The sequence below is a fragment of the Prauserella salsuginis genome, assembly GCF_024648885.1.
GTDB lineage: Bacteria > Actinomycetota > Actinomycetes > Mycobacteriales > Pseudonocardiaceae > Prauserella > Prauserella salsuginis.
This window is the reverse complement of the sequence record NZ_JANBBF010000010.1, coordinates 1-115,343: the sequence shown is the minus strand read 5'-3', so window position 1 is coordinate 115,343 and position 115,343 is coordinate 1. Positions and strand designations below refer to the sequence as shown.

General features: G+C 69.7%; 107 protein-coding genes (1 of these 107 running past the window's edge). 42 read left to right on the top strand and 65 right to left on the bottom strand.

The window, feature by feature from the left end; translation table 11 throughout:
• From LY40_RS11720 to LY40_RS11695, 6 genes are all read left to right on the top strand, one after another.
• On the top strand, positions 1 to 1,046 hold the 3' portion of the coding sequence (locus LY40_RS11720) for a hypothetical protein (RefSeq protein WP_258936831.1). 58 nt of this gene lie to the left of the window's left edge; only the last 1,046 of its 1,104 coding nucleotides appear in the window; the start codon falls outside the window, past its left edge; its stop codon occupies positions 1,044 to 1,046.
• A 138-nt stretch (positions 1,047 to 1,184) separates the two neighbouring features.
• Positions 1,185 to 2,276: a hypothetical protein gene (locus LY40_RS11715; RefSeq protein WP_258936830.1), complete on the top strand. Its 1,092-nt coding sequence runs from the start codon at positions 1,185 to 1,187 to the stop codon at positions 2,274 to 2,276.
• A 174-nt stretch (positions 2,277 to 2,450) separates the two neighbouring features.
• Positions 2,451 to 3,185, top strand: a complete 735-nt coding sequence (locus tag LY40_RS11710; protein ID WP_258937221.1) for a hypothetical protein — start codon at positions 2,451 to 2,453, stop codon at positions 3,183 to 3,185.
• Positions 3,186 to 3,421: 236 nt separating this feature from the next.
• Positions 3,422 to 4,501 (top strand): pentapeptide repeat-containing protein, encoded by a 1,080-nt coding sequence (locus LY40_RS11705; protein ID WP_258936829.1) that lies wholly within the window; start codon positions 3,422 to 3,424, stop codon positions 4,499 to 4,501.
• 465 nt (positions 4,502 to 4,966) lie between these two features.
• Positions 4,967 to 5,800 (top strand): hypothetical protein, encoded by an 834-nt coding sequence (locus tag LY40_RS11700; RefSeq protein ID WP_258936828.1) that lies wholly within the window; start codon positions 4,967 to 4,969, stop codon positions 5,798 to 5,800.
• Positions 5,801 to 6,102: 302 nt separating this feature from the next.
• Complete coding sequence (locus tag LY40_RS11695; RefSeq protein ID WP_258936827.1) at positions 6,103 to 6,798, top strand: hypothetical protein; 696 nt, start codon at positions 6,103 to 6,105, stop codon at positions 6,796 to 6,798.
• A gap of 154 nt (positions 6,799 to 6,952) precedes the next feature.
• Here the strand turns inward: LY40_RS11695 and LY40_RS11690 are convergent, their stop codons facing one another.
• The 5 genes from LY40_RS11690 to LY40_RS11670 form a co-directional block, all read right to left on the bottom strand.
• The gene (locus tag LY40_RS11690) at positions 6,953 to 8,413 is read right to left on the bottom strand and encodes an AMP-binding protein (RefSeq protein ID WP_258936826.1); all 1,461 of its coding nucleotides are present in this window, start codon (positions 8,411 to 8,413) and stop codon (positions 6,953 to 6,955) included.
• Between the two features lie 56 nt (positions 8,414 to 8,469).
• Entirely contained in the window at positions 8,470 to 8,877 is a 408-nt protein-coding gene (locus LY40_RS11685; protein ID WP_183781662.1) for a hypothetical protein, read from the bottom strand.
• A gap of 44 nt (positions 8,878 to 8,921) precedes the next feature.
• Positions 8,922 to 10,406, bottom strand: a complete 1,485-nt coding sequence (locus LY40_RS11680; RefSeq protein WP_258936825.1) for a sodium:solute symporter family protein — start codon at positions 10,404 to 10,406, stop codon at positions 8,922 to 8,924.
• Between the two features lie 145 nt (positions 10,407 to 10,551).
• A complete protein-coding gene (locus LY40_RS11675) occupies positions 10,552 to 11,337 on the bottom strand; it encodes an SDR family oxidoreductase (RefSeq protein WP_258937199.1) in 786 nt (261 codons plus the stop codon).
• A 104-nt stretch (positions 11,338 to 11,441) separates the two neighbouring features.
• On the bottom strand, positions 11,442 to 12,374 hold the full coding sequence (locus LY40_RS11670) for an SDR family NAD(P)-dependent oxidoreductase (protein ID WP_258936824.1): 933 nt from the start codon (positions 12,372 to 12,374) through the stop codon (positions 11,442 to 11,444).
• Between the two features lie 127 nt (positions 12,375 to 12,501).
• On the opposite strand from LY40_RS11670, the gene LY40_RS11665 reads away from it, so the two are divergent.
• Positions 12,502 to 13,140, top strand: coding sequence for a TetR family transcriptional regulator (locus LY40_RS11665; protein ID WP_258936823.1), 639 nt, complete (start codon positions 12,502 to 12,504; stop codon positions 13,138 to 13,140).
• 103 nt (positions 13,141 to 13,243) lie between these two features.
• On the opposite strand, the gene purL is transcribed toward LY40_RS11665, so the two are convergent.
• The 5 genes from purL to LY40_RS11640 form a co-directional block, all read right to left on the bottom strand.
• Complete coding sequence (purL, locus tag LY40_RS11660) at positions 13,244 to 15,535, bottom strand: phosphoribosylformylglycinamidine synthase subunit PurL (RefSeq protein WP_183781653.1); 2,292 nt, start codon at positions 15,533 to 15,535, stop codon at positions 13,244 to 13,246.
• Positions 15,536 to 15,733: 198 nt separating this feature from the next.
• Complete coding sequence (gene phnE / locus LY40_RS11655) at positions 15,734 to 16,555, bottom strand: phosphonate ABC transporter, permease protein PhnE (protein ID WP_183781650.1); 822 nt, start codon at positions 16,553 to 16,555, stop codon at positions 15,734 to 15,736.
• On the bottom strand, positions 16,552 to 17,265 hold the full coding sequence (locus LY40_RS11650; RefSeq protein ID WP_258937198.1) for a phosphonate ABC transporter ATP-binding protein: 714 nt from the start codon (positions 17,263 to 17,265) through the stop codon (positions 16,552 to 16,554). The genes phnE and LY40_RS11650 overlap by 4 nt, the downstream gene beginning before the upstream one ends.
• Positions 17,258 to 18,169: a phosphate/phosphite/phosphonate ABC transporter substrate-binding protein gene (locus LY40_RS11645; RefSeq protein ID WP_258936822.1), complete on the bottom strand. Its 912-nt coding sequence runs from the start codon at positions 18,167 to 18,169 to the stop codon at positions 17,258 to 17,260. The genes LY40_RS11650 and LY40_RS11645 overlap by 8 nt, the downstream gene beginning before the upstream one ends.
• A gap of 41 nt (positions 18,170 to 18,210) precedes the next feature.
• A complete protein-coding gene (locus tag LY40_RS11640) occupies positions 18,211 to 19,329 on the bottom strand; it encodes a TIGR03364 family FAD-dependent oxidoreductase (RefSeq protein ID WP_258936821.1) in 1,119 nt (372 codons plus the stop codon).
• 108 nt (positions 19,330 to 19,437) lie between these two features.
• Here LY40_RS11640 and LY40_RS11635 point away from each other — a divergent pair, with 108 nt between their 5' ends.
• Positions 19,438 to 20,187, top strand: a complete 750-nt coding sequence (locus LY40_RS11635; protein ID WP_258936820.1) for a GntR family transcriptional regulator — start codon at positions 19,438 to 19,440, stop codon at positions 20,185 to 20,187.
• Positions 20,184 to 20,900, top strand: coding sequence for a phosphonatase-like hydrolase (locus LY40_RS11630; protein ID WP_258936819.1), 717 nt, complete (start codon positions 20,184 to 20,186; stop codon positions 20,898 to 20,900). Before LY40_RS11635 ends, LY40_RS11630 begins: the two co-directional genes overlap by 4 nt.
• Here the strand turns inward: LY40_RS11630 and purQ are convergent.
• The 4 genes from purQ to LY40_RS11610 form a co-directional block, all read right to left on the bottom strand.
• A complete protein-coding gene (gene purQ, locus LY40_RS11625; RefSeq protein ID WP_183781637.1) occupies positions 20,864 to 21,544 on the bottom strand; it encodes a phosphoribosylformylglycinamidine synthase subunit PurQ in 681 nt (226 codons plus the stop codon). The genes LY40_RS11630 and purQ overlap by 37 nt on opposite strands.
• Positions 21,541 to 21,780, bottom strand: a complete 240-nt coding sequence (gene purS / locus LY40_RS11620; protein ID WP_183781634.1) for a phosphoribosylformylglycinamidine synthase subunit PurS — start codon at positions 21,778 to 21,780, stop codon at positions 21,541 to 21,543. Before purS ends, purQ begins: the two co-directional genes overlap by 4 nt.
• A 387-nt stretch (positions 21,781 to 22,167) precedes the next feature.
• Positions 22,168 to 22,863, bottom strand: a complete 696-nt coding sequence (locus LY40_RS11615) for a hypothetical protein (protein WP_258936818.1) — start codon at positions 22,861 to 22,863, stop codon at positions 22,168 to 22,170.
• Between the two features lie 279 nt (positions 22,864 to 23,142).
• Positions 23,143 to 24,612, bottom strand: a complete 1,470-nt coding sequence (locus LY40_RS11610) for an aldehyde dehydrogenase family protein (protein ID WP_258936817.1) — start codon at positions 24,610 to 24,612, stop codon at positions 23,143 to 23,145.
• A 134-nt stretch (positions 24,613 to 24,746) separates the two neighbouring features.
• Between LY40_RS11610 and LY40_RS11605 the strand changes: the two genes are divergently transcribed.
• Positions 24,747 to 25,382: an MBL fold metallo-hydrolase gene (locus LY40_RS11605; protein ID WP_183781625.1), complete on the top strand. Its 636-nt coding sequence runs from the start codon at positions 24,747 to 24,749 to the stop codon at positions 25,380 to 25,382.
• A gap of 233 nt (positions 25,383 to 25,615) precedes the next feature.
• On the opposite strand, the gene LY40_RS11600 is transcribed toward LY40_RS11605, so the two are convergent.
• The 7 genes from LY40_RS11600 to LY40_RS11575 form a co-directional block, all read right to left on the bottom strand.
• Complete coding sequence (locus tag LY40_RS11600) at positions 25,616 to 26,368, bottom strand: DUF2334 domain-containing protein (RefSeq protein ID WP_258936816.1); 753 nt, start codon at positions 26,366 to 26,368, stop codon at positions 25,616 to 25,618.
• A gap of 114 nt (positions 26,369 to 26,482) precedes the next feature.
• Entirely contained in the window at positions 26,483 to 27,439 is a 957-nt protein-coding gene (locus LY40_RS11595) for a sulfite exporter TauE/SafE family protein (RefSeq protein WP_183781622.1), read from the bottom strand.
• 63 nt (positions 27,440 to 27,502) lie between these two features.
• The gene (locus LY40_RS26510) at positions 27,503 to 27,613 is read right to left on the bottom strand and encodes a putative leader peptide (RefSeq protein ID WP_372497739.1); all 111 of its coding nucleotides are present in this window, start codon (positions 27,611 to 27,613) and stop codon (positions 27,503 to 27,505) included.
• 48 nt (positions 27,614 to 27,661) lie between these two features.
• Entirely contained in the window at positions 27,662 to 29,089 is a 1,428-nt protein-coding gene (gene purB, locus LY40_RS11590) for an adenylosuccinate lyase (RefSeq protein WP_183781619.1), read from the bottom strand.
• A 221-nt stretch (positions 29,090 to 29,310) separates the two neighbouring features.
• On the bottom strand, positions 29,311 to 29,898 hold the full coding sequence (locus LY40_RS11585; RefSeq protein ID WP_183781614.1) for a TetR/AcrR family transcriptional regulator: 588 nt from the start codon (positions 29,896 to 29,898) through the stop codon (positions 29,311 to 29,313).
• Between the two features lie 108 nt (positions 29,899 to 30,006).
• Complete coding sequence (locus LY40_RS11580; RefSeq protein ID WP_258936815.1) at positions 30,007 to 30,702, bottom strand: hypothetical protein; 696 nt, start codon at positions 30,700 to 30,702, stop codon at positions 30,007 to 30,009.
• Positions 30,695 to 31,228: a SigE family RNA polymerase sigma factor gene (locus tag LY40_RS11575; protein WP_183781610.1), complete on the bottom strand. Its 534-nt coding sequence runs from the start codon at positions 31,226 to 31,228 to the stop codon at positions 30,695 to 30,697. The genes LY40_RS11580 and LY40_RS11575 overlap by 8 nt, the downstream gene beginning before the upstream one ends.
• 215 nt (positions 31,229 to 31,443) lie before the next feature.
• Here LY40_RS11575 and LY40_RS11570 point away from each other — a divergent pair, with 215 nt between their 5' ends.
• From LY40_RS11570 to LY40_RS11560, 3 genes are all read left to right on the top strand, one after another.
• Positions 31,444 to 32,409, top strand: coding sequence for a threonine aldolase family protein (locus tag LY40_RS11570; protein ID WP_221213135.1), 966 nt, complete (start codon positions 31,444 to 31,446; stop codon positions 32,407 to 32,409).
• Entirely contained in the window at positions 32,406 to 32,987 is a 582-nt protein-coding gene (locus tag LY40_RS11565; protein ID WP_258936814.1) for an HAD family hydrolase, read from the top strand. The genes LY40_RS11570 and LY40_RS11565 overlap by 4 nt, the downstream gene beginning before the upstream one ends.
• A gap of 151 nt (positions 32,988 to 33,138) precedes the next feature.
• Positions 33,139 to 34,182, top strand: a complete 1,044-nt coding sequence (locus LY40_RS11560) for a DUF418 domain-containing protein (protein WP_258936813.1) — start codon at positions 33,139 to 33,141, stop codon at positions 34,180 to 34,182.
• A gap of 185 nt (positions 34,183 to 34,367) precedes the next feature.
• Here the strand turns inward: LY40_RS11560 and LY40_RS11555 are convergent, their stop codons facing one another.
• The 14 genes from LY40_RS11555 to purD all read right to left on the bottom strand — a co-directional run bounded on the left by LY40_RS11555 (position 34,368) and on the right by purD (position 47,347).
• Positions 34,368 to 35,093: a 4a-hydroxytetrahydrobiopterin dehydratase gene (locus LY40_RS11555; protein WP_258936812.1), complete on the bottom strand. Its 726-nt coding sequence runs from the start codon at positions 35,091 to 35,093 to the stop codon at positions 34,368 to 34,370.
• 91 nt (positions 35,094 to 35,184) lie between these two features.
• A complete protein-coding gene (locus tag LY40_RS11550) occupies positions 35,185 to 35,367 on the bottom strand; it encodes a hypothetical protein (protein ID WP_183781598.1) in 183 nt (60 codons plus the stop codon).
• A 147-nt stretch (positions 35,368 to 35,514) separates the two neighbouring features.
• Positions 35,515 to 36,693 carry a pyridoxal phosphate-dependent aminotransferase gene (locus LY40_RS11545; protein WP_258936811.1) on the bottom strand — a complete coding sequence of 393 codons (1,179 nt, stop codon included), beginning with the start codon at positions 36,691 to 36,693 and terminating at the stop codon, positions 35,515 to 35,517.
• A gap of 169 nt (positions 36,694 to 36,862) precedes the next feature.
• Entirely contained in the window at positions 36,863 to 37,714 is an 852-nt protein-coding gene (locus tag LY40_RS11540; protein WP_258936810.1) for an SAM-dependent methyltransferase, read from the bottom strand.
• Between the two features lie 63 nt (positions 37,715 to 37,777).
• Positions 37,778 to 38,239, bottom strand: coding sequence for a VOC family protein (locus LY40_RS11535; protein WP_183781581.1), 462 nt, complete (start codon positions 38,237 to 38,239; stop codon positions 37,778 to 37,780).
• A gap of 64 nt (positions 38,240 to 38,303) precedes the next feature.
• Positions 38,304 to 38,690: a helix-turn-helix domain-containing protein gene (locus LY40_RS11530; RefSeq protein WP_258937197.1), complete on the bottom strand. Its 387-nt coding sequence runs from the start codon at positions 38,688 to 38,690 to the stop codon at positions 38,304 to 38,306.
• 318 nt (positions 38,691 to 39,008) lie between these two features.
• Complete coding sequence (locus LY40_RS11525; RefSeq protein ID WP_183781578.1) at positions 39,009 to 39,395, bottom strand: hypothetical protein; 387 nt, start codon at positions 39,393 to 39,395, stop codon at positions 39,009 to 39,011.
• Between the two features lie 205 nt (positions 39,396 to 39,600).
• Positions 39,601 to 40,782: a phosphotransferase family protein gene (locus tag LY40_RS11520; protein ID WP_183781575.1), complete on the bottom strand. Its 1,182-nt coding sequence runs from the start codon at positions 40,780 to 40,782 to the stop codon at positions 39,601 to 39,603.
• 98 nt (positions 40,783 to 40,880) lie between these two features.
• Positions 40,881 to 42,020, bottom strand: coding sequence for a transglycosylase SLT domain-containing protein (locus LY40_RS11515; RefSeq protein ID WP_258936809.1), 1,140 nt, complete (start codon positions 42,018 to 42,020; stop codon positions 40,881 to 40,883).
• A gap of 1 nt (position 42,021) precedes the next feature.
• A complete protein-coding gene (locus LY40_RS11510) occupies positions 42,022 to 42,345 on the bottom strand; it encodes a hypothetical protein (protein WP_258936808.1) in 324 nt (107 codons plus the stop codon).
• A gap of 137 nt (positions 42,346 to 42,482) precedes the next feature.
• On the bottom strand, positions 42,483 to 43,253 hold the full coding sequence (locus LY40_RS11505; RefSeq protein WP_258936807.1) for an ESX secretion-associated protein EspG: 771 nt from the start codon (positions 43,251 to 43,253) through the stop codon (positions 42,483 to 42,485).
• A gap of 7 nt (positions 43,254 to 43,260) precedes the next feature.
• Entirely contained in the window at positions 43,261 to 45,111 is a 1,851-nt protein-coding gene (locus LY40_RS11500; RefSeq protein ID WP_258936806.1) for a hypothetical protein, read from the bottom strand.
• A gap of 97 nt (positions 45,112 to 45,208) precedes the next feature.
• Complete coding sequence (locus LY40_RS11495; protein ID WP_258936805.1) at positions 45,209 to 45,727, bottom strand: hypothetical protein; 519 nt, start codon at positions 45,725 to 45,727, stop codon at positions 45,209 to 45,211.
• Between the two features lie 357 nt (positions 45,728 to 46,084).
• Positions 46,085 to 47,347 carry a phosphoribosylamine--glycine ligase gene (purD, locus tag LY40_RS11490; protein ID WP_258936804.1) on the bottom strand — a complete coding sequence of 421 codons (1,263 nt, stop codon included), beginning with the start codon at positions 47,345 to 47,347 and terminating at the stop codon, positions 46,085 to 46,087.
• Positions 47,348 to 47,490: 143 nt separating this feature from the next.
• Between purD and LY40_RS11485 the strand changes: the two genes are divergently transcribed.
• Complete coding sequence (locus LY40_RS11485; RefSeq protein WP_258936803.1) at positions 47,491 to 48,642, top strand: glycerophosphodiester phosphodiesterase; 1,152 nt, start codon at positions 47,491 to 47,493, stop codon at positions 48,640 to 48,642.
• A 126-nt stretch (positions 48,643 to 48,768) separates the two neighbouring features.
• Here LY40_RS11485 and LY40_RS11480 read toward each other — a convergent pair whose 3' ends face one another.
• Both LY40_RS11480 and LY40_RS11475 read right to left on the bottom strand, forming a co-directional pair.
• A complete protein-coding gene (locus LY40_RS11480) occupies positions 48,769 to 49,860 on the bottom strand; it encodes a hypothetical protein (protein ID WP_258936802.1) in 1,092 nt (363 codons plus the stop codon).
• 387 nt (positions 49,861 to 50,247) lie between these two features.
• Positions 50,248 to 50,475, bottom strand: a complete 228-nt coding sequence (locus tag LY40_RS11475; protein ID WP_258936801.1) for a hypothetical protein — start codon at positions 50,473 to 50,475, stop codon at positions 50,248 to 50,250.
• Positions 50,476 to 50,548: 73 nt separating this feature from the next.
• On the opposite strand from LY40_RS11475, the gene LY40_RS11470 reads away from it, so the two are divergent.
• Positions 50,549 to 51,502, top strand: a complete 954-nt coding sequence (locus tag LY40_RS11470) for a LysR family transcriptional regulator (protein ID WP_258936800.1) — start codon at positions 50,549 to 50,551, stop codon at positions 51,500 to 51,502.
• A 171-nt stretch (positions 51,503 to 51,673) separates the two neighbouring features.
• Here LY40_RS11470 and LY40_RS11465 read toward each other — a convergent pair whose 3' ends face one another.
• Positions 51,674 to 52,960, bottom strand: a complete 1,287-nt coding sequence (locus LY40_RS11465) for an adenylosuccinate synthase (protein ID WP_183781552.1) — start codon at positions 52,958 to 52,960, stop codon at positions 51,674 to 51,676.
• A 104-nt stretch (positions 52,961 to 53,064) separates the two neighbouring features.
• Here LY40_RS11465 and LY40_RS11460 point away from each other — a divergent pair, with 104 nt between their 5' ends.
• From LY40_RS11460 to LY40_RS11450, 3 genes are all read left to right on the top strand, one after another.
• On the top strand, positions 53,065 to 53,748 hold the full coding sequence (locus LY40_RS11460; protein WP_372497740.1) for a hypothetical protein: 684 nt from the start codon (positions 53,065 to 53,067) through the stop codon (positions 53,746 to 53,748).
• A 101-nt stretch (positions 53,749 to 53,849) separates the two neighbouring features.
• Positions 53,850 to 54,488, top strand: coding sequence for an HNH endonuclease family protein (locus LY40_RS11455; RefSeq protein WP_258936799.1), 639 nt, complete (start codon positions 53,850 to 53,852; stop codon positions 54,486 to 54,488).
• 258 nt (positions 54,489 to 54,746) lie between these two features.
• Positions 54,747 to 56,003 carry a lipase family protein gene (locus LY40_RS11450; protein WP_183785232.1) on the top strand — a complete coding sequence of 419 codons (1,257 nt, stop codon included), beginning with the start codon at positions 54,747 to 54,749 and terminating at the stop codon, positions 56,001 to 56,003.
• A 94-nt stretch (positions 56,004 to 56,097) separates the two neighbouring features.
• On the opposite strand, the gene LY40_RS11445 is transcribed toward LY40_RS11450, so the two are convergent.
• Together LY40_RS11445 and fbaA are read right to left on the bottom strand one after the other, a co-directional pair.
• Positions 56,098 to 56,508 carry a DUF3151 domain-containing protein gene (locus LY40_RS11445; RefSeq protein WP_183781549.1) on the bottom strand — a complete coding sequence of 137 codons (411 nt, stop codon included), beginning with the start codon at positions 56,506 to 56,508 and terminating at the stop codon, positions 56,098 to 56,100.
• Between the two features lie 279 nt (positions 56,509 to 56,787).
• A complete protein-coding gene (gene fbaA, locus LY40_RS11440; protein ID WP_258936798.1) occupies positions 56,788 to 57,816 on the bottom strand; it encodes a class II fructose-bisphosphate aldolase in 1,029 nt (342 codons plus the stop codon).
• Positions 57,817 to 58,346: 530 nt separating this feature from the next.
• Between fbaA and LY40_RS11435 the strand changes: the two genes are divergently transcribed.
• The gene (locus LY40_RS11435) at positions 58,347 to 59,672 is read left to right on the top strand and encodes an MFS transporter (RefSeq protein WP_258936797.1); all 1,326 of its coding nucleotides are present in this window, start codon (positions 58,347 to 58,349) and stop codon (positions 59,670 to 59,672) included.
• Positions 59,673 to 59,735: 63 nt separating this feature from the next.
• Here LY40_RS11435 and LY40_RS11430 read toward each other — a convergent pair whose 3' ends face one another.
• Positions 59,736 to 60,581: an alpha/beta fold hydrolase gene (locus LY40_RS11430; RefSeq protein ID WP_258936796.1), complete on the bottom strand. Its 846-nt coding sequence runs from the start codon at positions 60,579 to 60,581 to the stop codon at positions 59,736 to 59,738.
• Positions 60,582 to 60,726: 145 nt separating this feature from the next.
• Positions 60,727 to 61,557 (bottom strand): LLM class F420-dependent oxidoreductase, encoded by an 831-nt coding sequence (locus tag LY40_RS11425; protein WP_258936795.1) that lies wholly within the window; start codon positions 61,555 to 61,557, stop codon positions 60,727 to 60,729.
• A gap of 41 nt (positions 61,558 to 61,598) precedes the next feature.
• Between LY40_RS11425 and LY40_RS11420 the strand changes: the two genes are divergently transcribed.
• The 6 genes from LY40_RS11420 to LY40_RS11395 all read left to right on the top strand — a co-directional run bounded on the left by LY40_RS11420 (position 61,599) and on the right by LY40_RS11395 (position 68,405).
• Positions 61,599 to 62,540, top strand: a complete 942-nt coding sequence (locus LY40_RS11420) for an aldo/keto reductase (protein WP_258936794.1) — start codon at positions 61,599 to 61,601, stop codon at positions 62,538 to 62,540.
• 89 nt (positions 62,541 to 62,629) lie between these two features.
• Positions 62,630 to 63,511 (top strand): short-chain dehydrogenase/reductase, encoded by an 882-nt coding sequence (locus LY40_RS11415; protein ID WP_183785228.1) that lies wholly within the window; start codon positions 62,630 to 62,632, stop codon positions 63,509 to 63,511.
• A gap of 190 nt (positions 63,512 to 63,701) precedes the next feature.
• On the top strand, positions 63,702 to 64,226 hold the full coding sequence (locus LY40_RS11410; protein ID WP_258936793.1) for a pyridoxamine 5'-phosphate oxidase family protein: 525 nt from the start codon (positions 63,702 to 63,704) through the stop codon (positions 64,224 to 64,226).
• 177 nt (positions 64,227 to 64,403) lie between these two features.
• Entirely contained in the window at positions 64,404 to 65,357 is a 954-nt protein-coding gene (locus LY40_RS11405; protein WP_258936792.1) for an esterase/lipase family protein, read from the top strand.
• Positions 65,358 to 65,444: 87 nt separating this feature from the next.
• Positions 65,445 to 67,106 (top strand): sigma-54-dependent Fis family transcriptional regulator, encoded by a 1,662-nt coding sequence (locus tag LY40_RS11400; RefSeq protein WP_258936791.1) that lies wholly within the window; start codon positions 65,445 to 65,447, stop codon positions 67,104 to 67,106.
• Between the two features lie 186 nt (positions 67,107 to 67,292).
• Positions 67,293 to 68,405, top strand: coding sequence for an NDMA-dependent alcohol dehydrogenase (locus tag LY40_RS11395; protein ID WP_258936790.1), 1,113 nt, complete (start codon positions 67,293 to 67,295; stop codon positions 68,403 to 68,405).
• Positions 68,406 to 68,751: 346 nt separating this feature from the next.
• Here the strand turns inward: LY40_RS11395 and LY40_RS11390 are convergent, their stop codons facing one another.
• Positions 68,752 to 69,036, bottom strand: coding sequence for a YciI family protein (locus LY40_RS11390; RefSeq protein WP_183781507.1), 285 nt, complete (start codon positions 69,034 to 69,036; stop codon positions 68,752 to 68,754).
• A gap of 229 nt (positions 69,037 to 69,265) precedes the next feature.
• Between LY40_RS11390 and LY40_RS11385 the strand changes: the two genes are divergently transcribed.
• From LY40_RS11385 to LY40_RS11375, 3 genes are all read left to right on the top strand, one after another.
• On the top strand, positions 69,266 to 69,979 hold the full coding sequence (locus LY40_RS11385; protein ID WP_228725992.1) for an RNA polymerase sigma factor: 714 nt from the start codon (positions 69,266 to 69,268) through the stop codon (positions 69,977 to 69,979).
• Between the two features lie 241 nt (positions 69,980 to 70,220).
• Positions 70,221 to 71,390 carry an N-acetylglucosamine-6-phosphate deacetylase gene (gene nagA, locus LY40_RS11380; RefSeq protein ID WP_258936789.1) on the top strand — a complete coding sequence of 390 codons (1,170 nt, stop codon included), beginning with the start codon at positions 70,221 to 70,223 and terminating at the stop codon, positions 71,388 to 71,390.
• 65 nt (positions 71,391 to 71,455) lie between these two features.
• On the top strand, positions 71,456 to 71,887 hold the full coding sequence (locus LY40_RS11375) for a hypothetical protein (RefSeq protein WP_258936788.1): 432 nt from the start codon (positions 71,456 to 71,458) through the stop codon (positions 71,885 to 71,887).
• 166 nt (positions 71,888 to 72,053) lie between these two features.
• Here LY40_RS11375 and LY40_RS11370 read toward each other — a convergent pair whose 3' ends face one another.
• Positions 72,054 to 73,457 (bottom strand): FAD-binding oxidoreductase, encoded by a 1,404-nt coding sequence (locus LY40_RS11370; RefSeq protein ID WP_258936787.1) that lies wholly within the window; start codon positions 73,455 to 73,457, stop codon positions 72,054 to 72,056.
• A 222-nt stretch (positions 73,458 to 73,679) separates the two neighbouring features.
• Here LY40_RS11370 and LY40_RS11365 point away from each other — a divergent pair, with 222 nt between their 5' ends.
• The 3 genes from LY40_RS11365 (at position 73,680) to LY40_RS11355 (ending at position 76,191) form a co-directional block, all read left to right on the top strand.
• Positions 73,680 to 74,246, top strand: coding sequence for a MarR family winged helix-turn-helix transcriptional regulator (locus LY40_RS11365; protein WP_258936786.1), 567 nt, complete (start codon positions 73,680 to 73,682; stop codon positions 74,244 to 74,246).
• Positions 74,247 to 74,613: 367 nt separating this feature from the next.
• Positions 74,614 to 75,435: a YceI family protein gene (locus tag LY40_RS11360; RefSeq protein WP_183781497.1), complete on the top strand. Its 822-nt coding sequence runs from the start codon at positions 74,614 to 74,616 to the stop codon at positions 75,433 to 75,435.
• An 87-nt stretch (positions 75,436 to 75,522) separates the two neighbouring features.
• Positions 75,523 to 76,191, top strand: a complete 669-nt coding sequence (locus tag LY40_RS11355) for a DedA family protein (RefSeq protein WP_372497741.1) — start codon at positions 75,523 to 75,525, stop codon at positions 76,189 to 76,191.
• Between the two features lie 149 nt (positions 76,192 to 76,340).
• On the opposite strand, the gene LY40_RS11350 is transcribed toward LY40_RS11355, so the two are convergent.
• Positions 76,341 to 78,122 (bottom strand): ABC-F family ATP-binding cassette domain-containing protein, encoded by a 1,782-nt coding sequence (locus LY40_RS11350; RefSeq protein ID WP_372497742.1) that lies wholly within the window; start codon positions 78,120 to 78,122, stop codon positions 76,341 to 76,343.
• Between the two features lie 428 nt (positions 78,123 to 78,550).
• Positions 78,551 to 79,186 carry a nucleoside/nucleotide kinase family protein gene (locus LY40_RS11345; RefSeq protein ID WP_183781494.1) on the bottom strand — a complete coding sequence of 212 codons (636 nt, stop codon included), beginning with the start codon at positions 79,184 to 79,186 and terminating at the stop codon, positions 78,551 to 78,553.
• 180 nt (positions 79,187 to 79,366) lie between these two features.
• Here LY40_RS11345 and LY40_RS11340 point away from each other — a divergent pair, with 180 nt between their 5' ends.
• Both LY40_RS11340 and LY40_RS11335 read left to right on the top strand, forming a co-directional pair.
• Positions 79,367 to 80,401 (top strand): LacI family DNA-binding transcriptional regulator, encoded by a 1,035-nt coding sequence (locus tag LY40_RS11340; RefSeq protein ID WP_258936785.1) that lies wholly within the window; start codon positions 79,367 to 79,369, stop codon positions 80,399 to 80,401.
• Between the two features lie 245 nt (positions 80,402 to 80,646).
• A complete protein-coding gene (locus LY40_RS11335) occupies positions 80,647 to 82,839 on the top strand; it encodes a molybdopterin-dependent oxidoreductase (protein ID WP_258936784.1) in 2,193 nt (730 codons plus the stop codon).
• Positions 82,840 to 82,944: 105 nt separating this feature from the next.
• Here LY40_RS11335 and LY40_RS11330 read toward each other — a convergent pair whose 3' ends face one another.
• Positions 82,945 to 83,547 carry a TetR/AcrR family transcriptional regulator gene (locus LY40_RS11330; protein WP_183781486.1) on the bottom strand — a complete coding sequence of 201 codons (603 nt, stop codon included), beginning with the start codon at positions 83,545 to 83,547 and terminating at the stop codon, positions 82,945 to 82,947.
• A gap of 32 nt (positions 83,548 to 83,579) precedes the next feature.
• On the opposite strand from LY40_RS11330, the gene LY40_RS11325 reads away from it, so the two are divergent.
• On the top strand, positions 83,580 to 84,164 hold the full coding sequence (locus LY40_RS11325) for a GNAT family N-acetyltransferase (protein ID WP_258936783.1): 585 nt from the start codon (positions 83,580 to 83,582) through the stop codon (positions 84,162 to 84,164).
• A 95-nt stretch (positions 84,165 to 84,259) separates the two neighbouring features.
• Here the strand turns inward: LY40_RS11325 and LY40_RS11320 are convergent, their stop codons facing one another.
• The 7 genes from LY40_RS11320 to clpB form a co-directional block, all read right to left on the bottom strand.
• Positions 84,260 to 84,931, bottom strand: coding sequence for a TrmH family RNA methyltransferase (locus tag LY40_RS11320; RefSeq protein ID WP_183781479.1), 672 nt, complete (start codon positions 84,929 to 84,931; stop codon positions 84,260 to 84,262).
• A gap of 179 nt (positions 84,932 to 85,110) precedes the next feature.
• Positions 85,111 to 85,506, bottom strand: coding sequence for a DUF2784 domain-containing protein (locus LY40_RS11315; protein ID WP_183781476.1), 396 nt, complete (start codon positions 85,504 to 85,506; stop codon positions 85,111 to 85,113).
• A 210-nt stretch (positions 85,507 to 85,716) separates the two neighbouring features.
• The gene (locus LY40_RS11310; protein WP_308216697.1) at positions 85,717 to 87,303 is read right to left on the bottom strand and encodes a flavin monoamine oxidase family protein; all 1,587 of its coding nucleotides are present in this window, start codon (positions 87,301 to 87,303) and stop codon (positions 85,717 to 85,719) included.
• A 275-nt stretch (positions 87,304 to 87,578) separates the two neighbouring features.
• Positions 87,579 to 88,148, bottom strand: a complete 570-nt coding sequence (pyrE, locus tag LY40_RS11305; protein WP_183781473.1) for an orotate phosphoribosyltransferase — start codon at positions 88,146 to 88,148, stop codon at positions 87,579 to 87,581.
• Between the two features lie 124 nt (positions 88,149 to 88,272).
• Positions 88,273 to 89,037, bottom strand: coding sequence for an SDR family NAD(P)-dependent oxidoreductase (locus tag LY40_RS11300; RefSeq protein ID WP_258936782.1), 765 nt, complete (start codon positions 89,035 to 89,037; stop codon positions 88,273 to 88,275).
• Complete coding sequence (locus tag LY40_RS11295) at positions 89,037 to 89,795, bottom strand: TtfA family protein (RefSeq protein WP_183781468.1); 759 nt, start codon at positions 89,793 to 89,795, stop codon at positions 89,037 to 89,039. Before LY40_RS11295 ends, LY40_RS11300 begins: the two co-directional genes overlap by 1 nt.
• A 72-nt stretch (positions 89,796 to 89,867) precedes the next feature.
• The gene (gene clpB, locus LY40_RS11290; protein ID WP_183781465.1) at positions 89,868 to 92,474 is read right to left on the bottom strand and encodes an ATP-dependent chaperone ClpB; all 2,607 of its coding nucleotides are present in this window, start codon (positions 92,472 to 92,474) and stop codon (positions 89,868 to 89,870) included.
• A gap of 596 nt (positions 92,475 to 93,070) precedes the next feature.
• Here clpB and LY40_RS11285 point away from each other — a divergent pair.
• From LY40_RS11285 to LY40_RS11275, 3 genes are all read left to right on the top strand, one after another.
• Positions 93,071 to 94,672, top strand: a complete 1,602-nt coding sequence (locus tag LY40_RS11285; protein WP_183781462.1) for an alanine/glycine:cation symporter family protein — start codon at positions 93,071 to 93,073, stop codon at positions 94,670 to 94,672.
• A gap of 496 nt (positions 94,673 to 95,168) precedes the next feature.
• Positions 95,169 to 96,758, top strand: a complete 1,590-nt coding sequence (locus LY40_RS11280) for an alanine/glycine:cation symporter family protein (protein ID WP_258936781.1) — start codon at positions 95,169 to 95,171, stop codon at positions 96,756 to 96,758.
• 531 nt (positions 96,759 to 97,289) lie between these two features.
• A complete protein-coding gene (locus LY40_RS11275; RefSeq protein WP_183781456.1) occupies positions 97,290 to 98,465 on the top strand; it encodes a globin domain-containing protein in 1,176 nt (391 codons plus the stop codon).
• A gap of 169 nt (positions 98,466 to 98,634) precedes the next feature.
• Here LY40_RS11275 and LY40_RS11270 read toward each other — a convergent pair whose 3' ends face one another.
• Both LY40_RS11270 and LY40_RS11265 read right to left on the bottom strand, forming a co-directional pair.
• Positions 98,635 to 99,303, bottom strand: a complete 669-nt coding sequence (locus tag LY40_RS11270) for a hypothetical protein (protein ID WP_258936780.1) — start codon at positions 99,301 to 99,303, stop codon at positions 98,635 to 98,637.
• Entirely contained in the window at positions 99,300 to 100,781 is a 1,482-nt protein-coding gene (locus LY40_RS11265) for an alpha/beta hydrolase (RefSeq protein WP_258936779.1), read from the bottom strand. Before LY40_RS11265 ends, LY40_RS11270 begins: the two co-directional genes overlap by 4 nt.
• 183 nt (positions 100,782 to 100,964) lie before the next feature.
• On the opposite strand from LY40_RS11265, the gene LY40_RS11260 reads away from it, so the two are divergent.
• From LY40_RS11260 to LY40_RS11250, 3 genes are read left to right on the top strand one after another with little or no spacing between them, the layout of a single operon-like run.
• Positions 100,965 to 102,149 carry a sensor histidine kinase gene (locus LY40_RS11260; protein ID WP_258936778.1) on the top strand — a complete coding sequence of 395 codons (1,185 nt, stop codon included), beginning with the start codon at positions 100,965 to 100,967 and terminating at the stop codon, positions 102,147 to 102,149.
• Positions 102,150 to 102,827 (top strand): response regulator transcription factor, encoded by a 678-nt coding sequence (locus LY40_RS11255; RefSeq protein ID WP_258936777.1) that lies wholly within the window; start codon positions 102,150 to 102,152, stop codon positions 102,825 to 102,827. It abuts the gene before it with no gap.
• A gap of 26 nt (positions 102,828 to 102,853) precedes the next feature.
• Entirely contained in the window at positions 102,854 to 103,558 is a 705-nt protein-coding gene (locus LY40_RS11250) for a dienelactone hydrolase family protein (protein WP_258936776.1), read from the top strand.
• Between the two features lie 221 nt (positions 103,559 to 103,779).
• Here the strand turns inward: LY40_RS11250 and LY40_RS11245 are convergent, their stop codons facing one another.
• The 5 genes from LY40_RS11245 to LY40_RS11225 all read right to left on the bottom strand — a co-directional run bounded on the left by LY40_RS11245 (position 103,780) and on the right by LY40_RS11225 (position 109,200).
• The gene (locus LY40_RS11245) at positions 103,780 to 104,229 is read right to left on the bottom strand and encodes a heat shock protein transcriptional repressor HspR (protein ID WP_183781445.1); all 450 of its coding nucleotides are present in this window, start codon (positions 104,227 to 104,229) and stop codon (positions 103,780 to 103,782) included.
• On the bottom strand, positions 104,229 to 105,437 hold the full coding sequence (gene dnaJ, locus LY40_RS11240) for a molecular chaperone DnaJ (RefSeq protein WP_258936775.1): 1,209 nt from the start codon (positions 105,435 to 105,437) through the stop codon (positions 104,229 to 104,231). The genes LY40_RS11245 and dnaJ overlap by 1 nt, the downstream gene beginning before the upstream one ends.
• Before the next feature lie 27 nt (positions 105,438 to 105,464).
• A complete protein-coding gene (gene grpE / locus LY40_RS11235; RefSeq protein WP_183781441.1) occupies positions 105,465 to 106,223 on the bottom strand; it encodes a nucleotide exchange factor GrpE in 759 nt (252 codons plus the stop codon).
• A complete protein-coding gene (gene dnaK / locus LY40_RS11230) occupies positions 106,220 to 108,091 on the bottom strand; it encodes a molecular chaperone DnaK (protein WP_183781424.1) in 1,872 nt (623 codons plus the stop codon). Before dnaK ends, grpE begins: the two co-directional genes overlap by 4 nt.
• A 326-nt stretch (positions 108,092 to 108,417) precedes the next feature.
• Entirely contained in the window at positions 108,418 to 109,200 is a 783-nt protein-coding gene (locus LY40_RS11225; protein WP_183781422.1) for a DUF4097 family beta strand repeat-containing protein, read from the bottom strand.
• A 256-nt stretch (positions 109,201 to 109,456) separates the two neighbouring features.
• On the opposite strand from LY40_RS11225, the gene LY40_RS11220 reads away from it, so the two are divergent.
• The gene (locus tag LY40_RS11220) at positions 109,457 to 110,005 is read left to right on the top strand and encodes a YbhB/YbcL family Raf kinase inhibitor-like protein (protein ID WP_183781420.1); all 549 of its coding nucleotides are present in this window, start codon (positions 109,457 to 109,459) and stop codon (positions 110,003 to 110,005) included.
• 517 nt (positions 110,006 to 110,522) lie between these two features.
• Here the strand turns inward: LY40_RS11220 and LY40_RS11215 are convergent.
• Together LY40_RS11215 and LY40_RS11210 are read right to left on the bottom strand one after the other, a co-directional pair.
• Positions 110,523 to 111,086: a TetR/AcrR family transcriptional regulator gene (locus LY40_RS11215; protein WP_183781418.1), complete on the bottom strand. Its 564-nt coding sequence runs from the start codon at positions 111,084 to 111,086 to the stop codon at positions 110,523 to 110,525.
• Positions 111,083 to 111,409, bottom strand: a complete 327-nt coding sequence (locus tag LY40_RS11210; RefSeq protein ID WP_183781416.1) for a DMT family transporter — start codon at positions 111,407 to 111,409, stop codon at positions 111,083 to 111,085. Before LY40_RS11210 ends, LY40_RS11215 begins: the two co-directional genes overlap by 4 nt.
• Positions 111,410 to 111,569: 160 nt before the next feature.
• Between LY40_RS11210 and LY40_RS11205 the strand changes: the two genes are divergently transcribed.
• Positions 111,570 to 113,873: a (Fe-S)-binding protein gene (locus LY40_RS11205; protein WP_183781413.1), complete on the top strand. Its 2,304-nt coding sequence runs from the start codon at positions 111,570 to 111,572 to the stop codon at positions 113,871 to 113,873.
• Between the two features lie 160 nt (positions 113,874 to 114,033).
• On the opposite strand, the gene LY40_RS11200 is transcribed toward LY40_RS11205, so the two are convergent.
• On the bottom strand, positions 114,034 to 114,969 hold the full coding sequence (locus tag LY40_RS11200) for an esterase-like activity of phytase family protein (RefSeq protein WP_258936774.1): 936 nt from the start codon (positions 114,967 to 114,969) through the stop codon (positions 114,034 to 114,036).
• Positions 114,970 to 115,015: 46 nt separating this feature from the next.
• Positions 115,016 to 115,343 (bottom strand): transposase (locus tag LY40_RS11195; RefSeq protein ID WP_258936773.1); only part of this gene is annotated, 328 nt, incomplete at its 5' end.

Below are 115,343 nucleotides of genomic sequence, written 5' to 3'. Positions count from 1 at the left end.
GCCACGGCCAGCCGGGACAGGGCCAGCCCGGTCAGCAAGGCTTCCCCGGTCAGCAGGGCTACCCGGGCCAGCAGGGCTACCCCGGTCAACAGGGATACCCCGGTCAGCACGGATATCCGGGCCAGCAGGGGTATCCGGGCCAGCAGGGTTACCAGGGACAGCAGGGGTATCCGGGATACGACCCGACCGGCCAGTACGGCATGCCCGGCGGTCCCGGTGGAGAACCCCCCAAGAAGAAGACGGGCCTGATCGTCGGCATCGCCCTCGGCACCGTGGCGCTGCTGTTCGGCGTCTTCGCTCTCCTCGCCTGGGTCGCACCCGGCTTCCTCCTCGCCGATGACGAAGACGACTCCGGTTCGGGCGGTTCCGGCGCGCAGGCCCTCGCCGAGAAGATCATGCAGGGCTTCAAGGATCAGGACAGTCAGGGCCTGCAGCAGCTCGTGTGCTCCGACGCCGAACCCATCGTCCAGGGCGTCATCCAGTCCGCGGCCCACGTACAGAGTGCCGAGCTCGGCGACGTCAAGGAGAACGGCAACAGCGCGACGGCCGACGGGACCGTCAACATCGAAGGCCAGGACGTCCCCGTCAGCGCGGGCCTGAAGAAGGACGGCGAGTCCTGGTGCTGGCAGTCGGTCGAGGTCTCCGGCATGAATCCGGGCGACATGAGCGCCGAGATGCCGGACCCGGCGGAGTCGAGCAGCGCGAGCGTCCCCGACTCCGACAGCGGCAGCACCGACGAGACCGGCAGTGGTGAATGGCGCACCAACATGGACAAGTTCATCAGCGCCATCAACTCCGGTGACAAGGAGGCGGCGAAGTCCGTGCTCTGCAGCGACGCGGACACCGGCAACGGCCTGCAGGAACTGATCGACGGCCCGACCCAGGTCCAGGAGGCCGACGTCGACGACAGCGGCACGTACTACGCGTACGTCTACTTGACCGGGACCGTCGGCGGCGAGCAGCTGACCGATGACACCAAGGTGAGCATCGAGAACTTCGACGAGACCGGATGGTGCGTCGACTCCGGCTTCACCTACTACGAGTGATCCTCCCCGCCCGCGGCGGCCGCACCGGACACGCGGCCGCCGCGGGCTCCTCGCACCTGTCCGGATCGCCGGAAGTTCCCGTCACCTGCGCAGAAGCTGTGCGACACTTCGACAGCTACAGCGCGAAGGGGACGACCGATGACATATCCACCGCAGCCCGGCCAGGGCGGTCAGCAGGGTGGCTGGGAGCAACAGGGCTACGGTCAGCAGGGGAACCCCGGATGGCAGGGCTACCCGGGTCAGGGCTACCCGGAACAGCAGGGATATCCCGGTCAGCCGGGTTACCAGGGACAGCAGGGCTACCCGGGTCAGCAGGGATATCCCGGTCACCAGGGTTACCAGGGACAGGAGGGGTATCCGGGATATGACCCGACCGGCCAGTACGGCATGTACTCGGCAGACCCGGGCGGTGGGCCGCCCAAGAAGAAGACCGGCCTGATCGTCGGCATCGCCCTCGGCACCGTGGCGCTGCTGTTCGGCGTCTTCGCGATCCTCGCCTGGGTCGCGCCCGGCTTCCTCCTCGCCGACGACGAAGACGACGGTGAGTCCGGTTCCGGCGCCCAAGCGCTGGCGGAGAAGATCGTTCAGGGCTTCAACGACCAGGACAGTCAGGGCCTGCAGCAGCTCGTGTGCTCCGACGCCGAACCCATCGTCCAGGGCGTAATCCAGTCAGCAGGATCAGTGCAGAGCGCCAAGCTCGGCAACGTCCAGGACAACGGCGACACCGCGACTGCCGAAGCCACGATCAACATCGAAGGCCAGGACGTACCCGCCAGTGCGGGCCTGAAGAACGACGGCGAGTCCTGGTGCTGGCAGTCGGTCGAAGTCTCCGGTATGGACCCCGGTGGTATGAGCCCCAGCACCGACATGGCGGAACCGGAGCCGTCGGACCTCGATGACTACCCGGCACCGGGCGGTGACGGCGACGACGAAGAGTGGCGAGGCAACGCCGATGAGTTCGTCAGCGCCGTCAACTCCGGCGACAAGCAGGCGGCGAATTCCATGCTCTGCGAGAACGCCCTGACGAGGGGCGGCCTCGAAGACCTCATCAACGGCCCGGCACAGGTCGAGCTGGGCGAGGCGAAGCTGAACAGCGACTACATGGCCTCGGTCACGATGTCAGGCACCGTCGGCGGGACCGAGATCAGCGACGGCTCGCGGCTCACACTGAACAACACCGAGGAGACCGAGCCGTGGTGTGTCGACATGGCGTTGGTCCTCGAGTACTGACCGGCAGATGAGCCGGGACGGCCAGGCGGTGGGTGCGGTGCCCGCTGCCCGGCCGCTCCGCATTCCGGGAACCGGGCGTGAGGTCCGGGGTCCGTGCCTACTCGACGCGCGATCACCGGAGTCGCGGCGGCGACGTGGCACAATCCTGCGGTCGATCACACGAGGGGGCGAGCGATGCCGTACAACACCGGGCCGTACCCGGCCGGTTCGTACGGGTACGGAGCCGGGCCGCACGGACCCGGGTACGGCCCCGAGCGGCCATACCCGGGCGGCGCCGGGCAGCAGCACGGTGCCGCGGCGGGCCACGGACAGCCGTACGGTGCGAGCCACGGAACGGCAGGCCCGCCAGGGACTCCACCGGCAGGGCCGCCGGGCAGTCCGCACTCGGGAGGTCCGGAACACGACGGGCAGCGGAGGCAGCAGCACCGTCCTGGCCCGGAAGCCTTCGCTCCCCCGCCGCGCGGCAACCGGCCCCCACGGCTCGCCGCGATCGCCGGGGCCGGAGCGGCCCTGCTCGTCGGAGTGTTCGCGTTCACGGCGTGGGTCGCGCCCGGTTTCCTCGCGGGCGGTGACGCGCGCGAGGAGGCAGGCGAGGGTGCCCGCAACGTCGCGCAGCGGATCATGACCGGGTTCGCCGGCCAGGACAGGACCGCGCTGCGGAAGCTGGCCTGTGAGGGTGCGGAACGTCCCGTCACGGCGGCGATCGAGCAGGCGCATCAGACGACAGGGGCGCGTCTCACCGGCCCCGTCACCGTGCACAACGGTTCCGCCACCGTCCCGGGCCGCCTCACGATGAGCAGCGACCACGTCGACGTCGAGACCGTCCTCGAACAGCGCGGCGAAGCGTGGTGCTGGCAGTCGCTCACCGTGCCCGGGATCGAGCTGCGCAGCCCCCGCCCGACCGGCTGACGGAACGGCGGCACGGATCGCGGCGGTGGTAGCCAGACTGCCGTGTCGGCCAGACTGCCGTGTCGGCCAGACTGCCGTGTCGGCCAGACTGCCGTGTTGGCCAGGCTGCCTGTCGATACGCGACCTGGGTCGACACGGGGCCATGTCGACATGACGACAGTGCAGACGTGTCGTGTGCCGGCCGATCGAACGTAGGCGCACCACAGCTGGGCCGTGATCGACTACGGTCACGAGCCGTGAAACGCCCGTGGTCGCCGGAATCCCGGCAGCGTTCGTCGGTCGCGCTGGCCGTCACGCTCGTGCTGGCCGTAGCAGCGGTACTGACCATCGGCGCCTGGCTCATCGCGGACCCCGGAACGCCGCGGAGCGACGCGCTGCGCACCGCGGGCCTCGCGGGCGGCGCGATCATCGCGCTGTACGCATTGTGGCTCAACGACCGCAGGCGCCGGGTCGAGGAAGCGCGGCACGCGCTCGAAGGTGACCGGGTCTCGGACGAGCGGTTCGCCCGGTCGGTCGAACTCCTCGGTCACGAAGCCGACCAGGTCCGGGTCGGCGCCATGCACGCGTTGGCGGGACTCGCGAAAGCCCGCAGGGACTACACGCAAACGGTGCTCGACGTGCTGTGCGCCTACCTCCGCAGGCCCTACGCGCATCCGCGATGGTCCGATTCGGACAGTCCCACATCCGAGGAGCACGAGGAGGCCGAGCGCGAACTACAGGTCCGACTGACGGCGCAGCGCCTCGTGCACCACCTACTATCCGAATCGGACGACCCGAACGGCATCGCCTACGATCTCGACCTCACCGGAGCCGCCGTCGAGTACCTCGATCTCTCGCGCCGTCGCATGGGCACGGTCGTGCTGCGGTACGCGTACCTGCACAGCGATTCGAATCTCAGCGGATGCGTGTTCACCGGACCGGTCTGGTTCACCCGTGGCCGCACCGGCACGGGACGACTGCAGGGCCGGTTCCGTTGCGAGGACGCGGTTTTCGAACAGCCAGCGACGTTCAGCCACGCGACGTTCAACTCGCTGGCCTCCTTCCGCCGCACCCGGTTCGCCGACGACTGTTCGTTCTCCGGGGTCGCGTTCAACGGCACGGCACGGTTCACCGAGGCGACTTTCCGCGAGCTGGACCTGCGCCGCGCGCGATTCGCCGGGGACGTCGACCTCCGCTGGCGCGAGGCGGTGGCCGTGTCGACGGAGGACACCACTGCCGATCCGGCGCACAGCATCGAGCTCCCCGAAGACTGGCACGCCGCACCGACTCGCAGCCGAACTGACGCCAGCGCCGAGCTGGTCCCACCGCAGAGCTGACCCCGCCGCCCACCGGACGGGCCGACGGGGCGGCCGACCTCGCGGGCGACCGGGACGTCCTCGCGGCCGGGATCGGAGGTGTGCACCACGATGCGGGAGGAATCCGGCGGTACCGCACCGTGGGGTGTGCTCACCGTGGCACAGTGACCGCGACCCAGTTGTGATGTTGCTGTGAAATCTGGGGCACGCGGAGACTCGTACCCGAGTGAGGACTACGGCTACGGCTAGCTGAGCCCGTCCGGACCGCCTCACCGCACCGACGACGGCACCACCGGTCCGGACCGGCTCACCGCACCACCGAAGCGCCGGCCCTCGCCGCCGGTCCAGCCGCGCCGGACACGGAACCACAGCGGGCGGCCGCGAGTCGAACGTCCATAGCGCCATGACAGAGTGACCCGCAACAGGGTCACCCAGTCGAGGCAGATGCAATGACAGCAGCATTGCGTGACCAGCAGAGGGGGAGTCGTGACCTACCCACCCCAGCCCGGCCCTTACGGCCAGCAACCCGGCCCCTACGGCCAGCCCGGACCGCACCAGGGCGGGCCCCAGCCGGGCGGCTATCCCCAGCCGGGAGCACCCCAGCCCGGCGCACCCCAGCCGGGAGCGCCGCAGTCCGGCGGCTTTCCGCAGCAGGGCATGCCCCCGCAGGGTGGCGGCTATCCGCCGCCCGGACAGCCGCACGGCTTTCCGCAGGGCCCCGGCGGGTTCGACCAGCAGCCGAAGGGCAAGAAGACCGGCCTCATCGTCGGCGTCGCCGCCGCCGTCGCGCTGATCGCCGCAGTCCTCGTCACCGGGCTCTGGGCACCGGGATTCTTCGTGGGTGACGACACCGAGACGTCCGCGGACAGCGGAAACTCGGGCGACGACTCCGGCGGCACCGCTGACGACAGCTCCGGCAGCGACAGCGGTTCCGGCGGGCAGGACGGTGGCTTCGGCGACTCCGGTGACACGAACGGAACGGACTCCGGTGGCCTCGACGGAGGCGCTCAGGCCACCGCGACGCAGTACGCAGCCGCACTGTCCGACCTCGACGTGCCCGGCATGGAGGAACTCGCCTGTGCCGGCAGCACGGACGTCGCACCGCAGGGCGAGGCGCCCGACGGCCTCCAGATCCAGGCCACGGTCGCCGAGGTCGACGAGACCTCGGCCGACAAGGCGTCGGCAAAACTCAACATGCAGGTAACGTCCGGCGACCACTCCGCGAACATGCAGGCCGACCTGACACTCGAGAACCAGGGCGGCTGGTGCATCTCCGACATTGAGGCGGACAGCGGCTCCGGATCCGGCTCCGGCTTCTGACGCAGCCCGCCGCGACGTCCTCGCCGTCGGTGTCCTCGCCGGCGGCGAGGCCGGCGGCGAGGTGGTCGTCGAGGTGGTCGTCGTAACTCGCATCCGGGCGACGACGGCGCACGAGGACTGCACCACCCTCCTGCGGGACGGAACGTGGTCGGCCGGGCACACACGGGGAGCTCACGCCCGTGGAGACGATCTTGGGAACCCGGCCGGGGTACCGGCCCGTCCAAGTCGTTGCATATGAAGTAGTTTCACTGTCCGTTGGACGTCGGAAGACGCACGCGCGCGCGAGGAAATGGGAGCCCGCCATGACGTACCCACCCCAGCCCGGTCAGCCCGACCCGTACGGGGGGCAGCCCGGCCAGCAGCCAGGTGGCTACCCCCAGTCCGGCGGGTTCCCCCAGCAGGGCGGATACCCGGGCCAGGGCGGCTATCCACAGCAGGGCCAGCCCCCGCAGGGCGGCCGCCAGCAGCCGTACGGCCAGCAGGGCCAGTACGGCCAGCAGCCCTACGGTCAACAGCCCTACGGTCAACAGCCGTACGGCCAGCCGCAGCAGGGCTACCCGCAGCAGGGCGGCTTCGGCGAGCCGCCGAAGAAGAACAAGACCGGCCTCATCGCCGGCATCGGCGGGGGCGCCGTCGTGGTCATCGCCGCGTTCGTCATCACCGCGTTCTGGGCACCGGGATTCCTCACCGGCGACAGCCCCGACGACGTGGCCGAGAAGGCCGTCGAGGCGCTCAACAACAAGGACGTGGACGTGCTCAAGGAGGTCGCGTGCAGCGCGGAGTCGGCCGGCGACGTCAGTCAGCTTGAGGACATGCCCGACGAGATGACCATGACGTTCGCGGTCACCGGCGACTCCACGGAGGACGGCGACGAGGCACGCGTCCCGATCAAGCTCGACGTCCAGTACCAGGGCAAGAGCAACACCAGCCAGGGCGAGCTCATCCTGAAGGACCAGGACGGCTGGTGCATCGACGACATCGAGGACGCCAACCAGTAAGCCGGGGGCGCTCCCTTCCGCGGCCGGCGACCTCCCGGATCTCCGGACGCGGACACCGGTGCCACGCATCGGCCCGGCTCGGCTCGGCGTTCGACGCGGACAAGGACAGGAACACGTCGGCCCACCGGCGAATGCCGTGTTCAGGGAGCTGCAGTCAGGAGGTGAGCCGCTCGGCGCGCAACGCCGAGCGGCGCATCTTCCCCGTGTCGTCCCGCAGCGGTTCGTGCACGATCTCGATACTCTTCGGCCGCTTGTGCGGAGCCAGCCGCGCACCGGCGTGTGCCGCGATCTCCGCAGCCGACACGGCATCGCCGTCGGGTGTTTCGACGATGGCGTGTACACGGTTGCCGGTATCCGGATCGGGAAGTCCGATCACGGCGCTGGAAAGCACGGCCGGATGCTCGACGAGTGCGTTCTCGACCTCGGCGGGGTAGATGTTCACCCCGCCGGCGATGATCATGTCGGAAAGACGATCGTGCAGGTAGAGGTACCCGTCCTCGTCGAACTCGCCCACGTCTCCGAGTGATTCCCAGCCGTCGAGTTCTTTCGCCTCCGCGCCGATGTACCGGTACGGTTCGGGGCTCTCCGGGGCCGGCCGCAGGTAGATCTCACCCGGCGTTCGGGGTGTCGTCACCTCGGCGCCGTCGACGTCCACGATCTTGATCTCGCCCCACGTGGTGCGGCCCACCGTGCCGGGATGGGCCAGCCACTCGCGGCCGTTCACCGTGCATCCCGCCTGCGCCTCGGTGCCGCCGTAGAGCTCCCAGATCACGTCCGCGCCGAGCCAGTCGATCCACGCCCGTTTCAACCACGGCGGGCACGGCTCGGCGACGTGCCACACGGACCTCAGCCCGGACAGATCGCAGCGCTGCTTGACGTCGTCGGGGAGAGCGTGGATCCGGCGCATCATCGTCGGTACGAGATAGAGCCAGCTGATCGCGTGGCGGCTCACCTCCTCGAGCGTGCCCGCGGGGTCGAACTTCCGCATCAGCGTGACCGTGGCGCCCGTGAACAGGCCTGCCATGGCCGTGCCGAACGGCGCGTTGTGGTGCAGGGGCGCGGGTACGAGGAGCCGGTCCTCCGGTCGGATGCCCCAGACCTCCGCGTCGAAGGCTCGGTACGTCGCGGGCTTGCCGGACAGGATGATCTTCGGGCGGCCGGTCGAGCCGCCGGAGGTGGGCGCTTTCCACGACGGTGCGACCACAGTGGGCAGATCCTCGTCCGTGGCACCGAGTTCTCGAAGCCGGTCCACAGTGGTCGCACCGGGAACGCCGGAACGTTCGGTGTCCACGACGACCGCAGCAGGCTCGGCCAGTGCGAGGATCTCGTCCCGTTCCCGCTCGGTCAGCGTGGTCGACAGCGGCTGGGGAATCGCGCCCACCTTGTAGCAGGCGAATGCCGACACGATCATGTCGACGCCGCCCGGCAGCGCGAGCGTGACGATGCGGCCGATCGACACCCCGCAGCGTCGCAACCCGTGGGCGACACGGTTGCTCGCGCGGTGCAGTTCGGCCCAGGTCAGCTCGTCGCCGCCGCAACGGACCGCGACGGTGTTCGGCATGACGCCGGCGTGGTACTTCGGGACGTCACACAGCGGAAACTCTTCGGGTGGCATGAGAATGCAAACCTTTCGCCGGGCTGACGAGTCGTGGCACAGCTGCCGTGGCTCGGTCACTGCGTGGCCGAATGCGCTTCGGCGTCGTCGACATCGTGGCGGAGCCAGGTGTGGTAGACCCACGCGAACAGCAGCGGGCCGACCACGCTGGTCAGGGGCCAGATCACGTAGACGAACACGGCCGTCGACGCCGGCAGGCCACCGATGACCCCGCTGCTGTGCAGCGTCGCGTTCGACACGACGAACAGCATCGTCAGCACCGCCCCGAAGGACACGATGCGGGCCGTCGCTCCCGGTTTCCATTCGTCACGCCGGTTGAGCGACCCCATCAGCATGAAGACAGTCACCAGACTGGGGATCGCGTAGTACACCAGGTGCCAGACGTCGAAGACCACTCCGACGGTGACGCCCGTGACGACCACGAATATCGCGGCGACCAACGCGTCCGTGCGATCGATACTCATTCGGACATCCTTAGGTGGAGGGTTGGCGCGAGCGTGGTGTGCCGCTACTCGGCGGCGGTCGACGTCGGTGACCGCATGTCGTGCATCTCGGTGAATCGATCGGCGCATGCGCGGGACGGTAGGGCCACCGAGACGACGATGAAGATCAGGATTCCCACGACGGTGATGAAGCCACCGGCCTCGATGTAGTCGGGAATCGTAATGATCTCCTGCGACGTGAGGGCCGTGGTGACCAGGTTCGCGACGATGCCGAAGGAGATCGCGACGGCGGTGGCGAGCCCGGTCGCCCGCCGCCAGTACAGCCCGAGCGCGAGCGGCCCGAAGATCGCGGCCGCGAAGGCGGCGAATCCGAGGGCGCCCAACAGGAACACCACCTGCGACAGGTAGAGCGTGAACACCAGGGCGCACGCCACCACGAACACGCTCGCGAGACGTGCCCAGCGCACCTCGTTGCGCACGGTGATGCCGAGTGCGCCGGTGAGGTCCCGCATCAGCGAGGAGGCGCCGACGGCGATGAAGGAGTTGGAGCTCGACATGATGGCGGCGAGCAGCCCGGCGAGCACGAACCCGGCGAACACCGGCGAGACCATGTTGTCCAGGAACCACGTGGCGGTGTTGTCGACGTTCTCGAGTTCCGGCGCCCGCCCCTGGATCGTGAGTGCGCGCACCGACAGTCCGACGCCGAGCGCGAACAGCGTCGTGATGCCGTATGCCAGTGCGGCCACGAGCGCGCCCCATTTCAGTTCCGAGGACGACCGCAGCATCAGGAACTTGGTGATGAGCTGCGGTTGCGCGGCGATACCGAGGATCGCGAGCAGGACGAAGGTGTAGACGTAGGTGAGCGGCTGCGAGGCGTCCAGGCGAAGGAAGTCGAGGTCGTAGTTGCTGATGGTGGTGAGCATGGAGCCCCAGCCGCCGACGGTGCCGGTGGCCACGAAGAAGGCGCCCACCGACAGTCCGACCATGAGCAGCCCCTGGATGAAGTCGGTCCAGGCACCGGCCAGCATCCCGCCCGCGACCGTGTACACCGCCACGACCGCCGAGCCGATGATCGCACCGGTGGACACCGAGGTGTCGAAGATGAGACTCACGATGACGCCCGTGGCCGTGACCTGCGCGGTCATGTACGCGACCGAGCCGACGAACATCGCGACGGACATGGACACGTGAGCCGCCTTTCCGGGATACCGGATGCGGATCACGTCGGGTACCGAGTACACCTCGTACTTCCGCGCCAGCCGGTACAGCCGGGACCCGAGCAGGAACCAGGAAAGCGCGAACGCCAACGGCACGAGGAACGCAGCCGCCACTAGCGCCTGCACACCCCACGAATAGGTGTTGGCGGTGTGGCCGATCATGCCGAACCCGCTCTGGATGGACGAGAACGTGCCGATCGCCATCACGAAGAAGCCGAGCGTCTGACCAGCAACCAGAAAGTCCTTTGAGGACCTGATGCGAGATTTCGCCCAGTACCCGATGGCGAACATGAGCAGGAAGTACACCAGCATGATGACGACGACTGGGGTCATTCGACGATCCTCCGCGGTGAAGATGGTTGGGCACTTCGGGCGAGTACGTGCCGGCGACGGCGGTGCTCGTGCGGACGGCACGCTGCGATGGTCACCGCCTCCGGTCTTGCGGTGTTGCGGTCCTGCCGGTCGTAGCGTCCGGTCGTCACCGGGCGCCGGTCAGTCCACCGTCCACCGGAATGACCACTCCGGTGAGATACGCACCGGCACGAGAAGCGAGGAAAATCGCGGTTCCGGCGGCGTCCTCCGGAGTTCCCGTACGGCCGAGGGGGATTCGCTGGAGCACCCCCGAACGCAGCTCGGGATCGTCCAGCGCGTAGGCCATCATCTTGCTGGGGAACGGCCCCGGCGCGATGGCGTTGACCGTGATGCCGTCGGCGGCCGTGACAGCGGCGAGTTTGCGCGTGAGCATGTGCACGGCGGCTTTGCTGGCACCGTAAGAGAAGTTGTCCGACGCCGATACCGTCATGCCGTCGACCGAGCCGATGTTGATGACGCGCGCGGGATCACCCTCACGCGACGCGGCCCGCAGCTCGGGCAGCAGCCGTTGGGTCAGCGCGAAAACCGCCTTGACGTTGACGTCGAAAACCTTGTCGAACGCACTGTCCGGGAACTCGTCGATCGGCGCGCCCCACGTCGCACCCGCGTTGTTGACCAGTACGTCGATCCGGGGCGAGATCTCCCGTACCCGTTCGACCAGGCTCGCGATGCCATCCGGTGTGGACAGATCGGCGGGGTGGGCGATGCACGTTCCCCCTGAGGCGGACAATTCCTCCGCCGCCTGCCGGCACGCGTCGGCCTTGCGGGACGAGATGACGACCGTGGCACCGGATTCGACGAATCCCCTGGCGATCATCAGACCGATTCCCCGGGAACCGCCGGTGACCACCACCGTCTTGCCGGAGACGTCGAACAGCGCCGCCGGCTTCATCGTCGCACCGTTCACGGCACCGGCATTCGTCCCACCGGCGTTCGTCCCACCGGCATTCGTCGCACCGGCGTTCGTCGTGTCGGGGTTCGTCGTGTCGGGGTTCGTCACTGCGGCACTCCTGTCGGCTCACTGTGCGCGCCCGCGAGTTCGACGTAGCGGGCAGTCTGGTCGAACGCGGATCCGGTCACCACGGATGCGGACATGTCGCTGATCTCGCTCCAGCGGTCGGCGACCGTCTCCGGCAGGCGCGCCTCCTCCGGCAGGTACACGCCCGCGGACTCCTCCATGCGTGCCACCGCGAAGACACCGGCGCCGGCGGCGAGAATCGTCTTGTTCGGTGCCGCATCGGAGACGAGGAACAGTGCACCGGGGGCGATCGACTCCGGTTCGAGCACTGCCGTCGTGTCCGGGTCGATGAGGTCCTCGGTCATCCGGGTCGCGGCCGTCGGGGCGAGGGTGTTGACGTGGATTCCCTTGCGCGCGCCTTCGATCGCGAGCACGTTCATGAGGCCGACGACGCCCGACTTGGCCGCACCGTAGTTGGTCTGGCCGAAGTTGCCGTAGATGCCGGATCCGGACGTCGTCATCAGTACCCGCCCGAACCCCTGCTGCACCATGTGCGGCCAGACGGCCTTCGTGCAGTGCACCGCGCCCATGAGGTGCACGTCGAGAACGCGGCGGAAGTCCTCGACGTCCATCTTGGCGAACGACCTGTCCCGGAGAATGCCCGCGTTGTTGATCAGGATGTCGACGCGTCCCCAGCGCTGAATCGTCTGGGCGACCATGCCCTCGACGTCGCGCACATCGGTGACGTCGGCCCGGCTGACCATGGCCTCGCCGCCGCGGCGTTCGACCTCGGCGACCACTTCGGCGGCCGGCCGCTCGTCGGTCCCTCCGCCTGAGACGGCCCCGCCGACATCGTTGACGAGAATCTTCGCGCCGCGTTCGGCGAGCGCGAGCGCATGCGCCCTGCCGAGACCGCCGCCGGCCCCGGTCACGATGGCGACCTTGTCGGAGAAGCTGAAACTCACGGCCACCAGCCCTTTCACCTGGGATACTACCGCGTATTATGTGGTCCGGGACACGTTGCGTCAACACCGACCGAGTACGTCCGGCCGGCGGCGGTGACATGATGTGCAACTACGGCGAACGATGGAGGATTCGTTGACTACGAGCTCCGAGGTGGACAGTGGCGTCAAGGGACGCATCCTCGACGCGGCCGCCGAGGCGTTCATGCAGCGCGGATTCGGAAGCACCACGATCGACGACATCGCCGACGACGTGGGTGCGACCAAGGGCCTGATCTACTACCACTTCCGCTCGAAGTTCGACGTGTTCCTCGCCGTGTACGAGGAAGGCATGCGCCGCGTACGCGATCACGTGGAGCCGCACGCCAGCGGTGAAGGGAACGGCCGGCAGCGGCTCGTGGCGATGTCACTGGCCCATGTGCTCAACCTGATGCGGGACATCGCCTACCACAACGTCGTCCACCAGGGCGTGCGCGCCAAGGAGTCGACGGAGCTGAAGATCCGCCAGCGCGATGCGCTCGCCTCGCTGAACGAACTCAGACGGGACTACGAGCGGCTCTTCCACCGCGTACTGGCCGAGGGAATCGAGGACGGCTCGGTCCGCGACGTCGACGCCGCCCTGGCCACGCGAACACTGCTGAGCAGCCTCAACGCCGTCGACATGTGGTACCGCCGGGTCGACGACCAGTCCGATGAGGACATACAACACCTGGCGCGGCAGGTCGTCGACGTTCTCATCGGAGGCATCGCGGCACCGGGTCTGGCACCCGCGTAATACGGGCGAACGCCCGCACGGAACAGCGAACCGCCCCGTGGTCCACATCGGACCACGGGGCGGCTGGTTCACAAACCGGTGGTTCGCGGACTGCGAATCCTGCTCAGGCGAACAGCTTCGGCAGCGTTCCTTCCCAGGCTTCGCGCAGCTCGTCGAGGCCGAAGGTGGCGACGTCCTGGATCTCCAGCTGGTCGGACTGCTCGTCGGCGACACCGGCCTTACGCCACGGCAGACCGCGTGCGCTGCACATCTCGGTGAAGCGCAGTTCCTCGGTTCTCGGGACGGCGACCAGCGCGCGGCCCGCGGACTCGGAGAACAGCTGGACGAACGGATCGGCGTCGGGGTCGAGCAGGAGGCGAGCACCGCACTGGCCGACCAGTGCCATCTCGACGATCGCCTGCGCGAGCCCGCCGTCCGACAGGTCGTGCGCGGCCGAGATCATGCCGTCGCGCGAGCCCGCGACGAGGATCTCCGCCAACAGCCGCTCGCGTTCGAGGTCGACCTCGGGCGGCGTTCCGCCCAGGTGACCGTGGACGACGTGCGCCCACACCGAACCGCCGAACTCGTCACGCGTGTCGCCGAGCAGCAGCAGCGATTCGCCGGGCTCGTTGCCGATGCCCGTGGGGATGCGGCGCCGCACGTCGTCGATCACGCCGAGCACGCCGACCACCGGCGTGGGCAGGATCGCGGTGTCGCCGGTCTGGTTGTAGAAGCTGACGTTGCCGCCCGTCACGGGCACGCCCAGCTCGGCGCACCCGTCGGCCAGCCCGTGCACGGCCCGTTCGAACTGCCACATCACGCCCGGGTCCTCGGGGGAGCCGAAGTTCAGGCAGTTCGTCACGGCCAGGGGCTGCGCGCCGCCGGTTGCGACGTTGCGGTACGCCTCGGCCAGCGCCAGCTGCGCGCCCCGGTACGGGTCGAGGTAGACGTACCGGCTGTTGCAGTCGGTCGACACGGCCACACCCCGTGAGGTGGACTCGTCGACGCGGATCATGCCGGAGTCGGCGGGCTGAGCGAGGACCGTGTTGCCACGCACGTAGCGGTCGTACTGCTGAGTGACCCAGTCACGCGAGGCCAGGTCCGGCGAGGAGACCAGGCGCAGCAGTGTGTCCCGAAGTTCGTCCGGAGTGGACGGACGGGTCAGTGAATCCGGGGTGGCCGACTGGATGTCGTCCTGCGAGGCGGGCCGCGCGTAGGGACGGTCGTAGACCGGGCCCTGGTGGGCGACGGTCCGCGGCGGCACGTCCACCACCGTCTCGCCGTGCCAGTTGATCACGAGGTTGGCACCGTCGGTGACCTCGCCGATCTCGGTGGCGATGACGTCCCACTTCCGGCAGATCTCCATGAACGCGTCCACATCGGACGGGGCGACGACCGCGCACATGCGTTCCTGCGATTCGCTCGACAGGATCTCCGCTGCCGTCATTCCCTCGGCCCGCAATGGAACCCGGTCGAGGTCGATGTACATGCCGCCGTCGCCGGCCGCCGCCAGTTCGGACGTCGCGCACGACAGACCGGCGCCGCCGAGGTCCTGGATGCCGACGACGACGTCCTTGGCGAACAGCTCGAGGCAGCACTCGATGAGCACCTTCTCGGTGAACGGGTCGCCGACCTGCACACTCGGCAGCTTCTTGCGGCCACCGGCGCTCTCGTCGCCGTCGAACGTCGCACTCGCCAGCACGGACACGCCGCCGATGCCGTCGAGACCCGTACGCGCACCGAACAGGATAATCTTGTTGCCGGTGCCGGATGCGTGCGCCAGGTGCAGGTCCTCGGCCCGCATCGCGCCGACGCACATCGCGTTGACCAGCGGATTGCCGGCGTACGTCCGGTCGAACACGACCTCGCCGCCGACGTTCGGCAGGCCCAGGCAGTTGCCGTAACCGGCGACACCCGCGACCACACCCGGCAGCACGCGGCGCGTGTCCTCGGCGTCGGCGGGGCCGAACCGCAGCGGGTCGGCGACGGCCAGCGGACGCGCACCCATCGCGAGAATGTCGCGCACGATGCCGCCGACACCCGTCGCCGCACCCTGGTACGGCTCCACATAGGAGGGATGGTTGTGGCTCTCGACCTTGAAGGTGACGGCCCAGCCGTCGCCGACGTCGACGACGCCCGCGTTCTCGCCGATGCCCGCGAGCATCTTCTCACGCATCTCGGCGGTCGTGGTGTCACCGAAGTAGCCGAGGTGCCTCTTCGACGACTTGTACGAGCAGTGCTCGCTCCACATCACCGAGTACATCGCCAGTTCGGCCTCGGTGGGCCTGCGGCCGAGAATCTCGCGGATGCGCTGATACTCGTCGTCGGCGAGGCCCAGCTCGGCGTAAGGCTGCGGTGCGTCGGGCGTCTCCGCGGCACGGGCGGTGGTGTCGGTCAGGGTCGTATCAGTGGCCACGACCCCCAGGGTACGTGGCCACGTGAAGCACCGGTGGCCCGGTCCGCTCCGGCCGGAACCGCCGTGTCGGCCATCGGCGCAGGTCACACCTGCTGCCCGCGCCGCCCCGGCACTGGAGGCACCGGGGCGCCGGGCCGCGCGAGCGTCGACGACCGAACGGGTGTGGACGACTACGCGGCGCGGCCTGCGGGCCACCCGTCACACGCCGAGGCGCCTGCGGATCAGGGCCGACAACTGGTCCACCGCGATCACCAGGACGAGCACCACGACCAGGTGCGTGACCATCTCGTCGAACCGGAACAGCTTGATCGACTGGTTGATCAGGAACCCGATCCCGCCCGCACCGACGAGACCGAGCACGAGCGAGGACCGCACGTTCACGTCGAACCGGTACAGCAGGAGGCCGACCAGCTGCGGCAGCGTCGCCGGCAGGACCGCGTGCACGGCCTGCTGCGCCCTGCTGGCTCCCGCCACTCTGAGAGCGTCGCGCGGGCCGAGGTCCGTCTCCTCCATCGCCTCGGCCCACAGCTTGCCCATCACCCCGGTGTTGTGGAACACCAGTGCGAGCACACCGGCGAACGGACCGAGGCCCACGGCCGTGATGAACACCAGTGCGAACACGACGTCGGGCACCGCACGCAGCAACGACAGCACACCGCGCGCCAGCTGATAGGTGACTGAACCGCGGGTCGTCGCCCGCGCCGCGAGCAGCGCGAGCACCAACGCGAACGGCACCGACAGCGTGGTGCCGAGCAACCCGATCCCCAGGGTCACGACGGCGGCGTCGATGCTGGGCCGTACGACGTCGTCCCATGCCAGGTCCGGTGGCAGTGCCTCCGCGAAGAAGTCGGCGATACCCTCCCAGCCCGCCACGAGGGCGGCGGGCGAGAACCCGGTCGCGTTCCACGCGATGACGTGCAGGGCAACGACGACCCCGGCGATGCCGAGTGTGATCGCCGACGGCCACGGCCTGCGGGGTGGTTCGCTCGTGCCACGACGTTCCGGAGCTGCGGCGGTCATACGACCACCCCGCCCGGAACGTAGAGCGCGTCGAGTTCCGCGGACGACACCGCTCCAGTGGGCGCGTCGACCGTCACCTGCCCGCCGCTGAGCCCCACGATGCGGTCGGCGCACCGGACGGCCAGCTGCGGCTGATGCAACACGGCCACCACGGCGAGCCCCTCGGCGGCAAGGCTCGCCAGCAGCTCACTGATCCGCACGGCCGCGCTCGGGTCCAACGCGGACACCGGTTCGTCGGCGAGCAGCACGTTCGTGCGCTGGCACAGGGCTCGCGCGATCGCGACCCGCTGCTGCTGCCCGCCCGACAGCCGGCCGGTCCGCCGGCCGGCATGATCGGCCAGGCCGACGCGTTCCAGACACCACATGGCTTCCTCTCGCAGCTCGCGGGGAAACAGCCGCGGCGAGAGCGACCGGCGCAACGGCAGCCGGCCCAGCGCACCCGCACACACGTTGTCGAGCGCGCTCCTCCGGTTCACCAGGTGGATCCGCTGGAAGACCATGGCGGGACGACCGTCGACGGTGATCTCCCCGGCATCCGGCCGTTCCAGCCCGACCACGCAGCGCAGCGCCGTCGACTTCCCGCATCCGTTCGCACCGAGCACGGCGACGAACTCGCCCGCACGCACGTCGACGTCGATGCCGTCGAGCACTCGGTGCTCGCCGAACGACTTGCGCAGGTTGCTGATCCGCAGCGCCGACCCGTCAGGCATCGTCTTCACTCAGACCCAGTGTGTCGGCGAGCCGGAACAGCGGCCGGTAGGTCTTCCTGTCGACCTCGACCAGCGGACCCGGCGGATCGACGTCGAGGTATCGGCCGACCTTCGCGATGTCGGAGGGGGAGAGATCCAGCAGCGCCTCCCTGAGGCGCTCCTTGAACTCGGGTGCGAGGTTTCCCCGCACCGTGATCGGATCGTTCGGGATCGGCTCGGACTGCCATATCCGCCGGTATCGGGACTCGTCGAAGGTCCCCTCCGCCTTCGCCGCCGCCAGCTGCTGACTGTTGATCTCGGCCGCGTCGACCTTGCCGTTCGTCAGCGCGAGCAGCGCCTCCGGGTGACCGCCCGCATAGTCGATCTTGACGTCCTGCTCGGCGAGTCCCGCTGTGCGCAGCGCGTAGCGCGGCAGCGCGTCACCGGAGGTCGAACCGACCTCGCCGAGTGCGAGCGTGCGTCCCCGCAGGTTCTCGATGTCGCGGATGCCGGAGCTCTTCGGAACCCAGATGCCGCCGGTGTAGGTCGTCAGCCGGCCCTCGGCGTCGGCGAACGAGGCGAGCGGCTCCGCGTCGGCCTTGCGGCTGGCGAACACGTACCCGAGCGGGCCGAACTGGGCCAGTTCGAGCTGCTCGTTGCGCATCGCGAGCACCTCGCCGGCGTAGTCGTCGACGATCTTCAGCTCGACGTTGCAGTCCAGCTTCCGCTGCAGGGCGTCGGCGAGGACCCGGTATGCGGGCGTGAGTTTCGCCGGGTCCTCGTACGGTTCGATGCCGAAGCGCACCCCGCCGTCCGGGCAGGCGCCACCTGCGCCGTCCTGGGTGGTGCCGCACGCCGTACCCGTCGCGAGGACGAACGTCGCGGTCGCCGCGAACATGGCGAACCGATTCATCGGGGAATGCATGGTGCGATCTCCTCGGGGTGGGGAGGGTTGGGGAGGATTCGTCAAGCGAGCAGGTCGTCGAGAACGGCCGGGGCGAGCCCGAACGCTGTGGTCATGCCGATGCCGGAGGTGACCGCGACGACGCGGACGTCGTCGCAGGGGGTCTCGACCAGGAACGGGTCGGGCGCGGAGGCGTACACGCCGGTCCACCGTTCGCGCACGGCCAGCGACCGAACACCGAGCAGTCGCGCGGTCTCCGCGAGCACGAGTTCGTCGAGGTGCTCCGCGCGGTACGGCGGCACCGTGGCCTGGTAGGCGTGCGTGTCGCCGATCGTCAGGTCGCCGCCGGGGAGTTGGGTGAACATCAGGTTCAGACCGGCGTCGACGAGGCGAGGGTGATCACGTTCGAGCCGGGAACGCACGGCGTCGTGGCTCCGGCACGCCGCGAAAGCCGCGTAGCGCAGCATCGAGAACCCGGTCAGCACGGCGCAGTCGACGTCCCTGCCGTGCGGCTCGGCCACCCGCAGCATGTGCAGCGAGCACCGCTGGACGGCACGCTGCGCGGCCAGTCCGGGGAAGTGACGGTCGACGTCGTGGCCGACCGCGACGACGACGTGGCTCGCACGCAGCACGCCTCTGCTGGTGCCGACCTCACCGGTCCCGATCGTGTGGGCGGTCGTGGACCAGTGGAAGGTCACGCCCCGGTCGGCGAGCGAGGCGGCCACGGCATGAACGGCCTCCCGCGGGTCGACTCGGATGTCGAGCGGGAAGTGCGCACCCCCGATCGCTCCGGCCACGGGTACGCGGTCCAGGACTGCGCGCTCGTCGAGCAGATCGACCTGGCCGTCCCGGTACTCGGCGAGCTCGGTGAGCAACTCGAGCTCGTCGGCTGCCCTGGCGACGACGACCGTGCCTGCTTCGCCGATGTGGAATCCGGCTTCCTTGGCCAGCCGCAGCCACGTGTCGCGGGCGGCGAGTGCGTAGTCGAGTGCCTGCCCGTCCTGCGCGGTGATGCAGCCGTGCCCGAAGTTGCGCACCGAAGCGCCGCTCGCTCGTTCGTCCCGTTCGACGACGGCGACCGACAAGCCTCGCTCGGTGGCTTCGTACGCGTGCGCGAGCCCGACGATGCCCGCACCGATCACGACGACGTCGGCCGTGCCGAGCTCCGAACAACTTGTCATGACAAGAAGCCTGTTCGAGTCGCTGTAATCGCGTCAACAAACAAGGATGTCTGTATTTGACCTGTTCATCAGCAGTTAACGAGCATCTCGACATGTATAGTCACCGCCATGGAGACGCCCTTGCACGAGCAGATCGCCGCCGACCTGCGCCGCCTGATCTCCTCGGGAGAGCTGCCCGTGGGCACCCCGGTGCCGTCCGAATCGCAGCTGTGCGCACAGTGGGACGCCTCGCGTGGACCGGTGCGGCAGGCACTCGCGACGCTGCGCACGGAGGGCATGATCGGCGGTGGCCGCGGCAAGCCACCCGTCGTCCGGCGCCAGGTACTGAGTCAGCCCTTCGAAACGTTCCTGTCGTTCTCCAGCTGGGTGCACGGACTCGGCCGCAACCCCGGCCAGCGCACACTGGAGATCGCACGCAGGCCCGCGACGGCGGAGATCGCCGACGAGCTCCTGCTCGACGAGGGTGAGCCCGTCGTCCAGCTACTGCGACTGCGACTCATCGACGACACCCCGACCATGCTCGAGCGCACGACGTTCGTCGAACCCGTCGGCCGGCTGCTGTTCGATCACGACTGCGATTCGGGGTCGATCTACGCGTTCCTCGGCGGCCAGGGCGTCGACATGAGCCTCGCCCGGCATCTCGTCGACGCCGTGGCCGCCGACGAGGCCGACAGCGAACTGCTGGGCGTCGCACCCGGCGCACCTCTCCTCCGGGAACAGCGCAGGGCCACCGGCGTGGACGGCAGGCCCGTGGAGTACTCCGACGACCGCTATCGCCCCGAACTCGTCGGCTTCGCCATCGAGAACTCGCAGCAGGCACAACCCACACTCGCCAGGAACTGGAGGTCGGCGTCGTGACCGCACTCGCCGTACTGGACATCGCAGGCACGACCGTCGACGAGCAGGGTGCCGTCTACACGGCTCTCGAAGGCGCCGTCCGCGCCGCCGGTGCATCACCATCCACAACGGACATTCAATGCTGGATGGGCGCCGACAAGAAGGAGGCCATCGCAGGACTCCTGGAGAACGGCACGGGCCAGCCACCCCATCCGTCCGTTGTGGAGTCCGGATTCACGGACTTTCACGCGAGGCTCGACGCCGCATACCGATCGCGGCCACCACGTCCACTGCCGGGCGTGCCCGAGGCGATCGCCGCCTTGCGAGCCGCGGACATCAAGGTCGCACTGACCACCGGATTCGACAGGTCCGTCGTGGACGGTCTGCTCGACACGATCGGCTGGACCTCCGGCGTGCTCGACGCAGTCGTGTGCGTCGACGACGTCCCCGCGGGCAGGCCCGCCCCGTACATGATCTTCCGTGCGATGGAACGCACCGGCGTGCAAGCCGTCGCGGACATCGTCGTCGCCGGCGACACGCGCCGCGATCTCGAGGCGGGCCACAACGCCGGGGCCGGCACGATCGTCGGCGTCCTGACCGGCGGGTACGACGTCACGGACCTCGGTGCGGTGCCGCACACCCACTTGTTGCCGAGTGTCGCGGACCTGCCCGGGCTACTGGGAGTGGCCGTACCGGCTCAGGCCGCGACGCCGAGCGCGTCGAGCGCGGAGTAGAACATGCCGAGACCGTCGTCCGACGGTCCCGTGAGCGCGTCGATGGCGTGCTCGGGGTGCGGCATCAGTCCGACGACCCGGCCCCGCTCGTCGGCGACACCCGCGATGTCGCTGCGCGACCCGTTGGGGTTCTCGCCGACGTACCGGAACACCACGCGCCCGTCGCCTTCGAGACGCTCGAGCGTGGGCTTGTCGGCCATGTAGCTGCCCTCGCCGGACTTGAGCGGGATCAGCACCTCGGCGCCGGAGTCGTAGCGCGTGCTCCACGCCGTCGTGTTGTTCTCGACGCGCAGCCACTGGTCGCGGCACACGAAGTGCAGCTTGTCGTTGCGCACGAGCGCACCCGGCAGCAGACCCGCCTCGCACAGGATCTGGAAGCCGTTGCAGATTCCCAACACCGGCATGCCCTTGGCCGCGGCGTCGATCACGGACGTCATCACGGGCGCGAACCTGGCGATCGCACCGCAGCGGAGGTAATCGCCGTAGGAGAACCCGCCGGGCACGACGACCGCGTCGACCCCGTGGAGGTCGGCGTCGGCGTGCCACAGCGAGACGGCCTCGGCGCCGGAGTACCGCACCGCGCGGGCGGCGTCGACGTCGTCGAGCGTGCCGGGGAAGGTGATGACGCCGATGCGAGCGGTCACTGCTCCACCCGCCGGATCGTCCAGTCCTCGATCACGGGGTTGGCGAGGAAGCCCTCGGCGATCTTGGCGAGCGTGTCGTCGTCGACCGAGTCGTCGACTTCGAGCTCGAAATGCTTGCCCTGGCGAACCTCGGTCACCCCGTCGAACCCGAGCCGCGGAAGGGCACCGGCGACGGCCTGCCCCTGTGGGTCGAGAATCTCGGGTTTGGGCATGACGTCGACGACTACTCGGGCCACGACAGGCTGCTCCTTAGCGTCAAGAACCGCGTTGCTGGGCTTTTTTGATGCGTTGCAGTGCGTTTCCGCAGGTCGGATAGCCCGTTCAGCGTAACCCAATGACAGCCGGAGCCGGCCTTCGGGGCCGAGAGACCCCCGACGCCCCTCGGCCCCGCCGGTCGGCACCGGCTTCTACGTCGGGAGACGTATGCCTATTCCGTCGGTTGCGTCGGAAGTGCCGGACTCACCGGTTCGGAGGACAACGACAGTTGTCTTGTAACCGAGAGCTATCGAGTCTCCGCGTTCGGTGAGGGCAGGCGGGTTACGACCGGGCGCGGCCGCAACGCAGGCACGGGTTAGGCGGCGGGTGGGATTGACCCGACGTCGAGCGGACGCGGTCGGGCGGACTCAGAAGCCGGCGCCGTAGCCGGGCGGTCCGTAGCCCGGTGGTCCGTAGCCCGGCGGGGCCTGCGGCTGTTTCGGCTTGCCCCCGCGCATCGCGCAACCGGTCGCCGGCAGCACGGCCATGATCGACGCGGCCAGCAGCACGACCGCAACGATCACCGAGAAGATCATGTACTCGAAGGGCACCTCGGTTTCGTACGTTTGCCCTTCCACCGCGATCTCGTAGCCGATCAGCGTGAACTTGATCGGCGCGAACAGGTAGTAGGCGAAGCCGAGAAACCCCAATCCGGCCGCGATCCACCGTGCGAACCCGAGCCGGGCGAACAGCAGGCCCACGAACAGCAGCAGGGTCGACGCATACGAGAAAGTCACCGCGATGATCGCGTCGACGATGTCGGTCGATATGTCCACGAACGCCAGGCCGGTCAACGTCATGCGCATGTACGCGGCGAATTCGCTGCCGAGCGAGGAGTCGGTCGACACCGTCGCCGAGATGTACAGGATCACGACGGCCGGCAGGAACGCGATCGCCGTGACGTAGGCCATCGCGGTACTCGGCTTCCGCGGGGCGAACCCCGCCTGCGGGTATCCGTACCCCGGAGCTCCCGGAGCTCCCGGAGCCCCGTACGGCCCGGGCTGGCCGAACTGGCCGGGACCACCCGGCTGCTGCGGATATCCGCCCGGATACGGCTGGTTCATGCGCCATCCCCCTCGCTGCTGTGGCTGCCACTGGTGGCTGCGACCCGGGACTTCTTAACACACGATCCGCCCGAAAAACGCCGTTCCGGGGATGCGCCGCGGCTACCCGACATCCAGGGCACCTGCGGATGACGGGCCGCGGAAGCCGCACCACCGAAGCGCGCGCCGCGACCTGGCACACCCGACCGCGGCGAGCGGCCGCCGCGGTCGCAGGAACAACGGGGACGCATGCCAGAACAGCGGCGACGGCGGCCACCCCGCGCCGGCCGAGGGCGCAGATCAGCCCTTGCCGTGCAGCTTCGCGATGAGCCTGCCGACGATCGCCTCGGTTTTCTTCGACCGCGCGAACGAGGTCAGCGCGATCGGGGCGGTGAACCGCTGCCGGGCGATCGCCTTCGGCCGCGCGAACTCCCGCAGCCCCTCCGGCCCGTGGATACGCCCGAACCCGGACTCGCCACGGCCGCCGAACGGGAGCGATGCGATGCCCGCGAACGACAACGGTGCGTTGATGGCCGTCTGACCGGTGCGCAGCCGCCGCGCCAGCTCCATGCCGCGTGCCTTCGAGAACACCGTCGAGCCGAGGCCGTAGGCCGAATCGTTGGCCTTGTCGATCGCCTCGTCCATGTCGGCGACCCTGGCGATGGTCACGGTCGGACCGAACGTCTCCTCGCGGACGGCGGAGCAGTCCTCGGGCACGTCGACGAGCACGGTCGGCTTCACGTACCGGTCGCCCACCGCACCGGCGCCGCCGACCAGCGCCCTGCCACCGGCGGCCAGCGCGTCCTCGATGTGCCTGCGCACGATGTCCAGCTGTGCCGGCATCGTCATGGGGCCGTACTGCTCACCGGCGTCGACGTCCTCCGCCTTGGCGACGACCTTGGCGACGAACTCGTCGTAGACGCGCTCGTGGACGTACACGCGCTCGACACCCGCGCATGTCTGCCCGGCGTTCGAGAACGCGCCCCAGACGGTGGCGTCGGCGGCGGCGTCGAGGTCCGCGTCGGCGTCGACGAGCAGCGGGTCCTTGCCGCCCGCCTCGATGACGACGGGCGTCAGCGTCTCGGCCGCCGACGCCATGACCTTCTTGCCCGTCGCGGCCGACCCGGTGAACGCGATCTTGTCGACGCCCGCCTTCGTCAGCGCGGCTCCCGTGTCACCGAGGCCCGTCACGAGCTGCAGCACCGGGTGTTCCGGCACCGCTTCGGCGAACGCTTCGACGAGCCACTTGCCCACGCCCGGTGTGAACTCGGACGGCTTGAAGACCACGGCGTTGCCCGCGGCGAGTGCGTAACTGACCGAACCGAGCGGCGTGTAGACCGGGTAGTTCCACGGTCCGATGACACCGACGACGCCGAGTGGCTGGTACTCGACGCTGGCCGCCTGGTTCGACAGCAACAGCCCCGGTGAACGGCGCTGCGGACCGAGGACCTTGCGCGCGTGCTTGGCCGCCCACGCCAGGTGCTCGATGGCGAGGACGAGCTCGAGCTGGGCGTCACCGGCCGGTTTGCCCGTCTCCTCGGTGATGATCCTGCCGAGCTCCGGCATGCGTTTGGCCAGCGCGGAGCGCCACGCGGCCAGGCGTTCTGCGCGGCCCGCGAACCCGAGGGAGTCCCACCAGGCGGCGGCCTCGCGCGCCTTCGCCACGGCGGCCTCGACCTGTTCCGCAGTGTGCACCGGGTAGGTGCCGACGGCCTCGCCGGTGGCCGGGTTGAACGATTCGAACGTCTCGCCGGTGAGCACAGTCGTCATGCCCCGAGAGTACGTCCACGCCGCTGTTACTGGCAATGTGCCAACTAGGGATCGTGTGCGTTCCTGCACCTGCGGACCGGACAGGGGCGGATATCGTGGCGATCGCACCAGCCGCCCCGCGGGAGGAGCCATCGATGCGCGTCACCCACTACGGACACGCCTGCGTCCTGCTCGAGACCGACCGAGCACGGATCCTCATCGATCCCGGCGCGTTCTCCTCCGGGTTCGAGGACCTCACCGATCTCGACGCCGTGCTGATCACCCACCAGCACTACGACCACGTCGACACGGAGAAGCTGCCGAGCCTCCTGTCCGCCAACCCCGGCGCACAGCTCGTCACGGACCCGGGATCGCGCGACACCGTCGCCAAGGTCGACCTCGATTCACACACGGTGCAGCCCGGCGACGCGTTCGACGTGGGCGGCGCGGCGGTGAACGTCGTGGGCGGCCAGCACGCGACGATCCACAAGGACATCCCCGTCATCCCCAACGTCGGATTCCTCGTCGACCACGGCGCCTTCTACCACCCCGGCGACTCGTTCTTCGTGCCCGACCAGGAGGTCGACGTCCTCGGCCTGCCGACCGCGGCACCGTGGCTCAAGGCGGGCGAAGCCGTCGACTACCTCCGCGCCGTGGCGCCGCGGCTGGCCGTGCCGATCCACGAGGCCGTGCTCGCCAACCCGGCGATGCACCACGGACTGTTCACCAACCTCGCGCCGGACGGCACCGAGGTCAGGGTGTTGCCGAAAGCCGAGCAGACCACGGTGTGACGGAACGGCCGCCTCTGTGTCGTGAGGGGAATTCGGGCCCCTCCCGCCGGCGGCCACCGCCCCTCGACGGCACGCCGGCGCGACAGCGAGGGGAAGATTTGGGGCGCCCGCCCGCGGACCCGACCGCCACCCCTCACCGACACGCTGACGCGTGGCTGTGTTCAACGCCCTGAAGATGCACTGGGGCGGCTCCCGGCCACTGGGCGCCCCTCGCCGCGACCCCGAGCGACCGCTCAGGCGCCGGCGGGCGACGGCCGCACGCCGGACGTCGACGTTCCCAGCGAGGCGTAGGTCCGCGGGCGGGCGCCGGCCTCGACGGCCGCGTCGACGGCCTCCAGCACGGCTCGCCTGCCGCGAGCCGTCGCGAGATCGAGTGCGTCGGCGGCGAGCCGCACCAGCCCGCCTCGCCGTGCGGCCCGCACCACCGCGGTGACGTCCCCCGACTCGACGGCGGGCCTCGTCACCGACCGGGACGCCCACGACGGCAGCATCGCCGCACCGCGGCGCACCGCCGTCCTGCGCATCCCCGCGGGTTCGACTCGGCCGACCCGGTGCACGCGCCCGCGTACGAGACCGTCTCGTTGCAGGTCACGCACCACGGCCTCCTCCGCGCACACGGCGAACCCGTGGCGGCGCAGCGCGTCGCGGGCCTCGGGGGTGATCCGCCAGCGCGGCGGGGCGAACACGTCGGTGCGCAGGCCTTCGGCGTCGAGCGCCGCTGTCGCGGCGATGAGCCGCAGCCCCGCCTCGTGACCGCGCAGCGAGGCGAACTCGGCGGGAACGCGGCGGTCGTAGCCGTGCAGCGCCACCGCGTCGCCCCGCGTGGCACGCGCACGCACCCATTCGGCCGCGCGACGGGAGCCACCCGGCGTGTACAGCAGCGTCAACGGCACGCCGCGCGTATCGAGCTCGTCGGCCAGGGCCGCGCAGCCCTCCAGCGTGCGCGAACCCGGCCCGGACAGGGAGACCAGCAGCGAGGCATCCACGAGACCCACGAAACCGGTCGCGAATGACCGCGTGAGGGCGCGCGGGTGAGCCCGCGGTGAAACGCCACCGACGAACGGGCACGCCGGGTCACCGCGACGGGTGACGAGCGCCGGCTACGAACGGTCGGTGGCGGGCTGGTCCTGCCGGCGGCTCGTGACGGGCTCCTCGTCGTCGGAGTCGCCCATGTCCTCGCCCGCGAGCGCGTTGATGCGCTTCTCCTCCCGCATCGAACGGATCGACGTCACCAGCGCGGCCACGATGAGCGCCGCCAGACCGACGTAGCAGACCACGATGGCGGAGTGCGGCAGTCCGAGGTTGCTCAGCAGCATCCACGCGTTGGCCAGGATGATGAGCCCACCTGCGGCGGTGCCGAGGACCCGCGGCGGCATGTGGTGCGCCAGCCACGCCCCGATCGGCGCGGCGACCACCCCGCCGATCAGCAGACCCAGCACGACCAGCCAGTTCATGCCCTCCTGTTTGAGCGCGATCAGGAACGCCAGGCAGGCGGCGACGGTCACGACGAACTCGGCCGCACTGACCGAGCCGACGACCTTCCGCGGTTCGAGACGTCCCGACGACAGCAGCGTCGTGGTGGCCACCGGTCCCCAGCCGCCACCGCCGCTCGCGTCGACGAAACCGGCCACGAACCCGAGCGGGGCCAGGAACTTCGCACCGGGGCGCTTGTCGGTGATGAGCTTGCCGAGCTTGAGGAACGCGAACCGCACCAGCACGTACAGACCGAGCAGGAACAGGAACGCGCTGATCCACGCACCCGCGACCTCGGTCGACATCGCCACCAGCGCGAACGCGCCGATCGCCGCACCGATCGCACCGGGCACGGCGAGGATGCTCACCGTGCGCCAGTCGATGTTGCGGAACTTCCAGTGCGACACACCGGAGGCCAACGACGTGCCGACCTGGGCGAAATGCGCCGACGCCGACGCGATCGCCGGTGCCGTGCCCGCGGCGATCAGCACCGTCGTGGACGTCATGCCGTAGCCCATGCCGAGCGTGCCGGACACGAGTTGTGCCAGGAACCCGGCGATCCCGAAGAACAGGAGCGCTTGCATGCCGACCTCAGACGTGACTGTTGACGGGCGCGGAACGGCCCGGGGATGGGACAGGGACTGGCGTCAGCGGTGACGGCACAGGGCGGAGCTCACCCGGAGCAAGTCGATGTGCCTGCGCTGCACCAGCGGCCGTAGCGACGCCGGCGGTATACACGCGCACCCGAGACTGCCCACTCGCTCGATCGTTGCAGAAGGTCACGATCGGGTCTACCCGCTCCCACATCACAGGATTGGCGCCGGTTCGTATTCGACCGCCTCCGGGAATCGCTTCACCACATCCGCCACCCGCACGGAGACAGCTTCGACCTGCGACGACGCCGTGCCGGTGAACGACAACCGGTCGGCGAGGAGATCGTCGAGACTCGCCCGGTCGAGGGGTAGCCGATCGTCGGCCGCGAGCCGGTCGAGCAGGTCGTTGTCGGCCTGGCCCTCCCGCATCGCCAGCGCGACCGCGACCGCGTTCTCCTTGATCGCCTCGTGCGCCGTCTCCCTGCCGACCCCGCCGCGGACCGCGGCCATCAGCACCTTGGTCGTGGCCAGGAACGGCAGGTAGCGGTTCAGCTCGCGGTCGATCACCGCGGGGAACGCGCCGAACTCGCGCAGCACCGTCAGCAGTGTCTCCAGCAGCCCATCGAGCGCGAAGAAGGCGTCCGGCAACGCGACGCGGCGCACCACGGAGTCGGAGACGTCGCCCTCGTTCCACTGGTCGCCCGCCAGCTCCCCGACCATCGACAGGTGTCCGCGCAGCACCACGGCCAGGCCGTTGACGCGCTCGCACGAACGCGTGTTCATCTTGTGCGGCATCGCCGACGAGCCGACCTGCCCCGGCTGGAAGCCCTCGGTGACCAGCTCGTTGCCTGCCATCAACCGGATCGTCTTGGCCAGGCTCGACGGCGGCGCGGCGAGCTGGGTCAGCGCGGAGACGACGTCGAAGTCCAGCGACCGCGGGTACACCTGGCCGACGCTGTCCAGGACGCGGTCGAACCCGAGGTGCCCCGCGACACGCTGCTCGAGGTCGGCCAGCTCGTCGGCGCCGCCCAGCAGGTCGAGCATGTCCTGCGCCGTGCCGACCGGGCCCTTGATGCCGCGCAGCGGGTAGCGCGCGATGAGGTCGTCGAGCCGGTCGAAGGCGACGAGGAGCTCGTCGGCGGCCGTGGCGAACCGCTTGCCCAGCGTCGTGGCCTGCGCGGCGACGTTGTGCGACCGGCCCGCCATGACCAGCTCGGAGTGCTCGGTCGCCAGTTCGGCGAGCCGGGCGAGGACGGCGGCCGTGCGGGTGCGCAGCAGTTCGAGGGACCGGCGGACCTGCAGCTGCTCGACGTTCTCCGTCAGATCGCGCGAGGTCATGCCCTTGTGGACGTGTTCGTGCCCGGCGAGGGCGTTGAACTCCTCGATCCGCGCCTTGACGTCGTGGCGCGTGACGCGTTCCCGCGCGGCGATCGAGTCCAGGTCCACGTCGGGCAGCACCCGCTCGTAGTCGGCGATCACTCCGTCGGGCACGTCGACACCGAGCTGGGCCTGAGCCTTCAGGACGGCGAGCCAGAGCTCACGCTCGAGCCGGACCTTCTGTTCAGGGGACCACAGTGCGACGAGTTCACGGGACGCATAGCGGCCGGCGAGCACGTTCGGGATGGCGGGCTTGTCGGTCACTCCGCCAGGCTAGCCGGAGTCACAGATCACAACCCAATCACGGTGCCTGAAGGGCCGGCTCCGGCCGCCTGGCCGTGCGGTGTCCGCGGCGGCGCGCGGCGAGATGGCGTCGGGCGACTCCGCCGTGCTCGACCGGCGCCGCGGCCGTCGCGCCCGGGAGCAGGGCCGGTCCGCGCCGGTCAGGCCGTGCCGGTTAGGCCGTGCCGGTTAGGCCGTGCCGGTCAGGCCGTGTCGGAGGCCAGTGTGTCGCGCAGCATGCGGGCCGCGGCACCGCGCGGGTCCGGGTCGACGGCGATTAGCGCGTTGACCACGGCCCCGTCGACCACGGCGATGATCCGCTCGATGCGGCGTTCGTCGGCGTCGAGACCGGACTTGACGAGGATCTCAGCCAGCAGTTCGCGCAGCTCGCCGGACAGCGTGCGCATCAGCGGCCGCAGGTAGGGGCGCCTGCCCGTGCCGACGAGACGTTCGTAACGCAGCAGCACGGCCTCGTACGCCGGGTCCTCACCGAGCAGCTGGTCCAGCACGAGGTCGACGACGGTGTCGACGCCGCGGTCAGCGGTCGGCAGGTCGGCGAGCCGGGCGCGGCCAGCGGCCAGTTCGGTCCGCCCGTGGTGTTCGGTCGCGGCGGAGACGAGCTCGTCGAGCGAGTCGAAGTAGTAGGTCGTCGAGGCGAGCGGGAGGCCGGCACGTTCGGCGACGGCGCGGTGGCGGATGGCGTCGAACCCGCCTTCGGACAACAGCTCGGCTGCGGCCCTGACCAGGGCGTTACGACGACGTTCACCCTTCGGCGTGCTCGCGGACGTCATAGCGCGCAAGTGTGCCAGCCGCCGGGCGCGCGGATGGGACGTATCCGTCGGAGTCTCCGACGAACGGCGGGAATCGCGCGGCCCCGGGTTCTCGTCGGCGGTGGTTCGCTACAGCTCGCCCGCGACCCGCTTGGCGATCCGGTCGACGTCGGGACCGTCTGTGTCCGCTCGCGTCAGTGGTTCGTTGAGCAGCAGCAACGTCGACCCGCTCGCGGTGTTCTGCTCGGCCGTCTCCGCGTCCGACAGCTCGCCGGGCAGCTGCACCTGCGTGCCTTCCGGCACGAGGACGGCCGTCAGCGCGGAGCCGTTCACGCGGAACGACGCCGACGTCGTGCCCTCGGGGCAGAAGCGTCCGGGCGAGGCGTCCGAGGCGGTGACCGGGAGCTCGCCAGCGAGGGCGGTGGCGAGCTCCCGGTCGACCTGATCGCACCGCTGGGTGCGATCCCCGTCCGCCGTGCCGCCCTGCTTCGGCTCGTCGGACGGGAGTCCCTGGATGCCCGGTTGGCCACTCTGGGGACGCGACCCGCCGTCACCGGGTTGCGCGATGCGCGGCTGTGTCCCTCCTGTGGTGGACCTGTCCGACCCGGCGACCACGTTCCCGCCGCCACCGCCGCCGAGCATCGAACCCGCGACCACACCGCCGCCCCCGAGGAGCACGACGGCCGCCGCGGCACCGCCCGCGATCGCGCGTCTGCGCACGGTGATCCGGTGCGAGGCGTGAGCGACGTCGGACTCGTCGAACGACGGCGGCGGCGGCTGCCCGGGCACGGAACGGAACAGTTCGCCCAGTTCCCGTTCATCCATGCGCGTCCACCTCCGTACCGAGCGCCTTGCGCAACGCAGCCAGTCCACGGGCGGTCTGGCTCTTGACGTTGCCCTCGCTGCAACCGAGGACGCCCGCAACGCCGCTGACGTCCAGACCATCGAAGTACCGCAGGACGAGCACGGCTCGCTGCCTCGACGGCACCTGCCGCAGCCCGGCCAGCAGGTCCTCCCGTGTCGCCACCCGGTCGCCCAGCGGGTCGGTTGTGGCCGACGCGCCGGGCGCCGACGGTTCCGGCAGGTCCGAACCATCCTCGGTCTGCCGTTCCCGCCGCCACGGGCGCCGTGACTCGTCGATCGCCGCCCGAACCAGCGTCTTGCGGACGTAGGCGTCGAGGGCCTCCCTGTCACGGACCTTCCGCCAGCGCCGATGCAGCGCCACGAACGCGGTCTGTGCCAGGTCGTCCGCCCGGTGCCAGTCGCCGCAGAGCATGTACGCGGTTCTGCGCACGGAGTCTCGCTTCGCGGCGAAATACGCCGCGAACTCCTGCTCGTCGCGGGGGTCCACGCGGTAGGTCTCCGGTTGCTTCCTCAGTTGTTCGTGCCTCGGTAGACGGCACCTGTTCCCTACACGGTTGCACGCCCGCGCGACATTTTTCGTCACGAATCGGTGAGCCCTGCTTCGGGCCACCCACCGACGTGTGATGTGATCGAAACGTGACCTCCGGATCCCCCGCCCCGATCGATCTCCGTTCCGACACGATCACGACGCCCGACGAGGCCATGCGCACGGCCATGGCTGGCGCCGAGGTCGGTGACAACGTCATCGACACCGATCCCACGATCGTGCGCCTCGAGGAGCGCGCCGCGGACATGCTGGGCATGGAGGCCGCCCTGTGGACCCCGAGCGGCACCATGGCGAACCTCATCGCGCTGTCGCTCCAGCTGCAGCGCGGCGACCGGTTCCTCGCGCCGCGCGGCGCGCACGTGCTGGCCAACGAGCTCGGCTCGGCGGCGTGGCTCGCGGGCGGTATGCCCGACCCGGTCGATCACGACGCCGGCCCCGGCAGGCCGACCCCCGCCACCGTTCGCGCGGCCGTGGGCCCGCCGAACGGCCCGTACTACACGTTGCGCACGACGCTGCTGTCACTGGAGAACACCCACAACGCCGCGGGCGGCGCGGTCACCCCGCCCGAGGAGCACGCGCAGCTGGTCGCCACCGCCCGCGACTGTGGTCTGAACGTCCACCTCGACGGTGCCCGGTTGTGGAACGCGGCCGCGGCGCTCGACCTGCCGCCCGCTGCGCTGACGGTCGGCGTCGACTCGGTGTCGGCGTGCCTGTCGAAGGGCCTCGGTGCACCCGTCGGCTCGGTCGTCGCCGGTACCGCCGAGTTCGTGGAACGGGCGCGGCGGATGCGGCAGATGCTGGGCGGTGGCGTCCGCCAGGGCGGTGTGCTGGCGGCCGCGGGCCTGGTGGCGCTGGACCGGGTCGACGACCTCGAGCGGGACCACGCCAACGCCAGGGCGCTCGCCGCCGGGCTGGCCGAGCTCGGCTGGGACGTCGAGGAGCCGCAGACGAACATCCTGCTCGCCGCGGTGCCGGACGTGGCGCTCGCACTGGAACGGCTTCGCGGTTCGGGAATCCTGGCGCTGCCGATGGCCGGGAAGGTGCGGTTCGTGCTGCACCGCGATGTCAGTGACGACGACGTCGAGGAAGCGCTGCGGCGCATCAGGGAGGAACGCGGATGACCGGCTGGGTGGTGTTCGACTACGGCGAGGTGCTGTGCCGCAGGACGACGGCGCTGCCGGAGCTGGCAGGCAGACTCGACGTGCCGCCCGCGACGTTCGAACCCGCCTACTGGGCACACCGCGATCCGTACGACCGCGGCGCCAGCGACGTCGCCTACTGGCAGGCCGTCGCCGACACCGTGGACACGGCGGTCGACGTCCAGGCGGTACATGAGCTGACCGCGATCGACGCGCGCGGCTGGTCGCAGCTCGACCCGGACGCAGAACGGTTGGTGGAAGCGCTGGCCGAGTCGGGAAGGCGACTGGCGGTGCTGTCGAACGCGCCCGCGTCGTTCGCGCGGCACGCCGAGCAGCAGCCGTGGACGCGGAACTTCGAGCAGCTGATCTTCTCCGGCGACGTCGGCATGGCGAAGCCCGACGCGGAGATCTACCGGCTACTGGTGCAGCGACTGGGCTGCGCGCCGGGGGACTGCCTGTTCTTCGACGACCGCCGGCGCAACGTCGACGCCGCCCGCATGGCAGGTCTGCGCGCCGAAGTCTGGCCCGGCGCGGAAATCGCCAAGTCGATGCTGCTGTAGGTGGGCCTCAGGAAGAATCCTCGTGCGGAACGCCGGACACGGCAACCGATCCGTGCCGCGGTCCACAGGGGACGGTCACGGACGAAGGCGGGCCTGTTCGAAGGGCGACGACCGGCTCTCACCGGGTGATGTGCCCTGCTAGCCTTCCGCGATGAGTGAGGGTCGACTGACACATCCCCACCACAGCCGGCGAATCTCAGTCGACTCCGGCCACGCGCGGATCGACGAGCTCGACGTCCTCCGCGGATTCGCGTTGTGCGGCATCCTCGTCGTCAACATCTACCAGCAAGTCGTCTTCGGCGGCCCCGGCGGGCAAACAGGACCGGCCGCGATGCCGCCGGTCGTGCAGCTGCTGTTCTACGAACGGTTCCTGCCGATCTTCGCCACTCTGTTCGGTGTCGGGTTCGGCATCTTCCTGTCCAGGGCGGCGACCCGTAGCGAACGGCCGAGGTTGGTACTGGCACGCCGCCTGCTGGTGCTCTTCGCGATCGGCGCGGTGCATTTCGTGTTCCACCCCGGTGAGGTGCTCACCGCCTACGCCGCGCTCGGACTGGTCGTGCTGCTCCCGCTCAGTCTGCTGCGAGGGCGTGCGGCCTTGATCGTCGCGATCGTGCTGCTGTTCCTCGGCTCCCAGTTCATCCTCGGCTACGGGCCGATACCCGGCCTGCTCGCACTGGGTTACGCCCTCGCCGTGCTCGGTGCACCCGAGGCCCTGTCCGCCAGGACCGGAAGGATCGCCACCGGATTCGGGGTCTTCGGATGCCTGGCCGGGCTCTACGCCTACCTCGAGCTGACGGGCGCGGACCTGCCGTACGTCAACGTCATCGGCGGTCCCGGCGGCGGTGTGAACCTGTTGCCGGTCGCGGCGGCGATCGCCACGGCGTTCGCGTACTGCTGCGGTCTCCTGCTGTTGCTGCGCACGCCTGCCGGCACGGTCATCTCCGCGGTCTTCGCCCCGATGGGCCGGATGGCGCTGACCAACTACCTCACCCAAACCGTGCTGTTTCTCCTGCTGAGCCCGCTGGTCGGCATCGAGAGCGGCGAGGACTGGGCGCAGCTCATCGTTCTCACCGTCGCGATCCTGGCCCTGCAGGCGGTGTGGAGCACACTGTGGCTGCGTTCCTTCCGCTACGGCCCGGCCGAATGGCTCTGGCGGTGTCTGACCTGGTGGCAACGCGCCCCGATGCGCCGCTGAACGCGCGGGCGCTGACCGCAGGCACCGGCTACACCCGGAGCCGAGTACGGGCGGCACCGCCTGCAGCGGGTATCGAGTGCGGACGGCTCCGAGCACGGCGGCGCCTGATCCGGACGGTGCCGATTACGGAGGACGCCGAATGCGGACGGCTCCGCGTACGGAGAGCGCTGCCGGGCGAGGACGGTTCAGTCGCGGCCCAGTTCGGTGCAGACGCAGACCCGGTTGCCGTCCGGGTCGGCCAGCACGACGAATGCGGGGGCGTGACTGTCGTCGACCACGCGACCGCCCGCGTCGAGGGCCGCGGCCACCCGCCGGTCGGCCTCCTCGGGAGGAACGGTGACATCGAGGTGGAAGCGCTGTCGGTCGGGCGCGGTCGAATCGGTCGATTGGAACCACAACTTCTCGAACCCCAGTTGTGGCAGTTCCGCAGCCGGCTCGACATCACCGCCACCGGCCGCACCGGTCGCAGCCGCACCGTTCGCGGCCTCGCCGGTCGCAGCCGCACCGTTCGCGGCCTCGCCGGTCGCGGTCTCGCCGGTGAGCACGGCCTCCCAGAAGCCGCTGACCACGCGGGCCACGGGCGTGTCCAGCGCCAGTTCCAGGACCTGCAACCGATCAGGGCGCGGCGTCAATCCGTGGTCGGCCGCGAGGGCACTGATCCGTTCGGCCAGCCGCACATCACGTTCGGTGACTCCGCCGGCGTCATGACTACGGAGCGCGAATCGGGCGTGCCCGGCGCGCAGGTCCACGTCGGGATGGTGACCGGCCTCCTCGGCGCACCGCCCGACGGCCGCGACGAATGCGGCTGCCGCAGCGAACGACTCCGCGGCGAACCAGGACCGCAACGCGCCCAGCAGCAGGCGCCAATCAGCCAGGTCGACCTGCCGCGCGCCGAGGGTGGTCTGCTCCATCCGGCCAGCGTAGGAGCCCACCCCGACAATGTCCGGTCACCGCCGAACCGCCCCGTCGCGGCCCGCGGACGTGTCCGCCGGCCGCCGGTGATCACGAACGGATCTGCTTCTTGTCGCCGCCCTTGAGCGCGCCGTAGGCCGCCGCGCCGAGGAATCCCGCACCGGCGATCAGCGCGATCCAGAACACCGCCTTGACGAGGAAGCCGACGAGCGAACCGATCACCATGAACGCGACCCACGCCAGAAGCAGGCCGCCGACGATCTTCCAGAACATGTGCTTCCTCCACACTCGTGTACTGCCGTGTATGTCCAGGTTGGCACGGCGCGCACCGGAAGTCCCGGCCTCCCGGAAACGTTCAGGGAAAACTCCGGGTTCCCCCGCAGGCAGCGGTCACGCCCCCGACAGCCGGGCAGCTGCGGGTCAGCTGCCGAGCCACGTCCCCATGCGCTCGACGGCCGTGACGATGTCCGCCCGCGCACCCGCGAACGACAACCGCACGAACGACCCGCCCGCGACCGGATCGAAGTCCACGCCCGGCGTGATCGCCACCCCGGTGTCCTCGAGCAGCCTGCGGCACCACGACAACGAGTCGTCGGTGTACTCGGACACGTCGACGTAGGCGTAGAAGGCACCGTCGATCGGGGCGATGCGGGTCAGGCCGATGCCGCGCAGCCCGTCGAGGAGCAGATCGCGGTTGGCGCGGTAGTGGTCGACGTGGCCGTCCAGCTCGGCGTGCGACTCCGGCGACAGCGCCGCCACCGCCGCGTGCTGCGACAACGCGGGCGGGCAGATGTTGAAGTTGCCGGTCAGCACGTCGACGCTGCGGTGAAGGCTCCGCGGCGCGAGCATCCACCCGAGCCGCCAGCCCGTCATCGCGAAGTACTTCGAGAACGATCCGAGCACCAGGCTCTCGCGAGACGTCTGCCACGCACACGCGACGTCCCGTTCGTAGGAGATGCCGTGGTAGATCTCGTCGCTGATCAGCCGCACGCCCCGCGCCGTGCACCACTCGGTCAGCGCGGCCAGCTCGCCGGGCGACACGATCGTGCCCGTCGGGTTGCTCGGGCTCGCCACGATCAGGCCCTTGATGTCGCCGAGGCCGTCGAGGATCTCCGGCGTCGGCTGGAACCGGGTGCTCTCGTCCGTGGCGAACTCGACGACCTCGCAGCCGAGCGCGCTCAGCAGGTTGCGGTAGGCCGGGTAGCCGGGCCGGGCCATCGCGACCCGGTCGCCCGCCTCGAACGCGGAGAGGAACGCCAACAGGAACCCACCCGAGGAGCCGGTGGTGACGATGACGTCCGCCGGGTCGACGTCGAGTCCGTACGCGCGGTCGTAGTGTCCTGCGATCGCCTCGCGGAGCGGCGGAATGCCCAGCTGCGTCGTGTACCCGAGGTCACCGCCGCGCAACGCCTCGTGCGCCGCCGCCAGCACCGGCTCCGGTGCACCCGCCGTCGGCTGGCCCGCGCACAGGAACACCACGTCACCGCGCTCGGCCTGCCGCGCCTTCGCCGCCGACAACACGTCCATCACGTGGAACGGCGGCACGTCGGCACGCTGTGCTGCGGGCGGGAACGGGGAGGTCACGGAGTCCGTCGTCATGCCCAGCAGGGTAAGGGGCCTGCCACGTCGAACCGCGAGGGCGGCGGGTGGGCGGGAGACCGGTTTGGGCGAGTCGGCGGCCCGGCGTAACCGGACGTAGGCGAGCATGATCAAGAGAAGAACAGAGGCGCTCAACGCCCCCAAGGTGCCCCTGGGGCACCCGAGCCCGCTACGGCTTGCGGCCGATGCCGCCGATCATGAGGCGGCGCGCCGGGTCGAGGTTCTCCGGCGGCGGACCCTCCGGCCACCAGTAGGCGAGCGTCTCCAGGCCGGGATCGAGGAGCTCGAGGCCGTCGAAGTAGGCGGCGATCTCCTCGCGTGTGCGGAACCGCCCGGTGCCCATCGGGCTGTGCAGGAACGCGTGCTCGAGCCGCTCGGCGACCGCGGCGGCCTCGGGATCCTCATCACCGGGGTTGAAGAAGTGCGACAGCACGACCTGCGACCCGGACGGCAGCGCGTCGATGTAGGCGCGCATCATGGCCTCGGGGTCGCGCTCGTCGGCGACGTGGTGCAGCGTGCCGACCTGGTACAGCGCCATCGGCCGGTGCCACTCCAGCCTGCCGGCCACGGCGGGGTCGGCGAGCACGGCCTGCGGTTCGGTGAGGTCGCCCTGGACGCAGTGGACGGACTCGTGGTCCTCGACGAGCGCACGGCCGTGGGCGATGACGATCGGGTCGATGTCGACGTACACCACGCACGTATCGCCGTTGAGGCGAAGTGCGACGTCATGCGTGTTCTCGACGGTCGGCAGACCCGATCCGACGTCGACGATCTGGTCGATGCCCGCGGTGCCGACGATGAAGCGCGTCGCGCGGATGAGGAAGTCGCGGTTGTCCCACGCGAGGGTCGTGACCTCCGGCGTCACCTCGCGCAGTTGGCGCGCGACCTCGCGGTCTACCTCGTAGTTGTCCTTGCCGCCCAGGGTCGCGTCGTAGGCGCGGGCGATACTCGGCACGTTCGGGTCGATGACCGTCGGCAGCTGCGCGTCCCGGCTGCCGTTCCGTCCTGGTGTGGAAGTCACTGCGGTTCTCCAGGCTGCGCGCGATCAAGGGACCGCACGCAGCCTATCGAACACGTTCGGGGCTCAGGAGCCGCACTGGAACCGTTCGATGTCCTCGTCGGTGATCTCCAGCGGCCCCTCCGCCGGCTGACTGATGCGGATGTGGTTGCCGAACGGGTCCCGCAGCGCACAGTCGATGCCGTACGGCTGTTCGACCGGTTCCTGGGTGAATTCGACGCCCCGCTCGCGCAGCGTCTCGTACGTCTTGCGGCAGTCGTCGGTGTTCAGGATCGCCGCCGCACCCAGCGCACCCTTCGTGACCAGGTCGCGGACCTGCGCCGCCACCTCCTCGCTGTGCTGCGGCGGCCCCGGCACCTCCAGCAGCAGGTGCGTGTCCGGCTGGGCGGGCAGATGCACCGTGAGCCAGCGCATGAACCCCAGGTCGACGTCGTCCGTGACCTCGAAGCCGAGTTTGCCGCAGTAGAAGTCGAGGGCTTCGTCCTGGTCGAGGACCATGATCGAGGTGATTCCGATTCGTGTGAACATGCCGGTAACGCTACGGCGACACCCCGCGGTAGCGCTTATCCGAAACTGCTCACGTGGGCCGGCCTCACGCCGGGCGTGACCACGTCTTGACGAAGCACACCGGCACGTGCAGCGGAGTCGCCGCCGCGCGGTACTCGGCGGGCGATACGCCGACGATCGACCGGAACGTGCGGCTGAACGTGCCGAGACTGTCGAAACCGACCTCCTCGGCGACCCGCGTGACCGTCGCCGACGGCGACCGCAGCCGTGCCATCGCCCGTTCGATCCGCCTGCGCTGCAGGTATCGGTGCGGGGTCTCGCCGAACGTCGCCCGGAAGGAGCGGGTGAAGTGGCTCGGCGACATCAGCGCGACCCGCGCGAGGGTGGGCACGTCGAGGGGCTTCGCGTAGTCGCGGTCGATCGCATCACGGGCGCGCAGCAACCGGTGGTTCTGGTCCTCGCGCGGGCTCATCGTGGCCACGACGTCGAGAATAGCCCGCACGCGGCGCGCGTGCGGGCTATTCGGTTCCCGGGCCCCTCTCGATCGCCAACGACCTCAGCGGTCGTTCGTACGCTCCGACGTGTGACCACCACGGCCACGTCACTCCAGCGGGAAGGTCACCGGCGACCGAACCGCGCCCGGAACCTCTTCCTGACAATCCGCTGTGGACTGTCCACAGCGGACTGCCTTGGCCCGCGTCGCGAGGCGATCCGCGCGGCGCGGGCGCTGGCGCCAGCGAGGACTGTGTCACTCCGCCCGTGTCACTCCGCCCTCATCACTCCGCCCGCGTCACCGCGGGGAGTCAGCGCTGGCCGTGGAGTCGGGGCCGTCAGGGGAGCCGTCGGGTCCGTTCGGCGCGTCGACACCGTCACGATCGGCAGGCGAGTCCGCGGTGCTGCCCGCCTTGTCGTCACCGTCGTTCGGGGAATCGGCCTCATTCGGGGAATTCGCCGTGTCGCTGTCGTTCGCGGTGTCGCTGTCGTTCGCCGTGTCGCTGTCGTTCGGCGAATCGGCGGAGTCGGCCTGCCCGTTGCCTTGCTCGGCCTGCTGCACCTGCGAGGCGGGCTTCGGGTCGTTGACTCCGTCGGCCAGTGCGGTGCCTCCGACGGCGATCGCACCGCCGACACCGACGGCCGCGGCGGCGACGACGAACCAGGGACGCTTGTTGCTTGCCATGATGCGACTTCCTTTCGAAGGATGTGCTCGGGGTGGGTTTCTCGGTCACCTCACGCGACGGGCGCGCGAGGAATCCAGGGGCCGCCGGGCGCTCGAGGCTGCTGCGCTCGAGGCCGGCACTCGAAATCCGACACTCGAAATCGGCACTCGAAATCGGAGTACGGACCCGCAGTGCTCGTTCGCTGCGGCGGCGGTTGTTACGGGGTCAGGCGGTGAGCGGATCGTCGGCGCGGCACCAGTTCCACGCCAGGTCGAGGCGGCGCTCGAGCACCGAGTGCCACCCGCGGCGGCCCGTGCGGTGCGCACCCGGCGCCAGCGACAGCACCACGGCCGCGGCATGCGACCGGAGCGTGACCGGGTCCCAGTGCCGGTCGAACTCCCGCAGGCACCGCGCCGTGAAGCGATCGATCACCGGTGCGCGTTCGGGTTTGACCTGCGACAGCACGGACAGATGACCGAGCAGGCAGGCCGGATCGTCGTGCGGATCGCCCGCGCCCGCGGTGTCGATGTCGAGCAACCCGACCAGGCGCCCACCGGAGACGAGCAACTGCGTCTCGTAGAAGTCGCCGTGCACGGGAACCGGAGCGGCACCGGTCGGTACGGCGACCGCCTCGGCGACCGCGTGTGCCGTCCCGGCCGCGCCGGGGTGCACGCGGGCGATGACGTCGGCGTAGTGGCCTGCCTGTTCTGCCCAGCTCCGCCTGCGGGCGTGGTCGGCGAACGCCTGCGGCAGCCCGTGGAGCGTGGCGACGATGTCGGCGGGGTCGATCCGGTCGAGCTCCATCGTGTTGCCACCGAGCAGCAGCCGCCGCAGTGACGTGCCGCCGACGCCGGCGAGCACGAGCAGGCCGTCATCGGTCCAGCCGAGACTCTCCGGAACCACGCCGCCCTCGGCGGCGCGGTGCAGCCGGTGCAGCTGCTGGACCTTGTCGGGACGCAGCACCTTGACGAACACGGTCGCCCGCGCGGTCCGCACCTCGACGACCGCCCGCCGCAGCGGGCGGTAGGAACGAACCGTCGGCCGCAGATCTTCGGTGGGCAGACCCAGTCCGGCGAGCAGTTCCCGCATGCGGCCGGGGTCGACCGCCCTGGCCAGCCCCGGCAGCGCCGGATCGTGCGGGAACCGCCAGACGCCGAGTTCGCGCACGCCGTCGGACACGCGCATCGCAGCCCGCGCCTTCGCCGAGGTGCTGGCGCAGTAGGTGTCGGTGGCGCGGGAGCCGTCGGGACGGGTCACGTCGACCCGTGCGGCCACCGTGGTCGAGGCGCGCTGGACGTCACGATGGGTGATGCGGCTGCCGAGCGCGGTGTCCCCGCTCGCCCCGGCGACGGCGGACCACAATGCGCTCAGGTCCGCCTCGTCGGGTTGCCACTGCTCTTCGCTCATGACGTCAACGATGCCGCCGCCCCGTGAAACCCCGCTGAGCCGACCGTGAAGGGACTTTCATGTCCGCGCCGTCGTGGCTCCGGGGAGAGGAGTTGCGGTCAGTACGGCTGGTAACCGCCGCCGGAGGAGATCGACTCGAGGCCGGGGTGCTGTTCGAGGCTGCCGTAGCGGTCGAACGTGTAGCGGACGCCGGCGATGATGTTGTCCACCGGATCCCAGATGTCACCGTGCCCCGGCAGGGCGTGGGAGTCGAACGTCGGGTCGATGCACTGCATCAGGCCCTTCGACGGGGTGCCCTTCGCGGCGTTCGAGTCCCAGTCGTTGATCGCGCGCGGATCACCACCGGACTCGTGTTCGATGATCGTCCAGATCTGGTCGATGTTCTCCTCGGTGACGGGGATGCCGTTCTCCTTGAGGATCTTGATGGCTTCCTTGATCCACTGCTCGACGTTCCCTGGAGGCGGGCCCGCGGGCGGGCCGCCACTCGACCCGAGACCGCCACCGCCACCGCCGACGGCCGTCTCGGCACCGCCGCTGCCGCCACCGCCGCCGGCACCACCACCACCGACGCTCGGCGCACTGCCTGGGTTGCTGATACCGCCGGTGTCGGCCATCTGCGACTGCGCCTGCCCCGGCTTCGGCACCTGCGAATAGCCGCCCGCACCGCCGATCTCCTGCTTCATGAGGCGCTGCGCCTTCTTGATGGCCTGGTTGGCCTGACCCAGCAGGCTCTTGATCCGCTCGGCCGCCTGCGACGCCGTCTGCCGGTTCTGCTCGCGCGCCTGCTCCCGGATCGACTCCGGGTCCTGGCCGCCGCCCTCGCCGTCCGCCGCCTGCGCCGCCTGCTGTGCGCGCTGTTCGGCCTGCTTGTTGCGCTCGTCGATCTCCTGCTTCGCGTTGGCCTTCGTCTCGTTGATCGACTTCTTGAGCTCCGACAGCTTCTGCTGCAGATCGCTCAGCTCGACCGCGGCCTCGTCGAGCTTGTCCTTGACGCGCTGTCCCGCCGAGGCGACCTGCGCGACGTAGGAGAAGAACGCATCCGCCGCCGGACCGTTCCAGACGCCGCCCTCGGAAAGCGGCGAAGCCGCGTTCTTCAACTCCGCAGAATGATCGCCTGCGTTCTCCGACGCGGTTTTGAACTCCTGCGCGACGTTTTGAATCCTGCCCGGATTGACCTTTTCGACCTTCGCTGCCTGGGATTCGACCTGCTCCCAGTTCTCCGGCATCCCCAGCGACATGTCAGGCCTCGCCCCGCATCGTCAGGTTGCTCGCCGCCTGCTCGTCGGCCTCCGACATCGCGGCGATGGCGCTGCGCAGCGCTCCGCTCGCCTCTGCCATGTGCTGGTGCGCAGCGTCGAATTCCGCCTGCATCCCCGAGGTGAACGAGCCGAGCGCGCCGTCCACCCGATCCGGATCGTCGGCGTCCTCGACCTCACCGAACGGGCTCTCCCCCTCGACACCGCGCAGTTTCGCCTTGTCCTCGGCGATACGGTCGGCGATACCGTCGACCTTCCCTGCCGTGCTCCGCATGGATTCGGCGTCGTAAACCGGCACGGTGGTCATCCCCCTTCACGAAAAACGATCCGCTCGTCGCCGGGTATGACGCATGCGCCCGCACCGGCGGTTCCGCTCAACTCTATCGGCGAAAGCGAGAATCGCGCGTACGCCACTTTCGTCGCCCGTGGAGAGGTGAGCTTTCCTCACATCTCGTCGAGCAGTTCCCACACGCGCTGCGCGAGTAGCGTGTTGTCCGCGGGCGCGACGGTCGCCCACTGCCTGCCGTCACTGCCCGGTGCGACCTGCAGCAGATACCGGCCCTTGTCGCTGTCGAAGAACGACACGACCCGCGGCGCACGGCGGACACCCCCGTCACGTCCATACGCCTGCGCACCGAACTGGCCACGGACGACCTGGCCCGCCAGCATCGCCGCGACCTCCTGCGCCTCGCTCAGCGCGATCCCACGGTCGGCCAGCGCCCCCACGAGCACCCGCGCGTCACCGCCCGCCTCGCGGTCGGCGTCGACCAGCACGTCGTGCGGCAGGGTCGCCGACCAGCCGATGCCCGCGGCCGTCTCCCCGGCGACCGACACCGCCGACTCCGGCAACGACGAATCACGCGCCGGGATCAGCCACACCTCGTCACCGTCCACGACACCCATCAGCGCCTGGCTGCCCGTGCTCACGGCCACACCCGAGATCTGCCGATCGGTCCAGACCCACATGTCGATCGCGACCGCGGGCCGCACGAACAGGTTCAGCATGTCCACCAGGTCACTCGTGGCCTGGTGGCCCTTCGCCAGCCTGCGCTGCGCCAGCGACTCCCACGCCTGGTCGACCAGATCGGACCGCTCGCGGTGCGTCACCCCCGCACTCGGCACGTCCAGTGCCGGATGCCGGCGTGGCAGCCGCTCCGCCTCCCACAGCATGTCGAACTCGAGCGTGGACAGCACCACGCTTTGACCGGTGGTCACCGGCGGCTCACCGTTGTTCCGAGTTCGGGTCGCCGATCGTGTCGGGAGCGACCATGCGCTGGTCGACGAACAGGTCCTTGTCGTCGACGCCGTACCGGCGCACGTGCGTGTCGTCCTCGTCGCCCTCCTGCGGCGCCGCCTTCTGCATCATGCTGCGCCGGTCCTGCTCGGACTTCGACGTCTGGTTCTGCTGCGCCCTGGACTGCTCCTCGGGCAGGTCCCCGATCTGGGACTGGTGCGGCGAACGCGGCGCTCCGCCCCGGCCGCCACTGCGGTCACTGTCGCCGGCCAGCGCGCCCGCGATACCGCCCGCGGCCACCGCTCCCGCGGCACCGCCGAGGTCGTTGGCGCTGAACCCCGGTGACTTCGGCGACGCCGTCGTGCCGCTCGCGCCGGGCGCGGCCGTACCGCCGACGACCGGTGCGACGCCGAACGACTTGCCCTTCTGCAGATCCTGATCACCCGATACAGGGACACCGGCCTTGCCGCCGACCATTCCCGGGGGCGGCACCGCCACTCCGCCTCCACTTCCGGGAGCGGGACCACCGGTGACGGGCCCAGGCGCCGGCGCCACGGGCGAAGCACCGCCCGACGAGGGGAACTTGCCCACGCCGGACTGGCCGCCCGGCTGGCCCGGGTTCGCAGGCGTGCCCGGATTCGCGGGGGTACCGGGATTTGCGGGGGTACCCGGGGCGGCAGGCGTCCCCGGAGCACCGGGCGTGCCCGGCTTCCCGATCGCGCCGGGAGTCCCACCGGCCGTCGGTGCGCCACCCGAGCCGGGCGCGGCCGGGTTCGCGGGCGCGGCGCCCGTCGGGCCACCCGGCTGGGCCGAGCCACCGGACTGCTGCTGCGAACCCGGGTACTGCGGAGAGCCGGGATGGTACGGAGAGCCCGAGTACTGCGGACCTCCCGACCCCGATCCCGTGCCCGGACGCGGCACGTTCACGTAGCCGTAGCCCGCGTTCGGCGACGACGTCACCGGGGCACTCGTCGACGGTGTGGTCGACGACGGCGCCGTGCTCGGGTTCGGCGTCGGCTGGGCCGAACCGGTACCGGGCGGCGGGGCCAGCGGAGCGCTCTGGTTGGCGGGCGGCGGCTGGGCAGGCTGCGGGACGTGGTGGACCGGCGCGGACGCCCCGGGCCCGTCGACAGGCGCAGGCGGCGCCACACCCGACGACTCGGTGCGGTCGCCCGTGGGCGCATCCGCGGGCACCTCGGTCACGTCCGGCGGTGTCGGCGGACCGCCCGCGTCGACCTCGGTCGGCACATCGGCGGACACCACGGCCGACATCGGCGTGGGGGCGTTCAGCTGCGGCAGGTCCGACAGGTTCTCGCCGGACTCGCTCGCGTAGCCGTTGAGGGCCTCGAGCGCCTGCGCCCGCGCCTCCTGCCCCTGCGCGACACGCTGGGCGTTGTCGGTCTCGAAGCCGATGAGGCTGCCGAGCGAGTCCATGAGGCCGTAACCACCGGAACCCTGCCGGAGGGACTGGGCGTCGGGCAGCTTGTGCACCGTGCGGTTGAACGCCTCACCCTGCGCGAAGATCTTCTTGGCACACGCCTCGACCTTGGTCTGGGCCTCCTCGGAGAAGTCGGCCTGCCCGGTCATCCACCGGAACGCCTCATCGCCGGCGTCACCGCGCCACTCGACACCGAGCTTGCCCAGTTCGGTCCGCAGCGTCCGCTCGGTCTCGTCCAACGCCTTGCCGACCGCCTTCAACGCGGTGACGGCCTCACCGATGCCGCCCGCGCCCGCGCCGCTGCGGAACACCTCGACCTCGTCGGCCAGCATGTTGTTCGTGTAGCCGTCGAACCGGTGGTTGCGGATCTCGTTCGCACGCTGCGAGACATCCATCGCCATGTCGATTTCCCTCTACTTCCGCTTCGACCGCACGGTCGAGAAAACCTGGACAGCGTCGGCGTCCCGAAGTGAGCGCCGGGAGCGGGCCGGACCGGGACTAGCCGGGAAGGCCTCGTCCGCCACCGAGAGCATCCGCCTTCTCCTCGTCGGATTCGGAGTACCTCTCACCCGCCTTGCGCAGCTGGGTCGCCAGGGACCGCAGGTCCTCGACGTACGCGCGCGCGTGCGCGGCGTAGGAGTCCTCGGGGGCGCTGACGACGTCGTTCCACGCCTCGACGGCGTGCTGCGACACGATGTCCTCCGCGGGCGCCTGGATGCGCAGTGAGCTGAGGTGCTCGGACAGTTTCTTGTCCAGCGCGTCGGCCTGTGCCTCGATGATCCGCGCCACGTCGGCGACCTTGTCGGGCGCGACGTCGATGTCACTGGCGGAAGGGACCGAGGGGAACGCACCGGCCCCGGGGATGACGTCCGAACCACCGAACGGGCCGCCCTGGCCGTTGCCACTCCCGCCGTTCGAACCGGCCGAGTCGCCCGCGAACGCAGTGCTGGCCGCCGCGAACGCGGCCTCCGCGCCCGCCGGCTCGCCGGCCCGCGACTCGCTCACCTCTGACGGCATGCGCACCCCCTGTAACGGCCGGTAGTCATCCGATTCTCACGCAGGCTACCAACCAGAATGTGACAGTGACCTGAACTTTGACGAGCTCACCCGGACGACGGTTCCGTCCGATCGTCGGATTTTCCGCCGCCCGCGGACACCGTCGAACCGGCGGGCCACCGGCACGAGACGGAAGGGTGCGGGAACACACCGCCAGCAGCCGCACCGCACGGTCGGCCCTGCCGCACCGTGCCGTCGGCTCTGCCGCTTCACGCGCCGTCGGCGCAGTCGCACCGTGCCGTCGGCGCTGCGGCTTCACGGACCGTCGGCGCCCGGTCACCGCGCCACGGGTCACCGCGCCATGGGGGTGCGCCGGGTTCAGCGCCCCGGGATCGACACCTCGCCGCGAGCGGCGCGCGCGGCGATGTCGGTGCGGTGATGAGCCCCTGCGAGCCCGACCCCGGCGATGCGCTCGTACGCCTCTGCCCGGGCCTCCTCCAGGTCCGCACCGGTGCCGACGACCGACAGCACCCGGCCGCCGCTGGAGACGACCGCACCGTCGTCCCGCCTGCGCGTGCCCGCGTGGAGCACGCCGTCGGCTTCACCGCCGGTGATCACATCGCCGACCAGCGGTTTGCCGGGGTAACCGTCGGCGGCGACGACCACCGTCACCGCACTGCCGTCGGCCCATTCCAGCTCCGGCTGCTCGGCCAGCGTGCCGGTGGCGGTGGCGTGGAGCAGCCCGGCGATCGGCGTACGCAGCAGCGCCAGCACGGCCTGTGTCTCGGGGTCGCCGAAGCGGCAGTTGAACTCGATGACCTGCGGACCGTCACTCGTCAGCGCCAGCCCCGCGTACAACAGTCCGGTGAACGCCGAATCGCGCGCGGCCATCTCGTCGACCACGGGCTGGATGATCCGCTCGACGACGTCGTCGACGAAGCCGTCGGGAACCCACGACAGCGGGACGTAGGCGCCCATGCCGCCGGTGTTCGGGCCGGAGTCGCCGTCACCGACGCGCTTGAAGTCCTGCGCCGGCAGCAGCGGCACCACGGTGCGCCCGTCGACCAGGCAGAACAGCGACGCCTCCGGCCCGTCGAGGAACGACTCGAGTACCACCGGGTGACCGCCGTCGAGCAACATCAGCGCGTGCTTACGCGCCTGCTCGACGTCGGTCGTGACGACGACGCCCTTGCCGGCCGCGAGACCGTCGTCCTTCACGACCCAGGTCGGGCCGAACCGGGCGAGCGCGGCGTCGAGATGCGCCGGGTTGTCGACGACCTCACTGTGGGCCGTCGGCACCCCTGCGGCGGTCATGACGTCCTTGGCGAACGCCTTGGAGCCTTCGATCCGGGCCGCTGCCGCCGACGGGCCGAAACACGGGATGCCCGCCTTGCGGACGGCGTCGGCCGCACCGGTGACGAGCGGCACCTCGGGGCCGATCACCACGAGGTCGGCCCGCCACTGCTCGGCGAGAGCCGCGATGGCAGCCGGGTCGGTCAGGTCGACACCGAGCGGTTCGGCGAGGGTCGCGGTGCCGGCGTTGCCGGGCGCGCAAGCGATCGCCGTTACCGCCGGGTCCTGCGACGCGGCGAGTACGAGGGCGTGCTCACGGGCTCCGGAGCCGATAACCAGGAAGCGCACGATTCCTCAGCGTAGACATGCCAATATCCGCTCGTTCATCGGCATGTACCTCCGCGGCTGCCACGCTGTCGCCGGGTGGTCGACCGCGGCCGCGAACGTAGGCGAACGTCCCTACCGGATCGAGAGAGGACCAGCGACGACTCATGGCATTCACATCCCGATTCCGTAAGCGCCTCGGAGTGGTGGCGCTCGGCGCGGTGGCCGTGCTCGCCACCACCGGAGCGGTTCCCGGCGCCGCCCAGTCCGGGCCCTCGCGGGCCGAAGCCGGCCAGGCGGACGCCGCTCAGGGCAGCGGCGCACACGCCGACGACCGCATCGTCGTCGGTCACCGCGGTGCGTCCGGCTACCGGCCCGAGCACACGCTGGCCTCGTACGAGCTCGCCGCGCGGATGGGTGCCGACTACATCGAGCCCGACCTCGTCACGACGTCGGACGGTGTGCTGGTCGCGCGGCACGAGCCGGAGATCGGCGGCACCACCGACGTGGCCGACCGGCCCGAGTTCGCCGACCGCAAGACCACCAAGCTCGTCGACGGCGAACCCATGACCGGCTGGTTCGCCGAGGACTTCACACTGGCCGAGCTCAAGACGCTGCGGGCGAAGGAGCGACTGCCGGAGATCCGGCCGAACAACACGATCTACGACGGCCGCTTCGAGATCCCGACGCTGCAGGAGGTCATCGACCTCTCCCAGCAGCTGAGCCGCGAGCTGCACCGGCCGATCGGCATCTTCCCCGAGACCAAGCACCCGACGTACTTCCAGGAGCAGGGGCTCGCGCTGGAGCCGAAGCTGGTCGAGGCGCTGAACCGCAACCACCTCAACCGCCCGAACGCGAAGGTGCAGGTGCAGTCGTTCGAGGTGACCAACCTCAAGGAGCTCGACGACCAGGTGCGCGTGCCGCTGGTGCAGTTGACCTCGACCTCGGGCGCGCCGTACGACTTCGTCAAGTCCGGTGACCCGCGCACGTACGAGGACATGACCACACCGGAGGGCCTCCGCGAGATCGCCACGTACGCGGACGGGCTCGGGCCGTCGATCGGGCAGATCATCCCGCTCGACGCCGACGGCAACACCACGGAGCCGACGTCGCTCGTCGACGACTCCCACGCCGCCGGGCTGAGCGTCGTGCCGTGGACCTTCCGTGCGGAGAACGAGTTCCTGCCCGCCGACTACGACTCGTCCGACGACCCGGCGGAGTGGGGCGACGCGCTCGGCTGGGCCGAGGCCGTGTGGGACACCGGCGTCGACGGCCTGTTCGCCGACCACCCGGACGTCGTCATCGAGGCGGCCGAGTAACGCGGAGAAGCCCTGTCGCCCCGAAGGGCACCTTTGGGGCACTCAACGCCCCGAAGGTGCCCTTCGGGGCGTTGACGTGTCCCAGCGGACGTCGCCGGGGGTATTCGCGTTGCGAGAGGCTCGGGACTACCCGAAGTGAGCCTTGGCGGACTGCGCCATCAAGGCGTACACCTTGTCGATCTCCGCATCCGAGAGTTCCCGATAGTCGTCGCGATACGTCCCACGCCCAGCCAGCGGCCTGGCACTGATATGGAGAATCCCGGCCCGGCTGAGGTCCCTGTACGGCGACAGGTAGACGTCGTGGAGGTTCGGGGCTCCATCGAACGTGATGGCGGGGAAACCGCCCAGAGACACCTCACGCCTGTTCTCGCCGATGGCGCCGTACTCATCTGGCGCAAATGACGGATCGGCGTTCACCCTGAACAGATACGTGTTATCCGGACTAACGAAAAAACAGTGCTCGCCCCACACCACCGGTGACAGCTGCGAGCCGAAATTGTCCTCGATCGCGTCCTTGAAGACGGCGCACTGCACATTGCGGTCCTCGTCAGCCGCGGCCAACAGCTCCTCGCCCTTCAGCCGGGGGTCCGCACCGCTGTAGGGGTGGCAGTCCTCGACACCACCGGGCTGGAAGAAGTACCGGCAGTCCCCGCGCGCCGCGACGTCCGGCTCGTCCGGCTCGAAGAACAGCGAGCCGTGCCCTGAGGACCGGACAGTCCGAACTCCTCGTTCGGCATACCTCTTGATCGACGAACAGGAAACGTCGCCCTCGTCCGACCCCGTCTCGTAACGGAACTCGATGACATCGGTGAAGGTGACAGGAACGGACCACGTGCAGGAGCCGGGGCCTTCGATATCGCCCTGCATGCTGTACGCCTTGACACCGGCCACCGGTTCTTCCGCGGACTCGATCCGGCGGAGATGGCCGAGCTCGGTGCCGAGCGTGACGGTCAAGCTCTCACCGCCTCCCGCGAAAACGCACTGATGCGAACTGACGGCGACCTTCTCCACCCCGTCGGGCCGTTTGAGGTCTCTGACGTCCAGCAGGTCACACGGGTCGATGTCATCCAGTGTGGTGAGTGCGGCACGCCTGTCACTGTCGTCGGGGAGCGGCTCCGGCGGCTTCTGTTCCTCGTCCACCGGAGTCCGCACCTGCGCGCCGGACGAGTCGTCACTGCCGGACAACGCGATGGGGACGACGATCACGGCGGCGAGCACGACGGCGAATGCGGGGACTAACCACCACCAGTGGCGACGCGGTCGCTTCGGTCGCCCGCCGGTCGGCGGCATCCCGCCCATCGGAGGCCTCTGCCAGGCCGGTGTGGACTGTTGCGGACTCCAATCGGGTCGCCCCGGTTGCGGATACGGTGCCCCCATCGATACCCCCTCGCGATCGTGCGCAGGAAGTTAGCAGAGGGCTCCCAGCAGCAGCGGAAGAACCAGACAAATCCGCTCCGTCGGCCGCGGATGGGTGGCGGGCATACCGCCGCCGGCCCGAGCGCACCCGCGAGGGATTCGTGGCTCCCACCCTGTCCCATCACCCAAACGGACGCGCTCCACGCGGCAGTGTTCTGCCGTTGCCCCACAGGTGCCCTTCGGGGCGCTTCACTTGTCGCAGGGGACGTCGCCGGGGGTGTCCGTGACAGGCCGGGCTTCGGCCTCGTGCGGGCGGCCGCGAACGACCACCTCCGTTCCCGCCGCGCCGACCACGCGGGTCTGCAGCGAACCGCAGGCACAGCGGGTCCAGACGGTCGCTCCTTCGGGGGTCCGGTGCCGGGACAGCACGGCTACGACGTCGCTGTCGGGCCAACCGCAGAACGGGCATGTCGTCATGACTCCACCGTGCGGCCGGAATACGTGAAGGTCCAGGTTCGATTTTTGGACGAAACCGTGAAGAATGGCCTTCATGATGGACCTGCGCCGACTCAACGTGCTGCGCGCCGTGGACCACTACGGCACCGTCACCGCCGCCGCGACCGCCCTCCACCTGACGACCTCGGCCGCGTCCCAGCAGATCCGGCAACTCGGTCGCGAGCTCGACGTCACCCTGCTCGAACCGCTCGGCCGCACCGTTCGCCTCACCGACGCGGCACGCACCCTGCTCGCCCACGCCGACGCCATCGAGGCGCGCTGGCAGCAGGCCAGGGCCGAACTCCACGCCACGCAGGGCGGCCCCACCGGCACCCTCCGGCTCGCCGCGTTCCCCACGGCGATGTGCCGACTTCTCGGCCCGGTCGCGGCAAGCCTGCGGGCACGGCACCCGTCGTTGACGGTGCGCCTGCGTGAGGCCGAGGCGGTGGACTGCTTCGATCTGCTGTTCACGGGCGAGATCGACCTCGCCGTCGTCGAGGCGCTGCCCGCCAACCCGCCCGTCGACGACCCCCGCTTCGAACAGCACACCCTGCTGACGGACCCGTTCGACCTGCTGCTGCCGACCGGACACGAACTGGCGGACCAGCCGACCGTTCGGCTGACCGACGTCGCCGACGAACCGTGGATCGTCGGCCTGCCCGACGACGCCGCGCGCGCCCACGTGCTCGCCGCCTGCACCGCCGCGGGATTCAGCCCCGCGATCGCCCACGAAGCCTGTGACGCGAGCCTCGTCGCGACGCTGGTCCATCTAGGACTGGGCGTCGCGCTCTACCCCCGACTCTCGCAGCTGCCGCCGGGACTCGACGTGCGACGGGTTCCGACAGGCGGCAACGCGCCCGCCCGCACGTTCCTCACCTGCGTCCGCCGCGGCGGACGCGAGGCACCGGGCGTCGCCGCGGCCCTCACGGCGGTGCACGAGCTGACGGCGGCGACGGCACCGGCCACCGGCGCGTCGGCCACGGCCACGGCCACGGCCACGGCCACCTGAGCGTCCCGCCACCGAGCCACCCGCGACACCCGGCCGGTCCAGACCGTCACGCGGGACGCGTCAACGGCCGAACGTCGGGCGGGCGCGAACCCGCGCCGAGAAACAGTCGTGCGGGCGGGTCAACGGGGGCCGGCGGCGGGGCCCGGAAGGAAAGTCGCTCCGGGTATCGGGTCAGGCGAACTCGTGACGGACGATCGTTTCCTCCCGGCCGGGGCCGACGCCGATCGCCGAGATGCGCGTACCCATCAGCTCTTCGAGCCGCTCGACGTAGGCCTGCGCGTTCTTCGGCAGATCCTCGAACGTGCGGCACTCGCTGATGTCCTCCCACCAACCCGGCAGCTCCTCGTACACCGGCTTCGCGTGGTGCACGTCGGTCTGCGTCATCGGCATGTCCTCGGTGCGCTGCCCGTCGACGTCGTAGGCAACGCACACCGGCACCGTCTCCAGTCCGGACAGCACGTCGAGCTTGGTGAGGAAGTAGTCGGTGATGCCGTTGACGCGGGCGGCGTAGCGGCCGATCACGGCGTCGAACCAGCCGGTGCGCCGCGAACGGCCCGTGGTGACGCCGAACTCGCCACCGGACTTGCGCAGGTTCTCCCCGGCCTCGTCGTCGAGCTCGGTCGGGAACGGACCCGAACCGACCCGCGTCGTGTACGCCTTGAGGATGCCGAGCACGGTCGTGATCCGGCCCGGCCCGATGCCGGAGCCCGCGCTGGCACCGCCGGAGGTCGGACTGGACGAGGTCACGTACGGGTACGTGCCGTGGTCGACGTCGAGCAACGTGCCCTGCGAGCCCTCCAGCAGCACGGTCTCGTCGCGTTCGAGCGCCTTGTTCAGCTCGAGGCGCGTGTCGGCGATGCGGTGCTGGAACCGCTCGGCCTGCTCGAGGACGGTGTCGGTGACCTCGGCTGCGTCGAGCCCCTTGCGGTTGTAGACCTTGACCAGCACCTGGTTCTTGTACTCGAGGGCCGCCTCGACCTTCTGGCGCAGGATCTTCTCGTCGAGCAGGTCCTGCACCCGCACGCCCACGCGCGCGACCTTGTCCTGGTAGCACGGTCCGATGCCGCGGCCGGTGGTGCCGATCTTGCGGCTGCCCAGGTAGCGCTCGGTGACCTTATCGATCGCCACGTGGTAGGGCATGATCAAGTGCGCGTCGGCCGACAGCAGGAGCCTGCTCGTGTCGATGTCACGCGCCTCGAGGCCCTCGAGCTCGTCGAGGAGCACGCCCGGGTCGACGACCACGCCGTTGCCGATGACGTTCGTGACGCCCGGCGTGAGGATGCCGGACGGGATGAGGTGCAGCGCGAAGTCCTGCCCATCGGGAAGGACGACGGTGTGGCCCGCGTTGTTGCCGCCCTGATAGCGCACCACCCAGTCCACCTTGTCGCCGAGCAGGTCGGTGGCCTTGCCCTTGCCTTCGTCGCCCCATTGGGCACCGATGAGCACGATGGCCGGCATGTGAAACTCCAAGGTGTGAGGTGGCTGTGGATGTTGCTGACACTGACCGTCTGTCGGTGTGACTGTCGAAATGCCGGTATACGAGCCTAACCGAGGGGTAATCCGTGCGGGGACTGGTACTGCTCTGCGGAGGCGCTGAGCTGGGGATTCACACGCCGGAGGGGGTCGGGGAGGCGAGCGTGCCGGCGCGGCCGGGCAAGGCCGACGTCGACCCGCTGCTGGAGACGGGCCGGCAGCGGCTCGTGGTGGTCGGCGACGACGCCGACCTGTCCGCGGTGGCGCTGCGGCTGCTGCGGAAGAACCGGCTCGACGAGATCGCCGTTGGATACGTGCCGACCGACCCGTCGTCGCAGGTGGCGGAGTTGTGGGGCGTACCGACCGACCGCAGGAGGGCGTTCGACGTCGCACTGTCCGGCGAGCCACGGGGCGTGCCACTCGTCCGCGACGACGCGGGCGGCCTGCTGCTGGGCCACGGCGTCGTGCGGCGGCCACGCGGCGTCGGCTACTGCGACGACACCGAGGCGCTGCGCGGCGAGGCCGCCCTGCTCGAGGTGCGGCCCGACCCGAAAGCGGGGGACGATACTGCCTCCGGTGGGCTGCGCGTCACCATCACCAGGGGAAAGCTCCTGAAACGACGGCGCACGTTCGCGGGCAGGGCGTTCCAACTGGGCGGCGCAGAGGTCGTGCCCGAATCCGACGGCGTGGCGTACCCGCGGGCCATGTCGCGGTGGACCTGGTACCGGCACACCCACGACTTCCGTCTGGTTCTGCGCCCGACATCGGTCTGAATCCGCCCAGGGTTAACGGGATCGTTACCTCTTTCGGAGACATTCGGAAAGTCCTTCACATCGCTGGACGACCTCATGTTCCCCGCTGAGAGGTGCCTGCCGTGATCCTTCCCCGCAAGTTCCGCAACTCCGCACTCGTCGTCGGTGCCGCGACCGCACTGACGCTGCCGCTGACGGGCACTGCCGCGGCCGAACCGCCCGGCATCCCCACGCCCACCGAGGCCGAGACGCAGCTCGCCGAGCTGACCGTGGCCGAGGACGGCTCCATGGACGGCTACGACCGCGACCTGTTCCCGCACTGGAACAGCCACGAGGACAACTGCAACACCCGTGAACTGGTGCTCGAACGCGACGGCGACGACGTCGAGACGGGCAACGACTGTTATCCGACCGACGGCAGCTGGTACAGCGAGTACGACGGCGAGACCGCGAGCGACCCGTCCGATTTCCACATCGACCACGTGGTGCCGCTCGGCAACGCCTGGGTGTCCGGCGCCGCGGAGTGGACGACCGACGAGCGCGAGGCGTTCGCAAACGACCTGGAATCGCCGCAGCTCATCGCCGTGTCGAGCAGCTCCAACATGTCGAAGAGCGACGACGATCCGGCGGAGTGGCAGCCGTCGGTCGAGGAGTACCACTGCACGTACGCCTCGATGTGGATCACCGTGAAGCACAAGTACGAGCTGACCGTCGACGAGGCCGAACACGCCGCTCTCGAGGACATGCTCGCCACCTGCTGACGTCGGGCGTTCTCGCCCCCAAGGGCACTTTGGTCGCACTGAATGCAACCAAAGTGCCCTTGGGGGCACTACGCTACCCCGAACGAGTGAGTTGCCTACTGACGAGTAGGGAAACCTTGATCTCACATCTCCCCGCGGATAGAACGTTTTTTTGACAACGTCGTCACATCCCAGCTGGGGAGCCTCATGCGATCAGCTCGCAGGGGACGCGTCACCGCGTCCCTCGCCACCATCGCCTTATCCGCCACCGCCGCGTCGATGCTCACCGCCGCCCCTGCCGCGGCGTCACCGGCCAACACATCGCAAACCACCGCATCGCAGGCCACTGCGGCACAGACCACCGCGGCACAGACCACCGCGGCATCACCCGTCACAGCCGCGAGCGACGAGTTCTACACACCCCCGTCACCCCTCCCTGACGGCGAGTCCGGAGACGTCATCCGCAACGAGGAGACGGAGTTCTTCCTCGATCCGCTCAAGCTGACCCGCGCTCCCGCGGACGCGCAACGCGTCATGTACCGCAGCACCGACACCCACGGCGACGCCAACGCCGTCACCGGCACCGTGCTCACGCCACATCGCGAATGGGACGGCCCCGGGCAGCGGCCGATCGTCGGCTATTCCGCGGGCACCCAGGGCATGGGCGACCACTGCGCACCGTCGAAGGCCATGGCCGCGGGGATGGAGTACGAGGGTGTCTTCATCTCGGGCATGCTCGCCAAGGGCTACGCCGTCGCGATCACCGACTACGAAGGCCTGGGCACGCCGGGTGTCCACACGTACGTCAACCGCAAGGCCACCGCACACGCCGTGCTCGACATGGTTCGTGCGGCCCGGCAGCTGCCGGAGGCCGACCTGCCTTCGGACGGCCCCGTGCTCACGGCGGGATATTCGCAGGGCGGCGGCGCGTCGGCGGCCGCGGCCGAGCTGCAGCCGTCCTACGCCCCCGACGTCGATCTCATCGGCTCGTTCGCGGGCGCCCCGCCCGCGGACCTGTCCGCAGTGGCCGAGAAGCTGGACGGGCACTACGCGGCGGCGTTCCTGTTGTTCGCCGTCGCCAGCATGCACGAGGCCTACCCGGAGCTGGGCATCGAGGACATCCTGAACGAGAAGGGCCGCGAGGTCCGCGGGCAGATCGAGGAGCGCTGCACCGCCGACGGGCTGCTCGGCCACCTGTTCACCCGAACCTCGGAGCTGACCGTCGACGGCAGGCCGATCGGCGATTACCTCGACGAGGAGCCGTTCCGCAGCGCGGTCGAGGAACAGCGCATCGGCACCCTGGAGCCGCAGGCGCCCGTGTACGTGGCGCACAGCCGCCTCGACGACATCGTTCCGTACGGCCAGGGCCGTGACATGGCGCGGTCGTGGTGCGAGCAGGGCGCGACGGTGCAGTTCGACACGCTGGCCGTCCCGACCCACGTCGGCGGTTACGTGGGCGCCTACCCGAAGGCGTACGCCTGGCTCGACCAGCGCGTCCACGGCGAGGCCGCCCCGACGAACTGCGGCGAGTTCTGACGGCTGGGAGGGACGCACCCTCGAACGAAACGGGCCGCCGGGGACGTGTCCCCGGCGGCCCGTTCGTGTGCTCGACTCTCGCGAGTCCTGCGACTCAGGCGAGACCCGTGGCCTCGGCGGACGCGGGGTCGGAGTCGACGAGCAGCTGCCTGCAACGCTCGTACTCGTCGGTCTCGCCGAGCCGGCCCGCCGCCTTGGCGAGCGCGGCGACGCAGCGCAGGAAGCCCTGGTTCGGCCGATGCGCCCACGGCACCGGGCCGAAGCCCTTCCAGCCGGAACGGCGAAGCTGGTCGAGGCCGCGGTGATAGCCGGTGCGAGCGTAGGCATAGGCGTCGACGACCTCGTTCTCACCGAGCGCCCGCTCGGCGAGTGCGGCCCAGGCCTCGCTGAAATCGGGATGCTCGGCGGCGACCTCGCTCGGCTCGGTGCCCGCGTCCAGCGCGGCTTCGGCGTCGGGGCGCTCCGGGAGCGTGGTGGGATCCGGTTCGAGCAGGTTGTGCGTCATGCCGCCATTGAACCACCGAGCGAGTGGCCACGGCGCGGCGCAGGGGCGGCAGCGCAGCAGCACCGCCTCAGAGCAGCAGGGTCAGCGAAGAGGCGACGGCCATCAGCACGAGGCAGCCGACCAGAACAATCGCGACGAGACGTTTCGACATCACGCCGCCACTGTGCCCGACCACGAATCGTGCCCAGGCACATCCCCCGAACGTGAATACCCCAAGGGCACCGTAGGGGCGTTGAACGCCACCAAGGTGCCCTTGGGGGCACGAAAGTCCGGGTTCCGTCAGAGCTTCTTGCCTGCCGACTTCAGGGCCTCGGCGGACTCGACGACGCGCTGGGCCATGGCGCCCTCAGCGACCTTGAGGTAGCTGCGCGGGTCGTAGGTCTTCTTGTTGCCGACCTCGCCGTCGATCTTGAGGACACCGTCGTAGTTCTTGAAGAAGTGGTCGGCGATGGACCGCGAGAACGCGTACTGGGTGTCCGTGTCGACGTTCATCTTCACGACGCCGTACGACAGCGCCTCGTGGATCTCCTCCAGCAGCGAGCCGGAGCCGCCGTGGAACACCAGCTCGAACGGCTTCGAGCCGGCGGGCAGGCCCAGCTTCTCGGCCGCGACGGCCTGGCCACGCTTGAGTACGTCCGGGCGCAGCTGCACGGCGCCCGGCTTGTACGAGCCGTGGACGTTGCCGAACGTCGCGGCCAGCAGGTAGCGGCCCCGCTCGCCCGCGCCGAGCGCGTCGACGGTCTTGGTGAAGTCACCCTCGGCGGTGTACAGCTTCTCGTTGATCTCGTTCGCGACGCCGTCCTCTTCACCGCCGACGACGCCGATCTCGACCTCGAGAATGATCTTGGCCGCAGCCGAGGCGTCGAGCAGCTCGGAGGCGATCGAGAGGTTCTCGTCGAGGTCGATGGCCGAGCCGTCCCACATGTGCGACTGGAACAGCGGATTCTGACCTGCGTTCACCCGCTCCCGGGAGATCTCGATCAGCGGGCGGACGAAGCCGTCCAGCTTGTCCTTCGGGCAGTGGTCGGTGTGCAGGGCGACGTTGACGTCGTACTTCTCGGCGACCACGTGAGCGAACTCGGCCAGCGCCTTCGCGCCGACGACCATGTCCTTCACCTGCTGGCCCGACGCGAACTCGGCACCACCGGTGGAGAACTGGATGATCCCGTCGCTCTCGGCTTCCGCGAACCCGCGGATCGCAGCGTTGATGGTCTCCGACGAGGTCACATTGATCGCCGGATACGCGAATTCACCCTGCTTGGCACGGTCCAGCATCTCGGCGTAGACCTCAGGTGTGGCGATGGGCATCGTTGTCCTCCTCGGGGCGGCGTGGCATACGGCTGTGTCGTCAGCCGCATTCCCGGTCGTCTTCCGGTTGACTCGTGCTCGCGGACGGCGCCGTCACGGGTTTCGGCGCCGGGCTCTGCAGACCCGGATCCTACGAGCCACAGCCTGGCATCACCCGGTGACACGGTGAAGCCCGGTATCGCACCCACGTGGCCTTTTTCGCAACATCGATTCAGGTTTCGATTCAGAAGCCGATCTTCCGTTCCAGGCAGGCACGCCTCGCGGCGGAACTCCCCGGCGTCGTGACGGAACGTCGCAGGCTCGCGCACCTCGAGCGCCACCCCGGGCGAGGCGAAACATGAACCTCGATCCGCAACGACTGCGGCCGGGAGGGCGAGTGTCCGGCGCCGGTCGATCGTCGGCGGACCACCGTAGCCGTAGGCAGATAAGCACGGGATGCGACCAAACGGGGAATCGTGGTGGTCGCTGTCATATCGGGACAACCCTGCGCCGGATTAATATTGCTTACGGTAAACAATGAGGGGCAGGTCATGACGTCACGGATGACAGGATCCGATTCGACGACCGCAACCGGCTCGCAGGCCGAACCCACCGGACCGACCGAACCCGCCGAACCGACCGACCCTGCCGACGCCACCCCCACCGCAGTCGGCGCCCGTGAACCGATCTGGTCCCGCGACCTCGCGGTCGTCTGGGTCGTCAACTTCTGCCTCGCGCTGGCCTTCTACGGGCTCGTCACGATCATGGCGGTCTACGCCGTCACGCGGTTCGCCGTCTCCGATTCGACGGGGGGCATGGCGGCGAGCATCTTCGTCGTCGGCGCCACGGTCGCGCGACTGTTCGCGGGCGGGCTCGTCGACCGACTCGGCAGGCGCCGCATGCTGTGGGCGGGGTTGGCGTCGTGCGCCGCGGTCGCGGCGCTGTACCTCGTGGCGAGCTCACTGCCGCTGCTGCTCGCGGTGCGCGCGACGCACGGCGTGCTGTTCGCCGTGACGAGCACGGCCGCGATGACGCTCGCACAGGCACGCATCCCGTCGTCCCGGCGGAGCGAGGGCACCGGCTACTTCGCACTGAGCATCACGCTCTCGACGGCGATCGGTCCCTTCATGAGCCTCGAGATCGTCAGCGGCAGCGGTTACGACACGCTGTTCTGGTCGATCTTCGCGACGCACGCGGCGGCCTGCCTGCTGGCACTGCTGATCACCGCGAAGGACGAGCCGCGGCAGCCGCAGCCCGCCCGCGAACGCACCGCGCGCGGCGTGCTCGAGTCGATGGTGCACCCGGCCGTGCTGCCGATCGGACTGTTCATGCTGGTCATCGGCTGCGTCTACTCGACCATCGTCACGTATCTGAACTCCTACACCGCGCAGGAGGGTCTCCAGCGGGGCGCGAGCCTGTTCTTCGTCGCCTACGCGACCGTGATGTTCGTGAGCCGGTTCGTCATGGGCAGACTGCAGGACCGGCGCGGCGACAACGTCGTCGTGTACTCGGCGATCGTGGTGTTCGCGGGTGCGCTACTACTGCTCGCAACGGCATCCGCCGACTGGATGATCGTCGCCACGGGCGCGCTCACCGGCTTCGGATTCGGCACCATCAACCCCGCGTGCCAGGCGGCCGCCGTGTCGCGGGTCCCGCAGGAGCAGTTCGGCGTCGCGATCTCGACGTTCTTCCTGATGCTCGACGGCGGGGTCGGCCTCGGACCGGTCGCGTTCGGCCTGGTCGCGGAGCGGGCCGGCTATTCGGCGATGTTCCTCGTCCTCGCGGGTGTGATGCTGCTCAGCGCGCTGCTGTACCTCGCGGTGCACGGCCGCAGGCCCGACGCCCGCCACGGCCGCGCCGCCGCTGCCCGCGCGTAGCCGCCGGCACCTCGGCGGCCGTCCCGCTGGAGTTCGGGATCACGGTGGACGCCCTCGGCCGCCTCACGACTCGGCGGCTGCGAAGAAGTCACGAAGCTGACCGGCGACGACGTCCGGTTGTTCCTCCGGCAGGAAATGGCCGCATTCGGAGATCTCCGCCGCCGTCAGGTGATCGGCGTACCCGCGCCAGATGTCCGCGCTCGGCAGTGAACCGAGCAGCCCCGCCGATCCCCACATGGCCAGCACGGGCATGGTGAGCCTGTGTCCGGCTTCGGCGTCGGCGTCGTCGTGCTCCGCGTCGTCGGGGAACGAGGCCCGGTAGTCGTCGAATCCCGCCCGCAGCGCACCGGGCGCCGAGAACGCGCGCACGTACTCGTCGACCACCTCCGGAGTGAACACGTCCCTCCGATACGTCCAGCGTTCGAAGAAGTAGCCGAGATACCCGGCGACATCCTGTCCGGCAAGCCGCTCGGGCAGATCGGGCTGTAGGTGGAACAGCCAGTGCCAGTACCCGCGCCCGACGTCGGCGTCGAGCCGTTTCCACATCTCACGCGTCGGGATGATGTCGAGCACCGCGAGCCGCTCGACCTGGTCGGGTCGGTCGAGGGCCCACCGGTGCGCGACGCGCCCGCCGCGGTCGTGTCCGGCCACCGCCACGCGGTCGAAGCCGAGGCCCGAAACGAGCTCGGACACGTCGCCGGCCATGGTGCGCTTGTCGTAGCCACCGAGAGGTTTGTCGGTGCGGCCGTAGCCCCGCAGGTCCGGTGCGATCACCGTGTGCCGTTTCGCCAGCGACTCGATGACGTTGCGCCAGCAGAACCAGGTCTGCGGCCAGCCGTGCAGCAGCACGACAGGTGGCCCGTCACCCGCGCGCCGGTAGTGCATCCGGATGCCGTTCACGGTTGCCATACCTGCTTCCACAGGGATCATCCAACCGCGTGGCGCGGGCGCGCGCACTCCGCCGATCGGCGACGATCCCAGCGCCCGCGACGGCGGCGGGAGCGACTCCGAGCGGTGGCCGAGCCGCTCCCGCCGTCGACGCAGGGCTCAGCCGTTACAGCAGGTGCTCGGCGAGCGCCCGGTAGGTGGGCAGCGGATCGGCTTTCATGGGCAGCGCCTGGATGCTGACGTGGTCCGCACCTGCCTCGATGTGCTTCTTGACGCCCGCCGCGACGGTGGCCGCGTCGCCGTGCAGACCGAGCCGGTCGATGAGCGCGTCACTGCCGCCGTCGTCGATGTCCGATTCGGACCAGCCGAGGCGCTTGAGGTTGTTCCGGTAGTTGACGAGGCCGAGATACGGGTTGTTGATCGGCGGCCGCGCGGTGGCGCGCGCACGCTCGGCGTCGGTGTCGAGCACGACCTTCTGCTCCGGTGCGAGCAGCACGCCACGGCCGAGCTGCTCCCGCGCCTCACGGGTGTGCTCGGGAGTGGTCAGGTAGGGGTGCGCGCCGAGGGCGCGCTGCGCCGACAGCTTCAACACCTTCGGCCCCAGCGCCGCGAGCGCCCTGCCCTCAGCGGGAACGCCGACCTCGTCGAGCTGGTCGAGGTAGGAAACGATCTTGTCGTACGGCTTCTGGTACTCCTGCTGCGCCTCGGGGTGGCCGACTCCGACCCCGAGCAGGAACCGGTCCGGGTGGTTGGCGGCGATCCGCAGGTAGGAGGCGCCCACCGTCGGGGCGTCGTCGGTCCACATGTTGACGATGCCGGTCGCGACCGTGATCGACGACGTCGCGTCGAGCAGCTTCTCGACGTGCGCGAGGTCGCCGGGCGGGTTACCGCCCAGCCAGATCGCGCCGTAGCCGAGCTTCTCGATCTCGACCGCGAGCTCCTCGTCGACGCCGTTCCACCAGCACCAGATTCCGTACTTGCCAAGATTCACTGCCATGTCCGTGGCAACGCTCAACGTCCGGCCGTATGTTCCCCGGTATGCCCACCATCGCTGAACTGAACGTTTTCCCCCTGAACCTCGGAGGTAACACCTTCGGCTGGACGGCCACCGAGGACGAGTCGTTCGACGTGCTCGACGCCTACAACGCGGCGGGCGGCAACTTCATCGACACGGCGGACATGTACATGTTCCGCGCGCCGGGCAACACCGGCGGCGAGTCGGAGACGGTCATCGGGAACTGGATGGCCGCGCGGGGCAACCGGGACGAAATGGTCATCGCCACCAAGGTCGGCAAGTGGGACCGGCGGCCCGGTCTGTCGGCCGAGAACATCAAGGCCGCGGCCGAGGATTCGCTGCGGCGACTGCGGACCGACCACATCGACCTGTACTACACCCACTTCGACGACCCCGAGGTGCCGCTCGCCGAGACGCTCGGTGCACTGGACGCGCTGGTACGCGAGGGGAAGGTGCGGTATCTCGGGGCGTCGAACTATTCCGCACCACGGCTGGCCGAAGCACTGTCCATCGCGGACTCGAACGGATTCGCGCGGTACGTAGCCCTGCAGCCGCACTACAACCTCATGGAGCGCGACTACGAACGCGAGCTCGCGCCGCTCGCCGAACGCGAGAACCTGTCGACCCTGCCGTATTTCAGCCTGGCCAAGGGTTTCCTCACGGGCAAGTATCGCGACGGCGGCGACACTGTGGACAGTCCACGCGCAGCGGGTGCCCGTTCCTATCTGGACGAGCGGGGCAGGCGAGCACTGGCGGTACTGGACGAGGTGGCGGCGGCTCACGGCACGTCGGTCACCGCGGTGTCGCTCGCGTGGCTGGCATCCCGCCCCACCGTCGCCGCTCCCATCGCCAGCGCCCGCAACCGGCGCCAGCTCGACGACCTGCTCGCCTCGACACGCCTGGAGCTGACCGCCGACGAGGTGCGTGCGATCAGCGCCACCACAGCTCCCCCTACCGAGCAGTAGCCTACTACGAGTAAGTTGCGGTACCGTCGGCGACGACGAGCACCGAGGAGGCAACAGTGACGTTCCTGTCCGGCGGCAAGGGCGACAACCTGAAGAACGTGAAGAACAAGGTCGTGCTGATCACGGGCGCGGCCCGCGGCATCGGCGCAGGCCTGGCCGAACGCCTGGCCGCCGACGGCGCCAAGGTCGCACTCGTCGGACTCGAGGCCGACGAGCAGGCCAAGGTCGCCGAGCGCATCGGGCCGAACGCGCGCTCCTGGGAGGCCGACGTCACCAGTTGGGACGCCCTCGAACGGGCCACGGCCGACATCGTCGAGCACTTCGGCGGCATCGACATCGTGATCGCCAACGCGGGCATCGCCACCACGGGCTTCGCCCGCTCGATCGACCGTGACGCCTACGAGAAGGTCTTCGAGGTCGACCTGCTCGGGGTGTGGCGCACGTTCCGCGTCACGATGCCGCACGTCATCGACCGCAAGGGCTATCTCCTCGCGATCTCGTCGTTCGCAGCCGTCGCGCACGCGCCCGGCCTGTCGAACTACGCCGCGGCCAAGGCGGGCGTCGAGGCGTTCTGCAACAGCCTGCGCGCGGAGCTGCAGCACCTGGGCGTGAGGGTCGGCGTGGCGCACCCGACGTGGATCAAGACCGATCTCGTCGACAGCGCCGACTCGCACCCGGTGTTCGGCAAGCTCCGCACCGGCATGCCCGGCCTGATGGGCAAGACGTACCCGCTCGACCTGGCGCTCGACCAGCTCACCGAGGGAATCCGCAAGCGGGAGCGGGTCATCCACGTGCCCAAGTGGGTCGGAGCGATGAAGCTGATCCGCGCCGTTCTCCCGCCGATCATCGAGTTCGGTTCGCGTTTCCAGGGCGTGGCGAAGGCCGACGAGGCCGCCCTCGAGGACATCGCCAAGCGCGGCTCCCGCGAGTCCGCCCTCAACGGCCACGGAGGCAGGGCCGCCATCAAGTAGCGACGCCGGTGAGTGCCCCCAAGGGCACCTTGGGTGCACTCAACGCGCCGAATCTTCCCCTCGCGCCACGCGGTGAGTGACGTACGCCCCATCACGACGGCTTCATGATCGGGGGAGGATTCGTCGCACTGAACGCCACCAGGGTGCCCCTGGGGGCTCACCAGAACCGCGCCACAGCTGGAGGCCACCGTTGTCCCGCCGCGATCAGATCCGCATGTCCGACGACGAGGTGCGCGCGTACTTCGCCGAGCAGCGCGTCATCAACGTCGCCACGATGAACCCGAACGGCAGGCCACACCTGGCGCCGCTGTGGTACTTCCCGCGCGACAGCGATTCCGGGGTGCGCGACTCCGGGACGCGCGATTCAGGGGAGAACGACGGGGTGCCCGCGCTCGTGACGTGGACGTACCGCAAGTCGCAGAAGATCGCGAACCTGCAGCGCCTGCCACAGGCCACGGTGCTGATCGAATCGGGCGAGTCCTACGAACAGCTCCGCGGGGTGTCGATGGAGTGCGACGTGGCGTTCGTCGAGGACGCCGGCGAAACCGCGGAGATCGGCACCGCCCTCGCGATGCGCTACGCGGGCCTCGAGGGCGAGCCGCCCGATGAGCTCAAGGCCGGCATCTCACAGCAGGCGCCGAAACGCGTGGGGCTCGTCTTCACGCCCACAAAGATCGTCAGCTGGGACCACGCGAAGCTGGGCGGCGCGTACTGAGGGGCGTCTACTGAGCCGGCGCGTACTTAGGCATCACGTATTGGGGCGGCGTGTACTGACGCGGCGTGTATGTAGACGCCGTGTACGTAGGCACCGTGTACTGAGGCGCCGTGCACTGAGGCGGCGTGTACTGGGCCGCCGCGGTTCGACGATCGAATACGCTCCCGCACGTCAACGGTGACGAACAGGGGAGTCGGCATGGGCCTCGGCACACGACTGCGACGGATCGGCGCGCTCGCCGCTGCGATCGGCATGGTCGTCGGACTCGGCACGCAGGCGCACGCCTCGGAGCGGGAGCCGACCGGCCCGCCCCAGCCGAACATCCTCACCGCGCTGGCGTACTCGGCGGCCCGGCCCACGGTGATGCCGCCGCACACCAACGACTGGGGTTGCGAGCCGAGTCCCGAACACCCCAATCCGGTGCTGTTGTCCAACGGCACGCTCGTCAACTCGTACGCGGACTGGGCGGGACTGTCCGGCAAGCTGGCCGACGCCGGGTACTGCGTGTTCAGTGCGAACCTCGGCGGCGCGGAGGGCAGTCCGGTCCAGACCGTCGCACCCGTCGCGGAGACGGCCACCGCACTCGCGGAGTTCGGCGACCGCGTGCTCGCCGCGACCGGCGCGGAGCAGCTCGACGTCGTCGGCCATTCCCAAGGTGGGATGAATCCCCGCTACTGGATCAAGAACCTGGGCGGCGAGGCGAAGATCGACCGGCTGATCGGCCTGTCACCGTCGAACTACGGCACCGACCTGTTCGGGCTGCTCACCCTCGTGCAGCAGGTGCCGCCACTGCGCGATCTGGTCGGCGCGGGCTTCCCCGCGTTCAACGACCAGGAGGAGCACTCCGACTTCCTCGCCGAGTTGAACGCCGGCGGCGACACCGTCCCCGGAGTGGAGTACACGGTGATCCAGACGAAGTACGACGAGGTGGTCACCCCGTACCGGAACGCGTTCCTCGAGCCGGCTCCGAACGTGGAGAACATCCTGCTCCAGGACGTCTGCCCGGCCGACAAGACCGACCACCTGGGCATCACCTATGACCCGATCGCGGCCCAGCTGGTGCTGAACGCGCTCGATCCTGCCGACGCGGCCCCGCCCCGCTGCCGGTTCGTACCGCCCGTGGTCTCCTGACCCGGCCGTTGACCCATTCGCGGGGCTGCATCCACCAGCTCCGAGCTGCGATGATGAGCACCGGAACCACTCGACGAGGAGTGCCCGGTGACGCTACGAGCCGAGATCGCCCAATCCTGGCGTCGTGCCGAACTGTCCGGGTTGAAGCCCGACAGTCCGGCCGACCGGCTCGCGGGCGCCGATGTCGCCGACATCGACACCCGCAGTCGCCTGCTGCGCGCCGCCGACCCGGTGCTGACCGAGATCTCGCGGCACCTGCAGGACACGCGACTGTCGGTGCTGCTCGCCGACCGCGACTGTCGCATCGTCGCTCGCCGCTACGGCGACAAGACCCTCGAACGCGCACTCGACGCCGTCAGCGCCGTGCCCGGCTGCCGGTTCTCCGAAGAGATCAGCGGCACGAACTCGCTGGCCACGCCGCACGAGTTGCGGCGCGGGGTGGCCGTCCACGGTGACGAACACTTCCTCGACGCGCTCAAGCCGTTCACCTGCTACGGCCATCCGATCACCAACCCGGCGACCGGCAGGCTCGAGGGCGTCCTCGACATCACGGGCCTGGTCGAGGATGCGAATCCGCTGTTGGCGCCGTTCCTGCTGCAGGCCGTGACCGACATCGAACGGCGACTGCTCGACGGGTCGAATCTGGCTCAGCAACGGTTACTGGCGGCGTTCCAGGCGGCGCAGCACCGGTCGTCGGCGGTGCTCGCGCTCGGGGAGGACGTCGTGCTGGCCAACAGCGCGGCGGTGGACCTCGTCGATCCGGCCGACCACCCGATGCTGCGTGAACTGTCACGTACGCGGCGCGGAGTGCGGCGGGTGCGGCTGTCGTCGGGCACCGAGGTCGAGGTGCGCATGGAGGCGGTGTCGGTCAACGCGGGGATGCTGTTCGAACTGGCGCCGCTGCGACCCGCGTACTCGGCGGCGACCCGCAGGCGCTCGCCGGAGAGCGTGGTGCCCGCCGACGTCGAGGACCGTCTCCGCCGCAGCGCCGCGGCCCGGCGCCGGGTGCTGATCACGGGCGAGCCCGGCACCGGTCGGGACGCGGCGACGGCGACGCTGGCCGGGTCGCAGCCGGTCGCGCGCGCCGACGCCGGTGATGTCGCGCCGGTCGGCGAAGCCGAATGGGCGGCGCGGCTCGACCGGCTCGCGGCGACCCACCAGGGGCTCGTCGTGATGCGGGACGTCCACCTGTTGCCGCCACTGGCCGTGAGCAGGCTGGCCAGGCTGCTCGACACGACGTCCGCGTGGTTCGCGTTCACCGCACGCCAGTGCGACACGGCACGTGCGGGCGGTACCGAAACCGGCGAGGTGGACGCCGAACTGCTCGCGCGCGTGCACCGGCGGGTCGAGCTGCCACCGCTGCGGGCACGCCGCGGCGACATACCGACGTTGGCCAGGGCGATCCTGGCCGGCGTGCACCCCGACGGAACCCCGCGGCTCACGGCCGGTGCGCTGGAGCTCCTCGCGGCGCAACCGTGGCCGGGGAACCTGCGGGAACTGGAGACCGTGCTGACCGACGTCACCGAGGGGCGCTCGGCCGGCGACGTCACGGCGCGCGACCTCGCACCGCTGTGCCCGGTGACGACCACCGCACCCGCACTGTCCGGATGGCAGCAGGCCGAGTACGAGGCGATCACCCGCGCACTCGCCGCTGTCGGAGGCAACAAGGTGAAGGCTGCCCGCGATCTCGGGATCAGCCGTTCCACGCTGTACAACCGCCTCCGCACGCTCCACATCACCACCGCCTGATCGCCCACCCGACGCACGGCCACCTGCTCCGGAACGCCACGTGCCGGAGTACTCGGGCGTGCCGTTTCGCGCCCCGGGTCGCGGCGTCGCGCGCCCTGCTGTGCAAAAGCTGCACACCCGCGCTCGTTGCGACCGGCCGACAATCACTGTCAGGCCGAGATTGCAACGGAGCAATGAGGAGTCACCGTGAAAACGAAGGCAGCGGTTCTGTTCGGTGCCGGTAAACCGTTCGAGATCATGGAACTCGACCTGGACGGCCCAGGCCCCGGCGAAGTGCTGATCAAGTACACGTCGGCCGGGTTGTGCCACTCGGATCTGCACCTCATCGACAACGATCTGGTTCCGCGGTTCCCGATCGTCGGCGGACACGAAGGTGCGGGCATCATCGAGGAGGTCGGCCCCGGCGTCACGAAGGTGGCCCCCGGCGACCACGTCGTGTGCAGCTTCATCCCCAACTGCGGCACGTGCCGCTACTGCTCGACGGGCAGGCAGAACCTGTGCGACATGGGTGCCACGATCCTGGAAGGGCACATGCCCGACGGCAGTTTCCGCTTCCACGGAAACGGCGACGACATCGGCGCCATGTGCATGCTCGGCACGTTCTCCGAACGCGCGACGATCTCGCAGCACTCCGTCGTGAAGGTGGACGACTGGCTGCCGCTGGAGACGGCCGTGCTGGTCGGCTGCGGGGTGCCCACCGGCTGGGCGACCGCCAACTACAGCGGCGGCGTACGCGCGGGCGACACGGCTGTGATCTACGGCGTCGGCGGCATCGGCATCAACGCCGTGCAGGGCGCGGCGCACGCGGGTGCGGCCAACGTGATCGCCGTCGACCCGGTGGCGTTCAAGCGTGAATCGGCGCTGAAGCTCGGTGCGACGCACGCGTTCGCGACCGCCGAGGAGGCTACGGAGAAGGTCACCGAGCTCACGTGGGGCCAGATGGCCGATCAGGCACTGATCTGTGTCGGCACCGTCGACGAGGCGGTGGTCAGCTCGGCGTTCGACGTCGTCGGCAAGGGCGGCACCGTCGTCGTCACCGGTCTGGCGAACCCGGAGAAGCTGACTGTGCACGTCTCGGGCGGTGTACTGACGCTGTTCGAGAAGACGATCAAGGGCACGCTGTTCGGGTCGGCCAACCCGCAGTACGACATCGTGCGCCTGCTGCGCCTCTACGACCAGGGCCACCTGAAGCTCGACGAGCTCGTCACCACGAAGTACACGCTCGACCAGGTCAACGAGGGCTACCAGGACCTGCGCGACGGCAAGAACATCCGAGGCGTCATCGTCCACGACGCCTGACAAGCCGGGCGTGGGCGTTCGCGATCACGTGAGCGCCCACGCCCTTCCATCCGACGACCGTGGGGGCCGCGTGACGACACCCACGGTCGCGTCCGTGGGCGCGTCGGTGTTCGTGGGCGCGTCGGTGTTCGTGGGCGCGTCGGTGTTCCGAATACCGCGGCCTGCCGGGCACTGCGGATTGCGGGGCACTGCGGACGACCCGTTCGGCTGCTGTCGCCCGCGCGGCCGTGTTGTCCGGGTTGTCCGGGCGGTGCGGGCGCTGCGGTCGCCCTCCGCGCCCCGCGCGGCAGCGCCGAAACAATGCCCCGAAGGTGCCCTTGGGGCACTCGAGTGGCACCCACGTGGGCTACTCCGAGGACGGCAGCCACGCTCCGAGGACGGGCTTCCACTCGCGGATCGTGCGTTCCGCCAAGGCGCCCTCCAGGTGGTACGGGTCGGCGTCGAGCAGTGCCTGGAGCTCGTCCCGGTCGGCGGCCTGCATGACGATCATGCCTCCGACGTTGTCGTCGAGCGGCCCGGCCAGCGCCACGATGCCGCGCTCGGAGAGGTCGGCGAGGTACTCCCGGTGCCGAGGCCGCACCTCCACGTACTTGTCACCGTCGTACCGCGTCTGAACCACATACCAAGTCATCCCCCGAAGATACGGTCGCGCGGAGCGCGTCGATCAGGGGCTGCGGTCGGGCGAGGGGCAGGCCCAGCCGCGCGGAACGGACGATGCGGGCGACAGGGACGAACGAACACCGTCCCGGCGGCAGCGGCTCACGTCGGGGACGTCACCTTGGCGGGAATCCTGGGTCGGGCACCCACCGACCCGATACGCTGATCACGCGGTGAGGTCCCCGGAACCGAAGGACGGTTCGATGAACAATGCCGAGCGCGGCGCAGCAGCCGGCGGTGCCGCCGACGGCGGCGCGGCCGGTCACGGCAACGCGGCCGGTCACGGCGGTGCGGCCGGCCATGGCGGCGCGCCCGGCAACGACAGTGCACCCCGCGAGGGCGGGGCGACGAACGCCGTCGAGCAGACACTCCGGCACCTGCGCACTCTCGACGCGCCCGTCGAGGAGGCCGCCGACGCGCCGTCGCAGGGCCCGCTGACGCTGGAGGACCTCTACCGCCAGCACCGCATGCGGCTCGTCCGGCTGGCGATCCTGCTGGTGGACGAGCCCGCCACGGCCGAGGACGTCGTACAGGAGGCGTTCACCGGGCTGCATCGCAACTGGGCGAAGCTGCGCGACGCGGCGGCCGCGGTCGGTTATCTGCGCGCGGCGGTCGTCAACGGGTCGCGCAGTGTGCTGCGCAGGCGTAAGACGGCGCGTGAGTACGTGCCGCCGCATGCGGTCAACGCTCGGTCGGCGGAGAGCCTGGCGATGCTGTCGACCGAGCACCAGGCCGTGGTGAAGGCATTGTCGAACCTTCCGCCGCGGCAGCGTGAGGTATTGGTGCTGCGCTACTACGGCGGCCTGTCGGAAGCGGAGATCTCCGAGGCCACGGGCATATCGAAGGGCACGGTCAAGTCGACGGCCAGCCGGGCGCTCGAGGCGCTGCAGCGCACGATGCCCGATTCGAAACGCTGAGCGGCGTTCCGGACGGACCTCGCCGACCGGTTCGCGGCACCCGGCAACCGCCGTACGCCGCGCCGCGGAAGCGGCAGCAGCCGCTGCCCCTTTCCACTGTTCGCATTTCGCCCACAGCGAGCGTTTCCGGTTCGGATCCGCCACGCGCGGGAAGCCTCGTTCACGGACACGTCCCGTGTTCGCCACATGACACCTTGCTGGTCAGTCGCTCGCTGCTGGTCTGGACCAATAGGATGGCGACGTGAGCATTCCCGACGACCACACGTCCGAACCTCCGGACCTCGTCCTCTCCGGAGGCCGGTTCGCCTTTCCCGGCGGAGTGGCCGACGACGGCTGGGTCGCGATCACGGGGGAACGCATCACCGCGACGGGCACCGGGACCGCGCCTGCGGCCCGCGAGCACGTCGACGTCGGCGGTCGCCTCGTCGTCCCGGGTTTCGTCGACACCCACTGCCACGGCGGCGGCGGCGCGTCGTTCTCGACGACCGATCCCGCCGACGCGGCCCGCGCCGTGGCCGCACACCTCCGCCACGGCACGACGACGATGCTCGCGAGCCTGGTCAGCCAGCCGGTCCCCACGCTGACGAGCCAGGTCGCCGCGCTCGCAGAGTTGGTCACCGACGGCCTGTTGGCGGGAGTGCACCTCGAGGGCCCGTTCCTCGCCGAGGCTCGCTGCGGCGCGCACGATCCGACCGCGCTGCGCGAACCCGACGGTGAGTCCGTGTCGGCGCTGCTCGACGCAGGCCCGGTCCGCATGATCACGCTCGCCCCCGAACTACCGGGCGGGGTCAAAGCGGTGCGGCGGATCGCCGAGCACGGCGTGATCGCGGCGCTCGGCCACACCGACGCCCGCTCCGAACAGCTGCGCGCCGCGGTCGACGCGGGTGCCACCGTCGCGACCCACCTGTTCAACGCGATGCGGCCGCTGCACCACCGCGAACCCGGCGCCGTCGGCACCCTGCTCGACGACGACCGGGTCACCGTCGAGCTGATCTGTGACCTCATCCACGTGCACCCCGACGTGGTGCGCTTCGCCGCCGGTCACGCGGGCCCCGGCCGGACGACCCTGATCACCGATGCGATGTCCGCCACCGGCGCCCCCGACGGCGACTACACCCTCGGCGCGCTCGACGTCGAGGTGCGTGACGGCGTCGCCAGGATCCCGGGGTCCGGTGCGCTCGCCGGCAGCACGCTGACGATGGACACGGCGTTCCGCAACGTCGTCGCCGACGTCGGCATGAGCATCGACGACGCGGTCCACGCCACGGCCACCCGGCCGGCGCGGTCGCTCGGCCTCGACCACGAAGTCGGCAGTCTCGCCACCGGTCTGCGCGCCGATCTGGTGGTGCTCGACGGCGAACTCCGGACACAGCGAGTGATGCATGTGGGACAATGGGTCACCACCGGGTGACCCATTCGCAACCCGTCCGAGCACCGGCTGACCCGCCAAGGCCGACAGCATTACGCTGGGCAGCGATGAGCGACGACCCCGAGCGCCTGCTGGCCGAGGCGTTGCGGGCACAGGCTCGCAACGCGCCTCCCGCTGGGCAACCGGCGCCGCAGCACACCGCCCACCACCAGGAAGCAGCCGGACCGACACCCGTCGTCGAAACCCCGGGCGGTTACGGCCTGCTGTCCGGCGCGGGCGAAGGTTCCCTCGAACGCGAACGTGCCGCGCTCGACGCCCAGACCGAACCGCCCGCGCAGGCCGTCGAGCCCGCGAGCACCCCGGAATCCGCGTCGGCGTCGGCGGGGTCGGGCTCGCAGCCGGCCGTCACGCGCACCGGTGGCCGCCACCACCGGGCCGACACCGGCGGCCTGCAGGTGACACTGCCCTGGATCATCCTGCTCGCCGCAGTCCTCGGCCTCGCCTGCGGCTGCGTCATCGGCCTGCTCACCATCGCCTGACGTCGAGCGCCCGGCGCCGGCAGGCACCCGCGCCGCCACACAAGACGCAGCGCGAAGCTGTTCCTCACCTGCATTTCGGAAGTGACGGAGTCACTTGCCGTGGGCCGTCAGCTGGCACCGCCGCAGGTTCTGCCACCCGCACCGCGACGCAGGTCGCCACAATTCATCACTCGAACATCGAGCCGGGGTTGAAGACGCCGTGCGGGTCGAGTGCCCTGCGGATGTCGCGGTGGACGCGCAGGCCGACGGGCCCGAGTTCGCGGGCCAGCAGATCCTGCTTGAACTTGCCGATGCCGTGTTCACCGCTGACCGTGCCGCCGAGGGACAGGCCGAGTTCGCAGATCGCGTCGAACGCGGTTCGCGCGCGAGCGAACTCGTCGTCGCCGTCGTAGATCACGGTCGGGTGCATGTTGCCGTCGCCCGCGTGCCCGTTGACGACGATGCGCAGGCCGACCTCCTCGGAGATCCGCGCACAACCGTCGATGAGTTCGGCGATGCGGGTCCGCGGGACGCACACGTCGTCGATCATGTGCTGAGCACCCATGCTCTCGATCGCCGGATGCACCGAGCGCCTCGCCTGCATCAGCATGCCGCCCTCGGCGGGGTCGGTGGTGGCGTGCACCAGCGCAGCACCCGATTCGTCGCACACGCGTTCCAGCGCGGCCAGTTCGCGGGACGCCGCCTCGCCTCCCGCGTCCGACTGGCACAGCAGCAGCGTCCCGCCGCCGTCGCCGCTGCCGAGGTCGGTGCCGAGGTGCCGTTCGACGGCACGCACCGTCGTGGCGTCCATGATCTCCATCAGCGACGGCACCAGACCTTCGCCGACGATCCTGGTGACGGCCGTGCCGGCGTCTGCGGTGTCGGGGAACGAGGCGACGAGGGTGCCGGGCGCCTGCGGGAGCGGCCGCAGCGCCAACGTCGCCCGGGTGATCACGCCGAGCGTGCCTTCGCTGCCGACGAACAGCTTCGTCAGGTCGTAGCCCGCGACGCCTTTGACGGTGCGCCTGCCGGTCCGCAGCAGGGAGCCGTCGGCGAGCACCACGTCGAGACCCAGCACTGAATCGCTCGTCACGCCGTACTTCACGCAGCACAGGCCGCCCGCGTTGGTGGCGAGGTTGCCGCCGAGAGTGCAGAAGTCGTAGCTCGCGGGGTCGGGCGGGTAGAACAGATCGTGGGCCGAGACGGCCTGCCGCAGATCGGCGTTGATGACACCGGGCTCGACGACCGCGACCCGGTTGGCCGCGTCTACCTCGACGATCCGGTTCATGCGCGTGAGCGCCAGCACGACACAACCGTCGAGCGCGTTGGCTCCGCCGCACAGCCCGCTGCCCGCTCCGCGTGGCACGACCGGCACGCCCGCGTCGGCGCATGTGCGGACGACGTCCTGCACCTCCTCGGTGGACGACGGCAGCGCGACGGCGAGCGGGGTGCCGGAGGGCGCCAGTGGCAGGCGGTCACGCGAGTAGGCCGCCATGACGTCGGGGTCGGTGAGCACACCGGACGTGCCGAGGCGCGCGGTGAGCAGGTCCACGAGACCGGCTGCGGTGCCGGCCGGGGAGGTACTGGCCATGGTCTGCACCGTAATCCGACCTCACCCGAACCGGTAAGTACGTGCGGTCCTTCACAACGGTCGGTGTCCGGTCGGATCTGCCCGAACGCCTCCGACTGAGCTAGGATAGTTGTAAACGTCAAATAAAACGGCGGGCGGTGCCCCGGGTCCCCGGTCCTGATCGATCCGAGGCGGCCGCCGGCGCGACGTGGCAGTACGGACCCCGCGGCGAAAGATCACCCCATGACAGTTCCCTCCCAGGACGACCTCGACGTCGCGGATGCACTCGGCGGCCAACTGGTGCGGTTCTACCGGGCGATGGCCAAGACGAAGTCGTACCTGTCCAAGATCGGCCCGGACGGCATCGAGCGAGCCGCGTACGCGATCCTGTTCTACCTGGTCAACAACGGTCCGCAGCGCACGTCCGCGCTGGCCGACGCACTGCATTCGGACATCTCCACGGTCAGCAGGCAGAGCAGCACACTCGTGCAGCACGGGCTGGTGGAGCGCACCGCCGACCCCGAGGACGGGCGGGCCACGCTGCTCGCACCGACCGGCGAGGGCCTGCGCGTGTTCGAGGAGAACCGGCAACTGCGCGCGCGATGGATCGCCTCGATGCTCCAGGAGTGGCCACGGGAGGACCGCGTCGCCGTCGCCACCCTGCTCGATCGGCTCAACGCCGAGATCGAGCAGTTCCAGGAAGGCCTCAGCGAAACCACCGGCGACGGGACCGCGTCGGCCGAAGCCGGTGCCGACACCACCCGCGGCGCCGCGGAGGGCGGGAACGCCACCCCGGGGAACCAGGCGTGACCGGGGCGATCCGGCGCCCGCGCACCAGCCCGTCGGGGAGTGGCAATCGGGCCCCGTCGGTGACACCGGCCGATTCCGGCGTCGTCATGATCAGCGCTAGCATCACACGAACGGATGGCAGCCATTCACTCACCGCAGTCGGCGCGGGTGTCCGCCCCCTCGCCGCCCGCGGCGGACGGCTCCGCCCGCCGGCAGCGACGACGCCGACATCCACGACACCGCCGACGACGCCGCCCATGCCTGCGGTGCGACGCGGCACGACGTCGAGTTCACCGACGACGTCCGCCCGAGCGAAGGCGAAGCCACCCCACGACGACCGGCCGGGGTACGAACACGTGCTCACGCGAGTGAAGGGAACCCACCTCTGATGCCCGGACTGTCCGCCACCGTTCGCACGACCGACGGCTGGGGAATCGAGCACGCCGTCCTCACCGTCACCGACCTCAGCGGACGGCAGGCCGCACACGCCACCGCCGACGCCCAGGGCACGCTGGGCACCGACCTGCTCGAGCCCGGCGTCTACACCGCCGTCGTCACGGCGGCCGGCTACCTGCCCGTGGCCCGCACGGCCCAGGTCGGCAGCGCAGGCGGGGCCGAGCTCGGCGAGGTCGTCCTCGAACTGGAGGAGGGCGCCATCGAACTGCCGCCCACGGGGCCGTGGGTGGTCGACCCGATGCACTCCTCGGTGCAGTTCGCAGCTCGCCACCTGGGCATTTCCAGCATCAGGGGCAGGTTCGGCGAGGTGCAGGGCCGGGTGGACATCGCCAGGCCGGTCGAGCAGTCCGTCGTGCACGCCCAGATCAGCGCCGACACCATCGACACCGGCATCAAGATGCGCGACGACCACCTGCGCTCGGCCGAGTTCCTCGACGTCGCCGGATTCCCGACGATCGACTTCGTCAGCACCGGTCTCGTCCAGCGCGGTTCGGCCGAGTGGACCATGGAGGGCGAGCTCACCCTGCACGGCGAACGCAAGCCGGTCACGCTCGAGATGACCTACGGCGGATACGGGCCCGACCCGTGGGGCGGCACCCGCGCCGCGTTCCACGCCGAGACGCAGCTGCGACGCGACGACTTCGCGATCAACTACAACGCGATGGTGCGCGCGGGTGTCGCGGCGGTCGGCACGACGGTCAAGGTGGAGATCGACTTGCAGCTCGTCCAGGGCGAACAGCTCCCCGAGATGTGACATTCCGCGTCGGTGATCCGGACCGCGAGCCACTGATTTCGGTACTTGCGGGTGATACGCCGATGCGGGCACGTACGCTGGGTCGCTGTGAGTGGTGCGTACGCGATGGGCGCCGGGTTCGGCATGGATTGGCTCGCAACGGTCGGGCCGGTGCTGCTGTGGGTCGTCGTGCTCAGCTTCGTGTTCATCGAGTGCGCGTTGATCCTGGGCTTGTTCCTGCCCGGCGACTCGCTGTTGTTCATCGCAGGTCTCATCCTGGCGCAGGACAACGCGAGCGACATCGAGGTGTGGGCGATGGCGGTGGCAGGTCTCCTGGCCGCCATCGTGGGCAACCGGGTCGGCTACTACGTCGGCGACCGCACCGGCACGCGGTTCATCTCGGGACGGGACGGCAAGGTCCTCAACCAGCGCAATCTCGACCGGGCACACGAGTTCCTCCAACGCTGGGGCTTCCTCGCGATCGTCGCGGCCCGGTGGATCCCGTACGTGCGGACGGTCGCGCCGATGCTGGCCGGCGCGGCGCGCATGGAGATGCGGCGGTTCATGGCGTCGACCACGGTCGGCGCGATCATCTGGGTGCCGACACTCGTGCTCATCGGCTTCTACGGCGCGGGCCTGATCTCCCACATGCCGTGGCTGACGGAGGGCCTGATCTGGATCAGCGTCCTGTTCTGCATCGCCAGCACGGTCTACGGCGTGGTCCGCTACCGCAAAGAGACCCGCAAGCCCGCAGCGGACGTCGAGCACCCCGCCTGACCGGTCGCCCCCGGATCGGACCACAGCTGTGTGCCTCAAGGGCACCTTGGTCGTGTTGAACCCCTCACGCGCGCCAGCGCGCCCGTGAGGGGTGCCCGGTGGTCGGGCTGGCGTGAGGGGCCCAAAGGTGCCCTTGGGGGCTTCAACGCCTACTGCTCGCGCAGCGCTCCGTTACGGAGTTCGAGGTGGCGCGTCGGCCGGACGGATGACAGGAAGCGCTCGTCGTGGCTGACGACCACGAGCGCGCCCTCATACGACCGCAGGGCACTCTCCAACTGACCGACGCTGACGAGGTCCAGGTTGTTCGTCGGCTCGTCGAGCAGCAGCAACTGCGGCGCCGGTTCGGCGAACAACGTGCACACCAGCGTGGCCCGCAGTAGCTCGCCACCGGACAGCGAATGCACCGGCCGCTGCGCACCGTCACCCCGGAACAGGAACCGTGCGAGCAGGTTCATCCGGTCGACCGGCGGCATCGACGGTGCGAACAGCGCCAGGTTCTCGGCCACCGACCGGTCGGCGTCCAGCACGTCGAGTCGCTGCGTCAGCTGCGCCACCCGCCCGTCGAGCCGCCGCACGGTGCCGGCCTCCGGTTCGACGTCCCCGCTGATGACGCGCAGCAACGTCGACTTCCCGGAGCCGTTCGGCCCGGTCAGCGCGATCCGCTCCGGTCCACGGATCGACAGGTCCAGCCCGGGCTCGGGGACGTCGACGCCGGCCGCCTCGCCGTCCACCTCGACACCGACGCCGTGCCCGGGACCAGGCTGCCCGGGATCGAACTGGGCTGAATCGAACTGGGCAGGGTCGAACTGGGCTGGGTCGGGGTCGAACAGGTCGCGCACGCGGATGCCGTCGCCGTGGAACACGGTTCGCCCCGCGGGCACGCTGGTCTTCGGCAGGTCGACGATGATCGTGTCGTCGTCGCGCAGCGAGCGCTGAGCGTCGTCGAGGCGCGCGCGGGCCTGCGCGAGGCGGGAACCGTGCACGTCGTCGTTCTTGGCGGCCGAAACCTGTGCCTTGCGTTTCAGTTCCCCGGCGACGATCTTCGGCAGGCCCGCCTCAGCGGCCTTCCTCGAACCGGTGCTCGCCCGCCGGTCCGCGCGCTCGCGGGCCTGCTGCATCTCCCGCTTCTCTCGTTTGACCTGCTGTTTCGCGGTGCGAATCCGCTGCTCGGCCGCCTGCTGCTCGACGTCGATCGCCTCCTCGTACGCGGTGTACCCGCCGCCGAAGAATCGGATCTCGCCGTCGTCGAGCTCGGCGATGCGGTCCATCCGGTCGAGCAGTGCGCGGTCGTGACTGACCACGACAAGGCAGCCCGACCAGTCGTCCAGCACGTCGTGGAGCCGATGCCGGGCGTCGGCGTCGAGGTTGTTCGTCGGCTCGTCGAGCAGCAGTACGTCGGGGGCGGCGAGCAGTTCCGCGGCGAGTCCGAGCGCCGTGATCTGACCGCCCGACAGCGTGTGCAGCGGCCGCGCCAGCTCGACGCCGATGAGGCCGAGCCGGTCGAGCTGCGCCCGTGACCGCTGCTCGACGTCCCAGTCGTTGCCGATGACGGTGAAGTGGCGTTCGTCGACGTCACCGGCTTCGACGGCGGAGATCGCAGCGAGCACGGGCGCGACACCCAGCACGTCGGCGACCGTCAGGTCACCGCGGTACGGCAGCGTCTGCGGCAGATAGCCGAGCACCCCGTCGACGGTGATCGTGCCGGAACGCGGCCGGTGCAGCCCGGCGACGAGTGCGAGGAGCGTGCTCTTGCCCGCGCCGTTCGGCGCGACGAGGCCGGTGCGACCCGGCCCGACGGTCAACGACAGGTCGTCGAACACCGGGGTGTCGTCGGGCCATGCGAAGGACAGATGTGAGCAGACGATCGACGGCGACGAACCCGGTGTGGTCGCTCCGGGAGTGAACGGCGAACCGGAAGAAACGTGGGACACGGCTGATACCTCGGGAATCGAGTGACGCGGACGCGGACGGGCGGCCACCGGCGGTGGCGGCTCCGCGGATCGGCGCAGGCCGTGCGGTCAGCGCGTGCGGTGAAGTCGGCACGGGCAGTGCATCAGCCGGATCGGAGCTGGGCCGATTCGACGGGTGGGCCGTGGCGAATCAGCCGAATGCTCCCCACGTGGCTCGACGGCCGAGTGGTGATCGCGATCAACGCGGAGCTGTCAGGCGTCACCCAGCATGTCGTGGACTCCCAAGAACGGCAGCAGGCCGCTGTCCAGGCTACTCGACGTCCACAGCGCCGGGCGACGCATTTTTCACCCGGCGACGTTGCTGCCCGCAAGCTGCAATCCACCTGTGGACAGACCTGTGGATAACCCGCATTTGTCCACAGGCCGTGGACAAATGCGTCGACCGATGGTCACACCGCGAAGGTCGGCAGCTCCATGTCCTTGACGACGAGGTCGGCGCGGGCCGCGCTCGGCGCGACCAGGTCGGCGTTGCGCTGGTCCGATCCCCAGGCCCGCTGCTGCGCCTCGACGAGCGACCGGCCGTACTTGCGGTGCCGCGACACGAGCCGTTCGAGGCGCACCTTCTCGTCCGGCTCCAGGAACCACGCCTCGTCCAGCAGCGGCCGCAGCTGCGCCCACGGCTCGGTGTCGAGCAGCAGATAGTTCCCCTCGGTGATCACGAGCGGTACGTCCTCGGGCACGGCGACCGCACCCGCGATGGGCTCCTCGATCTCCCTGCGGAATTCAGGGGCGTACACGCGCTCGTCACCCGCGGCCAGCCTGCGGACCAGGTGGGCGTACCCGGGACCGTCGAACGTGTCGGGCGCACCCTTGCGGTCGGCGTTGCCCAGCCGGGCGAGCTCCACCTGTGCGAGGTGGAAGCCGTCCATGCCGACCACCTTCGCGCGGTTGCCGAGCGCACCGGCCAGCCGCCACGCCAACGTCGTCTTGCCGGACGCCGGGCAACCCGCGATGCCCAGCACACGCCTGCCGCCGGATGCGGCGAGCGCCTCGGCGCGCGCCAGCAGATCATCAAACGTCGTCATCTCGCTCCCATCATGACCCGTGCACCGCACCGCCGGTTCGCCGACCCCGCCGCCGAACGTGTCGCCAGACCCCACCGCCGCACCGGGTGTCGATCAGGATCGACAGTAGGCAGCGGTATCGTGCCGCGCAATCGAGCGCGCAAACGCTTGCCGCCCATCGGGAAGGAGCCCGTCGTCCCCGTGCCGAAGAGACCGAGCCGGCCGACCCAACGCGACATCGCCGAACTGGCCGGAGTGTCGATCACCACCGTGTCACACGTCGTGAACGGCACGAGAGCCGTGGCGCCCGCGACCCGCGAGGCGGTCCTCGCCGCTGTCGAGCGGACCGGCTACACGGGTGACGTCATCGCTCGTTCGCTGGTCACGGGCGGCACGCAGACGATAGGACTGGCCGTGTCGCTCAGCGGCAGCCCCCACGTCGCCACCCTCGTGCAGGCCGTCGAGCGCGAAGCGGCAGCGGCCGGATACACCGTGCTGCTCTCCGACACCCACGACGACGCCGAGACCGAGCGCTCGGTCGTCCGCGCCCTCCGGGCCCACCGCATCGAGGGTGTCGTGCTGGTGTCGGCACCCGACGACCGCGACGTCGTCGACGAACTGCTCGCCGCGGACGTGCCGACCGTGCTGCTCGACCGGCTCACCACCCGCAGCGACATCGACCAGGTCGGCCCCGAGAACATCCAGGCCATGTCGGCACTCACCGAGCACGTCGCCGCGCGGGCGCACCGGCGGATCGGCCTGGTCAGCGGTCCGGAAGGCCAGGTCACCAGCGACGAGCGCGTCCTCGGCTACCGTCTCGGCCTCGGCAGGGCCCGCGTGCCGTGGAGCCCGGAACTGGTCGCGACCGGCGATCGCAGCCGCGACGGCGGTGCCACGGCACTGTCGTCGCTGCTGGAGCTGCCGGAACCGCCGACGGCCGTGTTGGCCGCCGACGACGCGATGGCCGCGGGCGTGGTCGTGGAGGCGCGGCGACGCGGCCTGCGAATCGGCACCGACCTGGCCCTCGCGTGCTTCGACGAGCCGGAATGGGCCGACCTCGTCGATCCGCCGCTGACGACGATCGCCCAGCCCGTGGCCGACATGGGCAGCGAGGCGATGCGCCTGCTGCTCGCCCGCCTGAAAGACCCGGAACGCGAACCGGAGACGGTGCGGCTGCCACCGGCGTGGCGCCACCGGACGTCCTGCGGCTGCCCGCCGGAGAACTCGGCTCGCTGACACGCCCGGCCGTCGCGGCGGTGCCGGGCCCCGTGTTGCGGATTCCAGGGGCCGTGTTGCGCCCGCCCGTCGCCCGGGCACCGCCTCATCGACGCGACGGTGCCGCCTGGGGCCATATTGCGGATTCCGGTGCCGCGCGCCCAGACGGCGATTGCCCGCTGCTACGACCGCTCTTCTGCCACAGGCCGCTCCCGCTGCGCTCGTGAACATCGACAGCCCGATGTGTCCGGTGTCACCATCGATCCATGACAACGGCATATGTCACTTGTCCGCTGTGTGAGGCGACCTGCGGGCTGGAGGTGACGCTGGACGCCGCGACGGTCACGGGAGTCCGAGGCGATCGCGACGACGTGTTCTCCCACGGCTACGTCTGCCCGAAGGGGGCGTCGCTCGGCGCGCTGCACCACGACCCGGACCGCCTGCGAACACCGTTGATCCGCCGCGGCGGCGAACTCGTCGAGGCGTCGTGGGACGAGGCGTTCGCCGAGATCGACGCCCGCCTGCCCGGCATCATCGACGCCAACGGCCGGGACGCGGTGGCCGTCTACGTCGGCAACCCCGTTTCGCACAACGTGTCCGCCTCGGTGTACCTGCGCGCACTCGTCAAGGCGCTGCGCACCACGAACGTCTACACGGCCGGCACTGTCGACCAGATCCCGAAGCACTACTCGTCGGGGTACCTGTTCGGCGGCGCCATGACGATCCCCGTGCCCGACCTGGACCGCACCGAGTACCTCCTCGTGCTCGGCGCGAACCCGCTCGTGTCCAACGGCAGCCTGATGACGGCCGGTGACGTGCGGTCGCGGCTGCGCGGGATCCGTGACCGCGGCGGGCGGATCGTCGTGGTCGACCCGCGGCGCACGCGTTCGGCCGAGTTCGCCGACGAGCACCACGCCATCCGACCGGGCGCCGATGCCCTGCTGTTGCTGGCGATGGTGCACACGCTGTTCGCCGAGAACCTCGTACGACTGGGCACGCTCGCCGGCCACGTCACCGGAGTGGACGAAGTGCGCGAGCTGGCGGCGGAGTTCAGCCCGGAAACGGTCGCCGACGCGACGGGCCTGGCAGCGGCCGACATCCGGCGGCTCGCCCGTGACCTCGCCGCCGCCGACCGGGCCGCGGTCTACGGCCGGATCGGCACCACGACGCAGGAGTTCGGCACGCTGACCAGCTGGCTCGTTGACGTGCTGAACGTACTCACCGGCCACCTCGACCGTGAGGGCTGCGCGATGTTCCCGCTCGCGGCCGCGGGCCAGGCGAACACCGCGCCGAGCAAGCCGTTCCGGGCCGGACGCCGCCGCACCCGCGTACGCGACCTTCCCGAGGTCCTCGGCGAAGTGCCCGTCGCGACGCTCGCCGACGAGATCGAAACCCCGGGCGACGGTCAGGTGCGAGCGCTCATCACGATCGCGGGGAACCCGTGCCTGAGCGCGCCCAACGCGGCCCGCCTCGACGCCGCGGTGGCCGGTCTGGACTTCATGGTGTCGATCGACATCTACCGCAACGAGACCACCCGCCACGCCGACGTGGTCCTGCCCGCACCAAGCCCTCTCGAACGGCCGCACTACGACGTGACGCTGTACCAGCTCGCGGTACGCAGCGTCGCGAACTGGACCCCGGCCACGCTCACATCCGAGATTCCGCAGGAGTGGCGGACGTTGTTGCGCCTCAGTGGCGTCATCGCTGGCCAGGGGCCGGATCCCGACGTCGACGCGCTCGACGACCTGCTCGCCGCCGACCTGGCGGACCGCTACGGCGTCACCGCCGACGACACCCGGCGCGGGCCGGAGCGGATCGTCGACCTGATGCTGCGCGCAGGACCGTTCGACCTGACGCTCGCCGATCTCGAAGCCGCCCCGCACGGCGTCGACCTCGGCCCGATGCAGCCACGCATTCCCGACGTGCTCGCCACCGAGAGCGGCAAGGTCGAGCTGGCGCCGGAGGCGATCGTGTCGGACATCCCGCGGTTGGCGGCCTCGCTGGCCGGGTCCGCGGGATCGGCGCCGGGGTCCGCGGGTTCCGACGGCCAGGACACCGGCAGGCCGACGGACCTGATCCTGATCGGAAGACGGCAACTGAGCTCGAACAACTCGTGGATGCACAACCTCGAACCGCTCGTGCGCGGCAGCAACCGGTGCACGGCGCAACTGCATCCCGACGACGCCGGCAGGCTGGGGTTGGTCGACGGCGACCCGGTGACCGTCACCGCCCGCACCGGATCGATCGACGTGCCGGTGGAGATCACCGACGCGATGCGGCCCGGTGTGGTGAGCATTCCGCACGGCTGGGGACACGACGTAGCCGGCGTGCGGACGGCGGTCGCGACCCGGCACAGCGGCGCGAACGCCAACGTGCTCACCGACGACCGGACCCTCGACGGTCCCACGGGAACCGCCGCACTGGGCGGAATCCCGGTCACCCTGACCCCGACCCGCTGACGCCGTGTTGCAGATTCCGGGGGCCGTGTTGCGAATTCGCATACGCAGTGCCGTCTCAACTCCGTCTGTCCACAGTGGCTATCGACGGGCCGCGGCGCCACTCACTCAACCGACGTTCAACAGCTCGCCGAGCGCCTTGTCCAACACATCGTGGGGAGTGAACGCGATGTCGGCATGGAGTGCCTCGTAATGCGGGGCCCGGTCGGCACTCACGGGGGCGTCCACTTCGCGGCCGGCCGCCTGATAGGTGAGCGCACTGCCGATGACCAGGTTCGTGGCCGCATAGGCCCGGGATAGTGGGTCGGATCGGCCGGATTCTTGCAACCCCCGGACCAGCGATTCCGAAAACTCGAGGTAAGCAGGTCCACGAGGCGGCCGCATAGCGACGACGTGGACGGCCCAGGAGTGTTCCAGCAGGTGCTCGAAGAACGCTCGCAGGATCTCGACCGCTTCTCCTCGAGATATCGCCTGCTGGATCGAATGGTCCGCACCGAGCGCATGATCCAACGCCAGATCCAGCGCGTCCGATGTGCCACGAATGCGCGAGTAGAGGCTGGCGGGTGCGACGTCGAGCCAGTCCGCGAGTAGGCGCAGTGAGAACTCGTCGTAGCCGACCTGATCGAGTAATCGCGCCGCCGTGCGAGCGATGGCCTCCGGTTCGAGGACTCGGCTGCGGCGTACGGCTTTGGCGGCATCCCAGTAACTCATCACTTCCCCCTTAACCAATCACTGTTAGTTTAGTGGATGTGATTGATCCGGCACTGTTACCCGTCAGCGATCACCTACGTGCGTTGCGCGCGCTCGCGCCCGTCGACGCCGTCCGTTACGCGGAAGGCACCCGGGATCCGCTCGTGCGGCAGTTCGGGCATCTCCCCGAGTCCGAGTACACGCCGGAGTCGGTGGATCGCCTCGCTCGAACCGTGGTGCCCTCAGGCCTCGCCCGAGGAGACCTGGCGGTGCTGAGCATCGTCGACGTCACCGACGACACGTTCCTCGGCAGCCTGGTCCTGTTCGATGTCACCGCAACGGAGGCCGAGGTCGGATTCTGGCTCCACCCCGAATCCCGAAGGGGCGGGCACGCGACCGGGGCCCTCGAACTCGCCGCGCAGCTCGCGGCCGGCAGTGGACTCGACGCACTCACCGCTCGGACCCTGACCGGAAACGTCGCCTCACAACGCAATCTCGAACGGTCGGGGTTTCAGTTCGTCGAGCAAGTGGAGGATCGAACGCCCGCGCAGGAGCTCGTCCCGTTGCTCCACTACCGACGTCCCCTCACGGCGCCCCGCAGCAGGATTCGCGACCCGGAATACCGCGACCCGGAATGATGAACGCCCCGAGCGGGCGCACCGCGCCTGCATCGTCGCCAACAGCCTGGCCACCCCTGTCCGGGTGCGGACGACCGTCGTGACCGGGTAGCCGGTCAGTCCCAGGCGTCGGCGACGTCGGCGTGCTGGCGCACCCACGTGTGCATGACGATGCCCGCGGCGACACCCGCGTTGATCGACCGGGTCGTGCCGAACTGCGCGATCGACACGACGAGTGCCGCCGCGTCCTGCGCCTCCTTCGACAGGCCCGGGCCTTCCTGGCCGAACAGCAGCACGCACTCGCGCGGCATGTCCGCCGTTTCGAGCGCCACGGCGCCCGGGGTGTTGTCGACCGCCACGATCGGCAGCGCCCGCGCCGCGGCGAACTCGACCAGCCCGTCGACCGTCGGGTGATGGTGGAGGTGCTGGTACCGGTCGGTCACCATCGCACCGCGGCGGTTCCAGCGGCGCTTGCCGACGATGTGCACGGCCGCGGCGGCGAACGCGTTGGCCGTCCGCACGACCGTGCCGATGTTGTGGTCGTGCTGCCAGTTCTCGATCGCGACGTGGAACGGGTGCCGCCGCGTGTCCATGTCCGCGACGATCGCCTCGCGCCGCCAGTACCGGTAGGCGTCGACGACGTTGCGGCGGTCGCCCTCGGCGAGCAGTTCCGGGTCGTAGCGTTCGTCGTTCGGCCACGGGCCGTCCCACGGGCCCACGCCCACCTCGGGGTTCGCGCCCCACTCGGTCGGCCCTGGCTCACCGGCCCCGGTCGGATCAGACGTCACCAGGCCATTCTCCCGCGGGCCACGATCGGCGAGGGCACTGCCCGGGCCGACCTCCGCCGCACCCCGCCGCTGCCGGGGCGGCGGGGCGCCGGGCTCCCGCAGCAGCCCTGTCCTTCCGCTGCCCTGTCCCGCAGCAGCCCTGTCCTTCCGCCGCCCCGTCCTGCCGCCGACCGGGTTCCTCAGCCCAGGCGAACGGAGTGGCCGTGACCGGCGTTCGACTCGTGCACGCGGTGCCGCCACAACACGTACAACCCGACGTAGGACACCGCCACCAGCAGCAACGCGGCGACGCCGACGAACGGCAGGATCGAATGCGGAATCAGCGTGCCGTAGATGTAGTACTCGTTGAAGCCGCCGGGAAGCGGGTCGAGTCCGCGCTGCTGGCGCAGGAAGTCCTCGGCGACGGTCAGCGGACAGGCGAGTGTGAACACGTTCACCGCGACGCCCCACGCCGCGAAAAACACGTGCACGAAGAACGACCTCGGCCACAACCACGCCAGAAAACCGCCGAGGCCGATGTAGGCGAGCGCGAGGAAATGCACGACGGTGACCATGACGGTCAACAGCCCCAACATCAGACCCCACCTGCCCCGGTGACCGGCGACAACCCCCTGTGATTCCAACCCCTGTCACGGTCAACATAGCCCGCCGCGACCACATTCCGCGTCCGGGAAAACACCTAAGGGGCGGTTTTCGCCCCGGCCGTTATGGTTCCGATATGCAGTTCGCTCGCGGGCGAGCCGTCCAGGTGGTTTCCGGGTACCCGAAAACCGGGCCGCCGAGAACTACGAGTTCCGCACCCGGTCGTGCAATGCCGTCACGACGTATCGCGCCGAGTCGATCGCACCGGCCTGCCACGCGATGAAATGGCTGAGCCAGTCGCCCGCGAAGTAGACGTTGCCCGCGGGCTTGTTCAGCAGGTCGTACTCGCCGGAATCGCGGGACGGCCAGTGCACCCAGCCGCCCTCGATGTGCGGCGTGCGCTCCCAGGACACGGAGAAGGACGCCTGCACGCCCTGGCGGTACTTCTCGCCGTGGATCTTCGCGCCCTGCGCCAGCGCGCGGCGTTCACGTTCGACGGGGGTCAGCCGGCTGTAGGCCTCGGAGTACGGCCCCTCGGTGTAGTACCCGACGACCACGCCACGGTCGGTGTGGAAACCGTGCGACGGGTACCAGATGTTGAGCACATCCAGGTCGGTCATGGTGATCCCGCCGTAGATCCGCTCGTCGAGCTCCCACCACCGGCGGTCGTACTCGAGCCCGATCTTCCCCGCGGAGAAGGCCTCCGGGAACCGAAGGGCCGAGTTCACACGGGAGTCGAGGTTCGTCGGGATCTTCGCCATCACGTTCGGCGGCAACGTCGCCACGCAGAAGTCCCCGCTGATCCGGGTGTCCTTGCCGCCGGGACCGCGATAGACGACGTCGACGCCCGCGTCGGTGTTGCGGACCTCGGACACCGGTGCGCCCGTGACCACCTCCGCACCGGTGCGTTTCGCCGCCTCGTGCAGGGCGTTCGTGATCGCGTCCATCCCGCCGACGGGCTGCAGCAACGTCATCGCGTGGGTGTAGCGGGATTCGAACGACAGGTACCGCCCGAGCCGGCTCGACAACACCTCGGACAGCGACGGCGGCGGCCCCAGCGGCACGCCCTCCTGGTCGGCGGCGCCCGGCTCGACCTCGTACCCGCGCCTGCTGCTCCCGGTGTACGCGAACCCGGAGTTCTTGTCGCCGATGTCGCCGTAGTACGACAGGAACGTCAGCAGCGCCTCCTTGTCGTCCGCGGTGAGCTCTGCGTCCAGCGCACCCTGGTCGACGGCCTTCGACAGCAGTTCCGACACGTAGCCCTGGTAGTCGGCCTTCACCGTGCGGTACTGCTGCGCACCGGAACCCTCGCCGTGGATGAGGTTGTTGGCGTTGTGAGCCAACAGCGGTTCCAGCGGCACGCCGAGCTCGCGGCAGTAGTCGAGGGTGATGTGCGACTGCGGAATCCGCGCGGCCCCTGCGTTGAGATAGCTGCCGGGCTCCTTGCTGAACCGGGCGGTCTGGGTGTGGCCGTCGAGGTCGGTTTCGGTGGTGCCCGAGCGCACCGTCCATACCCGACCGCCGACCCGGTCCTTCGCTTCCAGCACGACGCATCGGTAGCCGGCCTTGCCGAGTTCGTACGCCGCCGTCAGCCCCGCGACGCCCGCACCGAGGATGACGACCGTCTTGCCGCGGTTCGCAGCGGCGAGATCGCCCGCGCGTGGTTCACGGAAGTCGGGGACGGCCAGTGCCTGTGGCGAGGCGACCAGGCCGAGCGCACGCATCGATTCGAACATCGCACCCGCACCACCCGCCACGCCGATCGAGCGCAGCAGACTGCGGCGGGTCACCCCAGCACGTTCGGTTGGCAACGTCGACTCCCTTCATCGCGAGGACGGAGGAAGTCTGCCGGTTGTACCCACCCTTGTGGGTGATGCCGATACATCCGTTGCGTTCGGGAACACGGGTTGAAAATGCAGCCATGCGCCAGCGTGTCCGTGAGGGGCGGTGGTCGGGCCGACGGGTGGGCAAATGCCCCAAGGCACCTTCGCGGCGTTGAGTGCCCCAAGGTGCCCCTGGGGGCGCTAAACCGCTGGGCTGTTCGAGGTCGCCCGATGGTGAGTGGTCAGGTGCCGGACAGGCCGAGGTCGTCGAGGTCGAGGAGGTACCGGTATTCGAGGCCCGCCTCCTCGATCGCCTCTCGCGCGCCGGTACCGCGGTCGACGACCGTCGCCACGCCGACCACGGTCGCGCCCGCCTCGTTGAGCGCCTCCACGGCCGTGAGCACGCTGCCGCCGGTCGTGGACGTGTCCTCCACTGCAAGCACCCGCTGCCCGGCGACCTCCATGCCCTCGATCCGGCGCTGCATGCCGTGTTCCTTGAGGTTCTTCCGCACGACGAAAGCGTCGAGCACCATGCCGTCGGCCGCGGCCGAGTGCAGCATCGACGTCGCCACGGGGTCCGCGCCGAGGGTGAGCCCACCGACCGCGACGTAGTTCCAGTCCGCCGTCAGCTGCCGCAGCAATGTGCCCATGAGCGGCGCCGCCGCGTGATGGAGCGTGGCCCGGCGCAGGTCGACGTAGTAGTCGGCCTCCTTGCCGGACGCGAGCGTCACCTTGCCGTGCACCACGCACAACTCGGTGACGAGCCGGGACAGTTCGCTCTTCGCCGCTTGATCCAACGAGGGTGTCGCCACGGCCGCAGTTTGGCACGCGCGCCTTCCGGCTCCGGCCGCGGCCCGCGGCAGACGTGACGCTCGCCGCCCGTGGAATTCGCCCCGTGGAATCCAGCGAGGACACCGCGCGGCGGCGGGCGGCGAGTCAGGTGCGGTCTCGGCCGGCGAACAGCCCGCCGAGACGGCGGATCAGCCCGCGCGGCAGCAGCTTCCCGACCGCCACCGCGAACTTGTACTGCCTGCCCGGCACCGAGACAGCCTTGCCGCTCCGCAGGTCGGACAACGCCTCAGCCACGACGACGTCGGCCTCCAGCCAGATGCCCTTCGGGCCGGACTTCTCCAACCCGGCACGATCGTGGAACTCGGTGTGGGTGAACCCCGGGCACAGCGCCATCACCCGCACGCCGGAGCCCTGGAGGGCGGACGCGAGGCCGTCGGAGAACGACGTCACCCAAGCCTTGCTGGCGGTGTACGTCGATCCGCGACCGGAGAAGAAGCCGGCGACGCTGGAGACGTTGACGATGTCACCGCTACCGGCCTCACGCATCGCGGGCACGGCCGCGCGGGTCAGTTGCAGCACCGCCGTGACGTTGACGTCCAGCTGGTGTTGCAGCTCCTCGGGCGGTGCGGTCCAGAACTCGCCGGCCAGGCCGAGCCCCGCGTTGTTGACCAGCATGTCGACGCCGTCGGCCAGCCGCTGCTCGACGGCCGCACGCCCCTCGGGCGTGGCCAGGTCGGCGGTCAGCACGTCGACGGAAACGCCGTAGCTCTCGACGAGCGCGTCCGCACGGGTACGCAGGCGCGTCTCGTCCCTGGCGACGAGCACCAGGTCGTAGCGCTCACCGGCCAGTTCGCGCGCGAAGGCGGCACCGATGCCGGACGTGGCGCCGGTGATGAGGGCTGCCGGCATCAGCGGTTGACGCCTTCCCCTGGCGTGTTCACGCCGGGCTCGTCGACCTCGGTGTCGGACGGATCAGCGGCGGGCGGTTCGACACCCGGTGCCTGCGCGGGCACGTATCGCTCCTCCATCGCCTCCTCCGAAGGGTCGATGATGTCGGCGATCTCGCCGAGGTCGCGCAGCAGGCGTTCCAGCCGCGACGGCCCGACGTTGGGCGCGACGCTGGCCAGCACCCATTCCTGCTCGATCCACGCGACACCGACGTCGCCGCCGAGCGCGTCGGCCGCCTCGACCAGTTCCTGGGTGACCAGGGCGCGGCCCGCGGCCACCTCGTCGGCGAACGCGTACCGCTGGCCGACCGGCCCCAGCAGCTCCGGCATCTCCGTGCGCTGGAACGGCACGCTCGCCAGCCACAGTTCGAGCAGTACCGGCTGCACGCGGTTGCAGCGCACGGCCACGATCACCGAGGGAATGACGCCGTCGGCGACGATGTCGAACACGAACACCGGACGCCTGCCGTCCGAGGTGAACGTCGAGCCCGCGACCACGTTCACCGCGGCCTCGGCGCCGAAGTAGCCGATCGCGCCGCCCGACCATTCGCGCGGCAGCTCCTCGTCCTCGTCGACGTACTGCCAGCCGCGCAGCTCGGCCCAGCGCGCGCGTTCCCGGTTGCGGGAGCTCTCGCGCGCGCGGTCGGTCATCAGCAGAGCGAGACCCGCCACGGCGGCGACGGCCGCGATGACGAACCAGATCCACGCCGGAATACCCACGCGAGCAGCGTATCCCGCCCGGCCCGCCACACCGAAGAGGCAGGCCGGGCGGAAACCGACTCGTCCGGGCGGTTACGAACCCCGGGTGACCACGAGTGATGCGGCGGCCTCGAACTCGGGGGCATCGACCCGCACCGTGTCACCGTCGCGGATGTCGCCCGCGAGCAGCTGTTTGGCCAGCTGGTCGCCGATCGCCGACTGCACGAGCCGCCGCAGCGGACGCGCACCGTACACCGGGTCGTAGCCGTTGAGGGCCAGCCAATCCCGCGCCGCCGGCGACACGTCGAGTGTCAGCCTGCGCTGCGAGAGCCGCTGGCCGAGCCGCGCGACCTGGATGTCGACGATCTCGCCGAGCTGTTCGGTGCCGAGCGCGTGGAACACGACGATGTCGTCGAGCCGGTTGAGGAACTCCGGCTTGAAGTGCGACTGCACCACCGACATGACCGCGTCCCGCCGCTGCCGCTCGTCGAGCGCCGAGTCGGCGATCGCCTGCGAGCCGAGGTTCGAGGTCAGCACGAGGATCGTGTTGCGGAAGTCGACGGTGCGGCCCTGACCGTCGGTGAGCCTGCCGTCGTCGAGCACCTGCAACAGCACGTCGAACACGTCGGGGTGCGCCTTCTCCACCTCGTCGAGCAGCACCACCGAGTACGGCCGCCTGCGCACCGTCTCGGTGAGTTGACCGCCCTGGTCGTAGCCGACGTAACCCGGGGGAGCGCCGACCAGCCGCGCGACGCTGTGCTTCTCCGAGTACTCGCTCATGTCGACGCGCAGCATGGCGCGCTCGTCGTCGAAGAGGAACTCGGCGAGCCCCTTCGCCAGCTCGGTCTTGCCGACACCGGTGGGCCCGAGAAACAGGAACGACCCCGTCGGACGGTCCGGATCGGCCACCCCGGCGCGCGCCCTGCGCACCGCGTCGGAGACGACCTTCACGGCGTCGGCCTGCCCGACGACCCGCCCGGTCAGCTCCTCCTCCATGCGCAGCAGCTTGCCGGTCTCGCCCTCGAGCAGCCTGCCCGCGGGAATGCCGGTCCACGCGCTGACGACGTCGGCCACGTCGTCACTGCCGACCTCTTCCTTGAGCATCACGTCGGGCGCGGACTCGGCAGCCTGTGACGCCTCCGTGGCCTGGTCGAGCTCCTTCTCCAGCTGCGGGATGCGGCCGTAGCGCAGCTCGGCGGCACGGCCGAGGTCCGAATCGCGTTCGGCGCGGTCCGCCTCGCCGCGGAGTTGTTCCAGCTGCTCCTTCAGCTCGCGGACCCGTTCGATCGAGCCCTTCTCGTTCTGCCACCGGGCGGTGAGCGCGCTGAGCTGTTCGCGCTTCTCGGCGAGCTCCTCCCGCAGCGCCCCGAGCCGGTCCTTCGAGGCGGCGTCGCTCTCCTTCGACAGCGCCATCTCCTCGATCTCGAGCCTGCGCACCGCCCGTTCGACCTCGTCGATCTCCACCGGGCGCGAGTCGATCTCCATGCGCAACCGCGAGGCCGCCTCGTCGACCAGGTCGATCGCCTTGTCCGGCAGGAAGCGCGCGGTGATGTAGCGGTCCGACAGCGTGGCGGCCGCGACCAGCGCGCTGTCGGTGATGCGCACACCGTGGTGCACCTCGTAGCGCTCCTTGAGACCCCGCAGAATGCCGATCGCGTCCTCGACCGACGGCTCACCGACCATGACCTGCTGGAAACGGCGCTCCAACGCGGCGTCGGACTCGATGTGCTTGCGGTACTCGTCGAGCGTCGTCGCACCGACCATGCGCAGCTCACCCCGCGCGAGCATCGGCTTGATCATGTTGCCCGCGTCCATGCTGCCGCCCTCGCCCGAGGCACCGGCGCCGACGATCGTGTGCAGCTCGTCGATGAACGTGACGACCTGCCCCTCGGAGTCCTTGATCTCCTTGAGCACGGCCTTCAGCCGCTCCTCGAACTCGCCGCGGTACTTCGACCCGGCCACCATCGAACCGACGTCGAGCGAGACGACGCGCTTACCGCGCAGCGACTCCGGCACGTCACCGGCCACGATCCGCTGCGCGAGCCCCTCGACGATCGCCGTCTTGCCGACACCCGGCTCGCCGATCAGCACCGGGTTGTTCTTCGTCCGGCGCGACAGCACCTGCACCACCCTGCGGATCTCCGGGTCACGGCCGATCACCGGGTCCAGCTCACCGGCCCTGGCGAGTTCGGTCAGGTCGACGCCGTACTTCTCCAGCGCCTGATACGTGCCCTCCGGATCCGGGTTCGTGACCCGCGCGGAACCGCGAACCTGCGTGAACGCGTCCTGCAACGCCTCGGGCGTCGCACCATTGCGGCTCAGCAGCTGTGACACCGGACCGCCCTCGGCCGCCAGCCCCACCAGGACGTGCTCGGTCGAGACGTACTCGTCACCCAGCTCCGTCGCCAGCTTCTGGGCATGTGTCAACGACTTGACCGCGTGACCGTCGAAATTGGGGGACGACACGGTGGAACCCGTCGCGGCCGGCAGCTTCGCGACGATCGGCTCGAGCTCCGAGTGAATCGTCTGCGGATCGGCTCCCACCGCCGTCAGCAGCGGCCCCGCCAGCCCGTCCGACTGGGCCAGGAGCGCACCGAGCAGATGTGCGGGCGAGATCTCCGGATTACCCGCCATCGTCGCGGCCTGCGCCGCCGACGAGATCGCCTGCTGGGTCTTCGTGGTCGGATTGAAAGCGTCCATCCCCTCACCTCTGGATCGTCAGCACTGGGAGCAGCCTCGCAGGTCGAGCACTGCCATGTAGTCCAACGTCAGAAAACTTGAGTCTGTTCCACTCAATTATTGCAGGGCGACCCCGCAGGCCCCACGTCGCTCAGCCGTTGCGGGAGCGACCCCCGCAGACCCCACGTCCCTCAGCCGTTGCGGGAGCGACCCCCGCAGACCCCACGTCGCGCGCTCCGCGCCGTGGCGTGCGTGCGCTGAACCCGCTGGGATCGAACCGGCGCGGCGGCACACGCGGGCACTGACGCCTCGGAGCGGGAAAGGCCCAGCGTCGACACCTGACAGATGGGCGCGATGGAGTCCACCGCGACAGACGGACGCGGCAACGTGGCGCCGGCCCTGAACCTGGTCACACTCGACCCGCCAAGCCCGCGTGACAACGCCTCACCGAGAAGCGCCCGCAGGCTGCTGAGGGTGGAGCACCGGCCGTCGGAGGTGCCTGATTGAGGTGTTTTGCACCTTTGGCGCACATCTAAGTCAGCTGTTTTAACAACTCGGCGTAACAAACCGGCCGAGAACCTTGTTTGACAGCGACCGTACGGGTCAACCTTTACGTCATGCCTGTACCGAGCGCAGTCTCCACAAGCTCGCCGCCGACGTCGGGAGACACCCACGTCCTGGCCGCCGAGAGCGAATTCCTCTCCTCGATCGAGACCTGGATCAACGACATCTTCACGCCGATCTCGGACGGCTTCTCTGCCTTCGTGTTCGCCGAGATCAGCGTGTTCGGTGTCTCGTTCCCCTGGATCGTGGCATGGCTGGTCCTCGCGGCCGCCATCTTCACCATCTACTTCGGATTCATCCAGTTCCGCCGGTTCAAGCTCGCCACGCAGATCGTGCGCGGCAAGTTCACCGACAAGTCGGAACCGGGCGAGATCCACCACTTCCAAGCACTGGCCTCAGCACTATCCGGCACCGTCGGACTCGGCAACATCGCCGGTGTCGGTGTCGCCGTGACGATCGGCGGCGCGGGTGCGACGTTCTGGATGATCCTTGCCGGCCTGCTCGGTATGTGCACCAAGTTCGTCGAGTGCACCCTCGGTGTGAAGTACCGGGAGGAGCACGAGGACGGCACCGTCTCCGGCGGCCCGATGCACTACCTGCGCAAGGGCCTCGCCGAGCGATTCCCCAACGCGTTCGGCGTCGGCCTCGGCAAGGTACTGGCCGTGCTGACCGCCATCGGCATCCTGTTCTTCGGCATCGCCGGCGGCAGCATGTTCCAGGCCAATCAGACCTTCCAGCAGGTCCGCGACGTCACCGGTGGTGACGACGGCATGTTCGGCAGCGACGGCTCCGCCCTGATCTTCGGCATCGTGCTCGCGCTGATCATCGGCGTCGTGATCATCGGCGGCATCAAGTCCGTCGGCGCCGTCACCGGCAGGCTCGTGCCCGCGATGGCGATCGTCTACATCGCGGCGTGCCTGCTCGTGATCATCATGAACATCGGTCACGTGCCGGACGCGATCGGCCAGATCGTCAGCGGTGCCTTCACCGGAGACGGTGTCGCTGGCGGCATGATCGGCGCACTGATCGTCGGCTTCCAGCGGTCCGCGTTCTCCAACGAAGCGGGCCTCGGCTCCGCACCCATCGCCCACTCCGCGGTCAAGACGAAGAACCCCGCCACCGAAGGCTTCGTCGCCCTCCTCGAACCCTTCATCGACACCGTCGTCGTCTGCACCATGACCGCGCTGACCATCGTCATCGCGAGCCCGCAGATGTGGCTCAACACCAAGGCGACCGTGGCCGCGGGCGGCGAGGCGCCCGACAACGAGCAGGGCGTGACGATCACGTCCGAGGCGTTCGGCACCGTGCTGCCCTGGTTCCCGTACGTGCTGACCATCGCCGTGGTGCTGTTCGCCATCTCGACGATGATCACGTGGGGCTACTACGGCCAGAAGGCGTGGACGTTCCTGTTCGGCAGGTCGCGCGTCGGTGAGCGCATCTACCAGGTGCTGTTCTGCCTGACCGGTGTCGTGGGCTGCGTGCTCACCCTCGGCAGCGTGCTGTCGTTCGCCGACGCCGTGGTGTTCTCGCTGGCGCTGTTCAACATCATCGGGCTCTACCTGCTGATGCCGGTCGTGAAGAAGGAGGTCAAGGGCTTCCTCGGCAAGCTCAAGTCCGGCGAGATCCAGCGCACCGACAAGGAACCGCAGAGCTGACACTCCGGACCGGCGTCGCATCGACCCGGAATCCGAATCGGAACGCCCCCGGGCTCACTGGTCACACGCAGTGCGCCCGGGGGCGTTCGCTGTGTGGACCGGGGCTCCGGCAGCCTCACCCGCGCCGGGCACGAGCTTCGTGGAAACCGGGTTTCCACCGATCGACAGGGCTTTCACCGGAGATGGAAACCGAGTTTCCAGCCGCCGACCGGGCTCCGTCCGGTCCCGGGCACGTACTCGAGTGAGCGGCCGCCGCCGATGATCGGCGCATGGTACCGACAGTGATCATCTCTGAACCACTTTCGGAGGACTCGAGTGAACGGGAACACATAACATTCGGCCAATCGACCTACGGCGGGCGTTGCCCCATTCGTCCCTCTGACCTGCGTCAGGTGACGTAGCGAAGCCGTCCGATACGCCAGGTTGTAATAACGCGCCGTAACAAATCGTTTGATTTGCTTGCTCTAAACCATTCGTTCAGGTCAACTACCTGACCATGTATCTGCACAGCACAGCCGGCGCGGCCGATCCGCCCGGCTCCACCCACACCCTCGCGGCCGACGGAGGGGGAATCTTCGCCGGCGTCGAGAGCTGGATCGCGGACAACTTCACCCCGATCGCAGACGGGCTGTCGAACTTCGTCTTCGCCGAGGTAACCCTCGGCGGCGTGACGTTCCCGTGGATCGTCTCCTGGCTGATCCTGGGAGCGATCGTCTTCACCATCTACTTCGGGTTCATCCAGGTCCGTAAGTTCAAGCTCGCCACCGACCTGGTGCGAGGCAAGTTCACGGACAAGAACGAACCCGGCGAGATCAACCACTTCCAAGCCCTCGCCTCGGCACTGTCGGGCACCGTCGGACTCGGCAACATCGCCGGTGTCGGTGCCGCGGTCACCATCGGTGGTGCGGGCGCGACGTTCTGGATGATCTGTGCCGGCTTGCTTGCCATGGCCAGCAAGTTCGTCGAGTGCACCCTCGGTGTGAAGTACCGGGAGGAGCACGAGGACGGCACCGTCTCCGGCGGCCCGATGTACTACCTGAGCAAGGGCATCGCCGACCGGTTCAGGAACGGCTTCGGCGTCGGCCTCGGCAAGGTACTGGCCGTGCTGACCGCCATCGGCATCCTGTTCTTCGGGATCATCGGCGGCAACATGTTCCAGTCGAACCAGGCGTTCGCGCAGATCAGAGACGTCACCGGCGGCGACGACGGCATATTCGGCAGCGACGGCTCCGCCCTGATCTTCGGCATTATCCTAGCGATCGTCATCGGCATCGTGATCATCGGCGGCATCAAGTCGATCGCCAACGTCACGTCGCGGCTGGTGCCGACCATGGGCGTGCTCTACATCGTCGCGTGCCTCGTGGTCATCCTCGTCAACTTCACCGCGGTACCCGCGGCGGTCGGCGAGATCATCAGCGGTGCGTTCACCGGCGAAGGCGTCGCAGGCGGCATGATCGGCGCACTGATCGTCGGTATCCAGCGGTCGGCCTTCTCCAACGAAGCAGGCCTCGGCTCCGCACCCATCGCCCACTCCGCCGTCAAGACCAAAAACCCCGCCACCGAAGGCTTCGTCGCCCTCCTCGAACCCTTCATCGACACGGTCATCGTCTGCACCATGACCGCCCTGACCATCGTCATCGCCAAGCCCGCGATCTGGACCCAGGGCTTCGCCGACGTCAACCAGAACGGCGCCGACGCGCCCGACGGTGTGACGGTGACATCGAACGCCTTCGCGACGGTCATGCCGTGGTTCCCGTACGTGCTGACGGTCGCCGTGGTGCTGTTCGCCATCTCGACGCTCATCACGTGGGGCTACTACGGCGAGAAGGCATGGGGCTATCTGTTCGGCCGCAAGACGGTGTCGATCCGCATCTACCAGGTGCTGTTCTGCGTGATGTCGGCTGCGGGCGCGGTGCTCACGCTCCAGTCGGTCATCGACTTCGCCGACGCCGTGCTGTTCCTGCTGGCCCTGTTCAACATCACCGGCCTGTACCTGCTGCTGCCGGTGGTCAAGAAGGAGGTCAAGGACTTCCTCGGCAAGATCGACAGCGGGGAGATCCAGAAGAAGGAGAAGACGAAGGTCTGACGACCCGTCCGCGACTTCCGTGGCAGATCCCGCAAGGAGCGGCCCGGCATCCAACTGTGGGTGCCGGGCCGCTGTGCGTTAACCCCAAAATCCCCCTGGAGGGCGATGTAGTTGATCACGAGATGTGACGAATGAGCCGTTATCTCTGGGTGACGACGCACCTCAGCAAAAGTGACATAGAACCCAAAAGCTCCGGATGATCCACCCATCCGGAGCAACAACGGGACGAGCGAGCCCGAACGCCCTACCGTGCAGCTGCACATGAATTTATGGTGAGCCCGTGCGTACGCACCGAAAGGCGGATTGGACAGTGAGCTTGACTGGGAGCTTCTCGCCACGGCCCCACGCCGGGGCGGGAAACGGTTCGACCACAACCGGCGTCCCCACGCCGGCCGCCGGGTCACCCGCGCGCGCCTAGCCCTGGAAGGCCCTGACGATCACAGTGCGTATCGACTGCAATCCCACCCGCCACCACGCCGGGAACCGCCGCGTCCCCGGCACCGGTGGCATTGCCGAGCCCGGTGCCGCGACATGACAGCCGAGCCGCTCAACCCCATCCCGAAGGTCGCCGACTCGGGCAACGCCCCGGCGGCCGTCACGTCCATGGTCCGCCACATCCGCGACACGTGGCGTGAGATCGAGCCCTACACCCCCGAGGTCGCCCAGTTCTTCTACGGGATGCTGTTCACCCTCGCTCCCGAGGCACGCGACTTCTTTCCGATCCACATGGACGTGCGCAGCGGCAAGCTCGTCCGCGCGATCGTCAACATCCTGCAGTCGGTCGACCGGCCCGACGACGTCGCGCCGTACCTGGTGCAGCTCGGCCGCGACCACCGCAAGTTCGGTGTGCAGGCGCACCACTACGAGGCCATCGGCACGGCACTGCTGGCCGCGGTGAAGCGGCAGTTGGGGCCCGGCTGGACCGACGACGTCGAACGCGCGTGGGCGGAGGCGTTCACCATCGTCGCCCGCTCGATGCAGGACGCCGCAGAGGCCGACGAGTACCCGCCGTCGTGGACGGGCACCGTCGCCGAACACCGCAGGCTGAGCTGGGACCTGGCGCTCGTCCGGATCGAGCCCGATCGCCACATCCCGTACCGGCCGGGCCAGTACCTGAGCGTCGAGGTGCCGCAGCGGCCACGGCTGTGGCGCAACCTCTCGCCGGCCAACGCTCCCCGTCCGGACGGTTCGATCGAGTTCCACGTCCGCGCCATCGAGGGCGGCTGGGTCTCGCGCGGCATCGTCAGCCACACCCAGCCCGGCGACGTGTGGCGGTTCGGCGCGCCGATGGGGCAACTGAACGTCGACCGCGAGTCGGGCCGCGACGTCCTCATGATCGCCGGTGGCACGGGCATCACCCCGCTCCAGTCGCTCCTCGACGACCTCGGCCGGTTCGGGAAGAACCCCAACGTGACGATCTTCTACGGCGGCGCCGCCCGCGAGGACCTGTACGCGCTTGAGGTGCTGCGGTCGATGGCGTCGACGAACCCGTGGCTCACCGTGCACCCGGTGGTCGAGCGGGACGAAGGGCTTTCCGGGTTCGAGGTCGGCACCCTGGCGGACGTCGTCTCCTCGTACGGCGCGTGGGCCGACCACGACGTGCTGGTCTCCGGGTCGCCCGCCATGATCCGCGCGACCGTCAGCCGCATGCTCGTCGCGGGCACCGCCCTCGACCAGATCCGCTACGACCCGTTCATCGAGGAATAGTTCGCGTTCCAGGCCGCGTGTTCTGCATTCAGCACCGCGTGTCCTGCACTCAGCACCGCGTGTTCTGCGCCCCCGTCGCCCCCACGCCGCCCCCAACGCTGCGCTGTCGCGCGACTGCGTCCTCGCGCGTGTTCTGCACTGGTGCCGCTAGCTCGGCGGATTCGAACGATCAGCCGACGGCCCCGTCGAGCAGTCGGCTGTAGCGCAGCCGAAGAGCCCGCTCGGTACTGGCCATTGCCGCCGCGACGGTGACCGTGATGTTGGCCCAGACCGGCAGCTCCACGGGCGCGCTGAAGGTGCCGAGGTGCTCGGCGATCTCCGGCACCCGCGTGATCGATCCGACGATCTGCGTGAGCAGAACGAGCAGCGCTACCAACAGCACACCCACCGAACCCGCGCCCATCCAGCGGCTCAACGTGGGGTGTTGACGTTCGAGGCGCAGCCGCCGCCCTTCCGCGGAGGCCGGATCGGGGTCGAGCCGGTACTCGGCGCCCGCTGCGGTGACGTAGTGGCAGCGTTTGAGGCCGAAGCCGCTCGCCGCCACCTCGATGGTGCCGCCGGGCACGGGGAAGTGGGCCGGGATGGTCGAAGTGGCGTGATGCCTGCCGTCGAGATACAGATCGGCGCTCCGGCGGCCGTTCGAGTCGTACTTGCCGTGCATCACGTCGACGCTGTAGACCGGTTGCCTGCCGTCGTCGGACAACCGCACGTGCAGCAGTGCGCGCCGCGTCCACTGCCACCACCGGAACCGCTTCAGCTCCCGCCCGTCACCGGGCTTGACGCGGCCCAGTGCCCGCGCTTGCCGCCACGCCCGGACCCTGCCGCCCACGCTGGTCACCGGCCCTTCTCGGCGGTGCAGGCCAGGTCGTGGTCGGGACGACCCCCGGTGGTCAGGTACGTCGTCACGGCGTCCTTCGCGCAGCTGTTGGCGCCGAACGGGTAGACACCGTGCCCGCCCTGGTCGGCGGTGACCATCGTGGCGCGCTGCCCGAACGCGCGGCGCAGCTTCCTGGCTCCGGCCAACGGTGTCCCCGGATCGCGCTCGTTCTGCACCATGAGCACGTTCGACGGGCCGCGATCACCGATGTGTACCGGCGGCTCCGGGCGTTCGTCCGGCCAGAACGCACACGGTCCGATGTTGGCCGTCGACCCGCCGAGCATCGGGTACTTCGCCCGGTCCACGGCGACATTGCCCTGGTACTGCCACACCGAGTCCGGCCAGCGCGAGTCACCACAGGTGACGGCGAGCCGCGCCGACATCAGGTTCTCCATGTCGCCGGAAGGGGGCGGCGGTGCCGGCGGCAACGGCCCGTTCTCGTCGAGCGCCTGCCACATCTCGGCCAACAGGGGCATCAGCGCATCGCTGTAGAGGTACTCCAACGTGATGCCTCGCAGCAGCGTTCCGTCGATGCCGTGGACGGGCTTGTCGTCCAGCCGATCGGCCAACTCGAAGAACTTCGCCCTCACCTGCGCCGGCGTACTGCCGAGCCCGTACTCGGGGTGGGCGGCGGCGAACGCCGCGAAGTCCGGGAACCGGTCGGCCAGCCCGCGGGCGAACAACCGCATGGCCTCGTAGTCGTAGCCGCTGTCACTCATGTTGCTGTCGAGCACCACGCGGTCGCTGCGCTGCGGGAACATCGTCGTGTACACCGCGCCGAGGTAGCTGCCGTAGGAGGCGCCGAGGTAGGAGACCTTCGGCTCACCCAACGCCGCGCGAAGCCGGTCCATGTCGCGAGCGGTGTTGGCGGTGGTGGTGTGCGGCAGCATCCACGCCGTACGCGAGGTTGCGCACTGCTCGGCGATGGTCCGCGCGTACCGGGCTTCGGTCACGACATCGACGGGAGTGTGCGCGTACTGCGCGAATGCGCCGCGAGCCCGTTGCCGCTCAGTGAGGTCGCACGTCACCGGCGCACTCCGGCCGACACCACGCGGGTCCATGCCGACGACGTCGTAGGAGTCGAGCACCCGCCTCGGCAGCCCCGACGCCGCCAACGCGGCCGGATAGTCGAGCCCCGGGCCGCCGGGGCCGCCCGGGTTGGTCAGCAGCACGCCCCGGCGCCGTGAGGGGTTCTCGCTCGGCAGGCGGGACACCGCGATCTCGATCTTCCTGCCGTCGGGCATCCGATAGTCAAGGGGCACGGTCAGCGTCGAGCACTCCAGGCGCGGCGCGGACACCTCCTCGGGACACGGCCCCCACCGAAGGGAATCCCAGGCCACCGATCCGTCCGGCGTCCGTGTTTCCCGCGCCGCCGACACTCCCGGGACCGCGGACAGGACAAACGCGGCGGCGAGGACGCAAGCCACGGTTCTACGCATGTGTTCCCCCACGTTCGGTGCCATCACAGGCAGCGATCTTCGTGGAGTGCCGTGCGATCCACATCGTTCCGGCGTCCAGAGCTTCCTCGACCCGCGTCGGAGACGCGGGTTCGACCTACGTCTGATCCGACACCGTCCTCACGGCCACTGCGCGGGACGTGCGGCTCCGCAATACTGACCGAGATGATCACGGACGCCGCGCCCGGGCTCAGCCGGCTGCACCAGGCGTGGCGGCTCCTCGCCTGCGCCGCGATCGGTGGCCTGCTGTGGCTCGCGACCAGTGTTCAGCTCGCGCAACAGCACTCGGCCGGACCGGACACCTGGTTCTACACCGGCGACCCGCTCGTCGGAATCGCCTGCCTGGTGACGCTCGTGTGGCGCAGGCGGTTCCCGCTCACGGTGGCGCTGGCGACAGCGCTCGCGTCGGCGGTCTCGACCACAGCCTCCGCCGCCGCACTACTGGCGCTGTGTTCACTCGCCACCCGTCGGCGTCCGATGGAGATCGGCGCGGTGCTGCTCGTCTCGGTCGCCGCGTCGCAAGCTCACGTCGAGTTCCGCATGGCGGACGCACCGAACGGCCCACTGTGGCTCCAGCTCGTACTCGCGGTGCTGGTCATGGGGATTACCGTCGCCGTGGGCGTGGCCGTCGGCGCCCGCCGTACCGAGGTGCGCTCGCTGCAGCACCGGGCGGAGAGCGCCGAGCGGGAACAGCTCGCACGAGCGGCACAGGCGCGCACCCAGGAACGGGCGCGCATCGCCCGCGAAATGCACGACGTGCTCGCGCATCGGATCTCCCTGGTCGCCATGCAAGCCGGGGTGCTGAACCATCGCGCCGACCTGTCGACCGACGATCGGCAGGTCATGATCCGCGGTATCGCCGACGGCGCGCACCAGGCGCTGGAAGAACTGCGGGACGTGCTCGGGGTGCTCCGCGCCGACCCGGACCGGCCGGAACAGCCGCAACCCACCGTCGAGAGCATCCCGGACCTGGTGACCGACGCCCGCACGTCGGGCCTGGAGGTCACGTGGACCACCACCGTGCGGGGCACACCGCCGGAGACCATCGGGAGGGCCTGTTACCGGGTCGTCCAAGAAGGATTGACCAACGCCGCGAAACACGCACCCGGCGCCGCCGTGCACGTCAGTGCCGGCGGAATGGAAGGCCACGAACTGCGGATCAGCGTGGCCAATTCGCCGGCCACCGGCGTCCCCGCGCGACGACCCGAGTCGGGATTCGGCCTGCTCGGTCTGACCGAACGCATCACGCTGCTGGGCGGGGAACTCGACCACCGTCGAAGCGCCGATGGTGGGTATCTTCTCGCGGCCCGCCTGCCCTGGCCGCGTCACGACGACGAGAAGAGGGCCTGAGTGGAGAGCGAAAGCGGTCCGGTGCGGATCGTCGTCGTCGACGACGACCAGCTGGTGCGCATGGCGCTGCGTCTCGTGCTCGACGGCGAGCCGGACCTCACGGTGACCGCCGAAGCGGCCGACGGCGACGACGCGATCGCCGCGGTGGAACAGCACCGGCCCGACGTCGTGCTGATGGATGTCCGCATGCCGGGCCGGGACGGCATCACCGCAACCGGTGACATCCTCAGCCGCCCCACGCCGCCCCGGGTGCTCGTGCTGACCACGTTCGATTCGGACGATTTCGTGCTCGGTGCACTGCGTGCGGGCGCGCTCGGGTTCGTGCTCAAGGACACGCCGCCCGCGCAGATCGTCGACGCGATACGAACCGTCGCCCAAGGAAACCCCGCGCTGTCACCCGCAGCGACCGCGCGAGTGATCGCGGCGGCCACCGGACCCCGATCCTCCGAGGCCAGGCGTTCCGTTCGTTCGGCCGCTGCCGCGAAACTAGCCACGCTGACCGAACGCGAGCGCGACACGGCCCGGGCCATCGCGGACGGACTCGGCAATTCCGAGATCGCCGCGCGACTGCACGTCAGCGTCGCGACCGTCAAGGCACACATCGGAAACGTACTCGGCAAACTCGCGGTCGAGAACCGCGTGCAGATCGCCCTCGTCGTCCGCGATGCGGAGAACTGATCACCGATTCCGACCGAGGAGGCACCGTGGAGACCACCATCGACGTCGCCGACGGAACGATCGACGGCTACCTCGCCGAGCCACAGCCCGACGTCGCAGGGCCGGGACCGTGGCCCGGCGTCGTTGTCGTGCACGACGTGTTCGGCCTGCCCCGGGACACCCGCCTCATCACGGAGCGCTTCGCCACCGCGGGATTCGTCGCACTCGCGCCAGATCTCTACTCGCGAGGTGGACTGGTCCGATGTGTCCGGTCGGTGTTCCGCGCGATGCTGGCCGGCGAAGGCAGAGCGTTCGACGATCTCGAAGCGACGCGCCGCACGCTGGCCGACCGCGAGGACTGCAACGACCGCGTCGGCATCGTGGGCTTCTGCCTGGGCGGCGGGTTCGCGCTGGTGGCGGCCGGCGGCGAATTCGACGCCTCGGCGCCGTACTACGGCCAGCTGCCGGAGGACAGGTCCGTGCTCGACGGTGCCTGCCCGGTGGTCGCCAGCTTCGGCGGCAAGGACCCGACGTTGAAGGGCGCCGCGGACGAACTCGAAACCGCACTCACCGCACGCGGAATTCCCCACGACGTCAAGGAGTATCCGCAGGCCCGGCACAGCTTCGCCAACCAGCTACCGCTCGGGCCGTTCAACCTCGTCGCCCGCATCAGCGGATTCGGCTACGACCACGAAGCCAGCGAGGATTCGTGGCGCCGGGTGCTCGCGTTCTTCAGCAAGCAGCTGCGCTGAGTCCGTGCATTCCAGCGGCCGTGCACTCCAACAGCCGGGGCGGTCACGCCGTCGCACGGCCACGCGCCGTCGGGGCAGCGGTCCGATGTCTGGCGCACGCAACACGAACTCCGGAACGTGCAACACGGGCCCCGGAACCCGCAACACGGCCTCCGGAAACCGCAACACGGATCCCCGAATCGACAACACGGGCCCGCGAACGCAGAACACGCACGATGGGGTCAGCGCTTCGGCCTGCCCGGCTTCCAGACCACCATGGCGTTCTGCTTCCGGAACGGCACGAGGTCCTTGCGGTACGACGCGTGCACGGCGGCCGCCGCCTGCTCCGCCGCCGCGTAGGCCGACGACAGTTCCTCCGCCAGTTCCGTCACACGGGCCTGCAGCGCCTCGACCTGGTTCTCCAGCTCGATGATCCGCTTGATGCCCGCGAGATTGACGCCTTCCTCCTGGGACAGCCGCTGCACCTCACGCAGCTGTGCGATGTCACGCATGGAGTAGCGGCGGCCGCCACCGGTCGTACGACCGGGCGAGACGAGTCCCATCCGGTCGTACGACCGCAGTGTCTGCGCGTGCAGCCCCGAAAGCTGTGCCGCAACGGAGATGACGAAGACGGGCGTGTCCTCGTCGGCGCCGTACGGCATGCCGAATCCCGGCGAACCTGAACCGAACATCACTCACCTCTGTCGCGCAACAGCGCAGTGATCTCGGGTCGCGGATCGTGCTTTGCGACCGCATCGGCGTACTTCTCGAGTGCTGCCTTCGCTTCGTCGTCGACCTTCGAGGGCACGACGACCTGCAGCGTAACGAGGAGATCGCCCTGCGAGCCATCCCGTTTGGCGATTCCCTTGCCGCGCACCCGCAGCACGCGGCCGCTCGCCGTGCCCGCGGGCACGCGCACGGACACCTTCGAATCGAGCGTCGGCACGGTCAGTGTCGTGCCGAGCGCCAGCTCCGTGAACTCCACGGGGAGGGTGATCGTCAGGTCGTTGCCGGACCTGCCGAACACCTCGTCGGCGCGCACGTGCACCCGGACGAACAGGTCGCCTGCGGCCGCACCGCCCTTGCCCGGTTCGCCCTGCCCTGCGAGACGGATCTTCTGGCCGTCGTCGACGCCCGGCGGAATCCGCACCGTGAGCGTGCGCGTCCGCGTGGACACGCCCTCACCGGCGCACTCCGGGCACGGGTCGTCGATCTGGTGGCCGCTGCCGCGGCAGTCCGGGCACGGTTCGGAGAACGCGAACGCACCCTGGTTGCGGTTGACGAGTCCGGCTCCGGCGCACGTCGGGCAGGTCCGCGGGGACGTGCCGGGCCGGGCGCCGTTCCCGCCGCACGTACCGCACGTCGCGGGGCTCGACAGCCGCAGCGGCAGCGTCGCGCCCTTGACCGCCTCGGCGAAGTCGATCCGCACGTCGGTTTCGACGTCGCTGCCACGCTGACCACGCTGCGCACCCGCCGCGCCGCCGCGGCGTCCGAACAGGTTGCCGAGCATGTCGCCCAGGCCGCCGAACCCACCGGCGCCACCGGGACCACCGGGGCCGGCGCCCTGGCCGAAGATGTCACCCAGGTCGAATCCGCCGGCACCGCCCGCGCCACCGGGGCCGCCGCCGGGGAACCCGCCGAAGCCGCCACCGGTGCGCCCGGAGCCGAACAGGGCACGCGCCTCGTCGTACTCCTTGCGCTTGTCCGGATCGGACAGCACGCCGTAGGCCTCCGAGACGGCCTTGAACTTCTTCTCCGCCTCGGCGTTGCCGGGGTTGGCGTCGGGATGGTTCTCCCGCGCCAACTTCCGGTACGCCTTCTTGATCTCGTCCGTGGAAGCGTCGGAGGAGACGCCCAGCTCACGGTAGAAGTCCTTGTCGAGCCACTCCCGAGCGCTCATCGGGCGTCTCCTCCTTTCCGCTTGTCGTCAGTTCCGTTGCTCATCGCCGTCGATGGGGAGCTCACCTTCGACCGGCGGGTCGATCGGCGCCTCCGCATCGGACGCCTCCGCACTTGCGGGCGGAGCGTCCGCCGCCGGAACGGCCGGCTCGGCGGGTGCCTCACCGGGCTCGTGGTCGGTCACGGCCACCAGCGCCTCCCGCAGCACCCGGTCACCGAACCGGTAGCCGCGCCGCAGCACGGTCGTCACGGTCGGACCGGACACCTCCGGCGACGTGTCGTGCTGCACCGCCTCGTGCACGCTCGGGTCGAACTCGTCGCCCTCGGCGCCGAACGGCTCCAGGCCGGCCTTCTCCAGTGCCTCGACCAGCTTGTCCGCCACCGACTTGAACGCGCCCGTCAGGTCGCCGTGCTGGGCGGCGCGCTCGACGTCGTCCAGCAGCGGCAGCAGGTCGCCCGCCAGGGACGCCTTGCCCGACGCCGCGAGCTGCTCCCGCTCCCTGTCGGCACGCCTGCGGTAGTTGGCGTACTCGGCCTGGACGCGCTGCAGGTCCGCGGTGCGTTCCTCCAACTGTTTGGCCAGGTCGGAGTCGACGTCGGACGCGGCCTGCCCGGCATCGCCGGCCGCCCCGCCGATCTCCGTGCCCGCGAGCTCACCCGCCGGCACCTCGACCGCCTCACCGTCCTCGGGAGCGCGCAGGTCACCCGACTCCGGGTCCACCTTGCGACGGTCCCGAACGACGACCGGCTCCTCTTCCCGGACTTCGGTCTCGTCCCGCTCTGTCACTTCTTGTCGTCCTCGTCGACGATCTCGGCGTCCACGACGTCGTCGTCAGCCTTGGCGGACCCGGTGTCACCGCTCGCGCCCGCAGCGCCGGCGGCACCGGCGTCGGCACCGGCCGCGCCCTCGGCACCCGAGTTGGCGTACAGCGCCTGGCCCAGCTCCTGCGAGACCGTGTTGAGGTTCTCGACGGACTCCTTGACCTTGGCGATGTCGTCGCCCTTGAGCGCCTCGTTGGTCTCCTCGATCGCCGTCTTGACCTTGGTCTTGAGCTCGTCCGGCAACTTGTCCTCGTTGTCGGTCACGAACTTCTCGGTCTGGTAGGAGAGCGTCTCCGCCTGGTTGCGGGTCTCGGCCTCCTCGCGACGCCGCTGGTCCTCCTCGGCGTGCGCCTCGGCGTCCTTGACCATCTGGTCGATGTCCTCCTGCGGCAGCGCGGAGCCACCGGTGATGGTCATCGACTGTTCCTTGTTGGTGCCCAGGTCCTTCGCCGTGACGTGCACGATGCCGTTGGCGTCGATGTCGAAGGAGACCTCGATCTGCGGCACGCCACGCGGCGCAGGGGGAAGGCCCGTCAGCTCGAACATGCCGAGCTTCTTGTTGTGCGCCGCGATCTCGCGCTCACCCTGGAACACCTGGATCTGCACGGACGGCTGGTTGTCGTCGGCCGTCGAGAAGATCTCGCTGCGCTTGGTCGGGATCGTCGTGTTGCGCTCGATGAGCTTGGTGAACACGCCGCCCTTGGTCTCGATACCCAGCGACAGCGGCGTGACGTCCAGCAGCAGGACGTCCTTGACCTCGCCCTTCAGCACGCCGGCCTGCAGGCCCGCGCCGACGGCGACGACCTCGTCCGGGTTGACGCCCTTGTTCGGCTCCTTGCCGCCCGTCAGCTCGGTGACGAGCTCGGTCACGGCCGGCATCCGCGTGGAACCACCCACGAGCACGACGTGGTCGATCTCGCCGACCGAGATGCCCGCGTCACGCACCACGTTGTTGAACGGGTTACGCGCACGCTCGAGCAGGTCGGAGGTGATGCGCTGGAATTCGGCGCGCGAGAGCGTCTCGTCGAGGAACAGCGGGTTCTTGTCCGCGTCCACCGTGATGTACGGCAGGTTGATGTTGGCGGTCGAGGAGCTCGAGAGCTCGATCTTCGCCTTCTCCGCGGCCTCCTTGATGCGCTGGAGGGCCATGCGGTCCTTGGTCAGGTCGATGCCGTTGGACGCCTTGAACTTGTCCACCAGCCAGTCGACGATGCGCTCGTCCCAGTCGTCACCACCGAGGTGGTTGTCACCACTGGTGGCGCGGACCTCGACGACACCCTCGCCGATCTCCAGCAGCGAGACGTCGAACGTGCCGCCGCCGAGGTCGAAGACCAGGATGGTCTGTTCCTTCTCGCCCTTGTCGAGGCCGTAGGCCAGCGCGGCCGCGGTCGGCTCGTTGACGATGCGCAGGACGTTCAAGCCCGCGATCTGGCCGGCTTCCTTCGTGGCCTGGCGCTGGGCGTCCTCGAAGTACGCCGGGACGGTGATGACCGCGTCGGTCACCTCGTCGCCCAGGTAGGACTCGGCGTCGCGCTTGAGCTTCATCAGCACGCGCGCGCTGATCTCCTGGGCGGTGTAGGCCTTGTCGTCGACCTCGGTCTTCCAGTCGGTGCCCATGTGCCGCTTGACCGACCGGATCGTCCTGTCGACGTTGGTGACGGCCTGGTTCTTCGCGGGCTGCCCCGTGAGCACTTCGCCGTTCTTGGCGAAGGCGACGATGGACGGGGTGGTACGTGCGCCCTCCGAGTTGGCGATGACCGTCGGCTCACCGCCCTCGAGCACGGAAACGACCGAGTTCGTCGTACCAAGGTCGATGCCGACCGCTCGCGCCATGTGTCTTTCCCTCCTACTGATCCTGTGGACACCCCACCGGCCCGGCTGACCGGGCGCCTCGGCGTATCGCCGAGACCTGAGCGGGGCTCACTCAAGTTCTAACCGTACCGGCCGAGAGTCGTCAACCCAGACTTGAGCGATGACTACTCAACCTTTCTGCCAGCATAACGTCCGACCTGCGACGTTTGTTCCCGCGGCGACCACAGCCGCCAGGTCGAGACAACTCGTGGCGCGACCGGCCGGTCACGGCTCCCGCGCGCGGCTGACGACACCGCACGGCTGACCCCGCCACGCGGCCAACCCCGCGCGGCCGTCCCGGCACACGGCTAGCGACGGCGGACCGTGACGTCTCCACTGCCCGTGTCGAGCGACAGCGTGTGACGCGCACCCGGGGACGTGTCGACACCGATCTCCCGCGAACCGCTGCCGCTGTCGCCCGCGATCCGATAGTCGGCGCGCGGCACCGTCAGCGCGATGTCCCCACTGCCCGTCGAGGCCGTGACACCGGCGGGGCGGGACAACTCGAGGGTGATCTCGCCCGAACCGGACTCGGCCTCCACCGGCCCGGCCAGCCCGCGCCCGGTGATCCCACCGGAGCCGGCGTCGACGGTCACCTCGCCGCCGATGCCGCTGAGCTCGACGTGTCCCGAACCGGCATCCACGCGTGCGTCCCCCTCGACGTCCGAGACCCGCGCACCGCCGGAGCCCACCTCGACATCCAGCGACTCCGCACCCGTCACGTCGAGCTCGCCCGAACCGATGTCCCCGGAGACCGCCACACCGCGCGGCACGACGATCTCGTGTGTCGTCGTGCACCACATGCCGCAATCGGGCAGTGTCAGCACGTCGTCGCGGACCTCGAACACCGGGTCGTCGTCGCCCCACCGATAGGACTTGGTCTCGACGACCCTCGCAGCCTCGACATCACCGGCACGGATGGCCACATCGCCCGCACCCTTGTCGAGCTCGATCCGCTCCACCCCGGTCACCGACTGCCGGTGCGTCACGCTCGCCTCGTCGAACACCCCGAACCCGATCGCCGCGCCCGCGCCGACGAACACCAGTCCGCCGATCGCCAGCGCCGGACGCCGAATTCGCGGAGCTGCCATGGGCCCTCATTCCCCCCTGTCGTGGTTGTGAGAACAGTAGGCCCACCGCGCCGCCCCCGACATTGGGGCCAACCCCGATATGACCCTGATTCCGACGGGCCACGACCGGCACGCACCGGCCTGCGGCGCGCCCACCCTGACGCACCGCATTCGGCTGCCTACCCTGGGGCCGGGTCAGCGATACACCCGACGACATGCCCCTGGGGACTTCAACACCTCCAGCCGGCTCAGTGCCACAGACCACGAGGAGCGTGAGATGGCCGACGCGCCGTTCAACTTCAATCCCTACGACTTCCTGCCGCAGGTGCCGAGCTTCGACGTGCGCAGTGACGACGTGGCCGACGGCCAGACACTGCCGACCCCGCAGCTGTCCGGCCTGTTCGGCGCCGGCGGTGAGGACACCTCGCCACACCTGGCGTGGTCCGGCTTCCCCGACGGCACGAAGAGCTTCGTCGTGACCTGCTACGACCCGGACGCGCCGACCGTCAGCGGGTTCTGGCACTGGGCGGTGTACAACATCCCCGCCTCGGTCACCGAGCTGCCGACCGGCGCGGGCGACCCGAACGGCGCCAACCTGCCCGAGGGCGCCAAGATGCTCACGACCGACGGCGGCGTCCGCCAGTACCTCGGCGCCGCTCCGCCTCCCGGGCACGGCCCGCACCGCTACATGTTCGTGGTGCACGCGCTGGACGTCGACTCGCTCGACATCCCCGACGAGTCCCGGCCCGCGTTCCTGTCGTTCAACATGTTCGGCCACACGCTGGGCCGCGCGACCCTGACGGCCCTCTACGAGAACAAGGGCTGACACCAGCCGACGCCGACCATCCGCGCGTGTCCTGCACTCGCAACCGCGTGTCCTGCACTCGCAACCGCGTGTCCTGCACTCGCAACCGCGTGTCCTGCACTCGCAACCGCGTGTCCTGCACTCGCAACCGCGTGTCCTGCACTCGCAACCGCGTGTCCTGCACTCGCAACCGCGTGTCCTGCACTCGCAACCGCGTGTCCTGCACTCGGTCGGCGCGCGAGGGCGCGCCGACCGTGCCTGACATCTCGCGAGGGGCGGGAACCGCGCGATGGGCGGGAACAACGCGGGCCCGGAAACGCACTCCCCGGGGCCCGAAGAACCACAGTCACCCGGTAGCCCGTCGATGGGGGGCCACGTTCGGGAGCAACACGCGCCCCGAACTTGCCCAACAGTCCCCGGACGAAACGACACGGCGTCCCGGGACGTAGGACAGGGCCCCCTGAATGCAGAACACGCGGTTCTCAGTGCAGAACACGCGGGTCTGAATGCAGGACACGCGGGATGACCGCTGGGCGGTTCACCTCGGGTTGAGCAGGTAATCGACCACCGGGCGGAGTTCCTCCTCGCCGGGGGGTTCGTCATCGATGAGACCCTGGATCAGCAGGCCGTCGATGCCGGCGAGGAACACGCGGAAGGCGACCTCGTCGTCGTGGCGCACCATCGACGTGAGCACGTCGAGCCAGCGCCGCGCGGCGGGGCGCAGCTCCGGTTTGCGGGCCGCCAGCAGGTACAGCTCGTACTCGGCCATCGTCCGCCCGCGTTTCGGTCCGAGCGCCTCGGCCAGGAGCTTGGCGATCTCCTCCGCGCCACGGCCACGGCCGTGTGAGCGCGCGCGATCGATCATCCAGTACACCTCGGTGGCCATGTCGCGCGCGCAGTCGATCAGCGTGGCGATGAGGAGGTCGTCGAGGGTCGCGAAGTGGTAGGTCGTCGACGTCGTCGGCACACCCGCCTCCGCCGCGACCGTGCGATGCGTGACCCCGGCGACGCCGTCACGTTCGATCACGCGCAGCGTGGCCTCGATGATCTCCGTGCGCCGCTTCTCGCCGCGCGCCTTGCGGCCGTCGACCTGCCGCTTCACGCCGCACGCCCGGTCTCGAGCAGGACGACGCCGCCGATGACGAGCGCCAGGCCCACGGCCATGGTCAGGTTCATCGGTTCACCCAGGAACGCCGCGCCGATAAACGCCACGAGCGCGACACCCGCGGCCGCCCAGATCGCGTACGCAACCCCGACCGGCATACCGTGTTTCAGCGCCTGTCCCAGCAGCACGAATGCCGTGCCGTACCCGATTAGCACGGCGATCGAGGGCAGCAACCTGGAGAAACCCTCCGACAACTTCAACGACACGGTGCCGGCGACCTCGGCGACGATCGCTCCGGCGATCAATAAATATGCACCCACTCCGGTGAAGATACCTGAACGTTCGTCCCACTATTGGCGAGGTTTCTGCCACATCAGTGGGACTCGGGCATCTCTTATCCATTACTCCTCAGTAGGAACCAACCGGAGAAGAGATACCCTCCCGACACCCACCACGAAGACCGAACCGAAAGGCCCGATCATGGGTGCACTGCAGATCACGCTCGGCGTGATCGGCGTTGCCGTCAGCATTGTCGCTTGGGGTGTGTTCGCCGCCGCCGTCGTCCGGCAGGTGCGCATCATCCGACTCGGGCAGCCGGACGGCACGCGCTACGGACCGTTCGTCCCGCGTCTGAAGACGCTGATCAAGGAGTTCGCCGCCCACACGCGGATGAACAAGTTCCGCCGCGTCGGACCATGGCACTGGCTCGTGATGTGGGGCTTCCTGCTCGGCTCGCTGGCACTGTTCGAGGCATACGGCGAGATCTTCGACCCGCACTTCGCGTGGCCGATCATCGGCCACTGGGAGCCGTGGCAGCTGCTGCTCGAACTGCTGGGCATCGGCACCGTGGTCGGTGGTGTCGCGCTGGCGATCATCCGGCAGGCCAACCACCCGCGCCGCGCCGACCGGCAGTCCCGGTTCCAGGGGTCGAACTTCGCGGCCGCCTACTTCGTCGAGGCCGTGGTGGTCATCGAGGGTCTCGGCATCCTCGGTGTCAAGACGTTCAAGATCTCCAGCGGCATCGAGGACCCGGCCTTGTGGTCGAGCTTCGTGACGCAGCCGCTCGCGCAGCTCCTGCCGAGCGCCACCGCCGCCGTGTCCATCATGGCGCTGATCAAGCTGCTGTCCGGCATGATCTGGCTGGTCGTGGTCGGCCGGAACCTGACGATGGGTGTCGCCTGGCACCGGTTCAGCGCGTTCTTCAACATCTACTTCAAGCGCGAGGACGACGGCGGAGTCGCGCTGGGCAAGCTCAAGCCGATGATGAGCGGCGGCGAGCCTCTCGACTTCGAGGAGGCCGACCCGGAGAAGGACGTCTTCGGTGCAGGCCAGGTCGAGGACTTCAGCTGGAAGGGCTGGCTCGACTTCTCGACGTGCACCGAGTGCGGCCGCTGCCAGTCGCAGTGTCCGGCGTGGAACACGGGTAAGCCGCTGTCGCCGAAGATGCTGATCACCCAGCTCCGCGACCACGCCTACGCCAAGGCGCCGTACCTGATGGCCGGCGGCAAGAAGGATATGGCCGGCGACGAGATCGGCCTGACCGGGGACGACCCGCACGCCGGCATCGACGTGCTGGCGCTGGCCGAGTCCGAGCGGGCGCTGGTGGGCGACGCCGAGGCGAACGGCGTCATCGACCCGGACATGCTGTGGTCGTGCACCAACTGCGGTGCGTGCGTCGAGCAGTGCCCGGTCGACATCGAGCACGTCGACCACATCGTCGACATGCGCCGTTACCAGGTGATGATCGAGTCGAACTTCCCGACCGAGCTGAACGCGCTGTTCAAGAACCTGGAGAACAAGGGCAACCCGTGGGGTCAGAACGCCAAGGACCGCATGGCGTGGGCCGAGGACCTCGACTTCGAGGTGCCGGTGTTCGACGGCGAGTTCGGTGACGCCGAGTACCTGTTCTGGGTCGGCTGCGCCGGTGCGTTCGAGGACCGTGCGAAGAAGACGACGCGTGCGGTGGCGGAGCTGCTGCACATGGCGGACGTGAAGTACACGGTGCTCGGGCCGGAGGAGACCTGCACCGGTGACCCGGCTCGCCGCGCGGGCAACGAGTTCGTGTTCCAGATGCTCGCGCAGCAGAACGTCGAGGTGCTGAACTCGGTGTTCGAAGACGTGGAGCCCGCGAAGCGCAAGATCGTCGTCACGTGTGCGCACTGCTTCAACACGCTCGCCAACGAGTACCCGGACCTCGGCGGCAACTACGAGGTCGTGCACCACACGCAGCTGCTCAACCGGCTGGTGCGGGAGAAGCGGCTGACGCCGATGGCGCCGGTCGCGCAGGACATCACCTACCACGACCCGTGCTTCCTCGGCCGCCACAACCAGGTGTACGAGGCGCCGCGTGAGCTCGTGGGCGCGGCGGGCGCGAACCTGCGGGAGATGCCGCGGCACGGCGACCGCTCCATGTGCTGCGGTGCCGGTGGTGCTCGCATGTGGATGGAAGAGCAGATCGGCAAGCGCATCAACGTCGAACGCGTCGACGAGGCACTCGGCACCGCGCCGTCGAAGATCGCGACGGGCTGCCCGTTCTGCCGCGTGATGCTGAACGACGGCGTCACTTCGCGCCAGAGCGACGGCAGCGCCAGCGAGGACCTGGAGGTCGTCGACGTGTCGCAGCTGCTGCTGTCGGCCGTCAAGCGGGGCTCCGACAAGGAGCCGGTCGCGGTGGGCGCCCCCGAGGCCGAAACGGGCGGCGAGGCCGAGCCGGACGGCAAGGCGGACACGGCCGGTACGGCTGATGCCGCGGGCGACAAGCCCGGGTCGGCCGACGACTCGTAACCGAGGCGGGTAAGCCGAAGCGGGCGCCGCACCGGACTTCCGGTGCGGCGCCCGCTTCTCGTTTCGGCACCGATCACAGCGGTTCGGCCGCGATCGGCGCGCCCGGCCGGAAGGACTCCGGGAACGGGCCGGCGGTGTCTCCCGTCCGCCGGCCCCTTCCTCAGGCGCGGCCCAGTCGCAGCAGGACGGACTCTCCGGGAGCGTCGTCGAGACCGTCGTTGTCGACGGCACCGACGAGACGGCCGTCGCCGGTCACGGCGAGACCTTCCGGCTTGTCGGCCACGACGCCGCCACTCGCTTCGAGCGCGGGCAGCAGGTCCTGCGAGAGCTTCTTGCGCAGCACCGGTTTCGCCTCACCGGCGGGCGCGGGGTCGACGGTCGAGACGTCGACCTCGTAGACCTTCTTGGTCCGCGCGTTCTCACCGCGCTGGTTGTCGCGTTCGAGCACGAGCAGCCGCCCGTCGCCGAGCGCGGTCAGCTCGGACACGCCGATCCAGCCGTTGTCCGGCGCGGCGTCGAGCGGGTAGGCCGCGAACGCCCACTGCCCGGTCGCGGGCGTGTAGCGGGCGAGCGTGGTGCGCCCCTGCTCGTTGTCCGCCCACTCCCGCTGCACGGCGACCCACACGTGGTCGCCGGAGACGGCCACGCCTTCGAAGCCGTACTTCTCTGCTCCGTCGGCGATCTCGTCCGGCAACGCGATCTCACGGTGCACCTCGCCGCCGGAGTCGACGTCGACGAGCAGGTTGCGGATCCCCTCGGCAGGCTTGCCCTCGGTGGCGAGCCAGTAACCGCCGTCGGCGCGAGCGGCGATGCCCTCGGTGTCGTAGGCGGCCTCCTCACCGTCGCGCGTGATCGGCAGCTCGGCCGTCACGCGGGCCGGATACGAGGCGCTGTCGACGGTGAGCACGCGGCTCGGCGTGTACGCGTCGTCGGTGACGGCCACGACCTCGCCGGGCTCGCCGGGAACGCCGGAAAGCCCCGACAGGGCACCGAATCCGGTGCCGTCGGAGACGATCGACGGCGCGCCCTGGTTGTGTTTCAGCGAGGCGGCGAGCGGCTTGCGCGTCAGCCGATACCGGCTGAGCGAGGAGCGCACGTCGTTCTCGGCGTCGTCCTCCTCGGCGGAGACGACTAGGTGCTGTTTAGGAATTGATCTTGGTGAGGTCGGCGAGCCAGATGTTGATGGCGGCGATGTGCAGGGTGGCTTCGTAGCGGACGGCGAGTTTGTCGTAGCGGCTGGCGACGGCGCGGTGGTGTTTGAGCTGGTTGATGCCGCATTCGACGGCGTGGCGCTGTCGGTAGGTGGTGGGGTCGAAGGCAGGCGGTCGGCCTCCGGCTGAGCCGCGGGCCCGGCGGTGGGCGGCTTGATCTTTGGGAACCGGGATCGTTGCCGCGATGCCACGTGTGCGCAGATAGTCCCGGTTAGCGCGGGAAGAGTAGGCCTTGTCGGCCAGCACTCGTGCCGGGCGG

Coding starts and splice junctions, on each gene's coding strand:
- LY40_RS11715 (WP_258936830.1), top strand. CDS start 1,185: ATGACATATCCACCGCAGCCCGGCCAGGGCGGTCAGCAGGGTGGCTGG.
- LY40_RS11710 (WP_258937221.1), top strand. CDS start 2,451: ATGCCGTACAACACCGGGCCGTACCCGGCCGGTTCGTACGGGTACGGA.
- LY40_RS11695 (WP_258936827.1), top strand. CDS start 6,103: ATGACGTACCCACCCCAGCCCGGTCAGCCCGACCCGTACGGGGGGCAG.
- LY40_RS11690 (WP_258936826.1), bottom strand. CDS start 8,413: ATGCCACCCGAAGAGTTTCCGCTGTGTGACGTCCCGAAGTACCACGCC.
- LY40_RS11685 (WP_183781662.1), bottom strand. CDS start 8,877: ATGAGTATCGATCGCACGGACGCGTTGGTCGCCGCGATATTCGTGGTC.
- LY40_RS11680 (WP_258936825.1), bottom strand. CDS start 10,406: ATGACCCCAGTCGTCGTCATCATGCTGGTGTACTTCCTGCTCATGTTC.
- LY40_RS11675 (WP_258937199.1), bottom strand. CDS start 11,337: ATGAAGCCGGCGGCGCTGTTCGACGTCTCCGGCAAGACGGTGGTGGTC.
- phnE (WP_183781650.1), bottom strand. CDS start 16,555: ATGACCGCCGCAGCTCCGGAACGTCGTGGCACGAGCGAACCACCCCGC.
- LY40_RS11650 (WP_258937198.1), bottom strand. CDS start 17,265: ATGCCTGACGGGTCGGCGCTGCGGATCAGCAACCTGCGCAAGTCGTTC.
- LY40_RS11645 (WP_258936822.1), bottom strand. CDS start 18,169: ATGCATTCCCCGATGAATCGGTTCGCCATGTTCGCGGCGACCGCGACG.
- LY40_RS11640 (WP_258936821.1), bottom strand. CDS start 19,329: ATGACAAGTTGTTCGGAGCTCGGCACGGCCGACGTCGTCGTGATCGGT.
- LY40_RS11635 (WP_258936820.1), top strand. CDS start 19,438: ATGGAGACGCCCTTGCACGAGCAGATCGCCGCCGACCTGCGCCGCCTG.
- LY40_RS11615 (WP_258936818.1), bottom strand. CDS start 22,863: ATGAACCAGCCGTATCCGGGCGGATATCCGCAGCAGCCGGGTGGTCCC.
- LY40_RS11610 (WP_258936817.1), bottom strand. CDS start 24,612: ATGACGACTGTGCTCACCGGCGAGACGTTCGAATCGTTCAACCCGGCC.
- LY40_RS11605 (WP_183781625.1), top strand. CDS start 24,747: ATGCGCGTCACCCACTACGGACACGCCTGCGTCCTGCTCGAGACCGAC.
- LY40_RS11595 (WP_183781622.1), bottom strand. CDS start 27,439: ATGCAAGCGCTCCTGTTCTTCGGGATCGCCGGGTTCCTGGCACAACTC.
- LY40_RS11585 (WP_183781614.1), bottom strand. CDS start 29,898: ATGACGTCCGCGAGCACGCCGAAGGGTGAACGTCGTCGTAACGCCCTG.
- LY40_RS11580 (WP_258936815.1), bottom strand. CDS start 30,702: ATGGATGAACGGGAACTGGGCGAACTGTTCCGTTCCGTGCCCGGGCAG.
- LY40_RS11570 (WP_221213135.1), top strand. CDS start 31,444: ATGCGCACGGCCATGGCTGGCGCCGAGGTCGGTGACAACGTCATCGAC.
- LY40_RS11565 (WP_258936814.1), top strand. CDS start 32,406: ATGACCGGCTGGGTGGTGTTCGACTACGGCGAGGTGCTGTGCCGCAGG.
- LY40_RS11560 (WP_258936813.1), top strand. CDS start 33,139: ATGAGTGAGGGTCGACTGACACATCCCCACCACAGCCGGCGAATCTCA.
- LY40_RS11555 (WP_258936812.1), bottom strand. CDS start 35,093: ATGGAGCAGACCACCCTCGGCGCGCGGCAGGTCGACCTGGCTGATTGG.
- LY40_RS11550 (WP_183781598.1), bottom strand. CDS start 35,367: ATGTTCTGGAAGATCGTCGGCGGCCTGCTTCTGGCGTGGGTCGCGTTC.
- LY40_RS11545 (WP_258936811.1), bottom strand. CDS start 36,693: ATGACGACGGACTCCGTGACCTCCCCGTTCCCGCCCGCAGCACAGCGT.
- LY40_RS11535 (WP_183781581.1), bottom strand. CDS start 38,239: ATGTTCACACGAATCGGAATCACCTCGATCATGGTCCTCGACCAGGAC.
- LY40_RS11530 (WP_258937197.1), bottom strand. CDS start 38,690: ATGAGCCCGCGCGAGGACCAGAACCACCGGTTGCTGCGCGCCCGTGAT.
- LY40_RS11525 (WP_183781578.1), bottom strand. CDS start 39,395: ATGGCAAGCAACAAGCGTCCCTGGTTCGTCGTCGCCGCCGCGGCCGTC.
- LY40_RS11520 (WP_183781575.1), bottom strand. CDS start 40,782: ATGAGCGAAGAGCAGTGGCAACCCGACGAGGCGGACCTGAGCGCATTG.
- LY40_RS11515 (WP_258936809.1), bottom strand. CDS start 42,020: ATGTCGCTGGGGATGCCGGAGAACTGGGAGCAGGTCGAATCCCAGGCA.
- LY40_RS11510 (WP_258936808.1), bottom strand. CDS start 42,345: ATGACCACCGTGCCGGTTTACGACGCCGAATCCATGCGGAGCACGGCA.
- LY40_RS11500 (WP_258936806.1), bottom strand. CDS start 45,111: ATGGCGATGGATGTCTCGCAGCGTGCGAACGAGATCCGCAACCACCGG.
- LY40_RS11495 (WP_258936805.1), bottom strand. CDS start 45,727: ATGCCGTCAGAGGTGAGCGAGTCGCGGGCCGGCGAGCCGGCGGGCGCG.
- LY40_RS11485 (WP_258936803.1), top strand. CDS start 47,491: ATGGCATTCACATCCCGATTCCGTAAGCGCCTCGGAGTGGTGGCGCTC.
- LY40_RS11475 (WP_258936801.1), bottom strand. CDS start 50,475: ATGACGACATGCCCGTTCTGCGGTTGGCCCGACAGCGACGTCGTAGCC.
- LY40_RS11470 (WP_258936800.1), top strand. CDS start 50,549: ATGATGGACCTGCGCCGACTCAACGTGCTGCGCGCCGTGGACCACTAC.
- LY40_RS11465 (WP_183781552.1), bottom strand. CDS start 52,960: ATGCCGGCCATCGTGCTCATCGGTGCCCAATGGGGCGACGAAGGCAAG.
- LY40_RS11450 (WP_183785232.1), top strand. CDS start 54,747: ATGCTCACCGCCGCCCCTGCCGCGGCGTCACCGGCCAACACATCGCAA.
- LY40_RS11445 (WP_183781549.1), bottom strand. CDS start 56,508: ATGACGCACAACCTGCTCGAACCGGATCCCACCACGCTCCCGGAGCGC.
- fbaA (WP_258936798.1), bottom strand. CDS start 57,816: ATGCCCATCGCCACACCTGAGGTCTACGCCGAGATGCTGGACCGTGCC.
- LY40_RS11435 (WP_258936797.1), top strand. CDS start 58,347: ATGACGTCACGGATGACAGGATCCGATTCGACGACCGCAACCGGCTCG.
- LY40_RS11430 (WP_258936796.1), bottom strand. CDS start 60,581: ATGGCAACCGTGAACGGCATCCGGATGCACTACCGGCGCGCGGGTGAC.
- LY40_RS11425 (WP_258936795.1), bottom strand. CDS start 61,557: ATGGCAGTGAATCTTGGCAAGTACGGAATCTGGTGCTGGTGGAACGGC.
- LY40_RS11420 (WP_258936794.1), top strand. CDS start 61,599: ATGCCCACCATCGCTGAACTGAACGTTTTCCCCCTGAACCTCGGAGGT.
- LY40_RS11390 (WP_183781507.1), bottom strand. CDS start 69,036: ATGACTTGGTATGTGGTTCAGACGCGGTACGACGGTGACAAGTACGTG.
- LY40_RS11385 (WP_228725992.1), top strand. CDS start 69,266: ATGAACAATGCCGAGCGCGGCGCAGCAGCCGGCGGTGCCGCCGACGGC.
- LY40_RS11375 (WP_258936788.1), top strand. CDS start 71,456: ATGAGCGACGACCCCGAGCGCCTGCTGGCCGAGGCGTTGCGGGCACAG.
- LY40_RS11370 (WP_258936787.1), bottom strand. CDS start 73,457: ATGGCCAGTACCTCCCCGGCCGGCACCGCAGCCGGTCTCGTGGACCTG.
- LY40_RS11365 (WP_258936786.1), top strand. CDS start 73,680: ATGACAGTTCCCTCCCAGGACGACCTCGACGTCGCGGATGCACTCGGC.
- LY40_RS11360 (WP_183781497.1), top strand. CDS start 74,614: ATGCCCGGACTGTCCGCCACCGTTCGCACGACCGACGGCTGGGGAATC.
- LY40_RS11345 (WP_183781494.1), bottom strand. CDS start 79,186: ATGACGACGTTTGATGATCTGCTGGCGCGCGCCGAGGCGCTCGCCGCA.
- LY40_RS11335 (WP_258936784.1), top strand. CDS start 80,647: ATGACAACGGCATATGTCACTTGTCCGCTGTGTGAGGCGACCTGCGGG.
- LY40_RS11330 (WP_183781486.1), bottom strand. CDS start 83,547: ATGAGTTACTGGGATGCCGCCAAAGCCGTACGCCGCAGCCGAGTCCTC.
- LY40_RS11315 (WP_183781476.1), bottom strand. CDS start 85,506: ATGTTGGGGCTGTTGACCGTCATGGTCACCGTCGTGCATTTCCTCGCG.
- LY40_RS11300 (WP_258936782.1), bottom strand. CDS start 89,037: ATGCCGGCAGCCCTCATCACCGGCGCCACGTCCGGCATCGGTGCCGCC.
- clpB (WP_183781465.1), bottom strand. CDS start 92,474: ATGGACGCTTTCAATCCGACCACGAAGACCCAGCAGGCGATCTCGTCG.
- LY40_RS11285 (WP_183781462.1), top strand. CDS start 93,071: ATGCCTGTACCGAGCGCAGTCTCCACAAGCTCGCCGCCGACGTCGGGA.
- LY40_RS11280 (WP_258936781.1), top strand. CDS start 95,169: ATGTATCTGCACAGCACAGCCGGCGCGGCCGATCCGCCCGGCTCCACC.
- LY40_RS11275 (WP_183781456.1), top strand. CDS start 97,290: ATGACAGCCGAGCCGCTCAACCCCATCCCGAAGGTCGCCGACTCGGGC.
- LY40_RS11265 (WP_258936779.1), bottom strand. CDS start 100,781: ATGCGTAGAACCGTGGCTTGCGTCCTCGCCGCCGCGTTTGTCCTGTCC.
- LY40_RS11260 (WP_258936778.1), top strand. CDS start 100,965: ATGATCACGGACGCCGCGCCCGGGCTCAGCCGGCTGCACCAGGCGTGG.
- LY40_RS11245 (WP_183781445.1), bottom strand. CDS start 104,229: ATGTTCGGTTCAGGTTCGCCGGGATTCGGCATGCCGTACGGCGCCGAC.
- dnaJ (WP_258936775.1), bottom strand. CDS start 105,437: ATGAGCGCTCGGGAGTGGCTCGACAAGGACTTCTACCGTGAGCTGGGC.
- dnaK (WP_183781424.1), bottom strand. CDS start 108,091: ATGGCGCGAGCGGTCGGCATCGACCTTGGTACGACGAACTCGGTCGTT.
- LY40_RS11225 (WP_183781422.1), bottom strand. CDS start 109,200: ATGGCAGCTCCGCGAATTCGGCGTCCGGCGCTGGCGATCGGCGGACTG.
- LY40_RS11220 (WP_183781420.1), top strand. CDS start 109,457: ATGGCCGACGCGCCGTTCAACTTCAATCCCTACGACTTCCTGCCGCAG.
- LY40_RS11205 (WP_183781413.1), top strand. CDS start 111,570: ATGGGTGCACTGCAGATCACGCTCGGCGTGATCGGCGTTGCCGTCAGC.